Genomic DNA, 115343 nt, shown 5'->3' on the forward strand with positions numbered 1-115343 from the left:
CTCCGAGCGTTGGGCACGTCTGCAGGCACACGGCGCGAACGTACAGCGCCCGCTGTGGGCATCCACCGGTGTGAAGGACCCGTCCCTGCCGGACACCCTGTACGTCACCGGCCTGGTTGCGCCCAACACCGTGAACACCATGCCCGAGGCAACCCTGAACGCTGTTGCCGACCACGGCGAGGTTACCGGCAACACCATCGTGCCGAACTACTCCGAGTCCAACAAGGTTCTGGACGCTATCTCCGTTCACGTCTCCTACCCGGAGGTCGTGGAGAAGCTCGAGGTTGAGGGCCTGTCCAAGTTCGACGTCTCTTGGGAAGAGCTGCTGCAGACCGTCCGCGAGGCACTCGAGCAGGCTAAGTAGAACCAGGCGACACAGCCGAATCTACAGCTGCTGAAATTCGGAAGCCACTGAAGTTCAGCAGCCGCTGAAATATAGCGCATGACCAATGCGTTCCCGGTGTGCACCACCCGACGCACACCAACCGATATGCACGCCCACCATATTGTGGGCACAGCACCAATCCGCCGGGATTCTCGTAGAGATTCTGCCCAGGATTCCCGCAGGGCTTCACCGCCCGAGGCGTCCCAGAGAATCTCGGCGGGTTAGGTGCCCCTCATATCGTCCCGTCAAAAACCGGTACAATACAGGGTACACACCTTCCAGAATGCGGCATCGCCTCCGCGCGACAAGGTACGAACCGCGCGCCGCACGAACCAACCAAGGCAATCAAAGGAATATATTGTGACTATCGGTCATGAAGCGAACCCCCTCAGGGACACTCGCGACCGCCGCATTACCCGCATTGCGGGGCCGTCCGCGCTCGTCTTCTTTGGCGTAACCGGTGACCTGGCCCGCAAGAAGCTGCTTCCGGCAGTGTATGACCTCATGAACCGCGGTTTGCTCCCGCCGAGCTTCGGCCTTGTCGGCTTCGGCCGCCGCCCCTGGAGCGATGACGACTTCCGCTCCTACGTGCGTGAATCTGTTGAGGCAAACGCCCGCACCCCCTTCCGCGAAGACGTATGGAACCAGTTCCAGCAGGGCATGCGATTCGTTGAAGGTGCTTTCAACGACGACGCAGCCTTCGAAAAGCTCAAGAACACCCTCGCCGAACTCGACGAGCGTGGCGCTCACGGCAACCACGCCTTCTACCTCTCCATCCCTCCGAAGGCATTCGAGCAGGTCCTCACCAAGCTCGCCGAACACGACCTCGCATCGCGCGATAACGACACCGTCAACCCCGTCGACGGTTGGCGCCGCGTGGTCATTGAGAAGCCCTTCGGTCACAACCTTGAGAGCGCACGCGAACTGAACTCCATCGTGGAGGCAGTCTTCCCGCCCGACGCAGTATTCCGCATCGACCACTACCTGGGCAAGGAAACCGTGCAGAACATCCTGGCGATGCGTTTCTCCAACCAGATGTTCGAGCCCCTCTGGAACTCCCACTACGTGGATCACGTCCAGATCACCATGGCAGAAGACATCGGCATCGGCTCCCGCGCAGGCTACTACGACGGCGTGGGTGCGGCCCGCGACGTCATCCAGAACCACCTGCTGCAGCTGCTCGCCCTTACCGCCATGGAAGAGCCCCTCAGCCTCGACGCTAAGCACCTGCGCGCCGAGAAGGCGAAGGTCCTCGAAGCAGTCCGTATCGACGACCTGCCGAGCTCCTTTGCACTCGGCCAGTACGCCGCAGGCTACCAGGGCGGCGAGCACGTCAACGGCTTCTTCGACGAGAACGACATCCCCGCAGACTCCCGCACCGAAACCTTCGCAGCGCTGAAGGTGTCCATCGCAAACCGCCGCTGGGAAGGCACCCCCTTCTACCTGCGCGCCGGCAAGCGCCTGGGCCGCCGAGTCACCGAAATCGCCGTGGTCTTCAAGAAGTCCTCCGACCGTCTCTTCGGCGAACGTGAAAACCCGCAGGTCGGCCAGAACGCCATCGTCATCCGCGTGCAACCCGACGAAGGCATGACCATCCGATTCTCCGCGAAGGTGCCCGGCACCCAGATGGAAATCCGCGACGTCAACATGGACTTCGGCTACGGCCACTCCTTTACCGAAGAGTCCCCCGAAGCCTACGAGCGTCTCATCCTGGACGTTCTGCTCGGCGAGCCGCCGCTGTTCCCCCGCCACGAAGAAGTTGAGCTCTCCTGGAAGATCCTCGACCCCTTCGAAGAGTACTGGGAAGAAAACCGCATTAAGCCTGAACCCTACGAGTCCGGTTCGTGGGGTCCGCGTTCAGCACACGAGATGCTTGAGCGTGACAACCGCGCTTGGAGGCGCCCGTGATCTCGCACCTGCATAACACCACCGTTTCCGCTATCAACAAGGAACTGAGCCACCTGACTGCCGCCAACGGTAGCCTCAGCAGCGGACGAGTTCTCACCCTCGTTGTTCTCGCGGAAAAGGGCCACTCCCGCGAAGCAATGCGCGCCGCAATTCGTGCCTCCCACGAACACCCGAGCCGCATTATTGTGCACATCTCTCACGACCCGCTCGACCCCGACCAGCTGGATGCAGAAATCCACCTCGGTGGCGACACCGGCGCATCCGAGATGATTGTTCTGCGCGGCTGGGGTAGCGCATCTCGCCCGACCGAAGCACTGATCTCCGGTCTGTTGCTGCCGGACTCCCCGATTGTGGTCTGGTGGCCGCACTCGCTGCCCGAGAACCCGGCACAGCACTCCATCGGTCGTATCGCGCAGCGTCGCATTACCGACTCTGCACGCGCTGAGGACCCGAAGGAAGCTCTCAAACACCTCGCCGAGGTGTACCGCGCCGGCGATACCGACCTGGCGTGGACCCGCCTCACCCTGTGGCGCACCCAGCTGGCAGCGCTCATGGAGCAGATGCCTTCCTCCCCCGTGCGCCGCGTGGTCGTGTGGGGTTCGAGCAAGTCCCCGTCCGTGGTGCTGCTCGGTACGTGGCTCGGCTGGAAGCTTGAAGCGCCCGTACACCTCGCCACCATCGGCGCGGCAAACCGCGGCCTGTACCGCGTCAGCATTGAGCGTGAAGACGGTTCCGTGACGATGTTCCGCCCCGGCATTTCCGTGGCGACCATCTCCACCCCGTACGCACCCGACCAGCAGATTGCGTTGCCGGTGCGGACCCTCGCCGAGTGCATCTCTGAGGAGCTGCGCCGCCTCGACCCGGACGACACCTACGGTGACGTGCTGAAGCAGGCGCTGCGCACCGTAACCCTCGTGGACGATACCTGCCAGCCTGAAGACATGCTGGACCTCGAAGAATACCCGGAGGTTTTCGATGCCTAAGATTCAGAACATGGGCGCATCCACCCCCACCCTGGTGGCGCACCCGACCCGCGACGCTCTCGCAGCGGACGCGGTGACCCGCATCCTCGACATCATTGAGCACGTGCTCTCTGAGCGCACGATCGCCCACATTTCGCTGACCGGCGGCACCATGGGTATCGCCACCTTGAAGGCGTGGGCTGAGAACGAGCGCGTGAAGGATATCGACTGGTCCCGCGTGCATTTCTGGTTCTCTGATGAGCGTTTCGTGCCCGAGCGTAGCCCTGAACGTAATGACGGTCAGGCTATTGAGGTGCTGCTCGCTCCCCTGCTGTCGCACGGCCTGGTCGTGGGCAATGTGCACCGCATGGGTCCGTCCGATATTTTTACCGGCCTGGAAGCTGCAGCTGAGCACTACGCCTTTGAGATGCGCGACTACGCTGGTTCCGCACCGGCTGTGAGCGTGCAGATGCCCGAGGGCGCAACCGAATTGCCGCTGGCTGGCGGTCACGGTGGCGGCGCAGGTCACGAGCACGGCGGCTCCGGCGGCTGTGGTTGTGGTGGCGGCGGTTGCGGTTCTTCCGCACCCGAGCAGTCCATCGAAGAGACCACCTTGGACGAATTTGATGCTGAGGCTGCTGAGCCCGCAGGTGGTTGCGGATGCGGCGGCGGAGGCTGCGGTGGTGGTGGCCAGTGGCCCGCACCGGTCTTTGATATCACCCTGCTGGGCATGGGCCCGGACGGTCACATTGCGTCCCTGTTCCCGGGCCGTAAGCAGGTTCTGCTGGGTACCGGCCTGCCGGAGGATCCGGTTGAGGGCGGTAAGGCTGTAACCGTGATGGTTTCTGATTCGCCGAAGCCGCCGGCTGAGCGCGTGTCGGTGACCCTGCCGATTATCAATAATTCGCGTCACGTATTCTTCCTCATCACCGGTGAGGATAAGCAGGATGCGACCAGCCGCCTTCTGGCTGGCGCGAAGCTGGACGCTGAGGACCTGAACGCGGAGTTGCTGCTGGAGACCCCGGCGGTGGGTGCGCGCGGTAAGAAGCAGACCCTGATTTTTGCAACCGAGGAGTCGCTGGCTCCTGAGAACCGCCCGTAAGGTTCTGGTTCTGAACTGCATTGGATAAAGGGTGGAGCCCCGGATAGACATCTATCCGGGGCTTTTCTCTATGGTTTTTAAACCAGCCCGAATGGTACTAGAAGTGGTACCATGAAGTATGCCGAGTATTGAAGATTTAGTTGCGAAGATGGCCTCCAGCCCTCAAAACGTTACTTTCACTCAACTTCAAAAGGTATGCACCCATTTCTTTGGAGCGCCGCGTATCCGCGGATCTCACCACTACTACAGCACCCCCTGGCATGGTGACCCTATTGTCAACATTCAACAGGGAAACTCCGGTAAAGCAAAGAAATACCAAGTCAAGCAGGTTCTAACTGCCATTCGAAAATTGGAGAATAACGATGACTAACGCTCTCCCCCGCCAGGAGCTCTACACCTACCGCGTCGAGTGGTCTGAAGACGACCAGGAATTTGTCGGAACCGTCGCAGAATTTCCCAGCCTCTCATACTTGGCACCGACCTCGACCGAAGCATTCGCGGGTATTCGAGAAGTCGTCGCCGATACCCTTGAGATTCTTGAAGAAGACGGCCGCGAGGCACCCGAACCGTTCTCTCTGCGTTCCTTCTCAGGACGATTCAACTTGCGTGTTTCACCGCAATTGCATCGTCGTCTGGTTCAGCAGGCAGCGCTTTCTCACCAGAGCCTGAACCAGTACGTGAGCCAACAACTCGAAGCAGTCGCCTAAGTAGCCAGTACATCTTCATCATCCAACGAAGATTCCAAAATGTTATGACATAACAAAAGAGTGGAGCCCCGGATAGTTTCGACTACCCGGGGCTCCACTCTTGCTACGCCCGCCTACTGTTCAGTAGCGGCAGGATTCTGCGGCTTCTAATTCTTCGGCTACTGTTCCTGGGGCTCCTCCGCTTCGTTCTCGAAGCCCACGTACAGTGCCGCCAGCGACGGAACCGTCGCCTCCAGCACCTCCTGCGCCTCCTCGGGGCTCGGGGTGAGCTTCGCGCCGGTCAGCTGCAGGTACTCGCGCACCGTCATGGGCTGCGCCCAGTCAAAGTGCTCACGCACGGCGGTGATATTCGCGCCAGACTGCAACACATTAATGCCGTGGGCAAGACCGATATCCGTCACCTTCACGATGGCGTCGGTCTCATCGGGAATGTCGTACGGGTCGCGGTTCTGCAGGTCCACGATGAACGGAAGCACGCCGCGGCTCTCAGCGCGCAAGGTGAACTTGGTGTGCACCTGGCTCACCTCGTGCACCTCGCCCACGCCCACGGCGGGCACCACCATGAAGCCCGCCTGCAGGTCGTTCACCGCGGCCAGGGTGTGTGCCTCCCCGAAGCCGGAGTACAGCTGCACCACCGGCACGAGGTAGCACACCTCCGCCATGAGCGCCTTGCGAGCCTCAATATCGATGTACTCCCAGGCGCCGCCGGTACCGTCCGTAATGTCGCCCGAGTGGTGCGCATAAATGGCGCCCTGGCTGTTCTTCGCGGTCTGCGACCAGTAGCTGATCTTGTCCATGTAGTTGCCTTCGGCATCGAACATCATCAGCGACAGGTCAATGTCCACGCCCTCATCCCAGAAGCAGAAGAGGCGAATCACGCCGGTGGGCGGCAGGTGCACCGTCGAGGTGTTGTAGCGGCCCATGCCGTCCAGGGAGGGGCGGGCACTGCGGGTGTTCAGCGGCATGATCGTATCGCCCACCTGCTCGGGCAGGTAGATGCTGGTCTCGGCAAGACGGCCGGACAGGCCAATCTCGACCAGGCGCTCCAGCAGGTCAAGCACCGCCGGGCTGTACTCGCGCGCCGGAATCATGGTGGCGATACCGGTCTTGGACAGGTTCATGCGCTGCGGGGCGGCAGGCTGAGCCTTCTGAGTGGAAGCCGCGGCACGCTGAGTGTTTCGCGGGCTCTCGGGGACAGAGGTGTGCGGGTTAGACAGGCCGGCGTTACGGTCAAAGAACGAGCCCAGCGGGTTCGGGATGCCCGCGTTCTGCATGAGGTTCTGAACCCTCGCGACGCCCTCCGGGTTGCGGCGCGCATAGTCAGCCATCTCCCGGTCCTCCTGCGCCGCCACAGGGTTGGCGGGGCGCTCCTTGGGCGGGTTCGCGAGCGCGTTACGCTGCAGGGTCACCAGGTTGCGGATCTGCACCAGGATGGGCGCGGAAACGCGCGGCGCCACGGCGGCGAACGCATCAAAGATGACCTGCTGGCCGGGGCTCGGCGCGGTGTCGATGCCGTAGCGCGGAGCCTCGAAAGCATCCAGGGCGCGCACCAGCTGGCGTGCAAACACGCCGGGGCGGGTCGAGAGCAGACGTGCCACGTTCTGCGCATCCCGGGTGGCGTAGGCGCGGTCCACCAGCGACTCGAAGCTGTACACCTCGCCGCGGTACAGGTCGTCAGCCCAGCGGCTCAGCGCGGTCAGTGACGGGTAGTCGCCGGGGTGAACCGCCTTGACGAGGCGCTTGTACATTTCGGCGGCGGGTGCGCTGTCGTAGCGGGCGCCAACCGGGTCAGCCTCCAGTACCCGGTTGAGCAGGTGCGCGATGCGGGTGCGTTCGTTACGGCGCAACTTCAGGCGCGGCGCGATGCTCAGGCTCAGGTCCCCCACCGTGCCGTTGTAACGCAGACGCGAGTAGGCGGCGGCGAGGGCGAGCGCCTCCTTCATTGTGCGCAGGTGCTCAGCGTCTTCGGGGTGCAGGCAGGCGGCGATGAACACGCGGTTTTCGCGGCTGGTGTTCTCCGGTCGGGCAGCCGGCAGCGCGTCATGCTGGGCGAGGAAACGGCGCAACGCCACGAGGTCGCGCTGGTCGGTCTGGTTGTACGCCTGCTGCTGACCGAGCAGCTGCTGGTAGAGGGCACCCGCCATGATCAGGGCGTTTTGCACGCCGCTGACCATCTGTAAGGGTCGGCGGTTGCGTTCCATGCTGGTGAAGTTGGAGCGGCTCATCGGCTGCTGCCACTCGTAGGGCACGTAGTTCTCGGGCAGGCCGCCAAGGATGCGCTCGGTGCCGTCCGGGTTGTAGTACGGGTTGGAGAGGTAGTGCATGATCTGCTCGGTGTAGCGCTGCTCGTCGGTGAGCGTCAGGGCGCGCAGATCAAAGTCGCGGCGGAACATGCGGCCGGGACGGTACCCGTATTCGTAGGACCAGATAGTCGCGAACAGGGCAAATTCGTTGGCGCTGGCGTTCAGCGCCTGGGCAAGGGACTCAGGGCTGAGGGTCAGGCCGCAATTGCTCAGGGCGGACACTCGCCCCAGGTCAGTGTCGAATACGCCGGCCTGGTGCCGCTCATTAATGCTCGAGTAGTTCGAGCGGTAGGAGGGGTCGTACAGGTCGGTGAAGACGTATACGCCGTAGCGGCGCATCAGGATGAGGCGCACGAGGGGGCTGAGACCCTCGGGCGCTTCGCCGTGAAGGTAGGCGGATTCGTTGAGGTAGGGTGATTCCTGCAGGTAGGGGGATGCGTCGTAGGGAGTGGTCACGGGTCGTCCTTTCCGTTGGTCTCACCCGGCTGTCACCGTCGGTGGTGTGTCTATGTTCTTATCGTAGCGGCGTGGGTGCGGGTTGTCGCGGGGTTTGGTCATCGGTGACCTGCGGGGGTATATATTCGCGGGGGCAACAGGCGGTTACGTATCGCGGAGCCTGGGCGGCACTTATCCGTTGCTTGTTGATCGGTCGCTTGCTGATCTGTTGGCCGCTTATCTGTCAGCCGCGTGGGAACTGGGTTAAAAGAAAAAATGGCGGGAAGCGAAGAATCCGATAAATATAGGAAAGATATTTCAGAAAGTAGGACTCTTCATGATCCGCCATTACCTATAGAGTACTCCCGCCCCGCGACGGTGGTCAAGCCGTTTCGTCACGGGGCGGTAACACGGGGCGGTGAGTGGGGTTGGGTGCACGAGGTAGAGCTAGGATTCACCCAATAGGGCGAGCGCGGCCTCGCGGGCGGCAAGCGCCTCCTCCGTCTTGCGGGCAGGCACGGCAGCCAGGGCGCGCAGTGCTTTCGCCAGCACCGTGGAGCCCTTCATCTTCGGCTCCAGCTCGGTGGGAATCTCAACCTGTGTGCCGTACAGTTCGGCAAGCTCAACCGCCAGGCGCACATAGTCGCCGCCCTTCGTCAGCTCACCAACCATCGGCAATAGCAGACGCAGAACCTGCAGCACACGCCAACCCGCCAGCGGACTAATAGCCGACACCTCACGCAGGGTCGCCACCAGGCGGTTCGGAAGAACCATCCCGTCCTCCAAAGCCCACTTCAGGGTCTCCGCGAAGGTGGATGCATCCAGCAGGCCCGCCTCAAAGAGTGCCGCAATGGCCTCTGCCGCCGCCAGACGGTACTCGGGGTTCTTCGCGCTCGCCACATAGCCGAGCAGGGCGCAGGAGGGGGCGCCTACCTGCACGGTGGACTCCCTCAGCGCGCGCAGAAGCGGCAATACGGGAGTCGCATTTTTATAGTCGAGTACAGCCCTCCCCGCGAACAAGAAGTATGCCGAGAGCAAGTCCGGGTTGTTCTGAAGCAACCAGGACGCCCATTCGGTGAGTGCCGGGAGGAAATCACCCAGCCAGCTGTCGACCCTGTCGAGATTCAGCAAATATACGAAGGGAATGAAGGCGGTGTTAAGAGCTTCGTAGGCGGTAGCCTCCTCGGGGCTCATGCCAGCGGTTGCGTGGCTCAGCACCTCGCGCGCCTTATCCGCGGTATCCGCAATGTCGCCCTTGACCTGCCACATGGGCTGGTACTCCACAAATTCCTCAACGTTAAAGTTTTTGAAACCTGCCTCGCGGAGACGACCTTTCTGGCTGGCCTGCCGGTATTCCTCAATTCGATCAAAATCGAGACCGCGGTTGTAGCCACTCCAGGGGATGTCCAGGCTGGAGACCATACGGTACGTCCATTCCTCCGGGGTGATAGAGCGGGACGGCAGAGGTTCCGTAAGCAGACGAATAGTGCGTCCTTCCGTGTGGTACTCTCCCCCGGCGGCGACGGCACGCATCTGCTCGCGGAAGATCTCATAGAGGTCACGGTAACCCTTCAACGGCTTGTAGTCAGCATTCCAGAGATGGTGTTTATTCTGAATAGTCAGACGTATCATCTCTTCCTTGCTCAGGAGCGCGTTACTCGGGCGAGCTCGTGCAACCATCTCACTACGGCTGGAATACTGCAGGAGCGGCGTGAGCTCGGGTAGCTCCCATGACTCGTACCCGGCGGCCTCGGCGTTAGCTTTCAATACTGCGCGGAGAACAGGCATGTACGCGACGTTGTTGTAGTAATATTCGCTGGCAATCTTACGCAGGGTACGAAGCTGCTGCTGATCCGCCGGCGCCAGCTTGTCGGTCGCGGCAAAGTGGTAGAGACGTGCCAGGTTCTCTCCTCGGGTGCTGGGAGATTCGTCCCCGGTAATTCGACCCGAGGTGGTGTTCGACTCTTCCGTCAGCAGGGTGCAGAACTCTTCCAAATTTGCGATGGATGCGACGGGTTCTCGGTGCTCAACGCCGGGCAATAGCACCGGCGGTACCTCTATGGAGGTGCTTGCCGCCTCCTCCTCTTCGGCCTGGGGTAGGCGGTCTTCGGGCAGGCAGGCTTCAGCGGCACCGCGCAGTTCCAGGGGCAGCACCTCGTAAGCCTCAAGGATGCGCTCAGCAATATATTCGGCAAGCGCCAGCTGCTCGGCGGTTTGCGCCTTCTTACGCTTGGCTTTGCTCAAACCAGCGTACTGGGTGGCGATGAGCTTGAACAGGCGCAGGGCACCGCGCTGAATCTTCTTTTCGGTGCGGTAGAGGTTCGCGCAGAGTGCGTCGATGAGCTGTTCCAGCTCGACCTGTTCGAGCGGTGCCAGCTCTGCGTTTTCGTTCTTCTGCAGGGCGGCGGGTGCGCAGGCTTTGAGCACGTTCTGCAGCATGGTCTGGGCGAAACCAACCGATGCGCTCGGTTCGGCGGTGAGGACAGCCATGAGCTGCCCGAAGCGTGCCCGGTTTTCTGCGTCGGTGGGCTGCAGGTCGGTGTAGACGGAGTGGAACGCCGCCGAGTTGAAGGCACTAAAATCGCTGGTCAGGCCGCGTAGCAGGGCGTCCAGAATCTCGTCGCGGATATCGAAGTACTCACCCATGAGGCGGCACAGTTCCGCACTTTCACCCATGTAGTTGCCGTAGCCCTTGAAGAGCACCCCTTCGGTGCGGAAAACCGCCCAAAACTCCTGGTCAAGCAGGGTCATGTCACGGGTAAAGAAGGTTTTGAGCTGGGCGTGATTACTGGCGCTGCCCTTCTTCACACAGGGCAGGGCTTCGTGCAGGAAAAGGACCAGGTATTCGGGGGCATCACAGCTCAGGTTGCGGGCGCGAAGCAGCGTGTAGCAGGTTTCCCAGATCTTCTTCGAGCGCGCCCAAGAGTTCGGCAGGCCCTCGATGAAACGCAGAATCCACTCGTCGGGGCGTTCGATGGCGCCGAGCAGGAACGCGTCAATCAGCTGCTGGTCCGGGCGCCCCTCCCAGAGCAGGGTGCGCATGGCGCGGCCGGCGGAACGGTGGTATTCCCACGGGTCGCCGTCGGGGGTGCGCACGAGCGCCCCGGCAACGTAGGCGGCGAGCGGGGTGCGGTTAATGTGGTCGCTACCGATCACGCTCTTCGGGGCGAGGGTTCGGGCGAGGGAGGCGCGTTCCTCCTCGGTCGCACCGGTAATGACGGCGTGGTATTCCTGCACGTCAGTTGATTCTGCCGCTATGAGGGCTTTGAGGGCGGCGCGGCGCTCTTCGAGGGTGCGCTCCCCTGCGTTGCGCTCGTTAGGGTTATGCGGCTGGGCGGTATCAGTCATTGGTACCTGCTTTCGGAGTTGATGGTGAATGGTTGTGAAGAGTTGAACGGAAGTGTTGAACGGGGACAGGTTGAGCGGTTAGCCCTGCACCTGCTTGAGGATATTCCGGGCGTACCGCGCCTTCTGCGAAGAACCGGTCAGCGAACCCAACCAGGCACGCAGCGGTTCATCCACGAGCTCCACACGGGTGGCAGGATCGAGAGTCGCCAACGCCTGACTGAAGGCGCCCAGCAGCTTACCGAGCGAGTTCGCCCCGGTATCCAGGTGCGGTATGAGGCGCGCGAAGAAGCGCACCGCCGCCCGCGCATCCAGCTGGGCAAAGTCGGTGAGGGCGAGCGCCCAACGGTTCAGCATCGCCAGCGGCACAAAGTTCACGAACCCTGCGGTGGCGTCCTCAAGGCTGAGCTGATCGTCCAGCACGCGGTGCATGATTTCCACGGCGAGGGAACGAATTTCGACGCGCTGCTCCGAGAAGCCCGCGGCAAACACGAACGCGCAGGCAGGACCCCACGCGCCGGGGTGCGCCGCCAACGCCAAATACAGGCTCCGGTCGAAGGCGCTGTGATCCAAGATATACCAGTTGCTGCTAGCGCAGTAGTACGCCAGCGGTTCTGCCCGCGAGGGGTAGAGCAGGGCGTACTGTCCTTCTTCGTCGTGGTGGGCGGTGGCGAGGCCGCGGAAAGCGTTCAGCTCGGGGGTGGAAGCACCGTGCGCCACCCCGTTCAGCTGAAGGCCCCAGCTTTTCTCCCTCTGGGATACCGTGATGGATTCCAGGTAGGGGTTGACGCGCCCGGTGGCGAGGGTGCCGTCGAGGGCGGAGCGGAGCACGCGAATCTGGGTAGGGGCAGAGCGCGGAGCCTCCTCCTGAGCGTTCTTCACGTATTGCTCTTCGAGGCTTTCAAGCAGGGTCAGCGCCTCAGCACGGCGGCTCTGGGCGTTCTGTCGCTGCTCGTCGGTAGCGTACGGAGGCAGCACCTCCGGCACGCGCACACGCAGTAGCGCCGCAGTGAAATCCTGGCGCAGGATGGGGGCTCCATCAGCCAGGTTCTTGGTGTACCGGCGCACCAGGGTATCCGGATGCACCCACCCGCCAAACAGCTCAGGGGTGGCGAGCGGGGTGTAGCTCTGCCTGCTCTGCAGCACGCCGAGGGCATCCTTGAATCCGGTGCTGAAGAACGCGGCGTGGCGGGAGTACATGTAGTGCAGGTTTGGCACCGTACCGGGGTCTTCCCTCGGGGTCATTTCCGACGCCTTCGGGCGCTCACGCAGCTTCCCGGCGGCGGCAAGAACCGTCAAGTGCGCGCGCATGTCGAACCATGTCAAACCCCAGTGGTTCAGCTTTTTCAGGCAGATAGGAACCAGCTGTTCGAGCAGTTTGGGGCTCTGCGCGACGCCGTCGGCGCTGAGCAGGTAGGCGGTGAGCAGTTCCAGTTCCAGCTCGCATCCGGCGTGCGTTTCGGGAAGTTCCGTTTCGTTGAGCGTATCGGGGGTTGCACAGGGTGCAATCTGATGGTGCAGGAGTGCACGGGCGCGTTCTTGCACGTCGGATTCGGTAACGGGGCGCACGGGGGTGTCCCAGTACCGGTGGATTACGGCGCGGGAGGCGGCGAGCGCCTCCGCGGCGGCGGCCTCAAGGTCAGCAGCTTCAGTGAGGGCTGCGTCTTCCGTGCCGCTCCCCCGGCTATTCTCCGGGCTGTACCCATCTTCGAGGAGCGGCGAGCCGTCTTCCTGAATCTGCGCCAGCACAAGCGGATCCAGCTGGGAACGGTAGTCGCGGTAGAGTTCGCGGGCACGCTCGGCGAACACGATAGTCTCGGCGCTCGCGTTGTCTGCAGCGCCCGCCTGCACCCATTCTTCGAGGTGTTTGAGGGCGGCGGCTTGAACCTGCGCGTGGGTGTGGCTGAGCGCCATGACTACAGCGTCTTCGCAAACGGCAGCATCGAGGGTGCCCGCCCGGTACAGCGCCTGGAGCATGGTCAGGATTTTGAGTGCGTTTGCTTTGGTTCCGGCGCATACGGCGGGTGCCGCGTAGGCGAAGGCGGTAGCGTCCAGCGCCTGCGGGTTTTTGGTCCAGAGGCGGTGAATATGCTGCACACCAAGGGTTACGCTCGGACCGATGGGTGAGGAGAAAAGCGTCAGAAATTCGCTCTGACGTGCCTCGATTTCTTCGGCGGTGAGTTTGAGCCCGGTGACCAGGCGTGAGAACCAGCCGACCCGGTACGCCGGAAAGTCGCTCATGAGGGAGCTCAGGAGCGCATCAATCAGGCGGTCACGGCTAATCAGCCCGGTTTCGGTGGCTTCGATGAGGGCACAGGACCAGCCGGGGTTGTTGACCTTCTGCCCGGGCTTGTAAGAGTCTCGCTGGGTGAGGGATACGTCCCGGTTACCTTCGACGGCGAGCATGCCCCAGATGAGCTCTTCGCGGAGCTGTTCGTCCTCGCGCAGCAGCGGGAGGATCAGCTCGCGGTCGCAGTTAATGAGGGCGGTGTAGTATTCCTCGTTGTGTTCGAGGCGCGCCCCGCCGTAGAGCTCAGCTAGGCGCATCGCAACGCCTCCGGTGAACCAGCCGAACTCTGCGTAGGCTTTAACGCGGTCCTGGGTGACGGTTCCGGGCGTGTTTTTACCGAGCTGGGAGCCGTATGGGGTGGTGGTGATGTCGAAGTACTGCCAGCGGCGGTAAATCTGTTCGAGGGTGCCGCCGACCGCCAGGATGTTGGCGAGGTTGCGGTTGAAGTGCATGATGTCGCTCCAGGTTTTTTGCTGCCTTGTGAGCGGGTAAATGACTTCGCCGGGGAGCGGCTCGGTGATGACCCCTTCGGGGAAGGTATGCGTTTCGGGGCGTTTGCTCATGGTGGTCTTTCGGGAGGAAGCTGAGGGGAGCTTTTGGGGCGTCGTCTTTTAGTGCGGTGCGTGGTGTGTCGGGGTGTTTACCCTAGCCGGCGGCGTGTTCGCGGTAAAGAATGCTGACCGCCAGGGCGTGCTTGCAGGGGCCGCGCGTACCGCGGTACTTCAACCACCAGGGGCAGGAGCAGAGGTACCCCTCCACGGCGTACGGGTCGGCGGGTAGCACCACGGTGTACGTATTTGCGCCGCTGCGCACACTGTACTCACCGGTGCCGTGCTCGCCCGCCCCGACCCGCTCAATGGCGCCGGAGTCGGCAAGCTTTTTCGCGCCGACCAGGCGCGGGTGCATGGCGGTCAGCGCCTCCGGATGCACGGGCAGCGGGCGGTGGAAATACTCGCCAGCGTGCGCGTCAAAACCAACCTGACCGGAGGAAGCCAGCAGGGCGAGAGCGTCGCGGGTTGCCGCCTCATCCAGGCCGGCACGGGCAGACATGACGGGCACGTCAATGCGCGGCTCGAAGGAAAGCAGTACGCTGAGCATGTCAGCGTTCTGGGCGGTGTTCGGGTTAGACAGCGCCTGCAGCACGGATCCCTCACCGGAGAACCCGCGTGACTTTTCGGGACTCAAACCAATGCTCAGGCGTGCGCCTGGCAGGTGCGCCACCCACACGCTGGGAACGGGCGCGTTACCGGCGCTCACGGGCTCACTGTACGCGTCCAGGCGCTGAATGTGGCGGATGAGCGGCTCAAGCACGCGCAGACGCTCGGGGCCCGCCACGCATACGGATCCAGCGGTGGCGCGGGTGGCAAGCCGCAGGGAACGCACGGCACGGGTTGCCCACAGTACCGCCTTGGTGCTGGAGTTACGCGGCAGGGAGTGGATGAAGGTTCGGGCGGCGGCAGCGTCCAGGCTGTGCACCGGGCTCATGCGGGATGAGAGCATCTGCGTTTCTGCAAAGCCTTTGAGCCAGCGGATGGGCAGCGGCACTTTTTCTTCCATGACGGAGCCGTCAAGGGTGGTGGTGAGCAGCCCGTCGTCGCCGACGTTCAGGTGGATGGGCTCCCCTGCTCTGAGGGAGGCAAGCGCGGCACGCAGGGGCGGGTTGACGTCTACGTTGGTGACGCCTACGGCGCTGTGGCTGGCATCGAGTGCGCTGGAGTCAACGTCAAGGCGCGCGTACACTCCGCAGCAGGCGCTGAAGGATTCGAAGCGTAGGCCTTCGGCGGTGCTGGTGACGACGGGGTCTGCGGCGCGTAGGGCTCCGGCGAGGGAGCTGGGCGGCACGTAGAAGCGGGTGCGGGCGACCCTGGCGACGACCAGTAGTGCAGTGGCGTAGACATCTGCTCGTTCGAGGAACCCGGAAAAGAAGTACGGGTGGGATGCGGCACCTTCGGGGGTGCTACCGCCGCTGGTGGCGAGGCTGAGCGCGCGGGAGTCGGCGCCGTCGATGAGGGCTGACGGGGCGGTGTACGTGTAGTCGAGGGTGTAGGCGCTCATGGCTTCTTTGCCTTTCGTATGTGGTGTATACGTCCTATCATGCCGTAAAGATTCGCGTCCCGCTACCGCTTTCGTCATTGCCGTTTGGTGCATAAAAAATCCCCGACATTCTCGGTTGAGAAGTGCCGGGGAGAAGCTCTATTTGGCTCACCCTCGATGGGGTGGGCGTGGGCTCTGATGAGAGGCTCAGGCTAGACGACGATCTGGCCGTTGAAGCGCAGGGCCAGGCCGTACAGGACCACTGCGATAACCCAGATGACAATCACGGTCACGGTCAGGCGAATCAGGTTCTTCGACGCCATACCGGAGGAGTTCAGGGAGTTGGTCATACCGCCGCCGAACATGTCGGAGAGGCCGCCGCCCTGACCGCGGTTGAGCAGCACAAGCATCACTGCGATCACGCTGGTGATGGCGATGATGACCATGAGTACGTTCATGATGACGTCCATGGGGACCTTCCTTCGTTGTCTTCTGGTGGGGTGCCTGGACTGCGGGGGTGCAGACAGACGGGTTTAACTATACGCTACAGCCGCCATTCGGTCACGTTGAGGCGGCTTTTACGCGGCGCGGTTGCTGCGGCGCTGGTATTCGCTGGGGGTCAGCTGCAGTGCTGCGGGGCGGTCGGTGAGCACACGCTGAGCGGTGAGTTCGTCGCCTTCGGTGTCGTAGGCGCGCACGTATCCGCCGTCGATGAGGTAGTAGGTGAACTGCTGCGCGGCTGCCCAGTAGGCGCCTCCTTCAGCGTAGAAGCCCTGGTCTACCCAGTCGCGCAGGGTGAGGGTGACGGGGATTTCCGGTGAGGAGGTGCGGCTGTAGAGCTGGTCGAGGAATGCTTCTCGGCGGCTCTCGAAGTACTGGTATTCGGGCGAGGGTTCCTGGTATTCTGCGCCGCCTGCGTAGCCGATGTTGCCGCCGTCGTTGCCGGGTAGGCGCGGGGCACTCACTTTGCGGTTGCGCAGGTAGCTGTAGAGGATCATGCCGACGAGGGCTGCGATGACCAGGGAAAAACCAAAGCTGAACATGCCGTTAAGTGTACGGGGCGAACCGCGGGGTCGGCGTATTCCGGGTGGGTTTTGCGGCGAGGGGCGAACGCGCCCGGCCCTTCTCCCCCGCCCCTTACGTCTGGCTCCTGCTCCCGGCTCTTACTCCCGCCTCGTACATCCACCGCTAACTCGGTGGCGGTTAAATGGTTCAGCGCCCGGTCGGGTGGGTACCCGCCAGGCGCTGTAACGCTATGAGACGCTATGGTGCGTCAGGGTTTTATGCGTCGAAGCGTGCGATTGCTGCGAACTCGTCAGCCTGCAGGGATGCGCCGCCGACGAGCACGCCGTCCACGTCTTCCTTGCCCATGATGGAGGGTGCGGAGGAGGACTTGACGGAGCCACCGTAGAGAACGCGGACCTTCTCTGCAACGTCTGCGGAGTAGAGCTTAGCGATTTCTGCGCGGATTGCTGCGGACATTTCCTGTGCGTCGTCTGCGGTTGCGACCTTGCCGGTGCCGATTGCCCAGACGGGCTCGTATGCGATGACGAGGGTTTCTGCCTGCTCTGCGGTCAGACCTGCGATGGAGCCGCGCAGCTGCTCGAGGGTGTACTCGACGTGGGTGCCTGCTTCGCGGATTTCGAGGGGCTCACCGACGCAGAGGACGGGGGTCAGGCCGTGCTTGTATGCTGCCTGGACCTTTGCTGCGCACAGCTCGTCGCTTTCGTGGTGGTAGGTGCGGCGCTCGGAGTGGCCGACGAGCACGAAGGTTGCGCCGAGCTTGGAGAGGAATGCGCCGGAGATTTCGCCGGTGTATGCGCCGGAGTCGTGGACGGAGAGGTCCTGGCCGCCGTAGAGGATGTCCAGCTTGTCGCCTTCGACGAGGGTCTGCACGGAGCGGATGTCGGTGAAGGGCGGGAAGACGGCTACTTCGGTTGCGGAGAAGTTGAAGTTTGCGTCGTCGAGGGTCCATGCGAGCTTCTGGACGAGGGTGACTGCCTCTGCGTGGTTGAGGTTCATCTTCCAGTTGCCTGCGATGAGGGGCTTACGCGACATAGTTCGCTCCTTAGCTTTCCCGCGCGGTATGCCGGGCGGGGTTGTTGTTCGGAATTTTCCTTTTCTATTTTAGAGGGTTGGCGGCATATTTTCACTGGTTCGGCGCGGTTTTATGCTGTGCCTTGACTATTCTCACCCCGCGTTCGCTGATCGTGTGGAACCCCGGATACGAAGTACCGGCAGGGTGGAGCTTAGGGGGCTCTACCCTGCCGGTATTCTGCCGGTGGTGTTTGTCTACGGTGTGTTAGTACCTGCCGCCGTTGAGAGCGGACAGCAGAAAAGAAAAGGTAATGGCGATAATGATTGCTTCGAGTGCCATCACTCGTGCGCATAAGCCGAGGGACTGTGCCCAGGGCATCTTACGGGTGGCGATTGCTTCGGTAATCCAGGTGACAAGTGCACAGTATGCGAAGGCGATACACACCCAGATAATGATGCTCGCAATAATCAGCAGGGGCGCGTTAGGCCCTGTCGTGTACGTCAGGTATAGCGACATTAGAGGTATCCCGCCGATAGACACTCCAAGGGGAACCGCAACCAGGAGGCAGATAAGCGAGTAGAGGCCCATGCGCTTAGGCTCTGCGGGCGCGGGTGCTACCGCCTCAGCAGGAGCCGCGGATGCGGCACCATCTACGGCGGGGTCTTGCGCGGGACTCTGGAGGGCGGTTGCGGTAGGTACTGCAGTAGCTTCTACCGTGGTGCTTTCTGCAGCGTTGTTCTGCACGGTGTTTTCCTGTACAGCATTGCTCTGCGCCGTATTCTCCGGCAAGGGGCTGCCCTGCACGGCGCTGTCCTGTGCGGGCGCGCCGGGGTTCTGGGGCGACTGTTCCATATGTCTCCTAGGGTGGTTGGTGTGGTGTGGTTATTGGTTATGTCGTGCGAATACCTGGAAGGTGAGTTCTATACCTCTAGCCCTTCAAGGGAGAATCCCGGAGGGTACAGCGGCGTGGCGTCCTTATCGTCTTCCACCAGCACCCAGCGGCCGCGCAGGTGCTCCGCGCAGAGGAAAGCGTACTCTTCCTCACCGGTCTTCAAGAACTTATCGATGGGTAGCTTCTCCCCCGTTTGGGGCACGTAGAAGACAGCCTCATCACGAATACGTCGCCTTGCCTGGTATCTCAATATCTGCCGACCATTCTTACTGCGGTCATTAATACCGGCGGTGGTAACCTGCAGGCGGTACACATCCTGACCGGCGATAAGCCAGCCGCGATTTTCCCGGTACAGCCGAAGAAGCTCAGGGGAAATAATCTCTTCGGGGTTGATCACTTCAGAGAGCGGTTTGGTATCTCCGGTGTAGTAGAAATAGTTCAGGGCGGCATAAAAGTACGCCTGAAAAATATAGAAACCACCGCGGTTATACTCATTCATTCCCGGCTGCAGAACGGGGTAGGGCACATTCTGGGCTGCATGCTCTTCAGTGGCGGGTACGTACCTGCCGTTGCGTTCGTAGGCGGTGTAGACCATAAACCCCGCTGCGCTTCCACGGTCTACGTAACCAGCATCAAACTTCTCATCAGGTTCTAGAGCGATTAGTGCCCTATCCCATTTAAGAAGACGCATTTTCTGCTTTTCCTCATCATTGGCGAGGATACCGGCCTGTCGACCGACGAAGAGAGCGCCGAGGACTCCCACGCCCCCTATTGCGAGGGTACGACGAGAAAAACGGGGCTTTCGCGGCTCCGACTGATGAGCAAGTAGCTGACCAGAAGATACCGGATGAGCTTCCTGGGAGGAGTTCTGCTGGATGCTCGTCTCCTGTTCCTTACGTTGGGGTCCCATGGTTATACCTCCTTTTCAGGGATGAAGTGAATATCCCATCCGGGATCGAGGAAACGCGAGCGCAAGGTCCCGTGGATTGCTCCGTCGCGAAGGAGTCCGCGCGTGTCGAATTCGGCGATGGGCTGTAGCTGCCCGGTGTCTTTCCGGAAGACTTTTGCTTCGGGAAGGATGTCGAATTTGACGTTCCAGTCGAAGATTTTTTGTTCTTCGTTATGGATGCGCGGTTGTGCTTCGAGAATGTGCATGGTCAAGATTTGTTGGTTGGGGGTGATGACCCAGCCTTTCCCGTCGTCAAAGATATCTTGAATAGCAGGGAAGAACATTTCTTGGGCGGTCATGGCATATTCAAGGCGACGTGAATCAGATGCCAAAAGCATATAGTTTTGGCATTGATAATAGTAGCTATTATAGAATTTCAAATCAGCGGACGTTAGAAATTTAGTAAACGTATAGCTGTAGTCTGGCGGCGGCGCAGAATATGCAGGGTGCTGCTGATTTGCGGGGGTGTAAATTCCAATCATGTCAGTATCGACAAGATGGTATGCACCCCTGTAGTCTTCTTGATTGAAAAATTTTTTAGTCCACTCCGGGTCGACAGTCATTTCTTCTCCTTCCTAAAATATATCTCTCATTACCTAACGCTAATTTGAATTCATGAATCTATTTCGTATATCCAGCCACAGAAGCACCCTCGGGTAATAAGAGATCACCTTGCAGATTTTCGTCAACGCTTACCCAGCGTCCATCCAAAAACTCGCCGTAGAAATTTATAGTCGGGTGGCGGTCAGTATGAAACATATCCCGAAAATACTTCACTTCGCCGGTATCGCGGTACACAAAATAGGCGTCTCCATATATCGATAATTCCGTCTACATTTGTTGTGAGTTGAAATATCTAATGCATAAACATAAGAAGAACACTCATTGTTCAGACAACAAATGAGATCATTAAACGAATAAATACCTTTAGCGAATCAACATCTGACTTGTCTGAGTTAGATGCTTGAGCAGCATCGTGAGAGCCCCGTCGTGAGAACCTCAGCGTACTCACCTTGAAAAGGTACAGGGACGGCATACGCCTGAAAAGTAACCATATATTTAGCTTCCGGAAGTTGAAGTTGATGTGACGGTGAACGAGCTTTCTCGCCCACACCTCAAGGTAACACACGCACACTCTGCACACGAACTCAGTAGGACGGATTCCGCCTCCCATAGCCAGCCGCGAAGAGCCCACCTCAAAAGCCCAGCAAGAAACCCCCGCCAACACAGTACCGAAAGTACTGCCCGGCGGGGGTTTCTAGAGAAGCTACAGCTGCCCGAATCCTTGCGGGTAGATCGGCTCGTAGGTGTTGCGGTTGCTGTAGCCGTCGCGGTCAACCACAATCACCCACTGCCCGCGCAGATGCTCCACAGCCAGCGAGAAACGCCCCAGATACTTCAAATATTTGCGGATATCCTGCTTCTCCCCCGTCTCTTTAACGTAAAACGCAAGGTCCTTAGCCTTAGTCGTGTACAGGGTGCTCACCAGGATATTACGGCTCGTATTTTTAGGTTTCTCACCCGCAATAAGATCATCAACAACGTTGGCGCTCAGAACGTTCTTGTCAGCCGAAATAACCCATCCGCGCTTCTCCCTGTACAGGCGAAGAATTTCGGGGTGCAGCACCTTTTCCGGGTCCGTGACCTTAGAAAGAGGTTCTGTATCGCCCGTGTGGTAGAAGTAATTCATCGACGCGAAGTAGTACGCCAAGAACGCGTAAAGGCCAGCGCGGTCGTAGTTATCCATTCCGGGCTGTTGAATAGGGTACGGCACGTTCTGCGCCGCCTGCGTCTCGGTAGCAGGAATGAAGCGCCCCTTACGCTCAAACGCCGTATAAACCAGCGGTCCGGAGGAAGGCCCCAAGCTGTGGAGCTCATCGTACTTCTCCGTGGGTTCCAGGCGCACAAATTCCTGGTCACGCTTCTTATCGGCCTGGGACTCCAAGCCTGTCCCGTTGAGCAGTTTAGTACCCCAGCCAAAACCTATCGCGACGAGGGCGGCACCGGCGAACACGCCAGCTCGTATAAACTTGGCGCGAGTGATCATAGACCTCATGAGCGCTCGTTGCTCGTTGTATCCGGGTCCGCCGTATCCGGGTCCACCAAAGTTATTCGTCATGTTGCTCTCCCCTCCCCTAGCTCAAACTATTTTCTGGGATGAATTGGACGGGCCTCCACTCATTCGTGAATTGTGTGCGTAGAGTCCCGTGTATTGCGCCGTCTCGGATCAGGCCGCGCGTATCAAAATCGGTGATGGGGTACACCTGGTTTGTGTCTTTGCGGTACACCTGAACTTCGGGAAGAATATCGAACCGCACGTTCCATTCCACAATTTTTAGCGTCTCGTCGATGAGGCGCGGCTGCCCCTCCAGAAGGTTCATGGTCAGAACCTTAGAGGCAGGCGTGATGACCCAGCCTTTACCCTCTTCGTAGAGGTCCTGAATGGCGGGGAAGAACATTTCTTCACTGATATTGTCGATCCGCAGAACTGCCGGTTCGGAGGCGAGAATCATGTAGTTTTGGCAGGCGTAGTAGTAGCCGAGGTAGGGGCGCAGGTTTGACACCTTGTAACCATTCGGCGTGTACCTCACGCCCGGGGCGGGTGCCGAGTAGGCGGGGTGGTCCCGGTTTGCGGGTGTGTAGGGCCCGATTACGCAGTCGGCTACATACGGGTATGTTCCGGTGTAGTCTTTTTCGTCAAAGAGCATTTGAGCGTTGACGGTCATTCTTTCCCTCCTTGGATTCGATGTGCATTAGTTGCCGTTTTCACGAGCTGCCGAGGTGGTTCTGGGCTGCTCGGGCGGCTGGGTTCAGCACCTGGGCGTCTTCGCCCGCCTGTATTCGCTTGTCTGTATTTGTTTGCCTGTGGAGGTGCGTGCGCTCCCTGCTTCGCTCCCCCGCGGCAACCGTATGGGTACCGCCCGGTGAGCGCAGGGAACCTGTACATTTCCAGTCTAGTAAAGCTGCCTCTAAGCATCCCGGTTAGAGGCACCAAACCCAGGGAATCCACAGCATATAGCCAGGAAGCAGCCCCAAAACCCCACCCGCATAGGGTAAACCGGGCATGAGCGGGCATGCAGAAACCCCCGCCGGAACGGTACCGAAATACCGCCCCGACGGGGGTTCCCTACACTAAAACCGTGTACTAAATCTGTGCACCCAGATTAGGCGCCCAGTGCCTCCAGGCCGGGCAGGGTCTTACCCTCAATGTACTCGAGGGAAGCGCCACCACCGGTGGAGATGTGGCCGAACTGCTCATCCTTGAAGCCCAGGTTACGGACTGCAGATGCGGAGTCGCCACCACCAATGATGGAGAACGAGTCAGACTCGACGATAGCCTGAGCCACTGCGCGGGTACCCTCAGCGAAGGGAGCAATCTCGAACACGCCAACGGGGCCGTTCCAGAAGATGGTCTTTGCACCCTTGATCTTCTCAGCGAAAATCTCGCGGGTCTTGGGGCCAATGTCCAGGCCCTCAGCCTCTGCGCCCAGCTTGCCGCCGGTCAGGTCCTCAATCGGGCGAATCTCGGTGTTAGCGTCAGCGGAGAATGCGTCAGACCAGACAACGTCTACTGCGGTGATGATCTCGGTGCCCTTCTCGGGAGCTTCCTTCAGGTAACGCAGAACGTTGTCGACCTGGTCCTTCTCCAGCAGCGACTGGCCAACCTCGTAGCCCTGTGCGTATGCGAAGGTGTAGCCCATACCGCCACCAATGAGGATGGTGTCAGCCTTACCAATCAGGTTGTCAATCACGGCGAGCTTATCGGAAACCTTAGCGCCACCCATGACCACGACGAAGGGACGCTCGGGGTCGTTCAGGGTCTTAGCCAGAACGTCAACTTCCTTCTTCACCAGGTCACCCAGGTATGCGGGCAGGCGCTTAGCAACGTCGTAGACGGAAGCGTGCTTGCGGTGAACCGCACCGAATGCGTCGTTCACGTATGCGCCGTTCTCGCCGGTCAGTGCGACCAGCTCGTCAGCGAATTCGCCGCGCTCTGCGTCATCCTTGGAGGTCTCGCGTGCGTCGTAGCGGACGTTCTCAACAACCAGAACTTCGCCGTCAGCCAGGGCTGCTGCCTTAGCCTTTGCGTCCTCGCCTACCAGGTCGGTTGCAACCTTCACGGGCACGGATGCCAGCTCAGCCAAGCGTGCAGCTGCCGGTGCGATGGAGTACTGGGGGTCAACCTTGCCCTTGGGGCGGCCCAGGTGTGCGGTCACGATAACGCGTGCGCCAGCCTTGGCAAGCTTCTCAATGACGGGCAGGGATGCGCGGACGCGGCCGTCGTCGGTGACAACGCCGTCCTTCAGGGGTACGTTCAGGTCGGAACGAACGAGAACGTGGCGGCCTGCGACGCCTTCTTCGAGCAGTTCGGACAGTGCCTTAGCCATAGGAATTCCTCCTGGATAGGTGGGTTTATATACCGTTTCCATCATACCGAACATTAGGGTGTTTGACAGCCTAAAAAATAGCTTTTATATGGTGTTTTTCCGCAGAATATCGCGGATATTCGCACTCTCTATCAGCTATCTTCTTACGGTATTTTTGACCCAAAAAGGGCGACGGAAAACAGTATGTTTATACGTTTTTAGGGGTTTTATTCAAGGCCCTTACACATGGGTCTTGGTACAGCAAACCCCGACTCCCCCGCTTGATGCGGTGGTGCCGGGGTTCACTATGCGTTAGTTACGCTGGGTGACGCTTACACTCGGTTAGCGTCGTAAGCCTATTGGGGCTTAGAGGGATGCCACAACCTTGTTGGTGAACATCACGAGGCGTGCAACGTAGCCGTACTCGTTGTCGTACCAAGCGATAACCTTCACCTGGTCGCCGATGACCTTGGTCAGCGGTGCGTCGAAGACGGTGGAGATGGGCTCACCCTCGATGTCCTTGGACACGATGGGATCCTCGTTGTACTTGATGATGCCCTTCATGGGGCCCTCAGCTGCTGCCTTGACTGCTGCGTTGACTTCCTCAACGGTGACCTCGCGCTCAGCGGTGAAGGTCAGGTCGGTGATGGAGCCGGTGATGGTGGGAACGCGGACTGCGAAGCCGTCCAGCTTACCCTTCAGCTCGGGCAGAACCAGGCCAACAGCTGCTGCTGCACCGGTGGAGGTGGGGACCATGTTCACAGCTGCTGCGCGTGCACGGCGCAGGTCGCGGTGGGGAGCATCCTGCAGACGCTGGTCAGCGGTGTATGCGTGGATGGTGGTCATCAGACCCTGCTTGATGCCGAATGCGTCGTTCAGGACCTTAGCCATCGGAGCGAGGCAGTTGGTGGTGCAGGATGCGTTGGAGACGATGTGGTGGTTAGCTGCATCGTACTGGTCGTCGTTCACGCCCATGACGAAGGTGCCGTCGATGTTCTTACCGGGAGCGGAGAGGATAACCTTCTTAGCGCCAGCCTCGATGTGTGCCTTTGCCTTGCTGCCTTCGGTGAAGAAACCGGTGGACTCGAGGACTACGTCAACGCCCAGGTCCTTCCAGGGGAGGTTCTGGGGATCACGCTCAGCGAGGATCTTGATTTCCTTGCCGTCAACAACCAGCGCGCCTTCCTTGACCTCAACCTCTGCGTTGAAGCGACCCATGATGGAGTCGTACTTGAGCAGGTGTGCCAGGGTCTCAACATCGGTGAGGTCGTTGATTGCGACGATCTCGAAGCCGACGCCCTCGGTCTGAGCTGCGCGGAAGAAGGTGCGGCCGATGCGGCCGAAGCCGTTGATTGCTACGCGTACAGTCACTGGAGTATCTCCTTGTCAGTGCGTTGGTGGCGGTGTACAAATCCGATGCCTTGTGGGCTCTGGTTTAGTCGGATTCGTCCGTGCTCTATGTTGCCCGGTGCGTTCCGCCGTTGTTGGTAATAATCCTACCCTAGTTTGTGTGTGTTTTGGTGTGTTATATCGAGAAATTTTTGTGAGTTATGCCATAAAAACCGGCAAAAACCCGTTGTTTTCTGTTGGTTTGCGTTGTGTTCATGCTTAGAAAATGTTGCGATACGGTCACGGCAACATAAACACACATGAAACGCACATTTACTAAAAACCGCGCCATATCAAGGCAAAATCTGAGGGTAAAAAACACCCTTTCACCTGCGAATGGGTTTCAATGACGTCCCATGCGCTCGCACGCAGTGCAATTTCTCACGCGAAAACAGACGAGCCCAACGTAAGACACACCACAGCCTTAAAACGGGTTAAATACGCTCCCGGCACACAGTTTTCGTGTCGTGTTTCGTGTCGCCCGCGGCGCATCATACGGGAACACCGCATAAGCACATCCGCGGACACGCAGCACGAGCACTCAGCACAGAGTCAGCGCGGGCACACAGGAAAGGCGGCTAGTACATGATCCTAATAAACGACCAGCGCCACAGCACCCAAACCCGAATGAGCCGACAGCACCGGCGGCAACGCACTCACCAAAAACTCCGGGGCAGAAGAAACGGCGGCATCATGAACGAGGGAGCTCTCCCCCAGCATCTGCTGAACCTGCTCATACAACTGCACCGCCTGCGCCGCATTACCCACATGATGCACCGCAACCACCTCACCGCGCGGGGATGCGGCAAGCGAAGAACTAGCGGGGTCGGTGGCAGTAGAGCCCACGGAAGCAGAGCTGAGCGCCGCCGCATGCTGATGCTCACGGCAGGTTTGCACGGTCACCTCCACCAGGCGCTCCAAGGCGCGCGCCGCAGTGCGGGGGCGCTCCACATACGCCAGCTTGCCCTCGGTAATCGTGCCAATCGGCTTAATCTGGAACATTTGACCCACCATCGCCAACGCCGGGGAAACACGGCCACCGCGGCGCAACGCGTCCAGGGTCGGGATATAAAAGTAGAGCGTGGACTGCTCGCAGACGGACTGAATGTAATCCACCAGCTGCCCGGGGGTCGGATAGTCAGAGCTCGGGTAGTCAGGGCTCGGAACAAAATCAGAGGAAGCAGAGTTTAGCACCTCCAAGGCACGAACCACCGCATGACCGTAGGCACCGGCGACCGTGCGGCTATCCACCACGCTCACGCCCATAGAACCCAGGCGGCTCAGGCGGGCACCGGTGCGTGCCGCCTCCACCGTGCCCGAGAGCTCACCGGACAGATGCACCGACACCACATGCGTAAAACCTCGCGACGCCAACTCGTCATACACATCAGCAAACACGCCCGGCGCGGGCCCGGAAGTGCTCACCGTCTGACCCATCACGTGCGCAAGCATAATCGCCTCATCCACCTCGGCGGCGGTCAAATCCTGCAGCTGACGATCCGGCTCACCGGGCGTGCGAATGGTCACCGGCATCGGAACCATCACAAAATTACCGCGAGCGCTCAGGCGCTGCACGAGCTCCGGGTCGAGGGCGGCGGCGCTATCGGTTACCACGGCAATGCGGTTCTCTGCGTTATTTTCTCGCTCCATATTCCGACCCTTCTTCCGGTTCGTCAGTGCATGATTCGATGACGAACCCTCTCCTAGCGTTCCCTGAACATTATGGCACTCATCACTACTGCAGTACAGCAAAGCCCCGCCGCACCTCCGGGTTCGTTCCGTTGAACGAACCGAAGCCACAGCGGGGCTTGTACTTTATCTAAAAAACTTCTTTATCTAAAGAGCTTAAATCACGATGTTCACGAGCTTAGGCGCACGCACAATCACCTTGCGGATCTCGGCATCACCAATCGAACGCTGAACAGCGGCATCCGCCAGAGCCAGCTCCTGAAGCTCCTGCTCGGAAATATCCTTCGCAACCTCCAGGCGAGCCTTGACCTTGCCCTTAATCTGCACGATAGCGGTGACGGTATCATCCACCAGCAGAGCCGGGTCAACCTCGGGGAAGCCCGCGGTCAGAACCGGGGTGTCGTAGCCGAGAGCGTGCCACATGTCCTCAGCGGTGTACGGTGCGTACAGCGACAGCAGAATAGCGACAGTCTCAGCAGCCTTACGAACAGCCGGGTCAGCCGCACCAGCACCGGAGTCAATAGCCTTACGGGTAGCGTTCACAAGCTCCATGGTCTTAGCAACAACCACGTTGAACTTGCCGTTATCCAGCAGGCCCTGAACCTCGTGCACGGTGCGAGCAATCAGCTTCTGCAGCTCCAGGTCACCGGTGGTTGCGTCAACGCCGGGTTCGCTGGTGACGTCCTGAGCCACACGCCATGCGCGAGCCAGGAACTTCTGCGAACCGGACGGGGAAACATCCGCCCAGTCCACGTCGTCCTCGGGCGGGGACGCGAAAATCATAGTGGTGCGGATAGCGTCCACACCGAACTTGTCGAGCTGCTCGCCCAGGTTTACGCCGTTACCCAGCGACTTGGACATTGCCTTGCCGCCGTTGAGCACCTGACCCTGGTTCATGAGCGCCTTGAACGGCTCATCGTGCTTAATCAGGCCGAGGTCGCGAACAACCTTGGTGAAGAAGCGTGCGTACAGCAGGTGCAGAATAGCGTGCTCCACACCGCCCACGTACATGTCGACGGCACCCCACTCGCTCATAGCCTGCGGGTCGAAAGGAGCCTTGTCGTAGTTCGGGGAAACGTAACGCAGGAAGTACCAGGAGGAATCCACGAAGGTGTCCATGGTGTCCGAGTCGCGACGAGCCTGCTTGCCACACTCGGGGCAAGGCACGATAGCCCAGTCATCGGCAGCGGCAAGAGGCGACTGGCCCTTAGGAGCCAGCTGCTCACCGCGCAGGTTATCGGGCAGCAGAACCGGCAGCTGATCCTCGGGGACCAGAACCTCGCCACAATCCTCACAGTGAATCACCGGAATCGGGGTACCCCAGAAGCGCTGACGGGACAGCAGCCAGTCACGCAGGCGGTAAATGACCTTGCCCTCACCGGTGCCGGCAGCCTCAACCAGCTCAATAGCCTTAGCAATTGCCTCAGCCTTCGGCAGGCCGGTCAGCTCACCCGAGTTGACGAGCACACCGTCGCCAGCTGCGGCAACACCGCTGGTTGCCGGGTCCTCAGCACCCTCAACGTCCAGAACCTTCACGATGGGCAGGTCGAACTTCAGAGCAAACTCGAGGTCGCGCTGGTCGTGCGCGGGCACAGCCATAATCGCGCCGGTACCGTAGTCAGCCAGCACGTAGTCAGAAGCCCACACGGGCAGCTTCGCGCCGGTCAGCGGGTTGATTGCGTAGCGGCCGGTGAACACGCCGGTCTTCTCGCGGTCGGAGGACTGGCGGTCAATGTCGCTCAGTGCCTTAATGTCTTCGCGGTACTGCTCCAGGGCAGCCTTCTGCTCGGGTGCCACAATCTGCTCGGCGAATGCCGCATCCGCAGCAACCACGATGAAGGTTGCACCGTACAGGGTGTCCGGGCGGGTGGTGAACACGGTGAAGGACTCAGCAGCCTGATCCTCGGTCGCCTCAATCTCGAAGCGCACCTCAGCGCCCTCGGAGCGGCCAATCCAGTTGCGCTGCATGAGCAGCACGCGGTCGGGCCACTTGCCCTCCAGCTGCTCCATGTCGTCCAGCAGCTGCTGCGCGTAGTCGGTGATCTTGAAGTACCACTGGTTCAGCGACTTCTTAGTCACGGTGGTACCGCAACGCTCACACGCACCGTTCACAACCTGCTCGTTCGCGAGCACGGTCTGGTCCTTGGGGCACCAGTTGACCATGGAGTCCTTACGGTACGCCAGGCCCTTCTTGTAGAACTGCTCGAACAGCCACTGAGTCCACTTGTAGTACTCGGGGTCCGAGGTGTGCAGGCGGCGGCTCCAGTCAGCGGCAATAGCGTAACGCTTGAACGACTCAGCCTGAGTGTCAATGTTCTTGTACGTCCACTCCTTGGGGTGAGTGTCGTTCTTAATGGCTGCGTTCTCAGCGGGCAGACCGAAGGAGTCCCAGCCAATCGGGTGCAGAACATCGTAGCCGCACTGCTTGAAGTAGCGGGCGTTCATGTCACCAATAGCGAATGCCTCCGCGTGACCCATGTGAAGGTCACCGGAGGGGTACGGGAACATATCCAGCACATACTTGCGGCCCTTGGGGGCGTCACCGGTGGGCTGGAAAACCTTCGTTTCGTCCCAGTAGGGGCGCCACTTGGCTTCCATAGCGCGGAAGTCGTACGCATTTTCGTTGCGTTCGGTCTCTACCTGAGCAGACACAGCGATTCCTTAAATAAAGACAGGTTGATAAAAACTTAACCCTCCAAGTGTAACGCGAAACCCGCACCGCGCCAGAGTTGAGGCCGCCTCGACTACCAAATGGACGGCACCACCCGCCCGACCACCCGGCCAACCACCGATGCAGCAGGCAGGTTTCAGAGCCCTTTCAGGCTTCTCCCCTAGAATTAAGAACGGGACTTTGCCGTCCCAGTACCCAACCCGCGAAAGGTACCCATGACCTCCACCGTTACCCCGGACTCCCCCAACACCTCAGTTCTTGAGGGCGTGCCCGGCCCGCTCATTCCCGGCACCCGCCACGACGTCCTCATTGGTGACAGCGCGCAGGCGGTCATGACCCGCTACTGGCAGTACGGCAAAGGCATGAACGGCGGCACCTTCCCCGAAGGCTCCTACCCCGTGCTGCTCGTGCACGGCTTCCGCGGCGACCACCACGGCCTGGAAATCATCGCGAACTACCTGCTGAAGCTCATTCCGAACGTCAGCATCATCAGCCCCGACCTGCCCGGCTTTGGCCGCTCCGCAGACCTGCCCGAAAATGCTCAGGGCGAAGACAACATCAACGCGTACGTGGCGTGGCTGAACGACTTCGTGGAACACACTAACCCCGCCCGCGAGAATGCACAGCCCCTACCGCTGCACCTGGTCGGCCACTCCTTCGGCTCCATCGTCACCAGCGCCTTCGCCGCCGCACACCCGAACTCACTCGCACTGCTCTCGCTCATCAACCCGATTAGCGAACCCGCCCTCGAAGGTAGCCAGCGCGTCGCCTCCCGCCTCGCCTCCCTCTACTACCGCGCCGGCGCGGCACTCCCCGAAAAAATCGGCTACCCGCTCCTGCGCTCGCAGCTGATTACCCGCGCCTCCAGCGAAGTCATGATGCGCACCAAAGACAAGGCAATGCGCCGCTTCATCAACGGCCAGCACGCCGCCTACTTCGGCTCCTTCGGCTCCCGCCGCGGAGTGCTCAGCGCCTACGAAGCGTCCATTACGCACACCGCCGCCGAATACGCCGCCGCCATCCGGGTGCCCGTGCAGATGCTCGTTGCCGAAGACGACGACCTGGGCACCCCCGAAACAGCTCGCGCCATGTACGCGACGCTGACCTCCCGCGACCTACCCGCTACTTCGACCGGCGCCCGCGAGCGCCTGGACATGATCCCCGAAGTCGGGCACCTCATCCACTACGAAACCCCTCGCCGCGCCGCGGAACTCATCGCCGATTTCGCCGCCGACCACTCAGGGAACGAGAAGTAAGGAACCAACATGAAACTCATGGTTGACGCCCGATACACCCGTATCGGCTTCCACGACGGCATCAGCCGCTACACCGCATCCCTGCTGGGCGCACTCAAAACCCTCATCGACACCGGTGACGAAGCCGCCGCCGACCTCGACCTGACCATGATCATCAGCGATGAGCGTCAGCTGGAGATGCTGCCGGATTTGCCGCACGTGAAGATCTGCTCGCCCACCGGCCCGCTCGAACCGACCGCAGCCCTGCAGCTGAATAAGTACGCGCCGGACGTGGTGTTCTCCCCCATGCAGACTATCGGCTCCACCGGACGCAAATTCAAGCTGATTCTCACCCTGCACGACCTGATCTACTACTCGCACCCGACCCCGCCCGGGTTCCTGCCCGCACCGGTGCGCGTGGGCTGGCGACTCTTCCACAAGACCTACACCCCGCAGCGTTTTCTGCTCAACCACGGCGACGCGGTCGTGACGGTTTCCGAGTCGACCGCCTCGCTGATTCGTGAGCATGAGCTGACCACCAAGCCGCTGTTCGTGGTGCCCAACGCCCCGCAGCCCGGTAGCGTCGTCTCCCGCCAGACCGCGCTGGAACGCGCCACCACCCGCGAAGAGCAGCCCGTCAAGCACCTGGTGTACATGGGTTCGTTCATGCCGTACAAGAACGTAGAAACCCTGCTGCTGGCGATGCGTTCCCTGCCTGATTACCGCCTGCATCTGCTGTCGAAGATGCCGCCGCAGCGCCTGGTGCAGCTCACCGACGAGCGCCTCATCGGTGAGAACGTGGAGGTGCACAACGGCGTGAGCGACGAGGAGTACCAGCAGCTGCTCCGCCAGGCGCACGCCCTGGTGACTGCTTCCCGCGAGGAGGGTTACGGCCTGCCCGTGGTTGAGGCTCAGGCTGCCGGTTGCCCCGCGGTGATTAGTGACATCCCGATTTTCCGTGAGATTGCGCCGCACGCCGTGTTCGCGCCGGTTGACGGTGCCCCGGAGGCACACGCCGCCGACTGGGTCAAGGCTATCCGCTCCCTGGAGGACACCGCCGTTCGCGAGCGCGTGATTATTGACGGCCTGTCGGATGTGCGCCGCTACTCCTGGCGCGACTCGGCACTCAAACTGCTGGAGGTCGTGCGCGGGCTCTAGGGCCTGCTTTAGGCAAAGAAATGCCGCCGCACTCCCCCGAAACTAGGGAGGGTGCGGCGACATTCTCATATTTAGTTTGTGGTTGCCGGTAGGGGTATGCGGCTTGCAGTAAGGGCGTGCAAGGGTGGCTTGCCGCAAAGGTCTACAGCGGCTTCGCTACACACTTCCTCCGCGCCGACGCAGGGAACCCGCCCTCGCAGAGCTCGGGCACCCTGAGGGCGCATCCGGAAGGTGCAGCCTCACCGCATCACACCGGAGCAGAAATCCTTAGACCGTAGCAAAGCTACCAGTACGAGCCGCTTCCTTCGCGGCCAGCTCATCCGCATGACCGTACGCGTAGAAAATCTTCGCGTCATCCAGCTCAGCAAAACGAGCCAGGTAGCGGCACACCGCGCCACGCTGAGCCTTCGTCATCGAGGACAGCAGAACAGGGTCCGGGTGAGTAATGCCGTTGTCGCGGCTCGGTGCCGAATTGCCGAACTCGGGCTCGTAATTAGAGGTGATATTGGTGAAACTCATCGGTGAGTACCTTTCCTTAGGGCGTTTCTTAGTGGAGCGCCGCAACAATGCAGACGCTACCGGAGGCAACACCGCGAAAAGAACCTACGGAGATCATCGGAAGTCTCTTCGCAGTAGTGGTTGTGATACCTCTAAACTACCCAAGAGCTAATCAATGTTCAAGAACCATCAGGGAACGCCCCCATAGTGGACACGTTCCCGGTTGTCAGGAAGAAATCCGGGGCATCATAGCGGCATGCGACCGCCGAGTTCACCACCGAGCTAAAACCCACCCGAAAGCCAGAGTGAAAGCCAGTGTGAAAGCCAGCCCGAAAAGCAGAAATGCTGCCGCACTCACACAGAGTGCAGCAGCATTTCTAAAAACTAACGATGCAGGCTACGCCATAGTTGCGTAGAGACCGCGCTCGGCATCCTTACGAGCTAGCTCATAAGCGTGACCGTACGCGTAGAAAATCTTTGCGTCATCCAGCTCAGCGAAGCGCGCCAAGTAGCGGTAAACAGCTCCTCGTTCTGCGCTGGTCATGTCGGAAAGCAACACGGGGTCCGGGTGCATGACGCCGTAATTGTGTACAGAAGCAGACCCGCCGCATGCAGGTTCGTATGCGGGGGTGATCATAGTCTGAGTCACCAGTATTCATCTTTCGTTGGTGCGCACGGTTGTGAAGCGTGCGCGAAGTTGAGTGATAGATACTGCCAACACCACCTCGACAAGCGCCGAAATAGTATCCGCAGTGCTGAATATATTACCGCGGATACGGAGACTACGCTAATTAGGGGCGCCTAGCACTATCACCAACCACTAAATGCACAAAGGTGCATAAAATGGCGGATGTGCACCCACACCGAACGGGATAATCTACGCCCCGTTCGCCTGTGCCGCACTAGTCTGGGCTGCATAAGTTTGCGACGTGCCCTTCTCCCCTGCGCTCGCCAAGGCTTCATCTTCGTCACCATCAAGACCCAAAAGAGCCGTCACCATCGGCAAAGGATTGAACTCACTCAGCTGACCCGTGCGGTCTACCTTGCGCATCATGAACGCACGCTGCAAACGCCGCTGAGTCCACGGCGAAAGCACCATCATCAGCAGCGCCTCCACCACAAAAATGCCGACCAGAATCCATAGCAGCAGATCCGAAGAACCCGCCTGCTCACGCAGCTGCTGAGCATCCGCCACCAGACGGTCGAATCCCTCCGAATGCAGGCGCGACGTATCAAGCCCCGTCAACGCGGACAGGCTCACCGGCGACGCCACATTCAGCAGCACCGACAGCATCAGCAGAAGCACCGCATACAGCCCGTAATGCATGGTGCGCATCAGCTTCTTCACGCGCGCAAAACCGTGATTCAGTTCCGTGCCAATATCGGTGAAAGCCGCCGCCTTCTGCGCCTGCTCACCCTCCGGCATCATATGCGGCACCAGACGGTGCGCAAGCATCAACGGCACCGGCGAACACGCATCAAAATACTGCATGTGACTATTCACCGACGGGCCCGGCAGGGTCACAAAGCTGACGTCCACATCAGCGGGCTGAGTAATATTCGACCTGCCAATACTGTCACCACGAGCGGAAATCTCGCACCGGTCAGCCACATCAAGATCCTGCAGCATCGGCGCGTAGGCGCGCACATACAGGTGGCAGGCGCTACGCACCGACATCATGAGCACCAGAATCAGCGCGCCCCAAAACGCCACGGAGGCGGGCGTTAGCTCAGGGACCGCGCCCTCAACACGCAGCTGAGCCAGCAACATCATGAACACCGCGTACAACATGAAAACACCGTGCACGAAAAGCAGCGGAATCAGCCACTTCACGTAGGCGCGCGTGCCGTACGGGTTGACCAGGCGCGCGTCTTCTGGGGTGTTTACCGAGGTAGTTGCGGAGGCGCTTTCCCGGGCGCTCTTGCGGCCAATACGCGCCCTACCTTTGAAGGCACCCGGCACGCTCGCAACCAGAGGCACCACGCTCAACGCCAGGGGCACCAGCATCGTATAGTGCAGCAGCGAACGGTACGGACCAAACAGCAGGGATGCCTCCACCAGCCACGAGAACGCCGCGACCGCGCTCACCCACAGAAGCATGGCGCGGTTACGGTAGCCGCCCGCAGCGTCCAGGTGCCCCGGAGTGTCGTTACGGTCACTAGCGATAATGCTAATCGGGACCACGCCACTACCCAGACCGTAGAAGAAACGAATCGGCTTCTTACCCGCCGCCGCACGACGACGCAGAAGCTCATAGCTCAAATATCCGCCCTGCGAATGGGCAATAATGCCCACCGCATCGCTACGGGAACTCAAATCGTCCAGCTGACGATCCAGACGCGCATAAATACGCTCCAAATCGCGCGACTCCGGGCTGGTTGCCGTTTGAATCAGCTGCGTCGGAATAGCCTTCATCAGCGCCCACAGCTCACGGGCCCGACGAGCCAAAACCCAGCCCACAATACCCAGGCCGAGCGTCGCCGCCAGACCCGTAAACGCACCCTGCGGAGTACCCAGAGACGCCACAAAAGCATCACGGAAAGTCATCACAGCCATAGCCGCCAGCACCAGCCACAGCGCCACGTTCACAAACCGCGCCGTAGAACGCAGCAGGTGCCCGGCACGCTCACGCCAGGTCGCGCCGGGGCGCTCATAGTAAAAGTAGAACATCAAAAACAGCGGCAAAACCGACGCCAACCAGGGCAAATGCTCCTTACAACGGACGGTAATGTCTGGGCCGCCAGAAGCCCTCCTGAAAAAGGAGGCTGCGGCGAGTGACCGTGCGAACCGGGCGCGGCTTCGGCTGAGGCAGGTGCGGAAACTCAAGGTTCGGTAGCTCGATATTCGGGAAATCGATGTTCGGGAGCTCTACCTTGGGAAGCTCAATTTTCGGCAGATCAATCTTAGGGAGCTCCACTTTAGGCAGTTCTACCTTGGGCAACTCAACCTTCGGAAGTTCAACTTTCGGCAGACTGATTCTTGTAGATTCTTTGGGCTCGGAGGCTTCGGAGTGTTCTTCCTGCGCGGAGTCCTCTTCAACCTGCGGGCTTTCCTCAACCGGGTCAGCAGGGTACTCCGTGCGCTCAACCGTCAACGAATACGTCAGCTCGCTGTGGTGGCTCAGCGGGTTCACCTCAGCGGCAGGCGGGAAGGTATCACCGTCAGGAATCACCTCAACACGAACCCGCGCAGAAGCCTCCGCGGCGGGGTTCTCTCCGGAGGCGGCGATAGAATCCGTGTTCAGCGCCAGCAGAGTCTGCACACTATGCGCCACCGGCTTGCCAAAATACGCGAGCGTCTCGCCGTGATTCTGGTAGCCGATACCGTGAACCAGTAGCACCGCCGCATCATGGTGCTGGCCCTTGCGGTGCAGGGCACTCTTCGGATGCACAGAAGCATACTCAGCCAGCTGCCGCTGCTCACCGTCGGGCAGCGCACTACCCTTCAGCAGATGAGGCACCTTCGACATGCCTCTCACCTCCTCGCCTCTGCGCACAGCGCGCCCGCAAACCCGCGTGCCAACGCCCAACCCGGGGCAAAAACCGCCCCTCACTAGAACACTACAGCACGACTAGAAAATCACAGCACGTCCAGGCCGTCACAGCGAATCTGAACCGGCCGCTCCCCCACGTTCTTCTTCAACGCCGCAATCGTTGCACGCGTAGCACGCAACTCACGGGTCACCTGCTGAGCAATGCCGTACGAGAAAAACATCAGGGTACGCCAATCGCCCTGAACCGGCGCCTCCTCAGAATCCTCTTCAAGAGACTCCGACCAGGCAAAATACCCCTGATCCAGAGGAACCGGGCCCACAATACGCAACTGCTCACGCACCCGCTCCGGCAACGCAGAAGAACCCAAGAACTCCTCCATGAAGGCGCGAACATCCGCCTCCGCACCGGTCACCGCAGCCGTACGAACCGCCGGAGGCAGACCCGTCTGCGCGCGCTCCTCCAGCTCCTGACGAGCAAACCACGCCGGATCCCAACGCACCAGCGCCTGCTCCACCGGCGACGGCGAAGCAGTCGTCACCACCGTACCCTCAAGAGCCGCCGGACGAACCAACGCCGCCGCATTCAACCAGCGACGCAACGCCGCCTCCGGAGCACGCAACGAATCAAAACGAAGCATCTTATCGGCATCCAGAAGAAGCGCCGCCGCATAGCCGCCAAAAGCCACCGGCTCAGCACCCGGAGTCGCCACCACCAACGCAGGCTCAGGACCAACCGACGCCCGCACATGATCACCCGCCGAAGAAATCACCGGAACATTCGGGAACGCACGACCCAGCTCCTCAGCAGTACGAGTCGCACCCGCCGCCGAATAACGCCAATGCGTAAAACCACACTCAGAACAACGCCACTGCTGCGCCAAATGACCGCACCACGAACACGACGGAACCGACGAACCCGAAGCCACCGACAAAGGCCCACTACACTCGCCACAACGCGCCGGCATGCGGCAACGCTCGCACGAAAACGACGGAATATAACCGCTACGCGCCACCTGCACCAACACAGGACCACGCGCCAACGCCCGACGAGCATGCTCAAACGCCAGGTGCGGAATACGCGCCATCGCCGCCAACGGGTCACGCGCCAGCTCAAACTCCGAACCCGTCGAAAAAATACGCGGCGAATAATCACGCACCAACGCACGCGGCGCACGCACATGAGACGCCCAGCGGGTACGCACCAGACGCGCCGCCTCACTACTCATGCTGAACCCGGCAAACAGCGCCGCAGTACCCTCAGCAGAAGCACGCAGAAGCAACACATCACGGGCATGACAATACGGGGCGCGCTGCTCCACCAGCGAAGAATCGCCGTCATCCCAGCACACCACCAGGCCCAGGTTCGCCACCGGCGCGTAGGCCGCCGCGCGGGTACCGATCACCACCGGAACCTGCCCCAAACGCGCCTTCACAAAACCGTGATAGCGAGTATGCGGAGTCGAATCAGAACTCAAACGCACAAACGAGTCAGCCGGCAGACGCTCGGCGAGCGCCGCCTCCAGAAGATCCAGGTTCTTAGCGGTCGGAACCACCGCAATAGCGCCGCGACCACTGGCAGCAGCAGCCGCGAGTGCGGTCGCCAAAACATCCGCCCACGTGTGCTCCAGGTGGCCGGGAAGAACCGTCATCACGGCGCGGGTCGCGGCACCGGCGGCAACATCCTCAATGAACTCCGCACCGTTCTCGTAATCGGAGAAGACGGAGGCGGCATCCGGCGCGTCCGAGTTCAGCGCCGGCGGGTCCAGCACGAAGGGTGCGGGCGCGCCGGGGGTGGCAAGCCAAGCGTACGGGTCGGCAGTGCTGGAGGTAGCGGTACTGGAGGCGGTGGAGGCGGCAACAGGCTCAGATTCCGCGTGCTCCGGATCCGCGCTCTCGGGGAGGCTTTCCTGCGGCGTCTCCCCCGCGCCTACGCTCGCCAGGGCGCTCTCGGAAGTATCGGAAGTACTTACCGGAGCAGAATCACCCAAATACGCCGACTCATAACCCGGCAGAAGGGGCGCGTACTTCTTATCCAGCGCGGCAATGCGCGGCGGCACCGCCAGGCGCAGCACGTTCGCCACCGTGGAGGCGTAACGGTCAGCAAGGGCCTCGGCAAGCGCAAAAATTTCGGGCGCAACAGAGGGCACACGCGACAGTACCGACTTGAGCGGTAGCAGCGAGGTGCGCGTCCAATCAGTCGTGGCGGAGCGCTCCTCAATGTAGCCGGTCATCTCGTGCCCATTGAACAGCACGCGCACGCGGGCGCCGGGCACCGCATCCTCACTCAGCTCGGCGGGCACACGGTAATCAAACGTGCGGTCCACCTGCGGCAGGGTGCTGTCCACGCGCACACGCGCCACGGGGTTCGGCACGCCGCTCGCCTCCAACTCGGCGGCAACGTTTACCGGCTCCGGGGTAGCCGGAATCAGGGCATCACGAAGAGCAGGAAATCCCTGCAACAGGTCAAGCTGTTGCAGGGATTCCTGCTGAGCACCCAACGGTGCCGAAGAGTTCGATTCAGAACTGCTCTGAGTCACCCGAATCAGCGTGCTCCTCTACCCTGACAGATATTAGGAGGAGGACACTGCCGAACGCAGTGCATCCACGCGGTTCAGGCGCTCCCAGGTGAATTCCGGCTCGGTACGACCGAAGTGGCCGTGAGCTGCGGTCTTCTTGTAAATCGGGCGGCGCAGATCCAGTTCGTTAATGATTGCCAGCGGGCGCAGGTCGAAGACCTCACGCACAGCCTTCTCAATCTTGATCGGGTCGACCTTCTCGGTGCCGAAGGTTTCAACGTACAGACCGACCGGCGCTGCCTGGCCGATAGCGTACGCAACCTGAACCTCGGCGCGGTCAGCAAGACCGGCACCCACAATGTTCTTCGCAACCCAACGCATTGCGTACGCTGCGGAACGGTCCACCTTCGACGGGTCCTTACCGGAGAACGCGCCACCACCGTGACGAGCCGAACCGCCGTAGGTGTCCACAATGATCTTGCGGCCGGTCAGGCCCGCGTCACCCACGGGGCCACCCTGAACGAAGCGGCCAGCGGGGTTCACAATGAACTTAGCGTTGGAGGAATCCAGCTCGACGCTGCCCAGAACCGGTGCGATAACGTGCTTCTCAATGTCCGCGCGCAGGTCAGCCAGGTCGTAGCTTGCGGTGTGCTGGCTCGAAACAACGACGGTGTCCACGGAGACGGGCACGTTGTTCGAATCGTAGCCGAGGGTCACCTGAGTCTTGCCGTCGGGGCGCAGCTCGGTCAGCAGGCCGTCCTTACGGACCTTGGTCAGACGCTCAGAGAGGCGGTGCGCCAGCCAAATCGGGGCGGGCATCAGCACGTTCGTCTCGTTCGAAGCGTAACCGAACATGATGCCCTGGTCGCCCGCACCCTGGCGGTCGTACTCGTCAGCAGCAATGCCCTGACGAACCTCGAGGGACTCGTACACGCCGGCGTTAATGTCCGGGGACTGCTCGCCAATGGAGACGGACACGCCGCAGAACTCGCCGTCGAAGCCGCGGGTCGAGGAATCGTAGCCGATACCCAGAATGGTCTCGCGCACGATGGAGGGGATTTCGACGTAGCTGGAGGTGGTCACCTCACCGGCAACATGCACCTGACCGGTGGTTACCATGGTCTCCACAGCAACGTTCGCTGCGGGATCCTGGGCGATGATGCCGTCAAGGATGGCGTCAGAAATCTGGTCACAAATCTTATCGGGGTGGCCTTCAGTCACCGACTCGCTGGTGAATAGGCGCAGATGGTTATTACTCACGGTTTCTACTCTACTGGTTGAGGGCGCGCGAAGATAGCGCGCTCGTAATGATGACGGTTTCCTTCAATTATGACACGTTTGTTAAGCGCTATTACGAGGCGGGTGCTGCGTTCACACCCCGGGCGGGCCTTCACTCAGCGCCAGCAGGCACTTAGGCCAGCACCAGCCAGAGGATTAGGTCAGCGCCGCCAGAATCTTCTGGGCCAACGCCGGACCAATACCCGGCACCGCCGTCAGCTCCTCGGCGCTCGCCTGCTTAATCTGAGCCACCGACCCGAAATGCTTAATCAACGCGGAACGCTTCACCTCGCCCAGACCGGGCACCTCATCCAGGGCGGAGGCAACCATCGCCTTACCACGCTTGGAACGGTGGAAGGTGATAGCGAAACGGTGCGCCTCATCGCGGATGCGCTGCACCAGGTACAGCGCCTGCGAGGTGCGCGGCAGCACGACCGGGTAGTCGTCGTCCGGCAGCCACAGTTCCTCCAGGCGCTTAGCGATGCCAGCGACGTACACGTCCGTGATGCCCAGGTCGCTCAGCGCGGCGGATGCGGCAGCCACCTGAGGCGGGCCGCCGTCCACGAGCACCAGGTTCGGCGGGTAGGCGAACTTCGCCGGTTCGGGCATGGAGGCGTCAATCTCACCGGAGTGCACGGGCGCAGCTTCGCGTTCAGCCTGCTGCGCCAGGTGCCTCTTGAAGCGGCGCGTAATGACGTCGTACATGCTGGCGGTATCGTCACGCGCGGCGTCGCCGGTAATGCTGTAGGTGCGGTAGGCGTTCTTCGCGGGCATGCCGTCCTCAAAGACGACCATGGACGCAACCACGTTCGTGCCCTGCACATGCGAAATGTCGTAGCACTCGATGCGCAGCAGCGGGTCGGGCAGTTCCAGCGCCTCCTGCAACTCCACGAGGGATGCGCTGCGAGTGGTCAAATCACCGGCGCGACGGCTCTTGTGCAGAGTCAGCGACTGGCGCGCATTCTCAGCGACCGTCTTCATGAGCTCTGCCTTGTCGCCGCGCTGCGGGACGCTAATCTCCACGGGACCGCCACGCACCTCCGCCAGCCAGGACGCCAGCTGCTCCTTATTCTCGGGCTCCACCGGCACGAGCACGGAACGCGGAATATCGTAGCTGTTCAGGCTCTTCTCAGCGTCCTTCTGGGAGGCGAGGCTCGCCGCAATATCGCTGTACACCTGTGCGATGAGCTGCTCGATGAGCTGCGCATCGGTGCTGTCGTTGACCTTCTCCACGATCCAGCCGCGCTGGCCGCGGATCCTGCCGCCACGCACGAAGAACACCTGAACGGATGCCTCCAGGTCGTCCTCAGCGTAGGCGAACAGGTCGGCATCCACGGTCGCGCCGAGCACCACAGCGTTACGCTCAAACGCCTTAGTCAGTGCGGCAATATCGTCGCGAAGAATCGCGGCGCGCTCAAAGTCCATATCAGCTGCGGCGGCTTTCATTTCCGCGGTCAACTGGGCGATATGCTTCTCAGCGCCGCCACCCATAAACCGGGTCAGCCCGCGCGCCAGCTCGCGGTGCTCCTCGGGGCTAATCTTGCCCACGCACGGCGCCGCACACTTATCGATATAACCGAGCAGGCACGGGCGGCCGCTATTCTTCGCGCGGTTAAACACGCCGTTCGTGCAGGTACGCACCGGGAACACGCGCAACAGCGCATCCAGGGTTTCACGAATCGCCCACGCCTGCGAATACGGGCCAAAATAGCGCACGCCCTTACGGCGCTCACCGCGGGTCACCATGGCGCGCGGATACACATCATTGACGGTAATCGCCAGGTACGGGTACGACTTATCGTCGCGGAACGCAATGTTGAACCGCGGTGAAAACTCCTTAATCCAGGTGTATTCGAGCTGCAGCGATTCCATCTCGCTCGCCACCACGGTCCACTCCACACTCGCCGCCGTATGCACCATCGCGTAGGTCTTCGGGCTCAGCGTCTGCGGGGACGCAAAATAGCTGTTGAGGCGGTTGCGCAGGTTCTTCGCCTTGCCCACGTAGATGACGCGGCCGTCGGCATCGCGGAAACGGTAAACGCCCGGGTCAGTGGGGATTTCGCCGGGGGCGGGGCGGTAGCTGGAAGGCTCTGCCATGGGTACTTTCTCCTCGCTCTACTGGGCTTTCTACTGGGGCGCCGGGGTCGGTGTGGGCCGCTGCTGGGCTACCGGGGTCATCCCAGGCTCGCGCATACGACAAACCGCGCATCCTACACCCATCTCCCCCAAAGCGCGGGGGTCGGTGCGTGAATGCGCGGTTTAAGTCTACGCGGTATAGGCGGCGAGTGCCCTAGCCTGCGTCACGTGCGGCTGAGGGCGAAACGTTGTACTCGTGCTTTCGTGCCTGACCGGACAGCTGAGCAATCTCATTCATGATTGTGTCGGTGGTGACGCGGCGCTGCTTGCCGGTCATCTTCTCGCCGGTCTTCTCAAAGTAGAGCGGCTTGCCCACACGAATCGTGAAGCGGCGCGGGTAAATCATGTTTGAGCCGGGCTTCTGCAGACGGTCGGTACCAATCAGACCGACCGGAACCACGGGCGCGCCAGTCATGTGCGCCAGCCACGCCACACCAATCTTGCCGCGGTACAGGTAGCCGTCGCGGGAGCGGGTGCCCTCGGGGTAAATGCCGAAGACCTTACCCTCCTGCAGCTTCTCCAGGGCAATGTCGAGTGCCTTGAGCGATTCGGAACGGTCGGAGCGGTTCACGGGAATGATATCCACGGCTTCGAAGAATGCCTTCATCATCTTGCCGCGCGGGCCGGGGGTGTTCACGTACTCAGCCTTGGCGAGGAACGCCACGCGGCGCGGCATCATGGCAGAAATAATGATGGAGTCCAAGAAGGACAGGTGGTTGGAGGCGACAATCACCGGGCCGGTAGCGGGGAAGTTTTCGAGTCCGGTCACGCGGGCACGGAAGACGGTGCGCAGGATTCCGGTGACTGCTTTCTGGGTGGATTTGTAGAGAAGCACGTGAACTCTCCTGAGGTGCCGATAGATTGCGGGCTGTGGCGGCGGTCCGCCGTGGATGCGGGGTGAGTGGCCCCTTCTGAATATACGCCGCCAAAGAGCACAAAATCTGTACTGCGGTAACCTGTGCCGCAAAAAATTTGTACTGTGTTTAGTAGCGTCGGGTTTTATTATTCCACACCCGAGTGTAGGCACGTGAGGGGTGCCGCGCTCCCCTTCCACATGCTGGGATGCGCCTCCCGCCCAGGTTCCTGTGAGAGCCCCAATTGAGGGAGTCTGCGCGGCTTCCAGCCCGGCGCATCCTCCCCCGTTACAGGCGGGGAAGTGGCACGGAAGCTAAGGGTTCAACCTCAACGTAATATTTCAGGTTTTCCGCCTGATTATTACTGATTTCCCCACCAAATAGCCGTGTCACATTATGACGCTACGTCAGCAAAGTTTCGTAAATGCGCATTTAATATGCAAAAATGAGAGCAGGGTGGGCTGTCGCACCTCCCTCAAGGACGATTCACCCTGAACATAGTGAGCCGCCCCTCCAGCGGATGTGCGTCGGGACCACTCCACCTACAAATTCCACGCACACTGGAGACATACACTATGGCTACAAAACCCGTCTCGCGTGCGCAGGCAGCAAAGATTGCCCGCCGCTCAGACACGGTCGGTGCCTATGCCGGAAAAGGCTGGGTACAGGCTGTTGCGTTTGTGATGCTCCTGGGCTTCACCATCATGGCAGTCCTTGCAATGCGCACCTACGCACTCTCCATGCCGCTCCCCGACAAAATCGTCGGCAACGACGGCAAAACTATCGCAACCCAAGAACAGATCCTGCACGGTCAGGAACTGTTCCAGGGACGCGGCCTGCAGCAGTACGGATCCGTTCTGGGTCACGGTGCCTACCTCGGCCCCGACTACACTGCAGAATACCTGCGCCTGACCACCGATGCTGCCGTCAAGGAGTACCGTGAACAGGGCAAGCAGGACCCCCGCGAACTCGTAAAGAACGAGTGGCGCAAGGAGAACAAGTACGACGAGCAGACTAAGACCATCACCTGGTCCGCTGGTGAGACCAAGGGCTACCAGCTCATGCTCAAGCACTACCGCGAAACCCTGATGAAGGGTGACACCTCGCAGGGCCTGTTCCCCAACGCCATTAAGAACGACGAAGAACTGCACGACATCGTCGCATTCTTCGGCTGGACCGCATGGGCATCGGCGGCAGACCGCCCCGACCAGCCCTACTCCTACACCAACAACTGGCCTTCCGAACCCAACGTGGACAACAAGCCCACCGCGGATCTGATGGTCTGGTCGGCACTCTCCCTGATTGCCCTCATCGGTGGTACCGGTCTGATGTTCGCTATCTACGGCCGCTGGTCCCGCGCTATCGGCTGGCACGCGGAAGAGGCACCCGTCCTCGACTTCCGTCAGCCCGACGAAGTTCGCCTGACCCCCTCGCAGAAGGCAGCCTGCCTGCTCTTCGCAACGATCCTGGTGCTGTTCCTGCTGCAGGCTCTGGTGGGTGCGCTCACCGAGCACTACCGTGAAGAACTCACCGGATTCTTCGGTATCGACATGGGCCAGTTGCTGCCCTACACGGTATCCCGAACCTGGCACCTTCAGCTCTCCCTCTTCTGGACCGCAGGCGCGTTCCTGGCGGGCGGTATCTTCATCGCCCCGCTGATTACCCGCCGCGAACCCAAGAAGCAGGGTCTGCTCACCTACGTTCTCATCGGCGCCGTGGTCTTCGTGGTTCTCGGCTCGCTGCTGAACGAATGGTTCTCCCAGAAGGGCCTCATCCCCAAGGAATTCACCGGCTTCTTCTCGCAGCAGTGGGAGTTCCTGGACCTGCCGCGATTCTTCCAGATCCTGCTCACCGCGGGTATGTTCATCTGGATTGTCATCGTCTGGCGTACCCTCTCCGCTCGCCTGAAGGGCTCGAAGAAGACCTCCCTGCCGTGGCTGTTCCTCTTCTCCGGCCTCGCCATCCCCATGTTCTACGCGGTCGGCCTGCTCGCAGGTCAGCGTACTCACGTGACCGTCGCCGAATTCTGGCGATTCTGGGTGGTTCACCTCTGGGTGGAGGACTTCCTCGAACTGTTCACCACCGTCATGGTGGCGTACATCTTCGTGCTGCTCGGCGTGGTCCGCGAGCGCATCGCGATCTCCATCATCATGATGGACGCCGTGCTCTACTCCGCCGGTGGTGTGATCGGTACTCTGCACCACACCTACTTCGTCGGTACCCCCTCCGAGCAGATGGCATTCGGTGCGTTCTTCTCGGCTGCTGAGGTTATCCCGCTGACCTTCCTGACCGTTGAGGCGTGGGGCTTCATGCAGCTGGGTGCTCGCCAGTACTCCAACCGCACCAAGCCTTTCCCGCACCGTTGGGCTGTTATGTTCCTGATTGCTGTGGGCTTCTGGAACTTCCTCGGCGCAGGTGTGTTCGGCTTCCTGATTAACCTGCCGATCGTGTCCTACTTCGAGATTGGTACCGCGCTGACCGCAAACCACGCACACGCATCCATGATGGGTGTGTACGGTATGCTCGCAATCGCGTTCGCGGTGTTTGGTCTGCGCTACCTGATCCCTGAGGACAAGTGGCCTGAGAAGGGTCTGAAGTTCTCCTTCTGGACCCTGAACATTGGTCTGCTGTGGATGTCCTTCATCTCGCTGCTGCCGCTGGGTATTGCTCAGCTGTACAAGTCCGTGGGTGAAGGGTACTACGAGGCTCGTTCCTTCGCGTTCATTCACGACGGTGCTTCCGCTGTGATGGGTTGGATGCGTATGCCCGGTGACGTGATCTTCCTGGTCGGCATTATCCCGCTGATTAAGCTGGCGCTGCTGGGTATCAAGGAGATCTTCTCCAAGAACGCTAAGGAAACCGTCCTGGAGCTGCCCGAACCGCCGCTGTACGAGGTGGTTGAGGACGCTCGCATCGCAGAGTTCGCCGGCGCTAAGGCTGCCGAGGAGCTGCCCGAGCAGACCAGCCCCTACCGTAGCGATCGTCGAGGCTAACCATGCCTGAGCAGATTGCTGGAGTTTCTTTCCTCGTGTGGCTGGCCTGCGTGTACGCGCTCGGCCTGGTCGCCGTGGGTTGGGGCTTCGATATTCTCGCCAAGCGCACCAGCCAGCGCATGGTGGCGGCGCGAACCTTCGGGTTCACCTACCACGAAGAGAGCGACGCGTGGCTCTGCCCCGAAGACCAGTGGCTGTGGGCGACCGCATTCGACTCGGACAACCGAGTGATGCGTTACCGCGCCAAGCCCAGCGTGTGCAACACCTGCCCGATTAAGGACAGCTGCACCGTCTCGGCGAACGGCCGCGAGCTCACCCGCGAAGTGGATGAATGGCCCTACTCCGAGTCGGGTCGTTTCCACCGCGGGCTCGCGGTTGCCGTGTCGCTGCTGGGTGTGGTCATCCTGATTGGTGCCGCCATCGTCTGGCACTCCCCGCTGGAGCTTCTGGTGGAGGGTGCCGCCGCGGTGGTCTGCCTGTCGCTGACCTACCCGCTGGCTGTGAAGCTCATGCGTTCCCCCGCGAACTTCGAGAACGATCCGAAGCATATTCACGCATCCACCGCTGATGAATCGGTGAACGTGAAGATGGACCGTTTCGCGGCGAAGTGGGGTGGCGTGTCGAATGAGCGTAAGCGCCGTACCGAGCAGACCCGCAAGCAGATGATTGCGGAGGCAACCCTGCCGGTTCGTACCTCTGCCCTCGACCCGGACCGCCCCGCATGGAGCGGCACCGGCACCTCGGTTAAGCGACTGCACAAGACCACGAACGAGGTCCTGCAGGAGCAGAACCTGGCTGAGGTTGAGGCTGCTGAAAAGCTGGCAGAGCAGATGGCGAAGAAGTAGCGCTGCACAAGTTTTTCCGTTCCGGCGGCTGACCGGTCGATTGGTTCCGTCTGTTAGCTTCGGCGGCCACCCTGCATGGAATTCTCTTTTATTCCTCTTTTGAGTTTTCCATGCGGGGTGCCGCTAAAGCACCGACCGCCGCGATGTACGCCGGGACGGAAAATTCCCCTCCCTAAACTCCCCCACACGCAGCCCGGTTACCGGGCACCCCCTACTACCTGCACCGTACGAGGCGCGGGCAGGTGGGCACACATACCGTCCTCCCCCAATATTTGTGAAGGAAAACCATGGATCCCGTCACTTTGGCAACTATCCTCATCCCAGTTGCCGTCATTGTTCTTTTTATTCTGATTCGTATGTTCCGCGTCATCCCCGAATACGAGCGTGGCATCTCTTTCCGCTTCGGTCACCTGCGTTCGGAGCTGAAGCCCGGCCTGAACGTCGTCTTCCCCCTCGTCGACTCCCTGCAGCGCGTTGATATGCGTGTTATCACCCTGACCATTCCCCCGCAGGAAGTCATCACCAAGGACAACGTTCCCGCCCGCGTGAACGCCGTGGTCCTCTTCCGCGTGACCAACGCCAAGAACGCGGTGCTTGAGGTTGAGAACTACCCGATTGCCACCAGCCAGATCGCGCAGACCACCCTGCGTTCCCTGCTCGGCCGCGTTGACCTGGACACCCTGCTCGCACACCGCGAGGACCTGAACGAGGACCTGCGTTCCATCATCGGTTCGCGCACCGAGCCGTGGGGTATTCAGGTGGAGCTCGTTGAAATCAAGGACGTTGAGATTCCCGAGGCTATGCAGCGCGCCATGGCTCGCGAGGCTGAGGCTGAGCGTGAGCGCCGCGCAAAGATCATTTCGGCACGCGGTGAGCTGGAGGCCTCCAGCGAGCTGAAGGAAGCATCCGACATTCTGAGCCAGTCCCCCGCTTCCCTGCAGCTGCGTTACCTGCAGACCCTGCTGGAGCTGGGTGCCGACCAGAACTCGACCGTGGTCTTCCCGCTGCCCATGGACGTCATTGGTCCGCTCGTGGGTGCGCTCAAGGGTGAAAGCAAGTAGGCGCTTCTCCCCTTCCCTGATGGACTAGCCTGAAGTACTAACCGCCGCGGCTGATCCGCAGCGGTTAGATATATAGAAATATCCCGTGCAGATACTCTCATCTGCACGGGATATTTCTATGCCGAACATTCTTCGCGAAAGCTAGAAGGAAGGCGTTTGGCCCGCCGCGGGGGTTGGATGAGGTGGTTGCGACGGGCCAAACTGGTCGGTTACACGCCGTAGAGGTGCGGGCGCGGCAGGTACATCAGCCAGTTGGGTGAGGGCCGGAATCCTACCGCAAACGGTTTTCACCGACGCCTTAAGCATAACCGGCACAACCCCCGAACCGGCGGTAGCTTGAGTGAAGCATCAATCACCCATCTCACGCCATGCCGGCGCGGTATTCAGCCCAAAAATCGGCATCTAAAGCACCTGCGGGCTGGCTGCGGTGCAACCCCTCACGCAATGCCCATCAGCTCACGCAGCGCCCGTCAGCTAGCGCAGCACCAGCCATCTAGCGCAGCGCCCGGCAAACTAACGCAATGCTCGGTGCGCCTGGTCAAAGAACTCACGCTCGTACACGCACGCCGACAGGTACGCCCGCGCCGCGCGCACACGCTGAGCCGGTGAAGCCGCCTCAAACGCACGCTCCACCTCCGCGAGGCTACGCGCCACATCCGCGGCGAACTCTTCGCCACCGTACATGCTCAACCACTCCGCGTACGGGTGGTCCGCGTGATTCTGCGAGGAGAGCACAGCGCCCACCTCTTCGTACAGCCAGTAGCAGGGCAGGATCGCCGCGGCACCGACCACGTAGTCATCACCGGCGGCGGAGGCACGCAGGAAATTCGTGTACCCCATCGTAATCGGTGAGGGTCCACCCAGACGCGCACGGTTCGCCAGCCAGCCCTCGTGCAGCTGCGATTCGGCGGCAATCGCCTCATGCGCACCGGCGGCCCAGTGCACCTGCGCCTCAGCGATGTCAGCACGCGCCGAGAGAGTCGCGAGCGCACGCGAATAATCACGCAGGTAGAGGGCGTCCTGGTCCAGGTAGAAGGCGAACAGGTCCTCGTCGAGGGTGCCTTCACCGAGGGCACGCACGAAGGGCAGGTCCAGGATCTGGTGCCAGGTTTCGCCACCGGCTGCCCAGAGGGCGGCGGTCCAGGGACCGGCGGGCTTTACGACGGCTTCACCGGCGGGCACGGGGCTGACCGGCAGCAGACGCTCCGGGCTGGTGCCGTCCAGAGTATTGCCCTCAGAGTCGGTGGTGGCGAGCAGGTGATGCCACGGGTACGCGGAGGCGGCAGCCTCCAGACGGCGGGCACGGGCGGTGTGGTCCACCGGGCCGTGGCCCTCACCGGAGCCGACCTGCAGACCGGCACCTGCGGCGATGGATTCGTGGAGCCAGCGGGTGCTCCACTGCAGGGCGCGGTGGGTGTCTTCGCTGGTCAGAACGCCCTGCTGGCCTGCGGCGTGTTCTGCGGCTTCAGTGTGCTGGAGCAGTTCCACGCCCAGGCGGGTTGCCAGCGAGGAGGACAGGGAGCATCCGGTGCCGTGCGTATTGCGGCTCTCCAGGCGCGGGGTGCGCACGTGGGCGCAGGTGCCGTCCGGGAAGACCGCGGTGTTACCGGCGTCCTGACCGCACAGGTGGCCGCCCTTCACAATCACGGTGGTTCCGGTCGCCGCCGCAAGGTTTGCCGCCTGCTCGTGTGCCTCATCGAAAGTCTGGGCGGGCTCCTTCTCACAGAGCACGGCAAGCTCCGGAATGTTCGGGGTAATCACATTCACGAGCGGCACGAGATCGCGCAGCGCCTGCTCCGCTTCCGCCTGCAACAGACGGTCACCGCTAGAAGCAATCATGACCGGGTCAAGCACGACCACGGGCACGGGGTGCTCGCTCAGCCAGGTGCGGACGGTACGGATCGTGTCTGCGTCCCCGAGCATGCCGATTTTCACGGCGTCAACCGTGACGTCATCAAAAACGGCGGCAAGCTGCGCGGTCAAAAATTCCAGGGGCGGGGTGAATACTTCACGAACCCCGCACGTGTTTTGGGCGACCAATGAGGTGGTCACGCACATGCCGTAACCGCCGGATGCGGCAATGGACTTGAGGTCCGCCTGGATGCCTGCACCGCCGGAGGGGTCGGTTCCAGCAATGGAGAGAACCCTCGGCACCCGAGCTGTCTGCGGTGCCTGAGCTGTCTGGGGTGCCCCGGATGCTCCGGAGGCGCTCGCGCCGGGTGCAGGGTTGGAGAGGGTCGAGGGGTTGGAGGTGGGTGCGCACGAGGGCGCGGTAGGCTGCTCTGCCATGATCGATAATCCCTTCGCTAGTTCGAACTAGAGCAGGTTCAATGGGTGATTCTCTCAGCCTTGAGTGTTATTACGCCGTTTCGTGCGCCCGCTGTGCTGTAGCTCTTCGCTGTGCCGTAGCCCTTCGTTGGGCGGTCAGTTGGGCGGTCAGTTGGGCGGGTTAGCGGGTCGCGGGCGTCTCAAGGCACCCCATATCGCTCTGCCAGGTTATCACAATGATTCTCCGTAGCTAAAAGTTCTGCGGGTAACAAGTGAATCTCTCCGAAATTTTCGTTTGAGTCTTGCACTCTTGCGAGTGCTCCCGCCGCCGATTTCAGTGCACCCTTGTACGGAAACCACCCGTTAAACACGTAGTGCCCGGCACCGCTTCACACGGTACCGGGCACTATCAGCCGGGCACTATCAGCCGGGTTTAGGTCAGGGCGAAAATCTCTGCCGGTGAACCCTCCGCAATGATCCTACCCTCGTGCAGCAGGACCGCGCGGTCAGCCAGCGAGGCGATACGCGCATCGTGCGAAATGATCAGCACCGCACGGTTCGCCAGCACGGCGCTCAGGGACTCGGTTGCGTCCGCGAGCTCCAGCTGAGTGGTGGACTCGTCCAGAATCACGGCGTGCGGGTCAGCAAGCACAATACGTGCCAGCGCCAGCTGCTGAATCTGGTCGCGGGTCAGCGGCGAATCCGCGCCGCTCACGACAGTATCCATGCCCTGCGGCAGGTCGCGCCACCAGCGGGCACCGATAGCGTCCAGTGCCTCGCCCATCTGCTCGACGGTTGCATCCGGCACGACCACCGTAAAGTTATCGGCGAGAGTACCGAAGAAGACGTGCGCTTCCTGGGTGCAGACCAGCAGGCGCGGGCGGCCATCGGCGGCGGCATCGGTCGGGAAGTCGCCGTGACCGACCGGGCGGCCCATCACGGTGATGGTGCCTTCCAGGGCGGTCAGCGAACCACCAATCAGACGAGCCAGGGTGGTCTTACCCGAACCGGAACGACCCACCAGGGCAAGTGCCTCACCGCGGCGAATCTTCAGGTTGATACCTTCCAGAACGAGGGCGTCCGGCGAGTAGCCGTAGGAGACGTCGGTGCAGTCAATGGCGTACTCCGGGTTCTTCACGGCTTCATCAGATACGGCGGCGAACGCTTCGGCACGGTGCTGTGCACGCGCCTCACGCTGCTTCTTCGCCAGGGAGACCACACCGAACACACGACCCATGTTCACCAGCATGATGCGCAGGCTGCTGACGTGGTGGTTCAGCATGTCGGCGAGGACTCGCAGGCTGAAAACCATGACCGAGGCGGTCGCCACGGCGCCCCAGCTTGCCCAGCCGAGAGCCACGCAGGCGGCACCCCAGAGCATACACAGAATCGTGGGGATCCAGGCGTTGATAGCGTCCACGGTGAAGTACAGCTGGCGGATGCGCACCATGCCCAGCTGCGCGGCGAACTGGCGCTTGTTCTCACCGGCGAAGGCGTCTTCGCGGGCGGTGTGAACGCCCAGCTCACGGATCGTGGAGGTGCCGCGAATGTTCTCGGTCAGCACGCTGTTGAGGTCGCTCACGCGCTCCTGGGTGGTCTGGTTGCGTGCCGCCATGAGCGGCAGCATCTTCGACATGATGAGGGCAAGACCGGCAATCATGGGTAGCATAATCAGGCCCATAGCCGGGCTCACAACCGCTAGCGAGATGGTGGAGATCAGGAAGTACAGCAGCACGTAAATCGCGCCGAGCAGGTCCTCACTGACGGACTTGGCTGCCGAGGACAGGTCGTCGGTCACGCGGGTGAGCAGGTCGCCGCTGCCGGCTTCTTCCACGGTGCGTGCGTCCAGGTCGAGGGTGCCGTCGAGGGTGTCCTGGTTGGCGTCACGGGTGACGAGCGCACCCAGTCGCGCCGCGCTGTACGAGGAGACCATGAGGGTTATTGCCTGCACGATGAACGCCGCCAGGATAATCAGAATCGGCTGCCACGGGTAGCTGGAGAACTTGCCCGCCACCACGTCGTCCACGGTGGCACCAATCTGCAGGGGCACCACCGCACCCATGAGGGTACTGACCATGTAGATGACGAAGGTGTAGAGGGCTCGCCCCTTATGCGCCGCGAGGTAGTTCCACATGCGGCGTGCCACGTAGGCGGGGGTTTCGATGGGGAGCTGCTTTGCCATGCTAGTTCACCTCCTGATTCTGAGTGGTTTCAGACTGAGTGGTTTCCGGGTAGCCGTCGCGTTCCATGCGGCGGGTCGTCTCCGCGGTTGTGGAGACAACGTAGACCTGCTCCAAATCCTGTAGCAGGCCGGGGTAGCCGACGGGCAGGCGGTCGCTACCGATCTGGGTTTCCATCGCATCGTAGATGTAGCGCTGGCTGGGTTCGTCCACGGAGTTCAGCGGCTCGGTCAGGATGAGCACCTGCGCGTCCTGTGCGAGTGCGCGGGCGAGCGCCAGACGCTGACGCTGACCACCGGAGAGGTTCGCGCCTTCGCTGGTGATGCGGGCGGCGAAGTAGTCTTCGGGGTTGCGTCCGCCCAGTCGGTAGGCGATTTCGCGGGAGTCGGTAATCTTCAGCAGTTCCTCATCCTTTGCCTGTGCCAGCTCCTCGTCGGGGTTCGGCACGGTGCCCAAGCGCAGGTGCTCCTGCAGGGTTCCCGCGAAAATCATGGGGTTGGGTTCGCTCAGCAGCACGCGGCGACCGGTTGCGTCCTTGAGGTCCTCTCCCCCGCGTCGCAGGGTGCGGGCAAGCGCCTCGGCGTAGTCTTGCGCGGTGAGGTTGTAGTCGCGCGGGTTGACGTACACGATGCGCGGGTTGCTTGCACCGGCGGGGGCGACGGGTACGGGCACCTCGAGGGTGCTCGCCTCGACTGCCTGTTCGGCGCGTGCCAGCTGCGCCATTTCTTCGTCGGTGCGCGGGCTCTTCAGCACGCCCTGGCGTACGCCCGCGTGACCTTCGAGGCGGGCGACCTTGGCGAGCGCAATCTTGGCGTATCGCCATGCGGTGAGGAAGTTCTGGGTAATCCAGATGGGGCCGCCCATCATCGCGATAATGGAGGCGACGGTCACCAGGGACGCGGCGGGGGTGTCGGATACCCAGCGGCCGTTTTCGACGTGGCCGGTGAGGGCGAAGCCGATGCCGAGCAGGGTCACGGCGCCGCCGAGCAGCGCGCGGATGAGGTACATCCAGCGGTGCGTCTTTTCGTAGCGCATGTAGCTGTCGAAGACTTCGTCGGTGCCGCGGTGGTAGCGTTCACGCATCTGCTCTTCGGCGCCGAGACCGGCGATGGTGCGCAGACCGGTGGCGATGTCGGAGGCGCGTGAGGAGGCTTCGCCGTCCTTTTCGCGGTATTCGCCGATCTTGGATTCGAGGAAGGTCGAGTACCAGGCGATAACGCCGACCACGATAATCGTGCCGATGAGGGTGACAATCGCTGTGACGGGGTTGATCAGCCAAAGCTGCACGGCACCGAGGGTCGCGATGATCATGGCGTTGACGAATAGCGGCAACGAGAAGTAGACGTCCGTAATGCGGCGTACGTCTTTGTTCATGACGGTGACCGCTTCGCCGGAGTCTACGCCAGCGCGGGTGCGCCCCATGAGCCGGTTGATGTAGATGCGCCAGTCGCGGCTAAGTTCCGCGCTGAGGGTCATGGAGGTGCCCCAACCGAAGAACTCGTTGATCACGATGAAGGTGATGGCTGCGACGACTACCCAGAACATGGGCCAGGCGTCGGGGGCTTTGCCGGCGATGTGCTGGTTGATGAATTGACCCACCATGACGGGGATAAGAATCGCACCGGTACCCGCGGTGGTTTCACCCACGACGGGGATTGCCCAGCGGTGCCAGGGGTATTTGTATCCGGGTGCGGTGACTCGCAGGGCGAGGCGCTTTTTGAGGGCTTCCTCTTCGGCCTTGCGCTGTTCGCTACCGGTTACTTCCTGTGCAGCTTTTTTCTGCGCAGTTTTCTTCTGAGCGGCTTTTTCCTGCGTGGTTTTGTTATGCATGGATTCTTCATGCGTAGCTTCTTCACGCGCGGCGTTTTCTTGTGCCTTGTCAGCGTTGTATTCAGTCATTCAACGTCTCTCCTTTCTCTTACCCTATTCCTTTATCAATGTGGCACGCAACACTATTTGCACCATAGATGGGCGTGTCGTCATTTATGCAACGTATTTTGGAGTTTGTATCAGCCGCTCAACATGCACCGACATCAATCGGCGGATTCTGCATCTACGCGGTAATCTATGCGGCATGGAGGCCTACGTTTTCGACCTTCTGAGCACCAGGTTTTTGCACCACTGCACTTTTAGTGCTTTGTTCTACACTACACGAATTTGGGGAATTCCCGCGTTAGCGCGGCACCGCGCCTCCCGAACACCCTATAAACGCCCCGCGAAGGAACCGCGAACTCCCTGCAAAGATGCAGCGAACACCCCGCAAACACTCCGCGAGTACCCGTTTGTTCCCTCGTAACGATAACGCCCCCGCGCCCGCGCTATTCCCGATAGACTGGAATCCTCATGAGTATTTTGAATTTTCTTTCTCCCGGGCTGGGCGAGAACCCCGGCGACTACAATCGACGCGATTTTAAGGGCAACCCCCTCACCGCCGAAGAAATCTATGAGGCGTTCACCGAGTGGATTTCGACCCGCGGCATGACCCTGTACCCCGCCCAGGACGAGGCCGTTCTGAGCATTGCCGCCGGACATAACGTGGTGCTGGCAACTCCGACCGGTTCCGGTAAGTCCACTGTGGCTGTTGCCGCGCATTTTACGGGCCTGGCGACCGGTCAGCGCTCCTACTACACCGCCCCCATTAAGGCGCTGGTGTCTGAGAAGTTCTTTGACCTGATCAATATTTTTGGTGCCGAGAACGTGGGCATGATTACCGGCGACTCCGCCATTAATACGGAGGCGCCCATTATCTGCTGCACCGCGGAAATTCTCGCCAATATTGCCCTGCGCGAGGGTAAGGATGCGGACCTGTGCCAGGTCATTATGGACGAGTTCCATTTCTACTCCGACCCGCAGCGCGGCTGGGCGTGGCAGCTTCCCCTGCTGGAGCTTCCGCAGGCGCAGTTCCTGCTGATGAGCGCGACCCTGGGCGATACGACTCGCTTCCAGGAGGAGATGACGGCGCTGACCGGTCGTGAGAGTGACCTGGTGGCGCATTCTGAGCGTCCCATTCCGCTGCATTTCTACTACTCCACCACCCCGGTTCAGGAAACCGTGCAGGAGCTCGTGCAGACCAAGCAGACTCCGGTCTACATTGTGCACTTCTCGCAGAAGGCGGCACTGGAGCAGGCGAATGCGCTGCTGTCGGTGGCTATTGCCTCGAAGGAAGATAAGGAACGCATTGCAGAGCTGATTGCGAAGTTCCGTTTCGGTCCGGGCTTCGGTAAGGCGCTGAATAAGCTGGTGCGTGCCGGCATCGGTATTCACCACGCGGGCATGCTGCCCAAGTACCGCCGCCTCGTGGAGCAGCTGGCTCAGGAGGGTCTGCTCAAGGTGATTTGCGGTACCGACACCCTGGGTGTGGGTATTAACGTGCCGATTCGTACCGTGCTGATTACGGCGCTGTCGAAGTTTGATGGTGCCCGCAGCCGCCGTCTGCGTGCCCGCGAGTTCCACCAGATTGCTGGACGCGCCGGCCGCGCCGGTTTTGATACCGCCGGCACCGTGGTGGTTCAGGCACCCGAGCACGATATTGAGAACGCTCGCCTGCTGGCTAAAGCTCAGGCGAAGTTCGGTGACGACACCAAGCGCATTAACCAGTCGCTGTCCTCCAAGCGTAAGAAGGCGCCGGAGGGCTTCGTTGGCTGGTCTAAGAAGACCTTCGACCAGCTGGTAGAAGCCGCCCCGGAGCCGCTGACCTCCTCCTTCGACATCACCCATTCGATGCTGCTGAACCTGATGCACCGCCCGGAGAACCCGGTCATTGCCGCGTACCGCATCATTCAGGAGAACCACGAGAGCCCCGCGCGCCGCCGCGAGCTACTGCGCAAGGCAATCGGCATCTACAAGGAGCTACTGACCGGCGGCGTGATTGAGCGAACCAACACCCCGGACGAGCACGGCTCCTACCTGCGCCTGACCGAGGACCTGCAGGATAACTTTGCCCTCAACCAGCCGCTGTCTGCCTTCGCGGTCGCCGCGCTGGAGCTGCTGGACCCCGAATCCCCCAGCTACGCCCTGGATGCGCTCTCCCTCATCGAGGCGACCCTGGATTCGCCGAACCAGGTGCTGTACGCGCAGGAGCGCAAGGCGAAGAACGAGCTCTCGGCGCAGTTGAAGGCGGACGGTGTGGACTACACCGAACGCATGAACGAGCTGGACAAGGTCACCTACCCGCAGCCCCTGGCTGAGCTCATTGATCAGGCGTACACGACCTACAAGCAGTCTGCCCCGTGGGTTGCACGTTTTGAGCCGCGCCCCAAGTCGATTGTGCGTGACATGTACGAACGCGCGATGGGCTTCAACGACTTCGTGCAGTACTACTCGCTGGAACGCGCCGAGGGCGTGCTTCTGCGCTACCTCTCTGACGCGTACAAGGCACTGCGACACACCATCCCCGATTCTGCCGTGACTGACGAGCTCGACGACATCATCGAGTGGCTCGGCGAGCTGGTACGCCAGACCGACTCCTCCCTGGTGGACGAATGGGAGAAGCTGGCTGCCGGCGAAGACACCGCAACCATTGCGGCCGAGCACGCCTCCATCGAGGAGGAAGAGCCTCCCGCCGTGACGAAGAACCTGCGCGCTTTCCGCGTGATGGTGCGCAACGCCCTCTTCCGCCGTGTGGAGCTCTTCGCTGACGAGCGTGACCGCGCCCTGGGCGCCCTGGACGAGTGGTGCGGCTGGGATGCCGACCGCTGGGCGGACGCCATGGACGACTACTTCGACACCTACGACGACATCTACACGGACGCCGACGCGCGCTCGCCTCGCCTGGTCAGCATGGATGAGGACACCGCCGCTCACCCGGGCGTGTGGAAGGTTCAGCAGAGCTTCGCCGACCCCGAAGATAACTTTGACTTCGGTATTCGTGCCGAGGTTGATTTGGCGGCCTCCGATGAGGCGGGCTACCCGGTGCTGAAGATTCTGAGCGTGGGCGAGTTCTAAGGCTCCAATTGAGACTCCGCCCGAGGCTCTGCCCAGATGTTGCCCGTAGTGGGCTAGAATACAGAGTATCTATCTATTTGAATGAAAGAAGGTTCACCGTTGACCGTTTCTTCGCTTCCCAAGGTTGAGTACCGTAAGGGTTCGGTCGTCAAGCACGACGGCTACGAGATTACCGACCACTGGTTCCAGGTTCCCCTGACCCACGGTCTGATTTTCTCCAAGGGCAAGGATGCCGCTCTCTCCTCCCGTTTCGCGGACCAGACCATCACCGTGTTCGCCCGCGAGGTTGTGAGCACCAACGAGACTCTGACCGTTTCGGCTGATAAGCGTCCTTACATTGTGTACCTGCAGGGCGGCCCCGGTTTCGGTTCGCCGAAGACCGGCTCCATTGGCGGCTGGATTGCTGAGCTGGCGAAGACTCACCGCGTGGTTCTTCTGGATCAGCGCGGTACCGGCATGTCTTCCCCGCTGTCTGCCCGCAACATCACCGCTGTGGGTGACCCGCAGGTTCAGGCTGAGTACACTGAGCTGTTCCGTGCGGACTCCATCATCGCTGACGCGGAGGCTGTCCGCGAGGTGCTGCTGGCTGACCGTGCCGACAAGCGCTGGTCCACCATTGGTCAGTCCTTCGGTGGCTTCCTGACCCTCTCGTACCTGTCCTTCGCTCCGCAGTCCCTGCGCGATTCGCGCATCACCGCGGGCCTGGCGCCGATTCGTACCTCCGTGGACAACGTCTACCAGCACACCTTCGACCGCATGAAGGAACGTGTTGAGGAGTACTACAGCTGGTTCCCCGAGGACGCTGAGCTCGCTACCCGCATTGCTGAGCACCTGCGCACCCACAAGGAGTACCTGCCCACCGGTGAGCGTCTGACCGATCACCGCTTCCAGATGGCTGGTCACTTCCTGGGTGGCCGCTGGCGCGAGCGCGGCCTGCACTACTTCCTGGAGACCGCTTTCGCTGAGGGTAACGACCACCTCTCCGATCAGTTCCTGACCGCCATGGGTGCCGAGGTGACCTTCCAGGCGAACCCGCTGTACGCCCTGATGCACGAGACCATTTACGCTGACGGCCCCGCTGACGGCGTTCTGCCCGGCATCCCCGGCTACGAGCTGTCCCCCTCCCCCGCGCCGACCAACTGGTCTGCTGCTCGTGTGGCGGCTTCCCGCCCCGAGTTCGCACCGGATGCGGACCGTCTACTCTTCACCGGCGAGCACATCTTCCCCTGGTACTACGAGGAGGATCCCTCGCTACGTCCGCTGGCTGAGGTTGCGAACCTGCTGGCTGAGAAGAAGGACTGGGGCCGCCTGTACGACCACGCACAGCTGCACAAGAACGAGGTTCCCGTGGTGGCTGCGGCGTACAACCCGGACGTGTACGTGGACTTTGAGCACTCCATGGAGACCGCTCGCTGGGTCGGCAACACTCAGGTGTGGACCTCGAAGACCCACCACCACGACGGTTTCGGTTCTGACTCGCTGACCATTCTGGGTCACCTGAAGAACATGCTGGCTGAGGTTCACAACCAGTAATTCTTCTGAAATATCTCTGATATAGCTAAAGCCCCTCACTCCGGTTGATCCGGTGTGAGGGGCTTTAGTGTTAGCGCCAGCCTGGTGAGGCTGCACGCTCAGTAACTACTTGGAGGAAGAGTGCGCATCCTGTGCGGTGCGGGCACGCATCACGAGGGCATGGTATTCGTCTTCCTTCTCGATCAGCTCGTCACGCAGCTTGGCGGGAATGGCGTTGAGCTTCTCGGTTTCCTTCTGCCAGCGGGCGGTGATGTCCGCACGCTCGGCGGCAGGTGCATCCTCGGGCAGTGCCAGGTACTTCTCGGAGAGCGCCTGAACACGCTGAATGGTCTGCAGCGCGCGGCCCTTGGGGCTGAGCAGCGAGGCAAGCACGGTAATGATCAGAACGCCCACGATGACCATCAGCGACATTTCGGTGCTGATTTCGACCACGTGCACGGGCTCGCCGTGGTTGATGAACGGCAGGTTGTTCTCGTGCATTGCGTGCAGGATGAGCTTCACGCCAATGAACGCGAGGATGGTCGCCAGGCCGTAGGAGAGGTAGACGAGGCGGTCCAGCAGGCCGTCAATGAGGAAGTACAGCTGGCGCAGACCCATGAGGGAGAACGCGGTCGCGGTGAACACAATGTAGACGGACTGGGTGAGGCCGAAGATCGCGGGGATCGAGTCGAGTGCGAAGAGCAGGTCGGAACCGGCGATAGCGACCATGACGAGCATCATGGGGGTCATGACGCGCTTGCCATTTTCGATGGTGAAGAGCTTGTCGCCGTCGAAGTGGTCGCTGGTCTTCAGGTACTTCTTGGCGAGGCGGACCATGATGTTGTCTGCTTCGTCGTCGCCGTCGCCTTCGGTGATTTCGTCCTTGAGCAGGTTACCTGCGGTCATGAGCAGGACCAGGCCGAAGATGTAGAACACCCAGGCGAAGGAGTTGATGATCGCTGCGCCGGCGAAGATGAAGGTGCCGCGCGCCAGGATCGCGAAGACGATGCCGAAGAGCAGGACCTTCTGCTGATTCTCACGGGCGACACGGAAGGTGCCCATAATAATCATGAAGACGAAGAGGTTATCGACCGAGAGAGCTTCTTCGGTGATGTAGCCTGCATAGAATTCGGTGGCGGCGGAGGGGCCGTTCGTCACGAAAATATACAGACCGAACAGCAGCGCGATGCCGATGTAAATACTCGACCAGATGGCCGCTTCCTTGACGGAAGGTTCGTGCGCCTTACGAACGTGGAACACGAAGTCGAAGGCCAACAGACCCGCGATGATGAGAATAGTAACCAACCATTGCAACCCGGTAACTTCCATGGGGAGCCTTTCTTGTGGTGTGCGTACAGGACCACAAGTCTCTCCCGCCGGCCTAAATGGAGGTCGGCTCGATTCACCGGTTAGGCGCCTTCGGCTAACGTGCTGACGATGAGTCGATTGGTGGGATACTCCCTTGCTCGGTGAACGATTATACAGCAGGTTGAGGTTTTCGCACAGGAGCCCCTCCGGGAGGACTTTCAGGAGCTAGGTGCACCGAAACGCCGCATCCGGCGGGGTTATCCCGTCGGATGCGGTGTTCTGGGTGATGAATACGCGCTGTCTAGTTGGGGGTCTAGCTGGCGACGCTATGAGTTTGACAACATGTAGAGCGGCACGGTGTAGATCGGCACCGCACAGATCAACACCGCGCAGCAAGCCCACATCAAAGTAGCCCTCCCCGTGAACTATTACGGGGAGGGCTACTTTTCATTCAATTAGGAGACCATGTTGAAGGTCGGCGGGGTGAAAGCAATCGCGTTGACCTGCTTGTTCGTATCAAGCGTGCCGTTCTCACGAATCGTCGGGACGGTAATAACCACCTCGAACTGGTACATGCCTTCCATGAGCGTATTGCCACGCAACGCAAAACGCGCGGAGATGCCGGTCGCCTTATCATTCACGCTCGACGCGAAGGGAATGACCTGACCCTGAACGGTCTGAGTCTTGCCGTTGCGGGTCATGACGGTTGCCTTGCCGGTCGGGTCAGTCGTGAAGACCTGACGGTCAATGATTTCACCCTCGGGCGAGAAAAGGTAAATGTCCATGGACGGGTGCAGGTGCGTGGTGCCGGTCGTCGCCTCCAGGGCGGAGACGTTGTAGGTCATCACGAACTCACCGCAGTTCAGGTTGAGGTCGCCCTCGGGGCCGTGAGTCGCCTCGTACACGGACATGAGGCGAATCGTTGCGGGATTCGGGGAGGTTGCATTCTCCATGGACCACCACGCCTGACCGGTCTCCGGCGCAGTCACGGGCTTGTTCTTGGTGCGCGACTGCAGGGCGCCACTGGCAGGGTTGGTAATCATCCAGCCGCCGACCTGGGTGAAGTCCGGGCCGTGTACCGTCTTGCAATCATCAGCCGAGGCAGCGAATGCGGGTACCGCCGTGGAGGCGGCAATAGCGGGCAGAGCCCAGAGCGCACCGCGGGTGAGGTTGCGGCGGGTAACGGAACGAGCTCCCATGGTGTGTGCGTCTGAAGAGTTATTCGAAATAGTCACAGATTTTTCTTTATCGTTCGGAAGCATCAAGGTGTTATTTGACACGTAAAACACCTTGATAGTGTACAGCATGTATCTGCACTCAGTAGAACTTCATGAACAATGAGTTACCTCATGGCGAAAAACCCACGTCGGCCCCTAAACGCCGGGCTTAGAACACCGGGCTTAGGCGTGACCCGCCTCCTTCATCAGGCGCAGCTCCTTCTTCAAATCGGCAAGCTCATCACGCAGACGCGCCGCCAACTCAAACTGCAGGTTCTCCGCCGCCACACGCATCTGCTCGTTCATCTGCTCAATCAAATCCAGCAGGTCCTCAGCGGGTGCCGCCGCCAGGCCGTCCGCACGAACGCGCGCCTCCGCACGGGCGAGAAGCTCCTCCGACTCCGGGGTGCTCGTGGCAATCTTCGACGAGGTCGCAGAACCGGTCTTCGCACCCGCGCTCACCGTGCGGGCGCCCTTCTTACCGCTCTTACGCTGCTGCAGAAGCTCGCGGGTGTCCTCTTCCTCGCGGGCGAGAACATCCGTAATATCGGCAATCTTCTTCCGCAGAGGCTGCGGGTCAATGCCGTGCTCACGGTTGTACGCCTGCTGAATCTCGCGGCGGCGGTTCGTCTCATCAATCGCCACGCGCATAGAATCCGTAATCTTATCGGCGTACATGTGCACCTGACCGGACACATTACGCGCCGCACGACCAATGGTCTGAATCAGCGAAGTGGTCGAACGCAGGAAGCCTTCCTTATCGGCATCCAGAATCGCAACCAGGGACACCTCGGGCAGATCCAGGCCCTCACGCAGCAGGTTAATACCAACCAGCACATCAAAGGTACCCAGGCGCAGCTCACGCAGAAGCTCCACACGGCGCAACGTGTCAACGTCAGAGTGCAGATACTGCACCTTCACGCCATGCTGCAGCAGGTACTCGGTCAAATCCTCCGCCATGCGCTTGGTGAGGGTCGTGACCAGCACACGCTCATCACGCTCAACGCGCACGCGAATCTCCTCGAGCAAATCATCAATCTGACCCTTGGTCGGCTTGACCACAATCTCCGGGTCAATCAGACCGGTCGGGCGAATAATCTGCTCCACATAACCATCAGCCTGCGACAGCTCATACTTACCGGGGGTCGCCGAAAGGTAAATCGTCTGACCGATACGCTCCAGGAACTCCTCCCACTTCAGCGGGCGGTTATCCATCGCCGAGGGCAGACGGAAACCGTGCTCTACCAGGGTGCGTTTACGGGACATATCACCCTCGTACATGGCACCAATCTGCGGGACCGTCACGTGCGACTCGTCAATAATCAGCAGGAAATCATCCGGGAAATAATCCAGCAGACAGTTCGGGGCACTGCCTGCGGCACGACCGTCAATATGGCGCGAGTAGTTCTCAATGCCATTGCAGAAGCCCATCTGCTCCATCATTTCCAGATCATAGGTGGTGCGCATGCGCAGACGCTGCGCCTCCAGCAACTTGCCCTGGGATTCGAGGGTCTGCAGGCGCTCGCGCAGCTCATCCTCAATGGAGGTAATAGCCTTCGCCATGCGCTCCGGGCCGGCAACGTAGTGGCTTGCGGGGAAGACATACATTTCTTCTTCCTCGCGAATTACCTCGCCGGTCAGCGGGTGCAGGGTGTAAATCGCCTCAATCTCATCACCGAAGAACTCGATGCGGATCGCGTTCTCCTCGTACATGGGGATGATTTCGACGGTATCGCCGCGCACACGGAACGTGCCGCGGTGAAAGTCCATGTCGTTACGCGCGTACTGCATCGCCACGAACTGGCGCAGCAGCTCGTCGCGGTCAATCTCCTCACCGCGACGCAAAGTCACCATCTGCTTAATGTACTCCTCGGGCGTGCCCAGACCATAAATGCAGGACACGGTCGAAACCACCACCACGTCGCGGCGAGTCAGCAGGGAGTTCGTCGCCGAGTGGCGCAGACGCTCCACCTCCTCATTGATGGAGGAGTCCTTCTCAATAAACGTATCGGTCTGCGGCACGTACGCCTCAGGCTGGTAGTAGTCGTAGTACGAGACGAAATACTCCACCGCATTATTCGGCAGCAGCTCGCGCAGCTCATTCGCCAGCTGCGCCGCCAGAGTCTTATTCTGCACGAGCACCAGAGTCGGACGCTGCACCGCCTCAATCAGCCAGGCTGCGGTCGCGGACTTACCGGTACCGGTAGCGCCCATCAGCACAATGTCTTTCTCACCGTTCTGCACACGCTCGGTGAGCTCGGCGATAGCCTTCGGCTGATCACCGGCAGGCTGGAAGGGGCTGACCACTTCAAAGGGGGCGACGATGCGGTTAATTTCGGGTGCGTAACTCATGTATCCATCCTAGGGGAAAGCCGCCCAATGCGCCTCAGGATTGGTCGCCCTTTTCTGCTGGCGCAATACGATGACGCGCAATAGTCCAGACACGACAGGTAACAAGCCATCACCATGAAAGTGCCCAAGTTCATAAAAGAAAGGACGCAAAAGATAAGGGGTATTCGACTGGTTCATCTGCGCTACCGGGCAGGAGGCGAGCGGGAGCATTCTCCCGCACGATGACGGTGCTCTTAGGAACAGCGCTCTTAGGGGTGGCCGCCCTCCCCCACAGCCGCCGCCACTTACGGGTGCCGCACCGCAGAAGATAAGCGGCAACACATAAAGACTTATGACGGGCGCTCTGCACTCACCCCCTTTGCCTCTTTGATGTGGCTCACATATGTTTAGAGCACACACGCAGACAGAACGGGACCACAAGAGCGCACGGAAGGACTCCATGAGCACGACCACGGAGACAGCTTCACAGGCAACCCCGAACGAATCCACAGAAGCGAACCCGGAGGCGAACCCCACCGGCGCGCCGGTTGCCACCTTAGCTACCAAAACCGAGCATCGTAGCACCCTCTTCGCGTCCTCGTACCCGCTGATTCTGCTCATCGCCCTCGCCATTCTGCTGGGCGTCACCTATCTCTCACTCATCACCGGCAGGTACCCGGTCGAACTGGACGAGCTCTTCCGTATCCTCGGCAAGAACTGGTTCGGCATGGACCTGAAGGTCTACAAGCCCGCCGAAAACATGCTGCTGACCGTGCGCATTCCGCGCCTACTCGCCGCCGGGCTCATCGGAGCCGCCCTCGCCATTGCGGGTGCCACCTTTCAGGCGGTCTTCCGTAACCCGCTGGTCTCCCCGTACCTGCTGGGTGTTTCGCAGGGTGCGTCGGTGGGTGCCGCCTCCGCCATTCTGCTGGGTGTGGGCACGAGCATCGCCATTCAGGGTTCCGCCCTCGCCGGCGGTCTCATGGCGGTACTACTGACCGTGAGCATTCCGCGCCTGCTCAAGAATCAGTCCACGCTCATGCTGGTGCTCTCCGGCGTGATTGTGGGTGGCTTTGGCACCGCCGCGCTGGGTGCGTTGAAGTTCATTGCGAACCCTGAAACTCAGCTGGCGCAAATCGTGTTCTGGCAGATGGGCTCCCTGCAGGACGTACGCGCGGAAGCACTCACACAGTTTGCGCTGGTGGCGGTGCCCTGCATCCTGCTGCTCCTGGCGATGCGTTGGCGCATCAATATCCTCTCGCTCGGTGACGATGAAGCACGCACCCTCGGCATTAACCTGACCCGCACCCGCGGTATCACCATTCTGCTGGCAACCCTGGTCACCGCGACCAGCGTGTGTATTGGCGGCCCGATTTCTTGGGTTGGCCTGGTCATTCCGCACCTGTGCCGCCTGCTGGTCGGTAGTGACACGACCAAGCTCATGCCGCTGTCCATTCTGATGGGTGCTTCGTTCATGATGTTCGTCGATACCCTGGCACGTAGCCTCACCAGTGCGGAGGTTCCTCTGAGCGTACTGACCGGCTTCATTGGCACGCCCCTGTACGTGGCGCTGCTGCTGCTTGGAAAGGTTCGGGTGAAGTAATGTCGCCTTCCATTCCCAATACTCAGCAGCGCACGGATGCGAGCGCAGAGGTTCTGCTACACCTGGACGATGCGGGCTTCCGTTACGGCCACCGGGGCGGGCGCATCAATCGCCGCCGTACCGGTCTGCACCGTTCCGGGCACCGCTCCAGCCGCTGGATTTTCCGCAACGTGAACCTGCAGGTGCGACGCGGTGAGGTCCTCGCCATTCTGGGTCGCAACGGTGTGGGCAAGTCCACCCTGTTGAACTCCCTGATTGGTTTGCACTCGCTCACCGAGGGCACCGTCCACCTGGGCGGTGAGCCGCTGGATTCTTTGACCGCGACTGAGCGTGCCCGCCGCATCGCCTACCTTCCGCAGATGGAGGGTCGCGGCATCTCCTACACGGTCACCGAGTACCTGCTGATGGGTCGCGCACCCTATATCGGCCTGTTCTCCTCCCCCTCGCGTCAGGACCGCGACAAGGTGCAGGAAATGATGGAGGAACTGGGTCTGCTCGACCTGGCGCATTCCCCGCTGGATCAGCTGTCCGGCGGTCAGCGTCAGCAGGTGGGTATCGCCCGAACCCTGGTGCAAGACGCCCCACTCATCGTTTTGGACGAGCCGACGAGCGCCCTTGATGTGGCGAATCAGGCGAAGGTTCTGCGGAAGATTCGGCAGCTGCGCGACGCCGGGTACGGGGTCATCTTCACGACCCACAACCCGGATCACGCCCTCATGCTGGATGCGACCGTCGCTCTGCTTAGCGCACACGATATGCCCGATACCGTGCCAAACGCAACGCCGCAGGTACCTGCAGATGCGCCGGCTCAGCTTTTGACGGGCCGCGCCTCCAAGGTGCTCACGAGCGAGGTTCTCTCACGCACCTTCAATACCGGCCTGACGGTGACCTACTCCCCCGAGCTGGGCCGTTCCAGCGTACACATGACGAGCCTCGATAGCTGAGGCTCCGCAGCTTTTAGTTTTCCGGTGGCGGTTTGAACCAGACACAGAAGATGCGGTAGAGGTGCCGCATCCGCTGTGGTGGCGCATCCCTAGAGCGCCTCCTCCCCGAACCGCCTCCGGGTTATTCACCCACCCTGTCGACACAGAAAGACACACCATGAAAATTACGAAGTTCCACACCGGCGTTGCCCTGACCACTTCCCTGCTGTTGGCTACGCTGACCGGTTGCGGTGCCGCGAACACCGCCTCCTCCTCGGGTTCGACTTCGAGCTCGACCTCAGTCTCGGCTTCGAGCAATTCCGCGAAGAAGCACACCAGCTTCTTCGTGAAGGATAACGGTGACGGCACCAAGGTCATTAAGGACATTGACGGCAAGGAGGTCACCGTCCCCACCAACCCGGAGCGCATCGCTGACCTGTGGCACGCAAATAACCAGGTGGTTCTGCTGCTCGGCGGCGCTGAGAAGCTGGTGTCCACCACGACTAACGTGAAGTCTCTGGCGTGGTTCAAGCAGGTCTACCCCGGTATTGAGAAGGTTGACGCGCCGGTGAAGGGCACCGACGTAAACATGGAGCAGCTGCTTGCCGATAAGCCGGAGGTGCTACTCGCCTCCTCGAAGGAGCAGATTGCGAAGGCAGCTGAGGCGGGTATCCCGGCGGTGCACGTTGAATTCCAGAACTTCGCGGACCTGAAGCGCACCGTTGAGCTGACCGCCGAGGTGATTGGCACCGATGAGGCGATTGAGCGCGCTGAGAAGTACCTGGCGTACCTGGAGAAGAACGAGAACCTCATCAAGGAGCGCCTGCAGGGTGTCACCGAGTCCCCGAAGGTGCTGCACATTGCGGGCGGTTCTGACCTGACGAAGGTGGACGGCTCGAACTCCCTGATTGGCGAGTGGATGAAGCTTTCGGGTGCGAAGAACTCCCTGGACGGTGTGGAGAACCTGAAGAACATTTCTATGGAGCAGATCATTGCCTCGCAACCGGAGTACATCATCATTGGCGGCGCAGATGCGCAGAAGGGCGTGGACGCGATCAAGGCGGACGCCGCGTGGGCTGACGTTCCGGCGGTGAAGAACGGCAAAATTATTAAGAACCCGGTCGGCACCTTCAACTGGGACCGCTACTCCGCTGAGCAGGCTCTGCAGATTCTGTGGGCGGCGAAGCTGTTCCACCCCGAGAAGTTCTCCGACGTTGACCTGGTGAAGGAGACCCGCGAGTTCTACTCGACCTTCTACGGCTACCAGCTGACCGAGGATGAGGCGCAGCGCATCATCAATGGTCAGGGTCCCGCAACTAACTAACGTGATGGCAGCTCACCTGGCGACCGGCTAGTTCGTTAAACACGTACCGCCCGGAACCGTGCTCACAGCACGATTCCGGGCGGTATTTTATTGGTTTGTAGCCGTGGGGTGCCGCAGTGCTAGTTGACGGCAGCGCTAGTTGACCGCAGCGTTAGCGCACCTCCACGGTGGCTCCGGCGAGGCTCATCAGCGCCCGGTTCGTCAGCGGAAGGTACCCGTTCAGGGCACTCAAAATCAGCTGCATGGTGCGCTCTTCATCCTCCACGCTCAGCCCACGCGGAATACCCACACCCGGCACGCAAATGCGCTGCTTATACAGGTCAATCACCGCGCACACGGTGCGGTTCGGCACGCCCAACACCGGAAGCATGCCTCGGTGATTGATAGTGCGCAGACCCTTACCGACCACGGCGGCGGTGCGAATATCCGGGCGGGCACTCCCCGCGAACCGGGAGGCACCCGCACCGTTCGCAAAAGCGGCAGGGTCGGGAATACTATTCGGCACCGCGCTCTTCTCGTTCAGCACAGACAGCAGCGGCTCCCCCACCGCGGCGGTGACCGCCACGTAGCGTACCTGCCGGTCCATGGCGTTGAGGAAGTCCAGTTCCGCGTACTCCTCCACGCGGTAGTTTTCGACCAGACCGGCTTCACCCGCCCCGGTTTCTTCCACGGTGCGGGTGATGACTTCTTCATCGTAGAAGCTTGCCACGCACACCTGCGGGGCGCCGCGCTCAATGCGGGCGCGGCACTGGTAATCATCATCGAGCAGCCAGAGGGACAGCTCATAGCCGTCGGGCACATCACGCACACCGGTCGCGAGCAGCACTTCACTGCCGTCCAGGGAGAACGGCTCCCAGCCTGCCGGTTCGAAAGCGTTGAGGGCACCGTCCAGGGCGGGGTTGCAGGACCCGAGGCTCGGCGCCTGATCAGCCGGGGTGAACGCCTCGGTGGAGGGCATGGCGATGGTGAGCCCGCGCATCCTGCCGGCGAGGCAGAGCTCAACCGCCATGAGCAGGTGACCCGCACCTTCACGGCTCAGTGCTGGGCTCTGAACCAGGTGCGCCACACCGGAGTTATCCAGACTGAGGTGTTCGCCAACTCCGCGGGCGGCGTTCGAGTAGCGGTTGTGCAGGCGCACCAGCTCATCAATGGGCAGGGCACGGCCCACGGCACCGAACGCCTGGGCGATAGCGTGCACATGTTCGGGGAAGACGCGGCAGAGCCTGCCGAGCTGACGGGCAAACTCTGCCGGACGCTGCGTGAGCACGCCCAGCAGGGTGCCGAGGTTCTGCTGGCGGTAGGCGTTGAGTAGCTGGGCGACGGTGGCGGGTTCAAGCTGCTCGACAGTGCCCATCTTGGGGAGGCGCGCTCCCTGGCGGTTGAGGGTTGCGGTGCCGCCGCGGCTGCCCGCGGACTGCTCTGATGAGTTTTTGCCTGCTTGTTCGTCTACTTGTTGATAGTAGGTTCCCGACTGCGTCACGTTTTCACGACCTTGAGCTCTTCAGAGCGTTCGTTAGCTGATTCTTCGTAAGGTGACGGGCGGGGCTCAGCGCCTACCGGCAGATGGTTCGTGCACACACTCGACCGTCTGCCGGATCGTATAGTACCGGCATACAGCTGTGCCTCGTTCCTTGAGCAACTAAGCTATAGCTTCAAGACGTCAGCATCAGGACCTCAGCGCTGAGATAGTACCCAGTTCTCGGCGCTGAGATGTCAGCGTTGAGCCCTGCCCGTCAGTGCGGGCGCACGCGTTCCCTCGTGGAGGCGTCGGGCTGGGTTACCGCTGGTAATGAACCCGTTGCCCGTGCCGTGGAGGGGCGTGTGCGTTCCGCAACGCTTTTTAGGCTATCAGCTTTAGCAGGCAATTACTAGGGTTAGAGTAACTATTAACTAAGGTTGGACTATCTTTTGGGTTTTGGGGGCTTTACACGGGAGCTTTAGCCCCGAAATCTAGGACTGGAAATCTAGCCCAGAAATCTAAGACCGGGAATCTAGGGGCCGGCAACCTAGACCGGCAAATCCACCCACTGCGTATCCCCCCAGGTCACGCTCGCCGCACCGGAACTCAGGCTCACCACCAGCTCCTCGGCACGCGCCAGCTCCTCCGGGCGGTCAAACACACCCAGGGAAATCATGGCACCCTCCGCACCGTACTCGGTACCCAGCACGTTCAGACCGGCGGCACGGATCTCGTTCTCCAGGCGGCCAGCATCCGCATGCGAACTGGGCACCTGACCCACGCGCAGACGCTCACGCGAATCGAATAGCGCACCATCCAGGGTCTGCACCACCGAATCAGTGTAGGCACGCACCAAACCGCCCGCGCCAAGCTTAATGCCGCCGAAATAGCGCACGACCACCGCAACCACATCCGACAGGTCGGTGGTGCCGTCCTCGCGGGTCTGACGCGCCAGCAGCGCCTGCATCATCGGCACGCCGGCAGTACCGGCGGGCTCACCATCATCGGAAGAACGCTGAATATCGCGGTCAGCACCAATAATGAACGCCGAACACACGTGGCGGGCGTCGTGGTAGGTCTTGCGCACCGACTCAATGTAGGCGCGCGCCTCCTCAACGGTGCTCACGCGTTTGATGTGACCGATAAATTCGCTACGCTTAATTTCGAGGAGGCTCTCATAGGGCTCATCGCCGCGCGGCACAAGGTAGCGGTTGGCGCGAGTTTCTTCCTGCATGTGTCCTCCTCTAATCAGTACCTATCTATTGTGGCACAGCCCGTCAGGAGCACCGTCCATGTCCCAGCCTTCTTCCCCCGCCTCTACTGCCCTGCGCCGTTACGCCCTCACCGGCGGTATCGGTAGCGGCAAGAGCACCATCGCCTCCCTCTTCGTTGAGCAGGGCGCATTCCTGGTGGATGCGGACGCTATCTCCCGCTCCCTCATGGAGCCCGGTGAGGCGGTGCTCACCCGCACGGTCGCGGAGTTCGGCGAGCATCTGCTCGATGAGGACGGCCACCTCAACCGCCCCGCCCTGGCGCGTATCGTGTTCAATGATGAGCAGGCGCGCCTGCGTCTGAACGCGATCGTGCACCCCGCTATTCGTGAGCGTGCCGCGCAACTGGTGGAGCAGGCGCAGTCCGAACCCGGTTTTAGCGGCGTGGTACTGGAGGATATTCCTCTACTCGTGGAGACCGGCGACCCGTCCGCCTTTGAGGGCGTGGTCGTGGTGCGCACTCCCCTGGCGACTCGCCTGCAGCGCCTCGTGTCTTCGCGCGGTATGAGCGAGGAGGATGCGCGCGCCCGCATCGCCGCGCAGGCTACCGACGAGCAGCGTGAGGCGGTCGCAACCTGGATTATTGATAATGGCGGCTCGCTGGAGGAGACCGCCGAGCAGGTGCGTGCCGTCTGGGCGCAGATGATCGCCGCCTAAGACCCTTCCCAACAACACCGGGCACAGCAATACAGAGCACAGCAACACCGGGCACGCACCCCGACCCAAACCCCCAATAACGCAAAGAACCCCCTCACCTCCCAAACGGGAGATGAGGGGGTTCCTCTGATCTAGGCACCCCACGCGGGGGTTACCTATCGGCTATTACGCCTGATGAGTGCTCATCTGAGCGGCAGATTAGTTGCCGGTCAGCTTCTTGCGGAGCTCAGCCAGTGCCTCATCCGATGCGAGGGTACCTGCGGAAGCGGGCTCCTCGGAGGAGTAAGAGGTCGGTGCGGGCTCAGCTGCTGCGGGAGCTGCTGCTGCAGCCTCTGCGTCAGCCTCGAGAGCCTTAGCAACCTGAACCTTGTGAGCCTCGAAGCGAGCCTGTGCTTCTGCGTACTGTGCTTCCCAAGCCTCGCGCTGTGCGTCGAAGCCTTCCAGCCACTCGTTAGCCTCGGGGTCGAAGCCCTCGGGGTACTTGTAGTTGCCAGCCTCGTCGTACTCTGCAGCCATGCCGTACAGAGCGGGGTCAAACTCGGTAGCGTTGGGGTCAACGCCCTCGTTTGCCTGCTTGAGGGACAGGGAGATGCGGCGGCGGTCCATGTCGATGTCGATGATCTTAACGAAGACCTCTTCACCAACGGAGACGACCTGCTCAGCCAGGTCAACGTGGCGGGTTGCCAGCTCGGAGATGTGGACGAGGCCCTCGATGCCGTCCTCAACGCGCACGAATGCACCGAAGGGAACGAGCTTGGTGACCTTGCCGGGAACAATCTGACCCAGAGCGTGGGTGCGAGCAAATGCCTGCCACGGATCTTCCTGGGTTGCCTTGAGGGACAGGGACACGCGCTCGCGGTCCAGGTCCACCTCGAGAACCTCGACGGTAACGGGCTGGCCAACCTCGACAACCTCGGACGGGTGGTCGATGTGCTTCCAGGACAGCTCGGAAACGTGAACCAGACCGTCCACGCCACCCAGGTCCACGAATGCACCGAAGTTGACGATGGAGGAGACAACGCCCTCGCGGACCTGACCCTTCTCCAGCTCGTTGAGGAAGGAGGAGCGAACAGCGGACTGAGTCTCTTCCAGGTATGCACGGCGGGACAGAACAACGTTGTTGCGGTTCTTGTCCAGCTCGATGATCTTAGCTTCGATCTGCTGACCGATGTAAGGTGCGAGGTCGCGGACGCGGCGCATCTCGACGAGGGATGCGGGCAGGAAGCCACGCAGACCGATGTCGAGGATAAGGCCACCCTTGACAACCTCGATAACGGTACCGGTAACGACGCCGTCGTTTTCCTTGACCTTCTCGATGTCGCCCCATGCACGCTCGTACTGTGCGCGCTTCTTGGAGAGGATCAGGCGACCTTCCTTGTCCTCCTTGGTGAGGACGAGTGCCTCAACCTCGGAGCCGAGCTCGACAACCTCAGAGGGGTCGATGTCGTGCTTGATGGACAGCTCGCGGGAGGGGATGACGCCTTCGGTCTTGTAACCGATGTCGAGCAGAACCTCATCGTGGTCGATCTTAACAACCTGGCCGGAGACGAGATCGCCGTCGTTGAAGACCTTAATGGTCTTCTCGACTGCCTCGAGGAATGCCTGCTCGTCGCCGATGTCGTTGATTGCGACCTGAGGGATGTTGGTGCTCATGTAGTGAGGGCTCCAATTGGATTTCTAATAGGTCGACGCTGCCGGTTCACCGCTCAACACCCCCGGGTGGAGGCGCCGGCCGGCTCACTTTTTCACCCCGGCGCGCACGGCATAGGACCGCTAACGCCTTTGAACGAGGTGAGGAAACGTCGAGCTGACGGATACTTACAATGTGTACCGCCCACCGGAAGCAGATGCTCTCAGCAGGGTGCACGAGCGGTCTGTGCCCGTTTTCTCCCCGTTTTCTTAAGGAGAACTTAAGGAGAAAAAGAGCATAGAAAACCCGTACGTTGGTACACGCGATTAATAGTGTACGGGAATCCCGGGCGTGTCGTCAATGGTTACGCGCCCGGTTTTGCTCCCCTATTTTGCAGGTAGGACGGAGACGACTCGCGGGACGGTGCTCGTCCTCGTTCCTCTCAACCTGGGAAGGGCGGGGCGCCGCATATTTCCTCCGCGCCTACGCAGGGGCACCCGTCACCCGGACGCTCCGCCCCTCCTTGCTTCGCTACGGAGAGCGTCCGGGCTGACACCCTGAGGGCGCATCCGGAAAACGCGGCCGCGCCCGCACAGCACCCCAGCGCGGAAAGGCGGTATCGTCCGAAGTGACATCAGGGTGCCCGAAGCGAAGCGAGGGCGGGTGCCCCTGTAGGAACGAGGACGATACACACCTTTCCAAGCGGTACCCAGGATGAGCGCCACCTTTTCAAGCGGAGCCAAACCGAAGAAACGCGCCTAGTGGCCCGCCTCCTGCCAGGACTTGCCCCAGCCGACCTGCACATCCAGAGGAACACGCAGAGAGGCGGCACCGCTCATCTCCTCGACGAGTACGCGTTCGGCGGCTTCACGCTCACCGGTGGCGACTTCGAGGATGATTTCGTCGTGCACCTGCAGCAGCATGCGGGTCTTCAGACCCTCTTCGCGCAGGCGGCGGTGAATGTTGATCATGGCGATCTTGATGATGTCCGCGGCGGTGCCCTGAATCGGGGCGTTGAGGGCGGCGCGTTCGGCGGCTTCACGGCGTACACGGTTGGGCGAGTCCAGGTCGGGCAGCACGCGGCGGCGGCCGAAAATGGTTTCGGTGTAGCCGTCCTGGTGTGCCTGTTTGAGTACGCCGCGCAGGAATCGTCCCACGCGTCCGAAGCGCTTGAAGTAGTTGGTGCGCAGTTCGCCTGCTTCGTCGGAGCTGATGTTCAGCTGCTTGGCGAGGCCGAATCGGGACAGGCCGTATGCCAGGCCGTAGGACATCGCCTTGACCTTGGAGCGCTGCTCGGGGGTGACTTCTTCGGGGGCGACGCCGAAGACTTCGGAACCGACGTAACGGTGCAGGTCCTCCCCCGCTTCGTAGGCTGCGATGAGCTTCTCGTCGGCGGCGAGGTGCACCATGATGCGCATTTCGATCTGCGAGTAGTCGGCGGTGAGCAGGCCCTCGTACTCCACACCGTCGACGGGTGCGGGTGCGACAATGAAGGCGCCACGGATGCGGCGGCCTTCTTCGGTGCGGATCGGGATGTTCTGCAGGTTCGGCGCGGTCGAGGAGAGGCGGCCGGTGGAGGCGGCACCCTGCTGGAAGGTGGTGTGCACGCGTCCGTCGTCGGCGGCTGCTTTCTGCAGGCCTTCGACGGTCTGTACGAGTTTGATGTTGTCGCGGTAGGCGGCGAGCGCACCGAGGAATGCGGCACCGTCGGACTCCGGGGAGATTTTGGTGAGCAGTTCGGTGACGGATTCGGCGTCGGTGGAATAGCCGGACTTGATTTTGCGGGTGTGCGGCAGGGCGAGCTTGTCGAAGAGCACGGTCTGCAGCTGTTTGACGGAGGCGAGGTTGAGGGGTTCTTCGCCGTCGTCGGTTTGGACGGTGTCGCCGTCGTCGGTTTGGACGGTGTCGCCGACGATGGTGCGTGCGGCGTCCTGCGCCTGAGCAGCGCGTGCGGAGAAGGTGTCGTGCAGTTCGGCAAGGAGCGCATCGGAGACGGCGATGCCTGCCTGCTCCATGTCTGCGAGGACGTAGAGTAGCGGCAGTTCGATTTCTTCGTAGACCTTCAGCTGGCCGTGTTCTTCCATTTCGTAGTGCAGCAGGCGTGCGAGTTCGTGGATGATGCGGCTGATTTGGGTGAAGTAGCGCAGGTTGTCGACGGGTTCGGCTTCGCCGGGCAGGCTGAAGAGGGAGGGTTCTGCCTCATCTTCTTCGGGCTGGAAGACGAGCTGCACGTAGGGGTCCTTGGGGATCCAGAGGTAGCGTTCGGCGAGGTCTTCCATGCGTTCGGAGAAGAGTTTGCGGGTTGCGGTGGGGATGAAGCCGCACATGTAGGAGGACAGCGCGGGGTCTTCGACGGCGCCGGCGAGTTCGTAGCCGTAGGCGCGCAGGAGCTTGCGCTGAACCTTGAGGTCCATGACGATTTTGCGGGCTGCTTCGTCGGAGAGCCAGGCGGCGAGGGCGGCGTCGAGTTCCGGGTCGATGGTGCGGGTGTCGATCCAGAGGCTGGTGTTCTTGCTGGTGAGGAGCACGCCGAGCAGTTCGGGGTTTTCTTCGGCGGCGCGGATCTTGGTTTTGGTGACCTTGACGGCGGGTGCGTCGCCGATGGCGGGGCGCGCTACGGGCAGGTTGGTGACCGGGTAGAGGGTCACAGCGCCTTCGAGGCGTTCGGGTACGGCGATGGGCGCGCCCTGTTCGTCGGTGCCGTAGTTTTCTTCGGCTGCGGCGGCACAGAAGGCGCGGAATGCTGCTGCGTCTGCGTTTTTGGTGGGTGCGCTGGTGGCAATGGGTGCGTAGACGGGGCCGGTGGGCGCCTTCTTGATGGCACCCTCCTCCCCTGCTTCTGCGGCGGAGCTTGCAGAGCCTGCGGATCCAGCGGCGCGCACGATGGGGCCGAGGGTGTCGGCGGCACGCTTGCGGATGGTGCGGAACTCCACCTCGTCGAAGAAGGTGTTGAGTGCATCCAGGTCGGGGGTGAATTCGGTGTCTTCGAGGGTGACGTTCAGGTCGAGGTCGTTGACGAGCTGGTTGAGGCGACGGTTGCGTACGACGTTGTCGATGTTTTCGCGTAGTGCTTCGCCCTTCTTGCCGCCGATCTTGTCGCTGTTTTCGATGACGGCGTCGAGGGAGCCGTATTCGCCGAGCCATTTGGCGGCGAAGCCGGGGCCCACGCCGGGTACGCCGGGCAGGTTGTCCGCCTGTTCGCCGGTGAGGGCGGCGAGGTCGGGGTACATGTGCGGGGGTACTTTGGTTTTCTTTTCGACGGCGGCGGGGTCCATGCGCTGAATACCCTTGGAGGGGCCGGTGGTGACCGGGTAGAGCAGGGTGACGTCGTCGGTGACGAGCTGGAAGATGTCGCGGTCGCCGGAGAGGATGAGGACCTTGTAGCCGGCTTCGGTGCCGCGGCGGGTGAGGGTTGCGACGATGTCGTCGGCTTCGTAGTTTTCGTAGGTGAGCGCGGGGATGTTGAGCGCGCCGAGCATCTTTTTGATGAGGTCAATCTGGCCGTTGAAGGCTTCGGGGATGGCGTTGCGACCACCCTTGTATTCGCCGTATTCGGCGGTGCGGAAGGTGCCGCCGGGTAGGTCAAAGGCTACGGCGATGTGGCTGGGCTGGTTGTCTTTGATGATGCTCAGCAGGGTGGAGAGGAAGGCATGGACGGCTTCGGTGTGCTGGCCGTCGCTGCGCACGAAGATGTGCTGTCCGGTCTTTTCGGCCATGGTGTAGATGCCGAAGAAGGAGCGTAGGGCGAGGGAGTGTCCGTCAATGAGCAGGAGGGTTTTGTTCTCTGTAGTCACTCCTCTAGTGTATCGAGTCTGAGTTTTCTTGGTGGTTGGCTTCGTGGCTGCGGGTTTTGTGGTGGCTGCCGGTTAGGACTGTGGGGAGGCGCCCGCGCCGTGTTGGGTGCCGGTGCTGTGCCATATAGCGGAATAACGGGGTGTGTGGAAAGAGTTTTACCTCATATGTAGGTGCCGGTGGGGTGCGTTTGGTGAGTTTTCCCCCAAAAAATGTGCCCCAAGCCACTATGTAAGGTGGATAATAATACGGTTTCCAGATAATATATAACCTTATTATCGCCTCCAGCGTAGGAACCCCCACACCCCGTGTATTCATAGGCAGAACTCTACCCAGAATTCACCGGCAGGATCCACCGGACCGTGAGGGCACCTCCCGCGCTTAACACACAACGAACCCTCATTTAGGAAACTATGAAGGCACTCAAAAAACTTCCCCTTCTCGCGTGGATTATCATCGCGATTGCATCGGGTGTGCTCATCGGCATGCTGACCCCGGGAATGATTAGCGGCATCAATGACGCAACCGGCGCAGCCATCCCCACCGACCTCATTGTGCAGCTCTTCGTCTCCTTCTCGACCGTATTCAGCGCCTTCCTGAGCTTCGCGATTCCGCTGATTATTATCGGCTTCATCGTGCCCGGCATTGGTTCCCTCGCGCAGGGTGCGGGCAAGATGCTCGGCATCACCGTGGGTCTGGCGTACATCTCCAGCATCCTTGCTGGTTTCCTGGCACTGACCTGCGCACTGCTGCTCTACCCCATCATCCTGAAGGGTCAGCAGCTCGCCTCCTTCGATAACCCCGAGAACGCACTGTCCAAGGGCTACATCTCCTTCGAGCTGACCCCGATTATGGGCGTGCTGAGCGCACTGATTCTCTCCTTCATCCTGGGCCTGGGCATTACCGCACTGAAGACCCGTGCGATGCTGAACCTCTTCGAGGACTTCCAGGTCATCGTTGAGAAGATGCTCGGCTACGTGATTATCCCCCTGCTGCCGGTGCACATTGTGGGCGTGTTCGCAAACATGACCCTCGCCGGTCAGGTGGCGAAGATCCTCTCCGTCTTCGGTCTTGTGTTCGTCATGGTGATTATTCTGCACTGGGTCACCCTGGCGCTGCAGTACTCGGTGGCTGGCGCGATTTCTCGCCGCAACCCCATCCAGATGCTCAAGACCATGCTCCCGGCATACTTCACCGCGATCGGTACCCAGTCTTCGGCTGCGACCATCCCGGTGACCGTGCGTTCGGCGAAGAAGGCTGGCATCTCCCCCCGCGTGGTGGACTTCGCGATTCCGCTGTGCGCGACCATTCACCTCTCCGGCTCCATGATTACCATTACCTCCTGCTCGGTGGCAGTGCTGTTCATGACCGGTCAGCACCCCGACTTCGGTAGCCTGATCCCCATGATTCTGGTGCTCGGCGTGATGATGGTTGCCGCTCCCGGCGTTCCCGGCGGTGGCGTGATGACCGCAATCGGCCTGCTGCAGTCCATGCTCGGTTTCGATGCCTCCATGATTGCCCTGATGATTGCCCTGTACCTGGCTCAGGACTCCTTCGGCACCGCAACCAACGTGACCGGTGACGCGACCATCGCAGCCCTGACCGAGCGTATCTCCAAGGCAATCGGAGCGAACCCCGATAAGGAAATCCGCGACGAGGACATCGAAAAGGCAGAAGCTATTTCCGCCTAATCCTCATCCGCTCACATAGCGTTTTTCAGCCCCGCTTCCCCCTGTAGGAGGCGGGGCTGATTCGTACCCGGAAGCACTCGCGAAAAGCTATCCCACCCAAAGCAACAAAAACCAAGGAGTACACTGGAAGTCATGACTGAAAACAACACACAGCACGCACCCGTCCGCGCGGCAGCGCCCACCACCCTCACCGCAGAAGAAATCAAGGCGCAGCTGACCGAAAGCGGCATCCCCGAGCACCTGCACCCCTACTTCCCCCGCGGCCTAGGCGAGCTCATCCCCGCCATGGGCATTAAGTTCCAGGAACTCACCGCAGAACGCACCGTCGCGACCATGCCCGTCGCCGGTAACACCCAGCCCATCGGCCTGCTACACGGCGGTGCCAACGTGGTTCTCGCCGAGACCCTCGGCTCGCTCTCCGCGGGTGTGCACGGCGGCGAAACCCTCGTAGCAGTCGGTGTGGACATCAACGCAACCCACGTGCGCCCGGCAGTCTCCGGCGTGGTTACCGCAACCTGCACCGCCGTCAAGCTCGGACGCACCCTGTGCATCCACACCATCGACATTGTGGATGAGCGCGGCCGCACCACCTGCACCGCGCGCATCACCAACATGCTGATTCCCCGCCCCACCGCCTAACGTCCTACGACTTCAGCAAGTAGCCTAAAATCGTAGAAGCACGGGGTACACGGCACCCCGCTAACACTCACCAGAAGGTACGACCAGAAGGAGCACCATGGCCCGCGAGCTCACCCCCTATTTCAAGCGTTACCCGAAGATTGTGCGCGCCAAGCGCATTGTCCTGCCCATCGCAATCGGCGTGATGCTGGTGTGCCTAGTGACCGCTATCAACAACCCCGGTAGCTTCTGGTGGCTGGGCGTGATGCTCGGTACCGGCGGCATGCTCTGGGCTGGCTCCCCCACGGACCGCCCCATCAGCGGCCCCAACAATGACGAAGACGATTTGAACCGCTACCTGCGTTAAGTTCCGTGTAGCGTTGGGTTCCCGCCCGCGCTAAGCGCCGGTTTACAACGCACACACGCGAACCGTTAAACACGAACGCCCCGTCCCTCAGCTTCATTGTGAGGGGTGGGGCGTTTGTGTGTCATGGATAAGGCGCTGGTTCATCACTGCACCAGCCGTGTGTGTTCAGCGGCGATTCCTAGTCTTCGCCGTAGCGTGCATTCGTACCTGTACTGTCACGTACTTTGCACGTCTTGTGCTTAGGAGAGCTGCTTGATGATGGTGTCGGAAACTTCGCGCATGGACAAGCGGCGGTCCATGGAGGTCTTCTGAATCCAGCGGAATGCTTCTGGCTCGGTCAGGTTCATCTTGGTGATGAGCAGCGACTTTGCGCGGTCAACGAGCTTGCGGGTCTCGAACTGGTCGCGGATGGTGCCCACTTCCTTCTCGAGTGCGCGAATCTGCTCGTAGCGGCTAATCGCCACCTCAATGGCGGGAACCAGATCGTTCGGGGAGAACGGCTTGACGACGTACGCCATAGCGCCTGCCTCAACGGCACGGTCAACGAGTTCCTTCTGGCTGAATGCAGTCAGCAGAACGACGGGAGCAATCTGCTCCTTCGCGATTTCTTCAGCTGCGGTGATGCCGTCCATAATCGGCATCTTCACATCCATGAGGACGAGGTCGGGGCGGTGCTTCTGTGCTAGCTCGACAGCAGTCTTGCCGTTATCGGTTTCTGCAACAACATCGAAACCCTGGTCCTTCAGAATTTCGACGATGTCGAGGCGAATCAATGCCTCATCTTCTGCCACGACGACGGTGCGAGCGGGACCTTGCTCCTCCGCCTGATTTTGAGTGGTCAGCTCTGACATTACTCTTCTCCTTTATCAAATTTGAATCACTTAAAGTCTACAGGAGGGAATAAATGTTCATCTACTTTCTCGCCTTGTCCCCCGCGTGTTACATGCATCCTATATGCAGGTGGGAAGGGTTTTTGACGTTATTTTGGGCGCCACCACACAAATTTTGCACCTTAATGCATATTTTTGTTCTATACTGCTCATAACCACAAAGAAAAACCCTCACAACATAGACATACGCGGCGAAATTCACACCTAAAACATAGACCCGAAAATGACTCTGACATGCACTAACGCATCATCGGGTTAGATACAAACGTAATAAACAAAATATTTATACCGAAACTCCATCACCTGCCAAAGAAGGCCGATACACTGGAATGGATTATTCTCCTCGACTTCTCCGGCACTCGCATTTGACCGACCATACTCGATACCCGGAGGGGATTCATGCCAATCACCCGTCAAGCACGCACCTTGTACTCAGACTTCGTCGAGTACAAGGAACTCGACCGCGCCCCGCTGACTTCCATTCACCCCGGAATTCTCGTCGCCTTCGACTCCACCGCGCTTGCAAGCCTCTACAACTACCCAACCCACATTAGCGACGAAATCCTCCGCGCCTACTCCCAGCTCCGCGGACACGCCTTTCTCCCTCACCAGGCGCTCAAAGAATTCTGGGCAGCACTCGACGGCGCATCCCCCGTGCCCGCCGCCGCAGAACGCGTCCGCTCAGCGCTCGCATCCTTCAAAGAAACCCTGCCCGAAGAACGCAACTCCCCCTGGAGTGCGCTGCGTTCCGTCACGCACCAGCTGGACCACTCCATCGCACAGATCATGCGGATTCTCGAACCCACCACCGACACCGGATCAATCAACGTGGCACGCCGCGAAGACGACACGATCCTGCCGCGACTGAACCGCATCTTCACCGGACACGTGGGTGCCGCGCCCAGCCCCGAACGCCATGAACAGCAGTGCCGCGAAGCCCTCGCACAAGGCCACCCGCTACTCGCTAACGCCAGCTTTGACGCCGACTTCGCGCTCTGGAACCAGTGCGTTACCGAAGCAACCACCCGCGTGAAGGGCACCGACTGCGTCTTTGTCACCGGCGGTGTGCGCGACACCTGGCTACGCAACGGTCAGCAGGTACGCGCCGCATCGGGTGGCGAACCCGTACACCAGCTCGCGAACCGCCAGCTGCTACGTGAATACGCTAAGGCAACCGGAGGCGGCGTGTTCCGCATCTACACCGTCGAGGAGATTCTGCGCCTCGCCTCCAACCAGTACGGCGTGACCGTCAGCGACGCGACCTACAGCGCGATTCGCGCGGAACAGCCCGTAGCTGTGTAAATTCGCCGTGCACAGTCACCGTTGAGAATAATCCCACCACACCACACCCACCACCACCATTAACCGCAAGAAGCCACATGTGTTCCGAACACATGTGGCTTCTTAGCGTCTGCGGGCAAGGTGTCTACAGAATCAAAGTAGGGCGCGAAAACCTAGTTCTCACGGCTGGCGCGGTACAGCTCAGCGGCGCGTTGCTCCGAAGACTCGTCATCACCGAGGAGCAGATAGCACAGGTATAGGGTGAAGGCGGCGCGGCGGTCGTCGGCGAGCGCGCTGGTTCCTTCGCCGGGGTGGGCGCTGAAAGCGATAACGTCATGAGCCTGGGGCAGAGCTGCAATCAGGTGTGCGGCGGTTTCGTAGCCTTCCTGGTCGCCGGGCAGGGTGAACTCGTGCGGCTCCGGGTTCTTGTCAGCAGTGCCGGCTTCCGCACGAGCAGCGGAAAAGTTAGCATTGAGGACGTCCTCAACACGGCTCATCAGCTCATCATCGGGCAGTGCGCGGTCATCCGCGGCAAATGCAATGTGGATGCCGTTCAGAGTCTCGTAGGGATGCTCGCCCGCGTAGTATCCGGCGGCAAGCGCGTAGCCGGTGAGCAGCTGCGCCTCAGCGGCAGTGAAGGTGCCGCGCGCCTCACGCAGGGCGGGCAGCAGAAGCTCGGTCAGGAGGGGGTGCAGGGACTCGGGGGCGTTCGCGATAGCCTCCTGCAGGTACTCTTCCGCTTCCGCGGTGGGCTCGGCGTTGAGCAGGGTCAGGAAATCCTCATCGGTGCCCGCCCAGCATCGGGCGATCAGCACAAGGGTCGCAACGAGTGCGAGAAGTTCACGGTAGTTACCCGAACGGTTAGCGCCGAAAGTGTCAGCAACAACGCGTGCCAGCATGCGTGCGGCAATGTTCTCGAGAATGAACTCGTCGTAGGCGTTACTGCCGGGCCAGTTTGCGGGGTCGGGCAGGTAGCTTTCGTCCAGGTACCGCAGCACGGGCTCGAGGGGCGCGGGCGCATCCGCAGCGAGGTCGGGGCGGCACTGCGCAACCCAGCTGTTCACGGTAGCCTCATCAGCGATGCCGGTAGCCTCAGCCAGCTGGGCGCGCGAAAGGCTGTAGGGTGCAACGAGTGCGGCGAGGTCATCGCACGCACCGTTGGAGCGGTAGGTGGGTCGGTAGTTGGGGGCGGGAAGAGTTCCGGGGAGGTTGGTGGCTACCATGGTGGCTCCTTCGCTGAGGTTCGGGGTGAATTGGGTTGTATGGTGTGCGATGCTCGGGACCGTTTGAAGGGTCGGCGCATCTTCTAATTTCAGAATATCCCAGAGCCTCGAATCATGTACTGCCCGTCGTCATTACCCGCCCATTAACCGCGAGAAGCCACATGTGTTCACAACACATGTGGCTTCTCGGCGCAGAGGGAAAAGGATGCTAGTCCAGCAGCGCGTCCACGAATGCTTCCGGGTCGAACGGTGCCAGGTCGTCCGGGCCTTCACCCAGGCCGATGAGCTTGACGGGAACGCCGAGCTCCTCCTGGATAGCGACCACGATACCGCCCTTTGCGGTGCCGTCGAGCTTGGTCAGCACGATACCGGTGACATCCACGATATCGCCGAAGACCTTCGCCTGAACCATACCGTTCTGGCCGGTGGTCGCGTCAATGACGAGCAGAACCTCAGTGACCGGCGCTTCCTTCTCGATAACGCGCTTGATCTTGCCGAGCTGATCCATCAGACCGGACTTGTTCTGCAGGCGACCTGCGGTGTCCACGAGCACGGTGTCGACGCCTTGCTCCTTGCCAGCCTTCACGGCATCAAACGCGACGGATGCGGGGTCGGCGCCTTCCTTCTCGGAACGCACGGTCTTCACGCCCACGCGGTCACCCCAGGTGGTCAGCTGCTCGGACGCGGCCGCACGGAACGTGTCCGCGGCGCCCAGGAGCAGGGTCTGACCGTCAGCGACCATCACGCGGGCGATCTTACCGACGGTCGTGGTCTTACCGACGCCGTTCACGCCCACGACCAGCACCACGCCGGGATTGCCGTCGCTGCCGGCGGTCTTCAGCTCGCGGTCCATGTCGGGGCGAACAATCTTCACAAGCTCCTCACGGAGCATCTTCTTCACGGCGGCAGGGTTGCTCGTACCTTCAACGCGCACGCGCTGCTGCAGCGCCTCCACCAGGCGGGTAGTCGGCTCGGAACCCAGGTCGGCAAGCAGCAGGGTCTCCTCAACCTCATCCCAGACGTCCTGGTCGATGCGGTCGCGAGAAAGCAGAGCCAGCAGGCCCTTGCCGAGCATGTTGTTCGAACGAGCCAGGCGGGCGCGCAGGCGCACCAGGCGACCCGCGGACGGGTCGGGCATATCAAGTTCAATAGCGCGAGGTGCCGAGCTTTCGGGTTCTTCCGCCGAACCGCCGGAGGCCTTAGCCGCCTCCTGGCGCAAAGACTGCAGGTTCGCGGTCTTCTTGGGTCGGCGCAGAACGGCGAAAAGTATACCGGCGATAACCAGTACACCCAGCACAATCGCGCAAATCATCATCATCGTTTCATTCACACTACTAGCTTACCGGTTTGGGCGGTTTGGCTGGTCGAGGTGACGCGCATGCCCGGCTGTCGGCGGAGTAGACTGGACACTGTTAAGTTTTTTAGCCGAACACATGGTTGACAGTTGCGGGTGGGGCCCGCGGCTGCCGCACGGCACCGCACGATTTCGAGGATGAACATGAGGAACCCTGCCAAAACACCGCCTGTTTTTGACCCGCGCACGATTGATCCGAACCGTGTGCCGACCGGTTTGAAGGTTCTGATTGCTGCGTCGTTCATGATTGCGGTGGGTTTTGGTTTGGTGGCGCCGGTGCTGCCGAACTATGCGCAGAACTTTAATGCGACGGTCACGATGGCGACGATGGTGGTTTCTGCGTTGGCGATTACGCGCCTGATTTTTGCGCCGTCGGCGGGTCAGCTGATTACCCGCTGGGGTGAGCGTCCGGTGTACACGATTGGCATGCTGATCGTGTCGGTGACGTCGTTTATGATTGCGTTCGCCTGGGATTATTGGGTGCTGCTGGGTTCGCGTGCGGTGGCGGGTATCGGTTCGGTCATGTTCACGGTCTCTGCGATGGGCCTGCTGGTACGCTTGTCCCCGGCGCATATGCGCGGCCGTATTTCGGGTTATTATGCGACGGCGTTCCTGCTGGGTAACCTGCTGGGCCCGGTGATTGCGAGCGCGCTGGCGCCGTTTGGTATGCGTGCGCCGTTCATTGTGTATGGTTTTTCGCTGCTGGCGGCGGGCCTGATTGTGTGGTTCTTGATGCCGTCGCAGGCGGCGCTGGAGGCGGAGCGCGACGCGATTATGGAGGCGGCGGCACTGGCTGAGGGTAAGGGCACCGGGGTGCTGCCGTCGGCAGCGCCTTCCCCTGCTAACACTCAGGCTGGCGCATCCGGCAAGGCGGCTAAGCCTGCTGCATCCGGCGGCGCTGCGGGTAAGAGCGACCTGCCGGCGATGACGGTTCGTGACGCGTTGAAGTTCTCGAATTACCGTTCTGCGCTGGTGTCGAACTGGGCGATTGGCTGGTCGGTGTTTGGTGTGCAGTCGTCGATTATTCCGTTGGCGGCGGCGTATTTGGCGACTGGCGGCGACATGTCGAATTCGGTGGCGGGTACCCTGTTGGCTTCCTTGGCAATGGCGACGAACTCGTTTGGTAATGCGTTGACGCAGACGTTCTCGGGTCGTTTTTCGGATCGTTTTGGTCGCCGTGTGATGGCGTTTTCGGGTCTGCTGTTGGCGGGTTCTGCGGTGACGTTTATGGGTTTCGCGCCGGTGGCGTGGGTGTTTGTGTCGTTGACGGCGTGTCTGGGTATTGGTGCGGCGTTTATGGGTCCGTCGATTCAGGCTGCGGTGTCTGATGTGATTGGTACTCGCCGCAGTGGCGGCCAGGTGTTGGCGGTGTATCAGATGTGTAGCGATTTCGGTATGATTCTGGGCCCGCTGGTGGCTGGCATGATTGCGGATGCGTGGGGCTTTGTTCCGGCGTTCATTATGAGTGGTTTGTTGTTGGTGGCGGCGGCGTTCACGTGGGCGCCGTTCCGTAAGGCGCGCTGGCCGAAGGATATTGCGGACGCGGACTATACGGGCCGCTAAGAGCTCTCTAATAGGTAAAAAGCCGGTGTCCGGTTCCTGTGAGGTGGCAGGAACCGGGCACCGGCTTTATGTGTATGTATCAGGTCTTTATCCGGAAGTAGATAAAAAATCCGACAGGACAAATAACCTCAGAATCAGGTGAGCTGACAGCAACATCCGACCCCAGACCAACCTCATATACCCCAAGCTGAGGCGAGCTGACCTGAGAAGGAAACCCCAGACCACCCTCTTCTCTCCTCTACCCGAGGGATAGGCGACCTAGAGGGCGTACCGGACACGCGACGGGGCTCCATCCTCAAAGCGGCTGGGTTCTTTGAAGGTTAAGGCGCCGAAGAGGGGGCACTCCCCCGCGAGCGTTGTCCGGTACGCCATCTCAAACAACTAGCCCACGGAAGCCTCACTCCCCCGCGAGCGTTGTCCGGTACGCCATCTCAAACAACTAACCCACAGGCTAGCGGGTCACCGGCACCTTGGAGAATTCGCGCACGGTACCTTCGGGGTCGCCGGAGCGTACCAGTGCTTCACCGATGAGGACCGCATCGGCGCCCGCACCAGCGTAGGCACGTACGTCCTCGATGCTGGAGACACCGGACTCAGCAACCTTAATAACCGAGTTGGGCAGGTGCGCTGCGAGGGATGCGTAGTGTTCGTTGTTGACTTCGAGGGTCTTGAGGTTGCGCACGTTGATGCCCACGATTTTCGCGCCGATGCGCTGGGCGACCTCGATTTCTTCGGGGGTGTGGGTTTCGACGAGGGCGTTCATGCCGAGCGATTCGGTGAGTTCGAGGAACTCGCGGAGGGTCTGCTCGTCGAGGGCCGCCACAATCAGCAGAACCAGGTCGGCGCCGTGTGCGCGTGCCTCCCAGATCTGGTATTCGTCGACGGTGAAGTCCTTACGCAGCACGGGGATGTTCACGGCGGCGCGGACTGCGTCGAGGTCGGCGAGGGAGCCGTTGAAGCGGCGCTGTTCGGTGAGCACGGAGATCGCTGCGGCGCCACCTGCCTCGTAGCGTGCGGCGAGCGCGGCAGGGTCCGGGATTTCTCCGAGCGCACCCTTGGAGGGTGAAGAGCGCTTCACCTCGGAAATGATGCGTGCGGTCGTGCCGTTGCCGCCGCCGGGTACTTCACCGCGTAGGGAGGCGAGCGCGTCGCGGGCGGGTGCGGCTGCGAGGGCGCGCTTCTTCATTTCTTCGAGGGGAACCTGCTGTACGCGGGCGGCGAGGTCTTCGCGGACGCCGACGATGATCTCGTCGAGAACGGTGCTCATGGTGTCTCCTTGGGTTACTTGGTGGCGTTGACGGCTGCGTCTGCGTCCAGGGGTGCCAGGCCGGAGGCGGTCAGCACGGCGCGTAGCGGGGCGGCGGACTTGTTGACGGTTTCGAGGGTTTCGGAGTCCGGGTTGGAGTCCATGACGAGGCCCGCACCTGCCTGCACGTAGGCGGTGCCTTCCTTGAGGACGGCGGTGCGGATGGCGATTGCCATGTCCATGTTGCCGGCGAAGTCGAAGTAGCCGCATACGCCGCCGTAGACGCCGCGGCGGGTGGGTTCGTATTCGTCGATGAGCTGCATGGCGCGCGGCTTGGGCGCGCCGGAGAGGGTACCTGCCGGGAAGGCGACACGCAGCACGTCGTAGGCGCTGAACTGCGGGTCGAGTTCGGCGCTGACTGCGGAGGAAATGTGCATGATGTGGCTGAAACGCTCAATAATCATGAACTGGTCGACGGACACGGTGCCGGGCTTGGCGATGCGTGAGAGGTCGTTGCGTGCCAGGTCGACGAGCATGAGGTGTTCGGAGCGTTCCTTTTCGTCGGCGAGCAGTTCCTCGGCGAGTGCGAGGTCTTCTTCGCGGGTTGCGCCGCGCGGGCGGGAACCGGCGATGGGGTGGGTGCTGGCGATGCCGTCCTTGAGGGTGACGAGCGCCTCCGGGGAGGAGCCGACAATGTGGAAGGGGGTGCCGTTGCTGTCTTCGAAGTTGAAGAGGTACATGTACGGCGAGGGGTTGGACTGGCGCAGTACACGGTACACGTCGAGTGCCTTGGCGTTAGTTTCGGCTTCGAATCGGCGTGAGAGCACAATCTGGAAGACGTCGCCGTCGATGATGTTCTTCTTGGAACGGTCGATGGCGTCCTTGAAACCCTGTTCGCTCCAGGTGAGGGTGACGTCTTCGCGGACCTTACGGTCAACGTCTGCTACGCCGGAGAGAGTGGAGGTGGTTGCGGTGGCGCCGCGTTGCAGGCGGCGGAGCATGCTGTGCAGGCGCGCGACGGCGTCTTCGTAGGCGCCGTCGACGTTTTCGCTGGTGCCGTTGAAGTTGATGGCGTTGGCGACGAGCAGGACGGTGCCGTCCTTGTTGTCGTGGATTGCCATGTCGGAGACCATGTTGAGCGCGAATTCGGGCAGGTTCACGTCATCGGCGGGCGGGAAGGGCAGGTGCTCCCAGTGGCGTACGACGTCCCAGCCGAGGTATCCGACCATGCCGGAGGTGAGCGGCGGCAGGGTCGGGTCGGGTTCGGTGTAGAGCATCTGCAGGGTCTTGGCGATGGCTTCTACGGGGTCGCCATCGACGGGTGCGCCGGCGGGAGTGCGGCCCTGCCAGTGAACTGCGCCGTCAACGGTGGTGAGGGTGGAGCGGGAGGACGCGCCGATGAAGGAGTAGCGGTCCCAGGCTGCGGATTCGCCTTCTGCGGAGATTTTGGCGGATTCGAGCAGGAAGGTGCCGTGGGCTGCTTCGACGGGTTCGCCCTGGTCGTTTTGGAGTACGAGGGATCGGTAGATGCCGATGGGGGTGAGTGAGTCGGCGAGGATTTTGATGTGTACGGGAATGACGCGGGTGCCGGCTGCGCGGGCGCGGAATTCTTCGAGGCTGGGGGTGATGGTGCCCAAATCCTGCATTGCTGTACTCCTTGGTGTTGGGTTGGGAGCGCGTCAGTGCGCTGTGTCCCTTAGCTGCCGCGCGGGGTTTTTACCGGTGCATGCGGTTTTACCGGTATATGGGGGTACCGGGACATATGTGCCGGCGTGTATCTCTCTGGCATATACCTGCCAGATCCATAGACGCCCGATAATGCCTGATAAATCCCGGTAAGCCCGGTGCGCGGGTTGTTTCAGTTTAACCGGTGCTGCGGCCCAGTTCCACGGTGAAGATCCAATAGTTCTCTTCATGAAACTGAGCCGCGTACCGTTCAGCCGTGTTAGTTGCTGAACTGCTTGAGGGTTGCTGCGGTCTGCAGTGCCGCTGCGGTCGCCTCGTAGCCCTTGTCTTCGTTGGAGCCTTCCAGGCCTGCACGGTCGAGTGCCTGCTGCTCGTTGTCACAGGTGAGCACGCCGAAGCCGATGGGGCGGCCGGTCAGCACGGACACGTCGGTCAGGCCGTTGGTTGCGCCCTGGCAGACGTAGTCGAAGTGGGGGGTGCCGCCGCGGATGACCACGCCGAGCGCGACGATTGCGTCGAACTTCTCAGCGAGGCGGGTCGCTGCGACGGGCAGCTCGAAGGTGCCGGGAACGCGCACGAGGGTCGGCTCGATGCCTGCTACGTAGGCGGCGCGCTTAGCACCGTTAATGAGGCCGTCCATGACCTCGGTGTGCCAGCTTGCCGCTACGATTGCGAGCTTGAAGCCCTTGTAGTCTTCGGGGTTGAGGGTGGTGTCTGCTGCGCCTACGCCGCTCATTGTGTTCTCCTTGTGGGTTTTGGGTTTTTGAAAAATTAGGGGTTTGCAGGGGTGCCGCTACGCGCTTTTGAGCACGTGGCGCATGCGCTCACGCTTGGTCTGCAGGTAGTGTGCGTTCTCGACTCGGGCGGGAATTTCGTCCGGGATGAGTTCGGTGACCTGCAGGCCGAGGCTTTCGAGCGCCTCCTGCTTGGCGGGGTTGTTGGTCACGAGCCTCAGCTCGTTCACACCGAGTTCCTGCAGGATCAGTGCCGCCTGCGAGTAGTCGCGCATGTCGCCGTCCAGGCCGAGCGCCAGGTTCGCGTCGAGGGTGTCGAGCCCGGCATCCTGCAGCGCGTAGGCGCGGAGCTTGTTGACCAGGCCGATGCCGCGTCCTTCGTGGTTGCGCACGTAGATGAGGTACCCGCCGGTGCGGCCAATGATGCGCAGGCCGTTCTCCAGCTGGGGGCCGCAATCGCATCGGAAGGAACCGAAGATATCGCCGGTGGCGCATTCGGAGTGGATGCGTACCGCGGGCGCTCCCCCGTCCTCGGCGGGTACGGGGGTGCCGTCACGGTCGAGGGCGCGGGCGCTGATGTGCTCGGCGCCGTCCGCAAATCGCCAGGCGCGCAGACCGAACAGGCCCTGCGGGGTGGGTACGGCGACCTCTTCGGTGCTTTCGACCAGCAGCGGGCTGGGGTTGGGCACCATGTCGAGGGGGCTGACTCGGTAGCCTTCAGCGAGCTGGGAGGCGATGCGCAGGGATTCGGCGCTGAGCTCTTCAGCCTGCGCCTCAACCGGCTCGACCAGGGTGCCTGGCGTTGCCTGGGTGTTAGGGGTTTCGCTCATGCGTTCTCCTACGCCTTAGCTACGTACTTGATGAGGTCTTCGATAGAGATCATGGGCAGGTTGTGCTCGGTGGCGAAGGCGCGCAGTGCGTCGAAACGCATCATGGAGCCGTCGTCGTGCACGACCTCGGCGATAACGCCCACGCCGGACAGGCCCGCCGCGAGGGAGAGTTCCACTGCGGCTTCGGTGTGGCCGGGGCGTTCCGCCACGCCGCCGTCAACGGCGCGCAGCGGGAAGATGTGGCCGGGGCGGGTAATGTCCGCCGGGGTCGAGGCTGCATCCGCGAGGATCTGCACGGTGCGGGCGCGGTCCGCCGCGGAGATACCGGTGCTCACGCCGGATGCCGCATCGCAGGAGACGGTGTATGCGGTGCCCTTGGGGTCTTCGTTGTTGGTGACCATGGGCGGCAGGTTCATCTCGTCGGCACGCTTGTTGCTCAGGGGTGCGCAGACCACGCCGGAGGTGTAGCGGATCATGAAGCCCATCAGCTCGGGGGTTGCGTGCTCGGCGGCGAAGATGATGTCGCCTTCGTTTTCGCGGTCTTCATCGTCAACGACGACTACGGCGCGACCTGCGGCGATAGCGTCCACTGCGGTCTGCACGCTGTCGAGGACGCTTGCGGCGTCGGCGCGACGCGGCGCAACCTGCTCAGAGGAAGAAGCCTGGGGCACGCCTGCGAACGCGGTCAGACGCTGCACGTACTTAGCGAGCGCATCGGTCTCAAGGTTCACGCTGTCGCCGACCTTGAGGGCGCCGAGGTTGGTTGCCTTCAGGGTTTCGGGGATCAGGCCGACCTCGAACCATGCGGGGCTTTCGCCGGGCTCAGAAACGGCGGTGACGGTCAGGGACACGCCAGAAACAGCGATGGAGCCCTTCTCGGCGAGCAGGGGTGCCAGTTCGGTGGGCAGGTTGAAACGCAGGGTGCTCCACGCCTCGTGCGCGGTGACGGATGCGAGGGTACCTACCGCATCCACGTGGCCCTGCACGACGTGACCGTCGAGGCGGCCACCGGCGGGCAGGCAGCGCTCCAGGTTGACGGTGTCACCGGGGTTCAGGTTGCCGAGGTTGGTGCGGCGCAGAGTCTCCCCCATCGCGTAGGCGCGGAACTGGCCGGGCTGCAGCTGGTCGAGGTCGATAGCGGTGAGGCATACACCGTTGACGGCGAGGGAGCCACCGTGTTCGAGGTCGGCGACGATGTCACCGGCGTTGAGGGTCAGGTAGGCTGCGTCGCTACCTTCGATGGGGGTGATGGATTCTACGGTGCCGAGGGCGCCAATGATTCCGGTAAACATGTGTGCTTTTCCTTTTCTCGCCGTGTCCGCCGGGGCGTCGTCGTTGAGGGCGACGGGCGGCGATGGTTTGTTCGTCGGTATAACTATACGTATTTTTCGAATATTCCCCGTGACGGGGAGCTTTTGTGCCAGCATGCGAACCAGCCGACACAAACTAGCCGGGCGCCGGCGGGGGGTCTTTGAGGTACTACTCCCCCGTCCGCGCTCAGCCGAAGGGAGACTAGCCCAGGCGGATGCTAGTCCAGCCGCGACTAGTCCAGCCTCGGTTCGGGCGCGTGGCAGGCGTCCAGCTTCGGCAGGGTGCGCCGCTCACCCGGTTCCTGCGCCGTTCCGCGAGGTGCCGGCACCAGGTGCGTTGCGGTGTCATTACCGAGCACGCGCACCGCCGGGAACATGCCCAGATCGTCCAGTTGCAGGCGCGGCGCCTGCGCGAGGGTGTCCACGAGCAGCCGGTACACGGCGCTCTTGCCCTGCCCCATGATCATGGGGGCGCGGTACCAGACCATCTCATCGATAAGGTCTTCACCGGCGAAGAGGCCAACCATGCCGGGGCCGCCCTCAATCATGAGGTGCCGCACCCCGCGGGCGTACAGCTCATCGAGCAGTTCGCGCGGGTCGTGGGTGAAGACCTGCAGGAAGTTCTGCGGGTCCGCCTCCACACCTTCGGGCGGGTTGAGGCCGCGCACGCGGTAGTTCTCGGTAATCTCGGTTTTACCCATGACCACGCGCAACGGCTGCTTCTCGAAGCGTTCCCCGTTGGCGTCGCGCGCATCCAGGGTCGGGTCGTCCATGAGGGTGGTTCGGGTGCCGATCATGACGGCGTCGGCGCGGTGACGAATCAGGTGCCCGTCAATGCGTGCGGCGGGGCCGGTAATCCACTTGCTCGTGCCGTCAGCAGCCGCGATGAACCCGTCCAGGGTGGACGCGCTCTTTGCGGTAATGAAGGGGCGGCGTTCGGCGGCGGCAATGAACCAGCGCTCGTTCAGCAGGTAGGATGCGTCCGCGAACTCCTCCATGGCGTGCACGGTGACGCCCTGCGAGCGCAGGTAGGCGGCGCCTCCAGCTGCGTTTTCGGTGTCGTCGCTGTAGGCGTAGTAGAGTTCGCTGATGCCCGCCTCGGCGACGGCGTGGGAGCAGGGGCCGGTGCGTCCGGTGTGGTTGCAGGGCTCGAGGCTCACGTACATGCGGGCGCCGGTGAGGTCGGTTCCCGCGGCTCGGGCGGCGGCGAGGGCGTCGGCTTCGGCGTGCGGGGTGCCTGCGCCTCGGTGGTAACCCACGTGCAGCAGGTGCCCGTGCGCGTCAGTGATGACGGCGCCGACGAGGGGGTTCGCGCCGCGGATACCCTGGGGTGCCGCCTGCAGCGCCAGGGTCATGGCCTCTGCGTGGCTGAGCTCCTGCTCGGGGCCGGGCAGCTGGAGGGTGCGTGCGGCGGGCAACCCGGCGAGGTGACCGTACTCCGCGGCGGAGTAGTCTACATCGTTGCGCGGCGAAGATACGCTCGGGGCGACGGTTAGGGGCAGGTGCGCGCTCGCCAGCACCTGCAGCGAGGGGTTCTGCGGCATTTATGCACGGCCCTTCTGCACGTCGGTTACCTCAACGGTCACGTCGGGGAACTGGGTCTGTACCTGGGTCTTCTGCGCCTCCAGGTTGCGGGTGCGCCACCAGACGAAGAAGCCGACCAGGGTGAAGCATCCGTAGAACACGTACATGAGGGAGGTCGCGTAGTAGCCTGCGCTCCACAGCAGCGGCACGCCGACCAGGTCGACGGCAACCCAGATGAGCCAGAATTCAACCCAGCCGCGCGCCATGCCGTAGGTGGCGAGTAGCGAGCCGGTGAAGATCCAGGCGTCGGACCAGACCGGTTCATAGGAGCCGAGGGCACGGAAGATGGGGGTGAGCAGCAGGGTGCCCGCAACCATGGCGACAACCAGGCCTGCGCGTTCGGTGTTGGTAGCCCACTTGGGAATCACTGCGGCACCTTCGGAGGCGTCACCACCGGCGGCGCGGGTTGCACGCCAACGATGCCAGCCCCAGATGGACACGGCAATGAACATGATCTGGCGGCCTGCCTGGCCGAGCATGGTCACGGGGTGCGGGCTGCCGACGAGGGCGCCCAGGAAGACGGTGAGGAGCAGTAGATTGCCGAGAATGCCGACGGGCCACGCCCATACTTTGCGTCGCATGCCGCCGAGCGCCGATGCCAGGCCGAATGCGTTTCCGAGAACTTCGCGCACGAGGAGGGACTGGTCCCCCACGTGAATTTGTGCGTCGAAGAGCCACCGCAAGATGTCCATTTGGTTCTTTCCTCTCTGAGTTGGACCGTGTGTCGGATGCGCTGGGTGCGCATCTGCGGCGGCTCCGGGGAGAGGAACAGAAAAAGGGCGGCTACCGCGCGGGCTTCTTAGGGAGTGCCCGGTATCCGTGGTGAGGCGGGAGCGGCGATTCAGCCAACCGTAGCTGAAAACCGCAGCTGACACCAGCCGGCTGCGGTCGAGGGGAATAACGTACCGGCACCTACGAAAGATGCCTCTCCCCTGTCTCACAAAAAGCCGTCTCGCAGAAAACCGCTGCGCTCTCGAGCAACAGTTTTTCTAGCAACAGTTTTCTCAAGTAACTGCTTTGGTGCACCCTGCACGTTATCCCGGTTTTCGGGAGGTGCGGTGGAGTGCGCTCCTGCCTTTTTCTGCTCGTGCTACCTTCCATCCAGACTGTACTGTCGGCACCGGATTTTCACCGGTTCGGCCTCTCTTGCGGGCGGGCTTCTCTAGCGGAGTCTTGCATCCTGTGCGGATGCGAAGATTCGTACGATTTTTGCCTGCCTGCGAGAGTGGTTCGCGGGCTGTGACCGCCGGTTCGGAATTTCACCGACCCCGGAGCACGATGTTGATACTGATTATGCCACAGCGCACGCAGGGGGTTTAATTTGTTTTCTCTGGGATAACTTCCGTGACAAGATGACGTTTTATGACTGTACTCTCAGCGCGCCTTCAAGACCCTCTCAACAAGCCCTCGCGGTAGTCACTTGCGGGACCGTTTTGGAACCCGATTCTTCAAGTTTTCGGGGATGATTTATCACGGTTTCATAACGGTGGAGAGCACCAAACAGACCAAAGAGTTATGAGGACCTTCTGAGGGGTTACCCAGAACACATTGAACACCCGTCAATACCTTTATGACAAGGAATTATAACAATAAGGTTAAATTATTGGTTTAAGGTTTACTCCAGGGGTGATTTAAGGTTATTCTTATCTACAGGAGCTCCCATCACCGATAAACCGGTTCCGTTGAGAGCAACATGATTCGGACCATCCGAGCACTCACATCAAACCCTTAAGCTTCTGCCATTTGAAGCTGGAAAACTGGCCCGCGGACTGCATTCCTGAGGATGGTTTTCACGCAACATCTGCGCGTACTGGATTGCGCAGTATTGCGGCACACGATGTTGATGTGCTTCACCATCGGGAGGCAACCACACCGAATTGTTTTCTCAACGGAACCGGCGTGGGAGCTCTTCCGAATAAACTTCCGGAAGATCGCATGGCGTGCGCCTTTGTATATCTGTACGAGGGGGCGTTGTGTGTGTCAAACGGTCATAAGCTCCCGTTCTTCTGTCGTCGCCTACCGTGGTGCGCGATGGAGGTTACGGGAACCTTGCGGGATGGTTGATCCCGCGCGCTCTGCATTGTCTTGTGGAGTGTGGTGTGTTTGGGTGGCGTATTCGCAGTGCCGGAGCGAATACGCCACCCGTTTTTAACCTGTGAAACCCTGCCCACCCCAAACTCAGGTGAGCTGCACACGAAACTCAGCCCCAGACCAGCCTCATATACCCCAGACTGAGGCAAGCTGACCCGAGAAGCTAACCGCCTACCAACCCCTATCTCAACCAACCCGAGGGGTAGGCGACCTAGAGGGCGTACCGGACACGCAAAGCGGGGGCTCCGTCCTCAAGGCGCCCCAGCGCCGCAGAGGGGGCACTCCCCCGCGAGCATGAACCGGTACAACCTCTCCAAACAACTAACCCACGGGTAAAACTTCATACGCAAACAGGGTCGCCTACGATAGATGTCTATCGCAGGCGACCCTGTACGTATCAAAACCGGTGAGGGTGCGTCGGGAATGCGTAGCGGGGGCTCCGTCCTCAAGGCGCCCCAGCGCCGCAGAGGGGGCACTCCCCCGCTAACATTGTCCGACGTGCCCTTCCTATAAGGCTGTCGAAGAGTTTTTAGTCCTCTACGGAGCGGAATGCTACAACCGCGTTGTGGCCGCCGAAACCGAAGGAGTTCGACAGTGCCACAATCTCACCGGCGGGCAGCTCGCGTGCCTCGGTCACCACATCCAGGTCAATCTGGGGGTCCTTGTTGTCCAGGTTGATGGTGCAGGGTGCGGTGCGGTGGTGCAGAGCCAGTACGGTGAGTACGGCTTCGAGTGCGCCCGCGCCGCCGAGCAGGTGGCCGGTCATGGACTTGGTTGCGGAGACGGCAATGTTCTTGGTGTGCTCACCGAAGGTTTCGTGCATTGCGGTTGCTTCGGGCAGGTCACCGGCGGGGGTGCTGGTGGCGTGCGCGTTAATGTGCACGACGGTCTTCGGGTCGATGTTGCCGTCTTCGAGGGCTTCGCGCAGTGCGCGGGTTGCGCCGAGTGCTGCGGGGTCCGGTGCGGTGATGTGGTAGGAGTCGGCGGATACACCGGTGCCTGCCAGTTCCGCGTAGACGCGTGCGCCGCGTGCCTTGGCGTGCTCTTCGGATTCGAGGATGAGCGCTGCTGCGCCTTCACCCATGACGAAGCCGTCGCGGTCGACGTCGTAGGGGCGGGATGCCTTTTCGGGTTCGTCGTTGCGGGAGGAGAGTGCCTGCATCTTGGCGAATGCTGCCATGGGAAGCGGGTGGATTGCTGCTTCAGCACCGCCGACGATGACGACGTCTGCCTTGCCGCTGCGGATCATTTCAGCACCGAGCTGCATGGCTTCGGTGGAGGATGCGCATGCGGAGACGACGGTCTGTGCTGCGGCGCGTGCCTTGAGGTTCATGGAGACGGCTGCTGCGTTACCGTTGGGCATGAGCATGGGAACGGTCATGGGGAGGACGCGGCGGGGGCCCTTTTCGCGGAGGGTGTCCCATGCGTCGAGGAGAGTCCACACGCCACCGATGCCGGTGCCGAAGGCTACGCCGGTGCGTTCGGGGTCGACTTCTTCTGCGGAGTCGGCGTCGGGGCCGGAGAATCCTGCGTCTTCCCATGCTTCGCGTGCGGCGATGAGGGCGAGCTGGCCCGAGGGATCCAGGCGCTTTGCTTCTACCTTGGTGAGGCGGCCGGATTCGAGGGCGGGCACGGCGAGCTGGCCTGCAATGTATACGGGCAGGTCGTATTCCTTGACCCAGGGGTGGTCGAGGGTGGATACACCAGATACGCCCTTGGTTGCGTTTTCCCAGGTGGTGGGGACGTCGCCGCCAATGGGGGTGGTCGCGCCGAGGCCGGTCACCAGCACTTTTCGAGACATTGTGGCACTTTCTCTTCGGTGGTCGATTTGGTGGTTTATCCGGTGGTGTGTGGATAAAAACCTGTAGGGCCCGGGGTTTACAGTGGGCGTTTTCACGCCGTGGAGAGTGCAGTCATCGCACCCTGCGTGTTCCCGGGGGTGTGTTGGATTGAAAGCTGAGTGAATAGCGACGCGGCGCGGGCCGGTGAGAGCCCGCGCCGCCTCGTTATTGGTTATAGCTTAGGCAGCGTTCGCGATGAACTCGACTGCGTCGCCAACGGTCTTGAGGTTCTTGACCTCTTCGTCCGGGATGGTCACCTCGAACTTCTCCTCAGCGTTCACGACGATGGTCATCATCGAGATGGAGTCGATGTCCAGGTCCTCGGTGAAGGACTTGTCCAGCTGAACGTCCTCAACCTCAACGCCGGTCTCTTCGTTAACGATTTCTGCCAGACCTGCGAGGATCTCTTCCTTGTTAGCCATTCAGGGGCTCCTTTGTTTTTTCGATGGTCATCGCACCCGCCGGGTGGGGGTACGCGTGCATTACCGAGTTTATCGTGTCTGCGTGGTGTACGCATGCGTCAACTCGGAGTTTGTGGGGATGCTTTCCCGCTTTATTTTCTTTCTCGCACACCGGCGCTGTACCGGTCGTGAGGAGCGGGGAGCATCGGGCTCCGGGGTTTCCTTAGGGAAGGACGACTACCTGAGCTGCGAATGCCAGGCCGGCACCGAAACCGATCTGCAGGGCGAACTTGCCGGAGAGTTCCGGGTTCTCCTTGAGCAGGCGGTGTGCGGCCAGCGGGACCGATGCGGCGGAGGTGTTACCGGCATCGACGATGTCGCGTGCCACTGCCACCGTGTCGGGAAGCTTGAGGGTCTTGACCATCTGGTCAATGATGCGGGCGTTTGCCTGGTGCGGGATGAGCGCGCCGAGCTCGTCGGGGGTGATGCCGGCGGTTTCGAGTGCCTGCTTGGCGACCTTCGCCATTTCCCATACTGCCCAGCGGAAGACGGAGGGGCCGTCCTGACGCAGGGTGGGCCAAATCTTTTCGCCTTCTTCGACGGGGTTTGCGGCGAAGTCGCGGTTGCGGATGTCCAGCAGGGAGTGGGTCATGCCGACGGTGCCCCATCGGGAGCCGTCCGAACCCCATACGGTCGGGGCGATGCCGGGTTCGTCGGAGACGCCTACGACTGCTGCGCCTGCGCCGTCGCCGAGCAGGAAGGAGATGGTGCGTTCGGTGTTGTCGATGAAGTCGGAGAGCTTCTCAACGCCGATGACCAGCACGTGCTTTGCGGTACCCGCGCGGACGAGGGCGTCTGCCTGGGCGATGCCGTAGCAGAAACCTGCACACGCTGCGGAGATGTCGTATGCGGGGCACTTGGAGCCGATTGCGTCGGCGACCAGGGTTGCCAGGGAGGGGGTTGCGTAGGGGTGCGAGATGGTCGAGATGATGACCGCCTCAATGTCCTCACCGGTTACACCGGACGCTTCGAGGGCGTCCTTGGCGGCGCCGATGGCAAGGTCGGTTACCGACTGGTTTTCGCTGGCGCGGTGGCGGGTTGCGATGCCGGTGCGCTGCTTGATCCACTCGTCGGAGGAGTCGATTGCCTCAACGATGTCGTCGTTGGGGACGATGACCTCGCCGCGGGCTGCGCCGTAACCGAGGATGCGGGAGTAGCGGTTGATTTCGTACTGCTTGAGGGTAGTCACGTATTCAATCCTTAGTGCTGATGCTCGCAAGACACTGTGTGCCTTGCAGGTCTAAAGTGCATGTCTAGTGTGAAGGGTTCCCAGTGCGGGGAGGGCGGGGTGCTCTCCCCCGGCGTTTAACCCTTCAGCGAGGCGAGGTCCTCGGGGGTGTTGATGGAGGTGCCGGGCACGCCGCGCATCGCGCGCTTTGCCAGGCCGACCAGGGTGCCTGCGGGGGCGACCTCGATAATGCCGGCGACCTCACGCTCGAGCAGGGTTGCCATGCACAGGTCCCAGCGGACGGGGCTGGTGACCTGGGAGACGAGGGTCTTGACGAACTCTTCACCGGATGCCACGGCGGAACCGTCGCGGTTGGTCAGCAGTGCGGAGGTCGGGTCGGAGACCTGCAGGGATGCGGCGAACTCTTCCAGGGCGGGCACGGCGGGTGCCATTGCCTCGGTGTGGAATGCGCCAGCAACCTTCAAGGGGATGACGCGAGCGCGTGCGGGCGGGTTCGCGGCGAATGCTTCGATGGCGGGGATGGGGCCTGCGGCTACAATCTGGCCGCCGCCATTGGAGTTTGCTGCGACGAGGCCTGCTGCGTCGATGGCTTCGCGGACGTTTTCTTCAACGCCGCCGAGTACTGCAGCCATGCCGGTCGGGGAGGCGGCTGCCGCCTCCGCCATGCCGTTGGCGCGCACGCGCACGAAACGCATTGCGTCTTCGTCACTGAGTACGCCCGCGAGGGCTGCTGCGGTGATTTCACCGACGGAGTGACCCGCGAAGATGAGCTCTTCACCGTCGAGTTCGCGCAGTGCGAGGCGACCGGTGACGATGCCTGCAGCCACGATGAGGGGCTGGGCGATTGCGGTGTCTTTGATGGTTTCTTCTTCGGCTTCGGTGCCGTAGTGAATCAGGTCGATGCCTGCCGCTTCGGAGAGTCGTTCCAGGTGCTCACGCACACCTTCAATCTCGAGCCAGGGGCTCAGGAAGCCCTTCTTCTGGGAGCCCTGTCCGGGGCAAACGAGTGCGCGCATGCGGTGCGACCTTTCTGGTTTTTAGTACTCGTACGCGGTGCCATTATAGAGACGGAGACCACGGTTAGTCTGTTACCTATGCTACCTTGTTCAGCCGCTTTGTATAAACATCACTGTGCAGAAACTTTGGGCTGCGCTGGGAGCTTAGACAGAGATTGAACAGTGTATAGCTTAGAACGATTTCCCCCATTCGTACAGTTCAGCCGCACAAGGTTCAAATAGAGAGACATTAAACGGCGGCGCTCAGCGCACTATTTAGAGCACTATTCAAAGCACAGTCCAACACAGCCCAGCACACTCCCCCATATCGGTGCGCTCCCCTTTAGAGGCGCGAACGCCCTATGCCCGCGGATGCGCCCGCGCGTACGTCTCCGCCAGACGCTTCATCGACACGTGCGTGTAAATCTGCGTGGTCGCCAACGACGAATGTCCCAACAGCTCCTGCACCGAACGAATATCGGCGCCACCATCCACCAGGTGAGTCGCCGCCGAATGACGCAAAACGTGCGCACCCGACGCCTGAGTATTCTCCACCGTGCGCAACAGGCGGGTCAGGTCCTCACGAATCTGACGGGCATTCGCACGCCCACCCCGAGGGCCAATAAACAGCGCCGTCACACCCTGCGCGCCCTCCGGAATCCACTGCGGACGACCATAGGACACCCAACGATTCAACGCCTTAAGCGCCGGGGTGCCCAGCGGCACCACGCGCTCCTTATTGCCCTTACCCAGCACGCGTACCGTCTTATTCGCCCGGTCCACACTCTGCAAATCCAGGCCGGTCAGCTCAGAAATACGCATGCCCGAGGCGTACAGAACCTCAACCACAGCTTCCAGACGTAGCAGGCGCGCATCACGAGGATCCTGCGCCCGACGCTCCTGCAGAGTAGTCAGCAGCTGGTTCATCTGCTCACGGCTCAGCACCGGCGGCAGGTGATTCTCCCGCTTGGGGGTGCGCATACCGCGGGTCGGGTTGGCGTGCACCAGCTCCTCCTCCTGAGCCCAGGTGAAGAACGTGCGCAGGGTCGAACCGCGGCGCGCCACCGTAGAACGAGCCGCCTGCCGCAGATGCAACGAACCCAACCACTCACGAATCAGGGACGCATCAATGCTGTCCAGATGGCGCACGCCGCGGCGCGCCATGTAGGCGAAGAAGCCCTCCAAATCGGAGATATACGAGCGGATCGTCTCTTCGGAACGGTGCTTCTCGTAGCGCAGAAAACGCTCAAAACGGTCCAGGACGGGGCGGAACACCTCGCCGGAAACGCCCAGTGCCGATTCGGGCAGAGCAGAGCTCTCTACTTGCTCCGGCGCAAGCGTGCGGGTGTAGGTCACCGGCAGGGTCGTGGAGGGAGCCTCGTCCCGGTACTCTTCCCGGTTCTCACTCCGGTTTTCTGCCTGGTTTTCAGCCCGGTTTTCGGGCTGGCGGGTGGGAGTCATGCGTCCCTCCTTTCTGGTTCCTGGCTCTGCTCTGGCGGCGTTGATGCTTCTCGACGTTGTATTTCTGCCCCCGGCGTATCTGCTGATAGCGCAGCGGCAGGGGTAGGCTCCACGCCAGTACGCGCAAGCCTACCCCAATTGTAGAGAGGTTCCACGCTCTCCACGTGCCGCCCGTCATGACCGACCGCAGTAACCCGCTACTGCCGGGATGTTCACTACGGGCGTTCAGCCGGGGTGCTCAGCGGGGGTCAGCACGGGCGTTCAGCGGGGGCTCTTCTACGCAGCGACAGCCGGGCGGACCTTTCTCCAGCTTGTTCCGCTACTCTCCGCCAGACCACAACGACCCAGGTGGAACAGGTCAGCCATCACGTCGCGAGCGCTCAACCCGAGAGCTGCGGCAATCTCGTCCACGCCGCGGTAGGAGCGCGGGCTCAAATCGTCCCAGACCCTGCCCTGTCGTTCGGTCAGCTCATCCAGCGCGCTGGAGGAGGCAGCCTGATCCCACTCACTCTCGTGCTCGGTACCCAGCTCGAACCCGGCGGCGGCATCGTACTCGAGGATGTCGGCGGCCTCGGTGAGTGTTTGCGCTAGTCCATCGCGTAGCAGACGGTTCGTGCCCACCGAGTTCGGCGAATTAATCTGCCCCGGAACCGCCCAGAGGGTACGCCCAATCTCCATCGCGTGACGAGCCGTGTTCAGGGCACCGGAACGCCAACGCGCCTCCACCACAATGGTGTGCCGCGCCAACGCCGCAATCAGGCGGTTACGCTCCAGAAAACGCCAACGCGTGGGGGTATTGCCCACACTCACCTCGCTCATGATGAGCCCGCGGTCAACAATCATGTTCAGCGCATCCGAGTTCTGTGCCGGGTACAGCCGGTCCAGCCCACCCGCCATGAAGGCGATGGTCGGCAGGTCACTACCCTGCTGGGTCAGCGCCGCCCGATGCGCCGCAATATCAATGCCCATCGCACCGCCAGAAATCACCGTGTACCCGCGGCGCGCCAGCTCGGCGGCGAGGTGGGTCGTCGCCTCCGTACCGTAGATGCTCGGGTCACGCGAACCGACCAGCGCCACGCTCGGGGCAGACGCCACATCCAGCAGGTGCCGCGAATCGCCTCGACACCACAGCCCGTACGGTCGGTCGGGTCCCAAATCGTTCAGCTGCGGCGGCCACAGCGGATCGGCGGGAGTGACCAGCCACGCCCCGCAGGTTGCCGCCATGTGCGCCTCCACGTTCAGGGTGCGTTCCATGCGGCGGTTCCAACGCAGACGGCGGGTCGCGAGCGCCTTGCCGAACTTATCGCGGCTCATCTGATGCTCACCCGGCGTGTAGTAGCCATTCGCGCTACAGAACAGGGCGGACTCTCCCTCGGCGGGTGCGCCCACCGAGTGCAGAAAATCGCTGAGCTGCGTATCAGGTTCGCCGTGCTCCCAGGTGTGCTCATCGGGGATGTGCCCGGTCAGCAGGTAGTGCAGGGTCAGCGGCGCACCCAGGGTTGCGAGGGATTCGACCACGAGCTCATCGGCGGGTTCGGCGTAGCGCATCAGCTGGGCGGTGCAGCAGCGGATGTACTCGCGGCACGCCGCCTCAAGCTCCTGCGCGCTGAGGGCGGGGTTGAACAGGGGCGCAGGATTGAGAAGGGGTACTGAATTGAGCAGGGGCGCGAGGTCAGAACTGCTGGAGGCTGTGCCCACCGAAGCCTCGGGGTGCACACCCTGTGGCACCTCGCTCTGTAGCCACTCCCCCGGTTGTTGCTCTCCTGGCTGTTTCTCCTGGCTCAGGTCCTGCAGGTTCATCTCTTCCAAGTACACAGGGTCATCTAAGTACACCGGGTTCAGGCAGGAGGCGAGGAAACCCGGCAACCGCGCCGCGTTATACGGGCTCGGCGAGGGTTCCTGCCCCAGCGACAGAATATGCGCCACCCTCTCACGCACCAGGGCGTGCGCATCCAGGGTGCGGCCTGGCAGGCGGATCTGCAGTTCCTCCTGAACAAAATCCTCCGCCACGCACTCTTCAGGCACATGCTCTCCCGGTGCTGTTTCTCTCAGCCCATTGTCTTTCAATTCGGCCTCATCAGCTCGTTTTCTGAGCTTCTTCTCACTCATGATGTTCTTCTCCTCTCGTGAGTGATTCGTTCTATAAACCGGCACGCTATGTTCGCTGCCCCCTATTTCAGCTGGCACATTATTTCAATTGCCCCTGCTGCCGCAGAAAAAGCGCCACATCCAGGTGCTCCCGGCTCGGGTAGGCGGCACCCTCCAAATCGGCGAGAGTCCAGGCGATACGCAGCACCCGGTCGTAGCCGCGAGCCGTCAGCGTTCCGCGGTCCACGGCGGCGTTCAGCTCGCCGGTGAGCTTCGCATCCAAACGCAGCGGGCCACGCAGAATCTTGCCGTTCATCTCCGCATTCGTCTTCAACCCGTACGGCTCCAGGCGCTCCCGCTGAGCCTGCCGCGCCGCCATGACGCGCTCACGAATCTGCGCCGAACTCTCATTCACCTGACCGCCTGCAAGCTCCGTGGAGGACACCTTCGGAACCGTCACATTCACGTCAATGCGGTCCACCAGCGGGCCGGACAGCCGCCCAAAATAGGCGCGACGCTCACGCGGAGCACACGTGCACTCCGTGCCGGTACCCACATTCATGCCGCAGGGGCACGGGTTCGCCGCCAGGATCAGCTGAAAACGCGCCGGATACGTCGCCGACGCGCTCGAACGATCCAGGGTCACGGTCCCCGACTCCAGGGGCTGACGGAGCGCGTCAAGTACCGTGCGTTTGAACTCCGGCGCCTCGTCCAGAAAGAGCACGCCGCGGTGCGCTTTAGACACGCAGCCGGGGCGGGGAATGCCGCTGCCGCCGCCCAGAATCGCCGGTGCGGAGGCGCTATGATGCGGCGCCTCAAACGGCGGCTGACGCACCAACTCGCTCAGGTGCTCCCCCGCCGAGCAGAGGGAACGGATCGCGGTCACCTCCATCGCGGCATCGTTATCGAGGGTCGGCAGGATGCTCGGCAGGCGCTCCGCCAGCATGGTTTTACCGGAACCGGGCGGGCCTGTCAGCAGCACGTGGTGACCACCCGCAGCGGCAATTTCCAGGGCGAAACGCCCCTGCGACTGACCGGCAACATCGCTCATATCCGAGGGAATTTCAGCCGGTTTCGCCACCGGTGCGCTCGCCTCCGTCTGCGGGGCGGGCGGGTAGGTCAGCTTCTGGCTCTCAGCGCCGAGTGCGGCAAAAACCTCCGCCAGGCAGCGGAAACCGCTCACCTGCGCGCCGGGAATCAGTGCCGCCTCCTCAGCATTTTCGGCTGGCACAATCACGCGGTGGTGTCCGGCATCCACGGCGGCTTTGACCGCGGGCAGGATGCCCGGCACGGGGCGTAGCGTTCCGTCCAGACCCAGCTCGCCCAGGAAGACGCTATCGCCGCTGGGGTGCAGTTTCTTCTCCGCCTGCAACGCCGCAACCACGATGGCAAGGTCGAACGCCGAGCCGCGTTTGGGCAGGGTCGCCGGGGTCAGGTTCACGGTGAGCCGATGCTGAGTGAGGGTGATGCCGGTGTTCTTCGCCGCGGAGCGCACACGCTCTTTAGACTCGTTGAGGGCGGTATCGGGCAGACCCAGCAGAACGAAGCCGGGCAGGCCCTGCGAGATGTCAGCCTCGACGTCAACAATGTGTCCGCGCAGGCCAACGAGCGCCACGGAATAGGTGCGTGCGAATCCCATTACGCCACCGCCTTCAGATGCTCGAAGGTGAAGGTTTCGCAGGTTCCGGTCACCGCAATAGCGTCAATGCGAAAGCGCGGAAAATCCAGGTTCTCGCGCATCCTGCACCAGAGAATCGCCAGCGAGCGCGTGCGGCGCGCCTTATCGCGGTCAATGGACGCAAACGGGTGCCCGAAGTCTTCGCTGCTGCGGGTCTTGACCTCAACGAAAACCAGTTCGTCCTCGGGGTCAATGGCAATCAGGTCGAGCTCGCCGCGGATCTGTTCGTGTTCCAGTCCGGCGGGCGGTCGCCAGTTCCTCTCCAGGATGCGGTAGCCGTTCGCCTCCAGGATGCTGGCGGTCAGCTCCTCGCCCCACCTGCCGACGCTGTGGGCGCGGGGCATGGTTCTGCCGAGCAGGGGTCTGTTGGGTGCGCTTCGGGTTGCGGCGCGGGCTGTTATTCGGGCTGTTGTCATGGGTCTCTCCCCCGGTAGATAGCGGTAGTGCTTCTACTGTGCCCACCGCGCGCGTGCTCGAAGGCGGTTAACAAAAAACTGTGGATAACCTCGGCTCCCAGAAGGAATTAGAGGTTATCCACAGCCGTTTATTTGAAATTTTGGGGCGTATTTTTCAAAAACGCCGCTCGGGTGCCGATTCGACGCGTCATATTTACGCGGTTTCATAACGCAGCTTCATCACGCGGTTTCAACACCCAGCTCTGCCGCCCGACAGCTCGGCAACGCGCGCTTATCCCCGGCAAGGCGGTAAATCAGGCGTGAGCTAGGCGTTAAAGTCCGGCATTTCCGGCACGGTGAACTCCTGGTTGGGCAGACGCTCCTCCACGTTCACATCACGCACCGAGTAGGCGTGCACCTTCTTCACAAAGCGGTTGGAGCGGAATACATCCCACACCCACACGTCGCTCATGCTCACCTCAAAGTAGAGGGTGCCGTCCTGCACGTGCGGGGTGACGTCCACCTGGTTCGCCAGGTAGAAGCGTCGGTCGGTTTCTACCGCGTAGCTAAAGAGCGACATGACGTCTTTGTATTCGCGGTAGAGTGCCATTTGGGCGTCGGTCTCGTAGTTTTCGAGGTCTTCTGCGCTCACTACTCTTCCTTTCCTGGACTTTTGTAGTACTGATTCAGCGGTGGCACGTTAGGCTTTCGCGGCCTTCCGAGGCGCGGTTTTCAGGAATACCACACGCCCTAGCCGCGCTGTGCCGCAGCGGCCTCAATCTGCTCGGCGGTCGCCGGAAGCGACCATGACAGTCGATGCTGCGGGCTGGGGCCCTGCACGCTAATCGCCTCGCGGTGAGCGGCAGATCCGTAGCCCTTGTTCTTTGCCCAGCCGTACCCCGGGTAGCGGGTATCCAGCTGAACCATCAGCTCGTCACGTTCCACCTTCGCAACCACCGATGCGGCGGCGATGGAGGCACACTTGTAGTCACCCTTAATGACCATGGTCACCGGCATCTGCGCGGGCTCATCTGCACCGCCTGCGCCTTCCCACGCTTGGGCGAGCAGTTCGTTGTAGTGTGCCTGCGCCGGGTCCGGTGCCAGCGCACTGAACAGGTCCTCCTGCGGAGGGGTGAACCAGTCGTGCTTACCGTCCAGCAGGGCGGCGTCGGCACGGTATCCGCGGCGCGCCAGCTCGGCGAGCGCACGCTGGGCGGCAAGCCTCAGCGAGAGGGTCATGCCGAGCCGGTCAATATCTGCCGGTTCCACGTGCCCGACCGCCACGGCGCACCACTGGCGGATTTCGGGAACCATGGATTCGCGGCGTGCCGGTGAGAGCGCCTTGGAGTCGATCAGCCCGCCCACCTCGAGGGTGGCGTCCGGGGTGAGGATTGCGACGCCCACGGTGACCGGGCCCGCCATGGAGCCGCGGCCTACCTCGTCGATTCCGGCAACTGTGCGGGCGCCGGAGGCGAAGAGCTGTTGCTCGTACTCGAGGTCGGCGGCGGGCGGGGTTGTCTTCGCGGGCTTAGCTTGAGTGGGTTTCGCTGCGCTCTTCTGGGCACTCACCTTCATTGCCACGCTCGCTTATTCGCTCGGGGTGGAGGTCGGTGCGGGAATCGAGGAGAACACCGAGCTCTGATCCTGCAGCAGACCGAAGTGGTTCAGCGGCCACGCCACCACGAACACATTACCCTGCACGTCATCCTTGGAGATGAACGCGGTGCCGTCGCTAATGTGGTAGCGGGAGTCGGCGGAGTTGCTGCGGTGGTCACCCATCACGAAGTACTTGCCGGCGGGCACGGTCACCTTAAACGCCAGCTCGGAGGGCGGGTTGCCCGGGTACAGGTACGGTTCGGTAATCTCTACACCGTTGACCTTGATTTTGCCGTTGCCGTCGCTCTCGACCACGTCACCGGGAGTACCGATAACGCGCTTGACCAGGAAGTTCGAGGAAGTATCCGGCAGAATACCCGCGAAGGACAGGGCGTCCTTGAGCGGACTGCTGGTCTTCTGGGTGGAGGGAATCCAGCCCTGAGAGTCCTTGAAGACGATGACATCGCCGCGCTTAGGCTCGCTAAAGTAGGAGCCCGCCACGTTAATGAACACGCGGTCGTTGACCTGCAGGGTCTGCTCCATGGAGCCGGAAGGAATGTAGAAGCCGCGCAGCAGGAAGGTCTTGACCAGGAATGCGATGACCAGCGCGTACAGGATGACGGTGCCGCCTTCGCGTGCCTGCACCCAGAGCCATTCGCCGAGGCGGCCTTCTTCCTGCGCCTGGGAGTAGGTCAGCTCTGCCTGTTCGGCGCGCTTTGCCTTGCGGCGTTCCTTGGGGGTCATTTCGGAGAAGTCCTTGGTGGTTTCCACGTCTGCGGCACTCTCCTCATCTGCGATAGTCTCCTCGTTTGCGGTTTCTTCGCGCTTAGTGTTCTTTGCGGCGGAAGAAGTCGCGACGGCGGCATCTGCGGAGACGGCGCTCGCCTCGGCGCTAGCTACCACCTCGTGATCACGCTCAGATGCACCCTTGGTGTCGCTTTCGGTCACCTCAGCAGCGCTCGCGGATGCCACCCAGGGGGTAGCCTTCTCGGTTGCAACCTTTTCAGCACCATCATTCTCTGCGGCGCTCTTTTCTGCAGCAGCCTTGTCGGCGGCGAGGCGCGCGAAGTATTCTTCCATTTCGCGGCGCTCGCGGCGGCTTTGAGGCTGGTATCCCTCAGGGAAGGGGCTGGTGTTCGCAGTGTTCTTGTCGTCTGCCATGCTGGAGTGAGCCTTTCGTTTGAGAGATACCTAGCTCGAGTGAAACGGTACCTAGCTATTGTATCGAGAGTGTTTGCGCTCTTGGGCTTTTATTTTCTGAGAGCGGCAAGGTTCTCAGAAAGCGGGGTCTCAGAATATGCAAAAACCGCTCCTCTCCCGCGGAATGCGGTTGGGGAGCGGTTTGCAACAGAATTCTGTATCTATAAAGATTAGAACTCGCGCTTCTCGCGGATACGAGCAGCCTTACCGTGGCGGTCGCGCATGTAGTACAGCTTTGCACGACGGACGTCACCGCGGGTCACAACCTCGATCTTCTCGATGGAGGGAGAGTGAACGGGGAAGGTACGCTCAACACCAACGCCGAAGGAAACCTTGCGGACGGTGAAGGTCTCGCGAACGCCTGCACCCTGGCGGCCAACGACGAAGCCCTTGAAGACCTGGATACGGTGGTTCTTACCTTCAACGATCTTAACGTGAACGTTCAGGGTGTCACCGGGGCCGAATGCGGGGACGTCGTCACGGAGGGACTTCTTGTCGAGGAAGTCAAGAGTCTGCATAGTTGTAGATCTCCAGAGTCATCTGCCGCAGGTCAAATAGACTCAGATTGCTCTGCCCCACTGCGGGACAGAAAACTTGATGCTTCGGACAGGATTGGTGCCCGAAGGTTGACATCGTTGGTCGCTCTTCCCCCTGCGGCAGGGGCGTGCCCGATGTCAACACAATGCTCCATTATCCCAATGCGCCCGCGTTTATGCAAGCATCCGGGGAGCACTTTTAGAAGGGGGGTTCGTCACTCTGGGATACGCCACCCTGTGCTCCCCCGTTCTGCACAGGAGAACCCTGAGTGGTCATGCCCGGCACCTCCGGGTTCTGCTGAGGTGCGCCCTGCTGAGGTGCGCCCTGCAGGGAGCCTTCGTTGACCGTGCGCTTCTCCACGGTGCGGGCGAAGGTGCTCGTACCGTAGTTCAGGTCGTGACCGATGCCGAGGGCATCCACCTCTACGGTAGTGCCCTGCGTGCCGTCTTCGCGGTTCCAGCGGCTAATGCGCTGGCGGCCACTCACGACCAGCGGCTGCCCCTTCTCAATGGAGGTGGCGATGTTCTGGGCGAGGCGGCGGTAGGCTTTCACGGTGTACCAGTTGGTGGTGCCTTCTTTCCAGGTGCCGGTGGCGTCCTGCCAACGCGGGGTGCTGGCGAGGCGAAAGTTCACGACGGGCACCCCGTTGGGCAGGGTGCTCAGTGCCGGGTCGGAGGCGGTGAATCCGCGGATCAGGATGGTGTCGCTCATGGTTTCTCCTTAGAAACTAGTGGGTGGGTTCCTTCACCTTGCCAGGGCTGACCCGCTCCTGCATCCGGCGGTTACCGGTTCTGTGGATAACCGCGCGTTTTGCGGTTTTGAGCACTGCCTGTGGATAGGATTTTTGAACTTTTCACCCCGTTTTTTCAAAAATCGCCCGCGGGCAACGCATTCCCTTCAGAAATATGACGACTACGCCCCATCCGGCATCGTGATAGGTATCTCAGCGTCGGGGCGGCTATTTTTACCCTCAAGTTAACTATTTCTATCCGGCGCACTCTATCCTTGATGATGCGGTGCACTCAGCCGCATCCCGTCTACCCGCCTTGGAGAACCCGTGAGCAAAAAGCCCGCGAACAACAACCTGCCCTCCCTGCAGGAACTTCAGCAGTTGCAGCGCAACCTGCCCAAGCTGCCCGATTCGATGGACCCGCAGAAGAAGCGCCTCATTTACGGTCTGCTCGCTGTGTTTGCCATGATCGTACTGATTATTGGTCTGGTTTACGTGAGTAAGAACGGTGTGGACGGGCTGCTCGGTTCGGATAAGACGACCTCCGCCACCGATGATGAAGAGACCAACGTTCAGACTGAAACCCTCGCCGAGGTCAAGAACCCGTACAAGGCGGTTGATCCCGCGACCGCGCTCGCACCGGATCTGGCAACCGCGAAGAGCGAGCTGGCATCCCTGCAGGTGAAGGAACGCGCGTCGAAGGCCGGCTACTCTCGTGATCAGTTCGGTCCCGCCTGGGATGACGTTGACGGCAACAAGTGCAACACTCGTGACGACATTCTGCGCCGCGACCTGACCAATGTTCGTTTCAAGGTCAGGACCCACGCATGCACCGTCATCAGCGGCACTCTGAACGACCCGTACACCGGCAAAACCATCGAGTTCAAGCGCGGCAAGAAGACCTCCTCGGCTGTGCAGATTGACCATGTGGTGGCTCTGTCGAACGCATGGCAGACCGGCGCGCAGGATTTGACCGCAGAGCAGCGCCGCCAGCTGGCGAACGACCCGGAGAACCTGCTCGCTGCAGACGGCCCGGCGAACCAGCAGAAGTCCGATGCGGACGCCGCCGACTGGCTGCCGAGCAACACCGCCTACCGCTGCACCTACGTGGCACGCCAGGTGCACGTGAAGGCGAAGTACAAGCTGTGGGTGACCGCGGACGAGAAGAAGGTTATGGAGCGCGTCCTCAATTCCTGCAAGGACACCAACCCGACCAAGAAGTAGCCCCGGCCAAGAAGTAGCTTCCCGGCACGCACGCAAAAAGCATAAAGAAAACCGCCCCGCACCCTGAGTTTAGGGTGCGGGGCGGTTTTTATATGTGGCGCCCCAGGAGGGAATCGAACCCCCGACCAAGAGATTAGAAGGCTCCTGCTCTATCCTCTGAGCTACTGAGGCCTTCCTCTAGGGTACACGAGAATTTATGCTTCTCATGCACCGCGCATCTCACGCGGGGGCCGGTCCGCTGGGCGGCGCATCCGGCTGACGCGCTATGAGCCTACCTTGGCGGCTTCCCGTTCTGCCTTCTTCACCTCGCGGCGGCGTGCACGGCGGCTTGATGCGCCGGGGAACAGCTGCCACCACAGGCGGATAGTGGTGCGGCGAATCTGCGTGGGGTGCAGGCTCACGTACACCAGGCGGCGGGTTGCCAAGTCGAGGGCGACCAGGTAGATGATGTAGCCCAGGCAGATGACGGTCGCGATGAGTCGGCCCATGTCCTGGTTGAAATCGCGCAGGTAGGGCGAGACGTTCAGCTGGTCGCTCACACCATACGCCATGAAGAACAGCGTGGTGATGAAGTACCACATGAGCTGGAAGTGCGAGCGCAGGCCGGTTGCGGCGAGCATCGGGATTGCCCAGAGCAGGTACCAGGGCTGAATCATGGGGCTGCACAGGAGCATGAACAGGATCGCGAGGCCGGCGTGGCGCACGATGTTGCGGTCGCGTCCAACGAATGCCATGGCTACCGCGCCGAGCATGCCGATGCCCTTGCCGACGGTCTCGATGAGCTTGCGGATGACCTCGAAGGCGTCTCCCTGAATGAACAGGGATGCGGCGCCGATGACCAGGCCGAAGGGGGTGTACCAGATGTACTGGCCGCCGGTGGTGGACAGTGCCTTAATCCAACCGAATTCCAGTCCGGTCACCCAGCCCATGAGCGCCATTTCGGCGAGCAGCAGCACGCCGGAGAATACCCAGAAGATGAACTTGCGCGGCCAGGAGGCGTTCTTACCAGCCCAGAGCAGACCCACGAAGGGCAGTACCACGAGGGCGAGCGGCTTGACGGCAACGCCGAGGGCTACGAAGGTCACGCCGAGCGGGCCGCCCCACCAGGTGTCGCGGTAGCGCTTGGCGTAGTAGAGGCCTCCGAGCATGAACATAGTCATGAGCGAGTCGTTGTGGCCGCTGGCAATGAACGATGCGATGAACAGCGGGTTCGGGCCAATCTGCCAGAGAGCGCGGACCTGGTTGAAGCCGTGCGCCTGGGCGAGTTTTGCCACGTAGAAGAGGATGCCGATGACCGCGAGCACGGAGAGTAGGCGGAAGTAGAAGAGGGAGAGGTCGATATTCTCCCCCGCCAGGCGCACAATCCACTCTTCAAATTTGAGGGAGACCGGTCCGTACGGGGGCGGGGATTCCGCCCACATGGGGTCCGCACCGTTCTGCATGAAGTTCGAGATTTCGGAAACGCCATGCTTGTACGGGTTGAGGCCGTGCGCCATGACCATGCCCTGACCGTAGTAGGAGAACATGTCGCGGCTGTAGATGGTGAACGCGAAGATCTGCGGCAGGGACCAACTGGCGGTGACGGCAATCATCCATCGCATGGCGTTGGGTTCGTTCCAGTCGCCCATTTTCTGGTAGATTCGCAGCCATTCACGGCACATAATCATAGCGCCGAGGGCGAGCATGATAATGCCGGTGATGACCCATGCGGCTTCGAATCGGATGGCTCGAATAATGTCGTAGCGCCAGAAGTTGGAGCTGTCGGCGAGCCAGCCGACGGCGTAGGAGCCGAGGGTGACCATGATGGAGCCGATGGTGCCGATAATCACCGTGCGCAGACGGTGGTTATTGACGTAGTCCAAGAGTTTGGGTGAGAGAGGTGCGTCGTGTGCGCCGGGGGTGGTGAGCCGGTGTGCTAGCTCCTTTGGTGCGCGCATAACTCCCTTTCTGTCTGCATCGTCGTTCTGGTTTTTATCATACCGGAGCCCTTGGATGCACTTGCGAGAATCACTGTTGCGAAGGCACTTGTGGACGTTCCTCAAGGGCCCGCAGAGGGGTGCAGTTCTCCCCCATTGCCGCCGTTTGCCCATCCGCCTGTGCCGTCTTGCACCATCTTGTGCCCTTTTGTGACGTGCTGCCCGCCGGGCCGGCGGCATTTGGGGGTAGAGTGGGAGGGTGAGTATTTCTAGTGAACGTATTGTATGGATTGACTGCGAGATGACCGGCCTGGACGTGGAGAATGACGCTCTCGTCGAGGTGGGCGTTCTGGTCACGGATGCCGATTTGAACATTCTGGGTTCTGGCGTTGAGTTCGTCATCAAGCCCGGTGATGAGTCTCCTGCCGGTGCGCTGGAGAACATGAATGACTTTGTGCGGTCGATGCATGAGGCGTCGGGTCTGCTACCCGATATTGAGCACGGTGTGTCGATGGATTACGCGCAGGAGCAGGTGCTTCGTTACATCAAGAAGTATGTTCCGGTGGCGGGCAAGGCGCAGCTGGGCGGCAACTCGGTGGGCATGGATAAGCGTTTCTTGGAGCGCTACATGCCCGAGGTCATGGCGCACCTTCACTACCGCGTGATTGACGTGTCCACCATTAAGGAACTGGCGTCGCGCTGGTACCCGGCGGCTCGTCACAGCGCCCCGGCGAAGACCGGTAACCACCGCGCACTGGGTGATATCAAGGACTCGATTGATGAGTTGAAGTATTACCGTCGCGCTATTTTTGTGCAGCAGGGCCCGGATGCGATTGCGTCGGCGCAGATTGCGCGTGAGGTGGAGGCTGAGCGTGCCGCACGCGAGGCTGCTGAGCGCGAGGCTGAGGCATCCACTTCTGAGGCGGCTGAGGCATCCGAGGCGTAAGCACGACATGTAACGAGCATCACGGCTTTTCAACTTGGCAGGTTCCTGAATCTCCTGTACAGTAGTATCCGTTGCATATCGCAAGGGAAACCAAGCGAAGCACATGGTGGTCGTAGCTCAGTTGGCAGAGCGCCTGGTTGTGGTCCAGGAGGTCGCGGGTTCAACCCCCGTCGATCACCCCGATGGAAAGGGTCGTTATGGTTATCCGTAACGACCCTTTCGCTTACCCTCAATCCGGTTCACCCACACACGGTGTACCCGGCAGTTCCCACTCAACAGTTCCCGTTCAACACAAGCAAAGGATGATTCCGTGGCTATTCGCCCCATCGTTATTCACGGCAACCCCGTTCTGCACCGCCCCGCGGCACCCGTCACCGAGTTTAATGATGAGCTCAAGGAGCTCGTGGCTGACATGTACGAGACCATGGACGCATCCAACGGTGTGGGCCTGGCGGCACCGCAGATTGGTGTGGGCCTGCGCATCTTCACCTACAAGATGGAAAATGAGGACGGCGTTCCCCCGCGCGGCTGCATCATCAACCCGGTACTGACCCTGGGCAAGATTTCTACCGCTGACCCGGACCCGTACGAGGAGGAAGAGGGCTGCCTGTCCTTCCCCGGTTACGGCTTCCCCCTCAAGCGCGCCGAGTGGGTGACCGTGAATGGTCTTGACGAGCACGGCAACCCCGTCCACTTTGAGGCGACCGGCTGGTTCGCACGCTGCATGCAGCACGAAACCGACCACCTGGACGGCAAGCTGTACGTGAACCGTCTGAACAAGAAGTGGACCGGCAAGATGAAGAAGGTCGTGAAGAAGGAAGGCTGGACCGTCGACGGTAACTCGTGGATGCCCGGCGTGGATCCGGATCCGTTCGGCCACTAATCACGAGCTCTTCTGAAGGTCAGAGACCTTTCGAGAACTTAAAACGAAGACCGCGAATGCACTCTAAAAGCGCATTCGCGGTCTTCGTTTTCCGTCGGCCGATGATATTTTCCATCAGTCAACGGTAGCGTGAAACGGGTCATCCTATGAGCCGGGTTCTGTCTAAAACGCCGCCCGAAGGGGCGTTTTGAGGCAATCATCTATCTAGAACGTACGTTGCCGCACGTCTCAAGCAGCCTACCCGAATACGCACCCCACCTCCGTAAAGGAAGCTGACGGGGATCGGGCGCACTACCCTACCATGGCGTATTCTGTTTGACCTTGCTCCGAATGGGGTTTACCTAGCCGGGCACGTCACCGCGCCCGCTGGTGGTCTCTTACACCACCCTTTCACCCTTACCGCGGCGAACCGCGGCGGTTTACTTTCTGTGGCACTGGCCTGCGGGTTACCCCGAGTGGATGTTATCCACCATCCTGTGCTGTGGAGCCCGGACTTTCCTCGAAGCACGTGTGCCTCGCGATTGCCCGGACGGCCCGTTTCACCCAACCCATTATACGCACACCCTTGGAGGTAGTTATTTCCCGGGTTCCCTCGCGGGTACACATGGGTACACTAGCGACCTCGCGGGCATATGCAGGAACCTCGCAACTACACTGCGCCTCGTAGCTACACTGCGTCTCGCGGGTACACTGGAGAGATGCTGATTCTTCTTCCCCCATCCGAAGGTAAAACTCCCGCCCCCGCAGGCAACGCGCCCGTATGCTTCGCTGACCTCTCGTTCCCCGAGCTCACTGCCGAGCGTGAGAGCGTCCTGGAGGAGCTGACCGCAGTCAGTTCGGGCCCCGATGCTCTGGCGGAGCTCAAGGTGGGTGCTTCCCTCGAAGCAGAGGTGGAACGCAATACGCGCCTGCTCACCGAACCGGCACAGCCCGCGATCCGCACCTACACGGGTGTGCTCTTTGAGGCACTGGATTATGCGAGCTTCTCCCCCGCCGAACGCGATGCCGCGCACTGGTCGCTGCTGATTTCTTCGGCGCTGTGGGGTATTCTGCGCCCCGAGGACGCGATCCCCGCCTACCGCCTGTCGATGGGCGTGAAGCTGGGGTCGGTGGGTGCGCTCGCCTCCTTCTGGAAAGGTGCGTTGGGTACCGCACTGGAAGCGACTGCGAGGGACCAGCTGATTCTGGATTGCCGTTCTGCAGCCTACGCGAAGTCGTGGGTGACTCCCCCGTCGCAGACTCTGGCGGTTCGTGTGGAGCGTGTGGCGGCTGATGGGTCGCGTAAGGTCGTCTCACACATGGCGAAGCATTACCGCGGCCTGTTTGCACGCTACCTGATTCAGTCGGGTTTGGCAGCTCGTCCTATTGATGGTTCCACGGCGGGTATTGCCGAATTTTTGGAGGCGGTCAGCGAGGACTGGTCGGTGGAGTGCACCCTGCCGACGGCGCGTAAGGCGGGTGTTTTGACGCTGCTGGTGCATGAGCAGTAGGTTGCCCAACTATTTTTTTGCATCATATTGAAAATTTTTTAACTATTTTTTCTAGTGGCTTAAATCTGTATTACCCCTTGTAAAACCACATTTCCCCACATTTTAGGGGTAGCTTTTGATGAGCAGAGAAGGCGGTTAGTGTCTAGCTATCCGCCTTCTTTTTGCGAGTAAAAATGTTTATAGTGTTAAACGTCTCGCCATTGGTGGCGGGTATTTCACTCACTAACATTCACATTTTCAACTCAACACACATGGAAACACGTCACGCCACGTACGTACAGCAAACGACTAG

The 115343-nt window shown here is 61.3% G+C and carries 84 protein-coding genes, 2 tRNA genes, 1 other RNA gene and 2 riboswitches (1 of these 89 running past the window's edge); of the genes, 27 read left to right on the top strand and 60 right to left on the bottom strand.

Annotated elements, in window-relative coordinates; translation table 11 throughout:
- The 6 genes from tal to O3649_RS03645 form a co-directional block, all read left to right on the top strand.
- Positions 1-364: the 3' end of a transaldolase gene (tal, locus tag O3649_RS03620; RefSeq protein WP_371572813.1), read on the top strand. Its footprint begins 737 nt before the window's first position; 364 of the gene's 1101 nt are visible here — the last part of the coding sequence; its start codon lies beyond the left edge, outside the window; it ends in the stop codon at positions 362-364.
- A gap of 381 nt (positions 365-745) precedes the next feature.
- Positions 746-2293 (top strand): glucose-6-phosphate dehydrogenase, encoded by a 1548-nt coding sequence (zwf, locus tag O3649_RS03625; protein ID WP_371572815.1) that lies wholly within the window; start codon positions 746-748, stop codon positions 2291-2293.
- Positions 2290-3276 (top strand): glucose-6-phosphate dehydrogenase assembly protein OpcA, encoded by a 987-nt coding sequence (locus O3649_RS03630; protein WP_371572817.1) that lies wholly within the window; start codon positions 2290-2292, stop codon positions 3274-3276. Before zwf ends, O3649_RS03630 begins: the two co-directional genes overlap by 4 nt.
- Positions 3269-4357, top strand: a complete 1089-nt coding sequence (locus O3649_RS03635; protein WP_294633473.1) for a 6-phosphogluconolactonase — start codon at positions 3269-3271, stop codon at positions 4355-4357. The genes O3649_RS03630 and O3649_RS03635 overlap by 8 nt, the downstream gene beginning before the upstream one ends.
- A gap of 118 nt (positions 4358-4475) precedes the next feature.
- The gene (locus O3649_RS03640) at positions 4476-4727 is read left to right on the top strand and encodes a toxin HicA (protein WP_005506120.1); all 252 of its coding nucleotides are present in this window, start codon (positions 4476-4478) and stop codon (positions 4725-4727) included.
- Positions 4720-5064 carry a type II toxin-antitoxin system HicB family antitoxin gene (locus O3649_RS03645; protein WP_070629662.1) on the top strand — a complete coding sequence of 115 codons (345 nt, stop codon included), beginning with the start codon at positions 4720-4722 and terminating at the stop codon, positions 5062-5064. The genes O3649_RS03640 and O3649_RS03645 overlap by 8 nt, the downstream gene beginning before the upstream one ends.
- 158 nt (positions 5065-5222) lie before the next feature.
- Here the strand turns inward: O3649_RS03645 and O3649_RS03650 are convergent, their stop codons facing one another.
- From O3649_RS03650 to leuS, 16 genes are all read right to left on the bottom strand, one after another.
- A complete protein-coding gene (locus O3649_RS03650) occupies positions 5223-7823 on the bottom strand; it encodes a hypothetical protein (protein WP_371572819.1) in 2601 nt (866 codons plus the stop codon).
- Positions 7824-8249: 426 nt separating this feature from the next.
- The gene (locus O3649_RS03655; RefSeq protein WP_371572821.1) at positions 8250-11150 is read right to left on the bottom strand and encodes an endonuclease; all 2901 of its coding nucleotides are present in this window, start codon (positions 11148-11150) and stop codon (positions 8250-8252) included.
- Between the two features lie 78 nt (positions 11151-11228).
- A complete protein-coding gene (locus O3649_RS03660) occupies positions 11229-14000 on the bottom strand; it encodes a DUF6493 family protein (RefSeq protein WP_371572823.1) in 2772 nt (923 codons plus the stop codon).
- An 82-nt stretch (positions 14001-14082) separates the two neighbouring features.
- Positions 14083-15492: an SWIM zinc finger family protein gene (locus O3649_RS03665; RefSeq protein WP_070600183.1), complete on the bottom strand. Its 1410-nt coding sequence runs from the start codon at positions 15490-15492 to the stop codon at positions 14083-14085.
- 191 nt (positions 15493-15683) lie between these two features.
- Positions 15684-15941 (bottom strand): preprotein translocase subunit SecG, encoded by a 258-nt coding sequence (gene secG, locus O3649_RS03670; RefSeq protein ID WP_012903590.1) that lies wholly within the window; start codon positions 15939-15941, stop codon positions 15684-15686.
- 108 nt (positions 15942-16049) lie between these two features.
- Positions 16050-16514, bottom strand: coding sequence for a hypothetical protein (locus O3649_RS03675; RefSeq protein WP_044143857.1), 465 nt, complete (start codon positions 16512-16514; stop codon positions 16050-16052).
- A gap of 238 nt (positions 16515-16752) precedes the next feature.
- Positions 16753-17529 (bottom strand): triose-phosphate isomerase, encoded by a 777-nt coding sequence (tpiA, locus tag O3649_RS03680; protein WP_005509126.1) that lies wholly within the window; start codon positions 17527-17529, stop codon positions 16753-16755.
- A gap of 244 nt (positions 17530-17773) precedes the next feature.
- A complete protein-coding gene (locus tag O3649_RS03685) occupies positions 17774-18361 on the bottom strand; it encodes a histidyl-tRNA synthetase (RefSeq protein ID WP_070600186.1) in 588 nt (195 codons plus the stop codon).
- Between the two features lie 68 nt (positions 18362-18429).
- Positions 18430-19311 carry a DUF6318 family protein gene (locus O3649_RS03690; protein WP_371572826.1) on the bottom strand — a complete coding sequence of 294 codons (882 nt, stop codon included), beginning with the start codon at positions 19309-19311 and terminating at the stop codon, positions 18430-18432.
- Positions 19312-19313: 2 nt separating this feature from the next.
- A complete protein-coding gene (locus O3649_RS03695) occupies positions 19314-19913 on the bottom strand; it encodes a DUF6318 family protein (protein WP_371572828.1) in 600 nt (199 codons plus the stop codon).
- A gap of 704 nt (positions 19914-20617) precedes the next feature.
- On the bottom strand, positions 20618-21406 hold the full coding sequence (locus tag O3649_RS03700; RefSeq protein ID WP_314361489.1) for a DUF6318 family protein: 789 nt from the start codon (positions 21404-21406) through the stop codon (positions 20618-20620).
- A 79-nt stretch (positions 21407-21485) separates the two neighbouring features.
- Positions 21486-22076 carry a DUF6318 family protein gene (locus tag O3649_RS03705; RefSeq protein WP_294640979.1) on the bottom strand — a complete coding sequence of 197 codons (591 nt, stop codon included), beginning with the start codon at positions 22074-22076 and terminating at the stop codon, positions 21486-21488.
- A gap of 438 nt (positions 22077-22514) precedes the next feature.
- Complete coding sequence (gene pgk / locus O3649_RS03710) at positions 22515-23738, bottom strand: phosphoglycerate kinase (protein ID WP_005506145.1); 1224 nt, start codon at positions 23736-23738, stop codon at positions 22515-22517.
- Positions 23739-24083: 345 nt separating this feature from the next.
- On the bottom strand, positions 24084-25088 hold the full coding sequence (gene gap, locus O3649_RS03715; protein ID WP_005506148.1) for a type I glyceraldehyde-3-phosphate dehydrogenase: 1005 nt from the start codon (positions 25086-25088) through the stop codon (positions 24084-24086).
- Between the two features lie 609 nt (positions 25089-25697).
- A complete protein-coding gene (locus O3649_RS03720) occupies positions 25698-26756 on the bottom strand; it encodes a DegV family protein (RefSeq protein ID WP_049362242.1) in 1059 nt (352 codons plus the stop codon).
- A 195-nt stretch (positions 26757-26951) separates the two neighbouring features.
- A complete protein-coding gene (gene leuS, locus O3649_RS03725) occupies positions 26952-29447 on the bottom strand; it encodes a leucine--tRNA ligase (protein ID WP_371572831.1) in 2496 nt (831 codons plus the stop codon).
- Between the two features lie 234 nt (positions 29448-29681).
- On the opposite strand from leuS, the gene O3649_RS03730 reads away from it, so the two are divergent.
- Both O3649_RS03730 and O3649_RS03735 read left to right on the top strand, forming a co-directional pair.
- The gene (locus O3649_RS03730) at positions 29682-30722 is read left to right on the top strand and encodes an alpha/beta fold hydrolase (RefSeq protein ID WP_371572833.1); all 1041 of its coding nucleotides are present in this window, start codon (positions 29682-29684) and stop codon (positions 30720-30722) included.
- 9 nt (positions 30723-30731) lie between these two features.
- Positions 30732-31859, top strand: a complete 1128-nt coding sequence (locus O3649_RS03735) for a glycosyltransferase family 1 protein (RefSeq protein ID WP_049337671.1) — start codon at positions 30732-30734, stop codon at positions 31857-31859.
- 267 nt (positions 31860-32126) lie between these two features.
- On the opposite strand, the gene O3649_RS03740 is transcribed toward O3649_RS03735, so the two are convergent.
- From O3649_RS03740 to O3649_RS03775, 8 genes are all read right to left on the bottom strand, one after another.
- A complete protein-coding gene (locus tag O3649_RS03740; protein WP_049327136.1) occupies positions 32127-32378 on the bottom strand; it encodes a hypothetical protein in 252 nt (83 codons plus the stop codon).
- 376 nt (positions 32379-32754) lie between these two features.
- Complete coding sequence (locus tag O3649_RS03745) at positions 32755-33006, bottom strand: hypothetical protein (protein WP_044143859.1); 252 nt, start codon at positions 33004-33006, stop codon at positions 32755-32757.
- Between the two features lie 228 nt (positions 33007-33234).
- Positions 33235-35064 carry an aconitase gene (locus tag O3649_RS03750; RefSeq protein ID WP_371572836.1) on the bottom strand — a complete coding sequence of 610 codons (1830 nt, stop codon included), beginning with the start codon at positions 35062-35064 and terminating at the stop codon, positions 33235-33237.
- A 7-nt stretch (positions 35065-35071) separates the two neighbouring features.
- Positions 35072-35827 carry a hypothetical protein gene (locus O3649_RS03755; protein ID WP_371572838.1) on the bottom strand — a complete coding sequence of 252 codons (756 nt, stop codon included), beginning with the start codon at positions 35825-35827 and terminating at the stop codon, positions 35072-35074.
- Positions 35828-35937: 110 nt separating this feature from the next.
- Complete coding sequence (locus O3649_RS03760) at positions 35938-38388, bottom strand: primosomal protein N' (RefSeq protein ID WP_371572840.1); 2451 nt, start codon at positions 38386-38388, stop codon at positions 35938-35940.
- A gap of 33 nt (positions 38389-38421) precedes the next feature.
- Positions 38422-39627: a methionine adenosyltransferase gene (metK, locus tag O3649_RS03765; RefSeq protein WP_005506182.1), complete on the bottom strand. Its 1206-nt coding sequence runs from the start codon at positions 39625-39627 to the stop codon at positions 38422-38424.
- A gap of 174 nt (positions 39628-39801) precedes the next feature.
- Positions 39802-41742 (bottom strand): excinuclease ABC subunit UvrC, encoded by a 1941-nt coding sequence (gene uvrC, locus O3649_RS03770; RefSeq protein WP_294633371.1) that lies wholly within the window; start codon positions 41740-41742, stop codon positions 39802-39804.
- Between the two features lie 193 nt (positions 41743-41935).
- On the bottom strand, positions 41936-42616 hold the full coding sequence (locus tag O3649_RS03775) for a 1-acyl-sn-glycerol-3-phosphate acyltransferase (RefSeq protein WP_049359481.1): 681 nt from the start codon (positions 42614-42616) through the stop codon (positions 41936-41938).
- A gap of 594 nt (positions 42617-43210) precedes the next feature.
- On the opposite strand from O3649_RS03775, the gene O3649_RS03780 reads away from it, so the two are divergent.
- The 3 genes from O3649_RS03780 (at position 43211) to O3649_RS03790 (ending at position 47534) form a co-directional block, all read left to right on the top strand.
- Positions 43211-45628 (top strand): nitric-oxide reductase large subunit, encoded by a 2418-nt coding sequence (locus O3649_RS03780; protein WP_005509139.1) that lies wholly within the window; start codon positions 43211-43213, stop codon positions 45626-45628.
- A 2-nt stretch (positions 45629-45630) separates the two neighbouring features.
- Positions 45631-46473 carry a transposase gene (locus O3649_RS03785; protein ID WP_070629640.1) on the top strand — a complete coding sequence of 281 codons (843 nt, stop codon included), beginning with the start codon at positions 45631-45633 and terminating at the stop codon, positions 46471-46473.
- A 287-nt stretch (positions 46474-46760) separates the two neighbouring features.
- Positions 46761-47534 (top strand): slipin family protein, encoded by a 774-nt coding sequence (locus O3649_RS03790; RefSeq protein ID WP_005506196.1) that lies wholly within the window; start codon positions 46761-46763, stop codon positions 47532-47534.
- Positions 47535-48047: 513 nt separating this feature from the next.
- Here O3649_RS03790 and O3649_RS03795 read toward each other — a convergent pair.
- From O3649_RS03795 to O3649_RS03805, 3 genes are all read right to left on the bottom strand, one after another.
- Positions 48048-49823 carry a bifunctional hydroxymethylpyrimidine kinase/phosphomethylpyrimidine kinase gene (locus O3649_RS03795; RefSeq protein WP_371572843.1) on the bottom strand — a complete coding sequence of 592 codons (1776 nt, stop codon included), beginning with the start codon at positions 49821-49823 and terminating at the stop codon, positions 48048-48050.
- A riboswitch (TPP riboswitch) is annotated at positions 49815-50025 on the bottom strand. It overlaps the preceding gene by 9 nt.
- Before the next feature lie 210 nt (positions 50026-50235).
- Positions 50236-51984 carry an ABC transporter ATP-binding protein gene (locus tag O3649_RS03800; RefSeq protein ID WP_070629638.1) on the bottom strand — a complete coding sequence of 583 codons (1749 nt, stop codon included), beginning with the start codon at positions 51982-51984 and terminating at the stop codon, positions 50236-50238.
- A gap of 1 nt (position 51985) precedes the next feature.
- Entirely contained in the window at positions 51986-53881 is a 1896-nt protein-coding gene (locus O3649_RS03805; RefSeq protein ID WP_371572845.1) for an ABC transporter transmembrane domain-containing protein, read from the bottom strand.
- Positions 53882-54325: 444 nt separating this feature from the next.
- On the opposite strand from O3649_RS03805, the gene O3649_RS03810 reads away from it, so the two are divergent.
- Both O3649_RS03810 and O3649_RS03815 read left to right on the top strand, forming a co-directional pair.
- A complete protein-coding gene (locus O3649_RS03810) occupies positions 54326-56926 on the top strand; it encodes an RNA helicase (RefSeq protein ID WP_070688816.1) in 2601 nt (866 codons plus the stop codon).
- A gap of 81 nt (positions 56927-57007) precedes the next feature.
- Positions 57008-58459, top strand: coding sequence for an alpha/beta fold hydrolase (locus O3649_RS03815; protein WP_049346461.1), 1452 nt, complete (start codon positions 57008-57010; stop codon positions 58457-58459).
- A 105-nt stretch (positions 58460-58564) separates the two neighbouring features.
- On the opposite strand, the gene O3649_RS03820 is transcribed toward O3649_RS03815, so the two are convergent.
- The 3 genes from O3649_RS03820 to uvrB form a co-directional block, all read right to left on the bottom strand.
- Entirely contained in the window at positions 58565-59767 is a 1203-nt protein-coding gene (locus O3649_RS03820; protein WP_049346459.1) for a TerC family protein, read from the bottom strand.
- Between the two features lie 434 nt (positions 59768-60201).
- Positions 60202-60981, bottom strand: a complete 780-nt coding sequence (locus tag O3649_RS03825) for an ornithinee aminotransferase (protein ID WP_246822943.1) — start codon at positions 60979-60981, stop codon at positions 60202-60204.
- A 165-nt stretch (positions 60982-61146) separates the two neighbouring features.
- Positions 61147-63315, bottom strand: coding sequence for an excinuclease ABC subunit UvrB (gene uvrB / locus O3649_RS03830; RefSeq protein WP_049354746.1), 2169 nt, complete (start codon positions 63313-63315; stop codon positions 61147-61149).
- Between the two features lie 439 nt (positions 63316-63754).
- Here uvrB and O3649_RS03835 point away from each other — a divergent pair, with 439 nt between their 5' ends.
- The 3 genes from O3649_RS03835 to O3649_RS03845 all read left to right on the top strand — a co-directional run bounded on the left by O3649_RS03835 (position 63755) and on the right by O3649_RS03845 (position 67144).
- Positions 63755-64897, top strand: coding sequence for an iron ABC transporter permease (locus O3649_RS03835; RefSeq protein WP_053088742.1), 1143 nt, complete (start codon positions 63755-63757; stop codon positions 64895-64897).
- Entirely contained in the window at positions 64897-65841 is a 945-nt protein-coding gene (locus tag O3649_RS03840; protein WP_371572849.1) for an ABC transporter ATP-binding protein, read from the top strand. Before O3649_RS03835 ends, O3649_RS03840 begins: the two co-directional genes overlap by 1 nt.
- Positions 65842-65998: 157 nt before the next feature.
- Positions 65999-67144, top strand: a complete 1146-nt coding sequence (locus tag O3649_RS03845) for an ABC transporter substrate-binding protein (protein WP_371572851.1) — start codon at positions 65999-66001, stop codon at positions 67142-67144.
- 151 nt (positions 67145-67295) lie between these two features.
- On the opposite strand, the gene O3649_RS03850 is transcribed toward O3649_RS03845, so the two are convergent.
- Complete coding sequence (locus O3649_RS03850) at positions 67296-68624, bottom strand: 2-oxoglutarate dehydrogenase (protein WP_371572853.1); 1329 nt, start codon at positions 68622-68624, stop codon at positions 67296-67298.
- Positions 68625-69150: 526 nt separating this feature from the next.
- A complete protein-coding gene (locus tag O3649_RS03855; RefSeq protein WP_049354750.1) occupies positions 69151-69837 on the bottom strand; it encodes a YigZ family protein in 687 nt (228 codons plus the stop codon).
- A gap of 58 nt (positions 69838-69895) precedes the next feature.
- On the opposite strand from O3649_RS03855, the gene coaE reads away from it, so the two are divergent.
- A complete protein-coding gene (coaE, locus tag O3649_RS03860; RefSeq protein WP_049354751.1) occupies positions 69896-70531 on the top strand; it encodes a dephospho-CoA kinase in 636 nt (211 codons plus the stop codon).
- A gap of 198 nt (positions 70532-70729) precedes the next feature.
- Here the strand turns inward: coaE and rpsA are convergent, their stop codons facing one another.
- Positions 70730-72184, bottom strand: a complete 1455-nt coding sequence (gene rpsA / locus O3649_RS03865; protein WP_005506223.1) for a 30S ribosomal protein S1 — start codon at positions 72182-72184, stop codon at positions 70730-70732.
- A gap of 735 nt (positions 72185-72919) precedes the next feature.
- Positions 72920-75955 (bottom strand): DNA polymerase I, encoded by a 3036-nt coding sequence (gene polA / locus O3649_RS03870; protein WP_371572856.1) that lies wholly within the window; start codon positions 75953-75955, stop codon positions 72920-72922.
- A gap of 411 nt (positions 75956-76366) precedes the next feature.
- Between polA and O3649_RS03875 the strand changes: the two genes are divergently transcribed.
- From O3649_RS03875 to O3649_RS03885, 3 genes are all read left to right on the top strand, one after another.
- Positions 76367-77644 (top strand): dicarboxylate/amino acid:cation symporter, encoded by a 1278-nt coding sequence (locus tag O3649_RS03875; RefSeq protein WP_005506227.1) that lies wholly within the window; start codon positions 76367-76369, stop codon positions 77642-77644.
- A 132-nt stretch (positions 77645-77776) separates the two neighbouring features.
- The gene (locus tag O3649_RS03880; RefSeq protein ID WP_070678042.1) at positions 77777-78283 is read left to right on the top strand and encodes a PaaI family thioesterase; all 507 of its coding nucleotides are present in this window, start codon (positions 77777-77779) and stop codon (positions 78281-78283) included.
- A 97-nt stretch (positions 78284-78380) separates the two neighbouring features.
- The gene (locus O3649_RS03885; RefSeq protein ID WP_070616452.1) at positions 78381-78629 is read left to right on the top strand and encodes a hypothetical protein; all 249 of its coding nucleotides are present in this window, start codon (positions 78381-78383) and stop codon (positions 78627-78629) included.
- Between the two features lie 239 nt (positions 78630-78868).
- Here the strand turns inward: O3649_RS03885 and O3649_RS03890 are convergent, their stop codons facing one another.
- Complete coding sequence (locus O3649_RS03890; protein WP_005509159.1) at positions 78869-79480, bottom strand: ANTAR domain-containing response regulator; 612 nt, start codon at positions 79478-79480, stop codon at positions 78869-78871.
- Positions 79481-79918: 438 nt separating this feature from the next.
- Here O3649_RS03890 and O3649_RS03895 point away from each other — a divergent pair, with 438 nt between their 5' ends.
- Entirely contained in the window at positions 79919-80821 is a 903-nt protein-coding gene (locus O3649_RS03895; protein ID WP_070616449.1) for a PIN-like domain-containing protein, read from the top strand.
- 152 nt (positions 80822-80973) lie between these two features.
- Here the strand turns inward: O3649_RS03895 and O3649_RS03900 are convergent, their stop codons facing one another.
- Positions 80974-82023 (bottom strand): glycosyltransferase, encoded by a 1050-nt coding sequence (locus O3649_RS03900; protein ID WP_371572859.1) that lies wholly within the window; start codon positions 82021-82023, stop codon positions 80974-80976.
- Between the two features lie 208 nt (positions 82024-82231).
- Positions 82232-83341 carry a signal recognition particle-docking protein FtsY gene (gene ftsY / locus O3649_RS03905; protein WP_005509162.1) on the bottom strand — a complete coding sequence of 370 codons (1110 nt, stop codon included), beginning with the start codon at positions 83339-83341 and terminating at the stop codon, positions 82232-82234.
- A gap of 180 nt (positions 83342-83521) precedes the next feature.
- Here ftsY and O3649_RS03910 point away from each other — a divergent pair, with 180 nt between their 5' ends.
- Positions 83522-84940, top strand: a complete 1419-nt coding sequence (locus O3649_RS03910) for an MFS transporter (protein WP_371572861.1) — start codon at positions 83522-83524, stop codon at positions 84938-84940.
- Positions 84941-85391: 451 nt separating this feature from the next.
- Here O3649_RS03910 and trpC read toward each other — a convergent pair whose 3' ends face one another.
- From trpC to O3649_RS04010, 20 genes are all read right to left on the bottom strand, one after another.
- Complete coding sequence (gene trpC, locus O3649_RS03915) at positions 85392-86207, bottom strand: indole-3-glycerol phosphate synthase TrpC (protein WP_070819672.1); 816 nt, start codon at positions 86205-86207, stop codon at positions 85392-85394.
- 14 nt (positions 86208-86221) lie between these two features.
- Entirely contained in the window at positions 86222-87832 is a 1611-nt protein-coding gene (locus O3649_RS03920) for an anthranilate synthase component I (RefSeq protein ID WP_303970572.1), read from the bottom strand.
- A gap of 299 nt (positions 87833-88131) precedes the next feature.
- Entirely contained in the window at positions 88132-88608 is a 477-nt protein-coding gene (gene ribH / locus O3649_RS03925; RefSeq protein ID WP_371572864.1) for a 6,7-dimethyl-8-ribityllumazine synthase, read from the bottom strand.
- Positions 88609-88665: 57 nt separating this feature from the next.
- Positions 88666-89436, bottom strand: a complete 771-nt coding sequence (locus tag O3649_RS03930) for a GTP cyclohydrolase II (RefSeq protein ID WP_303945245.1) — start codon at positions 89434-89436, stop codon at positions 88666-88668.
- Positions 89437-89444: 8 nt separating this feature from the next.
- A complete protein-coding gene (ribB, locus tag O3649_RS03935; protein WP_070634360.1) occupies positions 89445-90728 on the bottom strand; it encodes a 3,4-dihydroxy-2-butanone-4-phosphate synthase in 1284 nt (427 codons plus the stop codon).
- 251 nt (positions 90729-90979) lie between these two features.
- Positions 90980-92290, bottom strand: coding sequence for a bifunctional diaminohydroxyphosphoribosylaminopyrimidine deaminase/5-amino-6-(5-phosphoribosylamino)uracil reductase RibD (ribD, locus tag O3649_RS03940; protein ID WP_371572867.1), 1311 nt, complete (start codon positions 92288-92290; stop codon positions 90980-90982).
- Complete coding sequence (pnuC, locus tag O3649_RS03945; protein WP_005506248.1) at positions 92291-93022, bottom strand: nicotinamide riboside transporter PnuC; 732 nt, start codon at positions 93020-93022, stop codon at positions 92291-92293.
- Between the two features lie 391 nt (positions 93023-93413).
- Positions 93414-93611, bottom strand: a riboswitch (FMN riboswitch).
- Positions 93612-94950: 1339 nt separating this feature from the next.
- A complete protein-coding gene (fabF, locus tag O3649_RS03950) occupies positions 94951-96222 on the bottom strand; it encodes a beta-ketoacyl-ACP synthase II (protein WP_070506485.1) in 1272 nt (423 codons plus the stop codon).
- A gap of 219 nt (positions 96223-96441) precedes the next feature.
- Positions 96442-96684: an acyl carrier protein gene (locus O3649_RS03955; protein ID WP_005507475.1), complete on the bottom strand. Its 243-nt coding sequence runs from the start codon at positions 96682-96684 to the stop codon at positions 96442-96444.
- A gap of 202 nt (positions 96685-96886) precedes the next feature.
- Positions 96887-97912 carry a beta-ketoacyl-ACP synthase III gene (locus O3649_RS03960; protein WP_070688151.1) on the bottom strand — a complete coding sequence of 342 codons (1026 nt, stop codon included), beginning with the start codon at positions 97910-97912 and terminating at the stop codon, positions 96887-96889.
- Between the two features lie 116 nt (positions 97913-98028).
- Positions 98029-98928 carry an ACP S-malonyltransferase gene (locus O3649_RS03965; protein WP_005507477.1) on the bottom strand — a complete coding sequence of 300 codons (900 nt, stop codon included), beginning with the start codon at positions 98926-98928 and terminating at the stop codon, positions 98029-98031.
- Between the two features lie 339 nt (positions 98929-99267).
- Positions 99268-100368 (bottom strand): tyrosine recombinase XerC, encoded by a 1101-nt coding sequence (locus tag O3649_RS03970; RefSeq protein ID WP_070688152.1) that lies wholly within the window; start codon positions 100366-100368, stop codon positions 99268-99270.
- Between the two features lie 276 nt (positions 100369-100644).
- Positions 100645-102393 (bottom strand): DNA-processing protein DprA, encoded by a 1749-nt coding sequence (gene dprA, locus O3649_RS03975; RefSeq protein WP_294633253.1) that lies wholly within the window; start codon positions 102391-102393, stop codon positions 100645-100647.
- A 163-nt stretch (positions 102394-102556) separates the two neighbouring features.
- Positions 102557-104095: a YifB family Mg chelatase-like AAA ATPase gene (locus O3649_RS03980; protein ID WP_371572871.1), complete on the bottom strand. Its 1539-nt coding sequence runs from the start codon at positions 104093-104095 to the stop codon at positions 102557-102559.
- Positions 104095-104550 carry a YraN family protein gene (locus O3649_RS03985; protein WP_371572873.1) on the bottom strand — a complete coding sequence of 152 codons (456 nt, stop codon included), beginning with the start codon at positions 104548-104550 and terminating at the stop codon, positions 104095-104097. The genes O3649_RS03980 and O3649_RS03985 overlap by 1 nt, the downstream gene beginning before the upstream one ends.
- A 304-nt stretch (positions 104551-104854) precedes the next feature.
- Positions 104855-105181, bottom strand: a complete 327-nt coding sequence (locus O3649_RS03990) for a DUF2469 domain-containing protein (RefSeq protein WP_005506259.1) — start codon at positions 105179-105181, stop codon at positions 104855-104857.
- A 98-nt stretch (positions 105182-105279) separates the two neighbouring features.
- Positions 105280-106110: a ribonuclease HII gene (locus O3649_RS03995; protein ID WP_070629601.1), complete on the bottom strand. Its 831-nt coding sequence runs from the start codon at positions 106108-106110 to the stop codon at positions 105280-105282.
- 6 nt (positions 106111-106116) lie between these two features.
- Positions 106117-107286: a signal peptidase I gene (gene lepB / locus O3649_RS04000; protein ID WP_141752105.1), complete on the bottom strand. Its 1170-nt coding sequence runs from the start codon at positions 107284-107286 to the stop codon at positions 106117-106119.
- A 209-nt stretch (positions 107287-107495) separates the two neighbouring features.
- On the bottom strand, positions 107496-107843 hold the full coding sequence (rplS, locus tag O3649_RS04005) for a 50S ribosomal protein L19 (RefSeq protein WP_005507488.1): 348 nt from the start codon (positions 107841-107843) through the stop codon (positions 107496-107498).
- A 217-nt stretch (positions 107844-108060) separates the two neighbouring features.
- Positions 108061-108573 (bottom strand): single-stranded DNA-binding protein, encoded by a 513-nt coding sequence (locus tag O3649_RS04010; protein WP_371572876.1) that lies wholly within the window; start codon positions 108571-108573, stop codon positions 108061-108063.
- Positions 108574-108919: 346 nt separating this feature from the next.
- Between O3649_RS04010 and O3649_RS04015 the strand changes: the two genes are divergently transcribed.
- Positions 108920-109816, top strand: a complete 897-nt coding sequence (locus O3649_RS04015; RefSeq protein WP_371572878.1) for an HNH endonuclease family protein — start codon at positions 108920-108922, stop codon at positions 109814-109816.
- 95 nt (positions 109817-109911) lie between these two features.
- On the opposite strand, the gene O3649_RS04020 is transcribed toward O3649_RS04015, so the two are convergent.
- Together O3649_RS04020 and mptB are read right to left on the bottom strand one after the other, a co-directional pair.
- Positions 109912-109987: transfer RNA gene (locus O3649_RS04020), tRNA-Arg, on the bottom strand.
- A gap of 92 nt (positions 109988-110079) precedes the next feature.
- The gene (gene mptB, locus O3649_RS04025; protein ID WP_371572880.1) at positions 110080-111753 is read right to left on the bottom strand and encodes a polyprenol phosphomannose-dependent alpha 1,6 mannosyltransferase MptB; all 1674 of its coding nucleotides are present in this window, start codon (positions 111751-111753) and stop codon (positions 110080-110082) included.
- 238 nt (positions 111754-111991) lie between these two features.
- Here mptB and orn point away from each other — a divergent pair, with 238 nt between their 5' ends.
- From orn to def, 3 genes are all read left to right on the top strand, one after another.
- A complete protein-coding gene (gene orn, locus O3649_RS04030; RefSeq protein ID WP_070629598.1) occupies positions 111992-112678 on the top strand; it encodes an oligoribonuclease in 687 nt (228 codons plus the stop codon).
- A gap of 106 nt (positions 112679-112784) precedes the next feature.
- Positions 112785-112857: transfer RNA gene (locus O3649_RS04035), tRNA-His, on the top strand.
- A gap of 131 nt (positions 112858-112988) precedes the next feature.
- A complete protein-coding gene (gene def / locus O3649_RS04040) occupies positions 112989-113561 on the top strand; it encodes a peptide deformylase (protein ID WP_044141710.1) in 573 nt (190 codons plus the stop codon).
- Positions 113562-113692: 131 nt separating this feature from the next.
- Here the strand turns inward: def and rnpB are convergent.
- Positions 113693-114098, bottom strand: an RNA gene (rnpB, locus tag O3649_RS04045) — RNase P RNA component class A.
- A gap of 161 nt (positions 114099-114259) precedes the next feature.
- Here rnpB and O3649_RS04050 point away from each other — a divergent pair.
- Positions 114260-115051 (top strand): YaaA family protein, encoded by a 792-nt coding sequence (locus tag O3649_RS04050; RefSeq protein ID WP_070629596.1) that lies wholly within the window; start codon positions 114260-114262, stop codon positions 115049-115051.
- The last annotated feature ends 292 nt before the right edge of the window (positions 115052-115343 follow it).

It is taken from the genome of Rothia sp. 27098_8_29 (genome assembly GCF_041432785.1).
Taxonomy (GTDB): Bacteria; Actinomycetota; Actinomycetes; order Actinomycetales; family Micrococcaceae; genus Rothia; species Rothia mucilaginosa.

What these genes read in the sequence shown, in the direction of transcription:
- O3649_RS03635 (WP_294633473.1), top strand. Translation starts at nt 3,269, where the DNA reads ATGCCTAAGATTCAGAACATGGGCGCATCCACCCCCACCCTGGTGGCG.
- O3649_RS03640 (WP_005506120.1), top strand. Translation starts at nt 4,476, where the DNA reads ATGCCGAGTATTGAAGATTTAGTTGCGAAGATGGCCTCCAGCCCTCAA.
- O3649_RS03645 (WP_070629662.1), top strand. Translation starts at nt 4,720, where the DNA reads ATGACTAACGCTCTCCCCCGCCAGGAGCTCTACACCTACCGCGTCGAG.
- O3649_RS03655 (WP_371572821.1), bottom strand. Translation starts at nt 11,150, where the DNA reads ATGACTGATACCGCCCAGCCGCATAACCCTAACGAGCGCAACGCAGGG.
- O3649_RS03660 (WP_371572823.1), bottom strand. Translation starts at nt 14,000, where the DNA reads ATGAGCAAACGCCCCGAAACGCATACCTTCCCCGAAGGGGTCATCACC.
- O3649_RS03665 (WP_070600183.1), bottom strand. Translation starts at nt 15,492, where the DNA reads ATGAGCGCCTACACCCTCGACTACACGTACACCGCCCCGTCAGCCCTC.
- secG (WP_012903590.1), bottom strand. Translation starts at nt 15,941, where the DNA reads ATGGACGTCATCATGAACGTACTCATGGTCATCATCGCCATCACCAGC.
- O3649_RS03675 (WP_044143857.1), bottom strand. Translation starts at nt 16,514, where the DNA reads ATGTTCAGCTTTGGTTTTTCCCTGGTCATCGCAGCCCTCGTCGGCATG.
- tpiA (WP_005509126.1), bottom strand. Translation starts at nt 17,529, where the DNA reads ATGTCGCGTAAGCCCCTCATCGCAGGCAACTGGAAGATGAACCTCAAC.
- O3649_RS03685 (WP_070600186.1), bottom strand. Translation starts at nt 18,361, where the DNA reads ATGGAACAGTCGCCCCAGAACCCCGGCGCGCCCGCACAGGACAGCGCC.
- O3649_RS03690 (WP_371572826.1), bottom strand. Translation starts at nt 19,311, where the DNA reads ATGGGACCCCAACGTAAGGAACAGGAGACGAGCATCCAGCAGAACTCC.
- O3649_RS03695 (WP_371572828.1), bottom strand. Translation starts at nt 19,913, where the DNA reads ATGACTGTCGACCCGGAGTGGACTAAAAAATTTTTCAATCAAGAAGAC.
- O3649_RS03700 (WP_314361489.1), bottom strand. Translation starts at nt 21,406, where the DNA reads ATGAGGTCTATGATCACTCGCGCCAAGTTTATACGAGCTGGCGTGTTC.
- O3649_RS03705 (WP_294640979.1), bottom strand. Translation starts at nt 22,076, where the DNA reads ATGACCGTCAACGCTCAAATGCTCTTTGACGAAAAAGACTACACCGGA.
- pgk (WP_005506145.1), bottom strand. Translation starts at nt 23,738, where the DNA reads ATGGCTAAGGCACTGTCCGAACTGCTCGAAGAAGGCGTCGCAGGCCGC.
- O3649_RS03720 (WP_049362242.1), bottom strand. Translation starts at nt 26,756, where the DNA reads ATGGAGCGAGAAAATAACGCAGAGAACCGCATTGCCGTGGTAACCGAT.
- O3649_RS03730 (WP_371572833.1), top strand. Translation starts at nt 29,682, where the DNA reads ATGACCTCCACCGTTACCCCGGACTCCCCCAACACCTCAGTTCTTGAG.
- O3649_RS03735 (WP_049337671.1), top strand. Translation starts at nt 30,732, where the DNA reads ATGAAACTCATGGTTGACGCCCGATACACCCGTATCGGCTTCCACGAC.
- O3649_RS03740 (WP_049327136.1), bottom strand. Translation starts at nt 32,378, where the DNA reads ATGAGTTTCACCAATATCACCTCTAATTACGAGCCCGAGTTCGGCAAT.
- O3649_RS03755 (WP_371572838.1), bottom strand. Translation starts at nt 35,827, where the DNA reads ATGTCGAAGGTGCCTCATCTGCTGAAGGGTAGTGCGCTGCCCGACGGT.
- uvrC (WP_294633371.1), bottom strand. Translation starts at nt 41,742, where the DNA reads ATGGCAGAGCCTTCCAGCTACCGCCCCGCCCCCGGCGAAATCCCCACT.
- O3649_RS03780 (WP_005509139.1), top strand. Translation starts at nt 43,211, where the DNA reads ATGGCTACAAAACCCGTCTCGCGTGCGCAGGCAGCAAAGATTGCCCGC.
- O3649_RS03785 (WP_070629640.1), top strand. Translation starts at nt 45,631, where the DNA reads ATGCCTGAGCAGATTGCTGGAGTTTCTTTCCTCGTGTGGCTGGCCTGC.
- O3649_RS03790 (WP_005506196.1), top strand. Translation starts at nt 46,761, where the DNA reads ATGGATCCCGTCACTTTGGCAACTATCCTCATCCCAGTTGCCGTCATT.
- O3649_RS03795 (WP_371572843.1), bottom strand. Translation starts at nt 49,823, where the DNA reads ATGGCAGAGCAGCCTACCGCGCCCTCGTGCGCACCCACCTCCAACCCC.
- O3649_RS03800 (WP_070629638.1), bottom strand. Translation starts at nt 51,984, where the DNA reads ATGGCAAAGCAGCTCCCCATCGAAACCCCCGCCTACGTGGCACGCCGC.
- O3649_RS03805 (WP_371572845.1), bottom strand. Translation starts at nt 53,881, where the DNA reads ATGACTGAATACAACGCTGACAAGGCACAAGAAAACGCCGCGCGTGAA.
- O3649_RS03810 (WP_070688816.1), top strand. Translation starts at nt 54,326, where the DNA reads ATGAGTATTTTGAATTTTCTTTCTCCCGGGCTGGGCGAGAACCCCGGC.
- O3649_RS03815 (WP_049346461.1), top strand. Translation starts at nt 57,008, where the DNA reads ATGAAAGAAGGTTCACCGTTGACCGTTTCTTCGCTTCCCAAGGTTGAG.
- O3649_RS03820 (WP_049346459.1), bottom strand. Translation starts at nt 59,767, where the DNA reads ATGGAAGTTACCGGGTTGCAATGGTTGGTTACTATTCTCATCATCGCG.
- uvrB (WP_049354746.1), bottom strand. Translation starts at nt 63,315, where the DNA reads ATGAGTTACGCACCCGAAATTAACCGCATCGTCGCCCCCTTTGAAGTG.
- O3649_RS03835 (WP_053088742.1), top strand. Translation starts at nt 63,755, where the DNA reads ATGAGCACGACCACGGAGACAGCTTCACAGGCAACCCCGAACGAATCC.
- O3649_RS03840 (WP_371572849.1), top strand. Translation starts at nt 64,897, where the DNA reads ATGTCGCCTTCCATTCCCAATACTCAGCAGCGCACGGATGCGAGCGCA.
- O3649_RS03845 (WP_371572851.1), top strand. Translation starts at nt 65,999, where the DNA reads ATGAAAATTACGAAGTTCCACACCGGCGTTGCCCTGACCACTTCCCTG.
- O3649_RS03855 (WP_049354750.1), bottom strand. Translation starts at nt 69,837, where the DNA reads ATGCAGGAAGAAACTCGCGCCAACCGCTACCTTGTGCCGCGCGGCGAT.
- coaE (WP_049354751.1), top strand. Translation starts at nt 69,896, where the DNA reads ATGTCCCAGCCTTCTTCCCCCGCCTCTACTGCCCTGCGCCGTTACGCC.
- rpsA (WP_005506223.1), bottom strand. Translation starts at nt 72,184, where the DNA reads ATGAGCACCAACATCCCTCAGGTCGCAATCAACGACATCGGCGACGAG.
- O3649_RS03875 (WP_005506227.1), top strand. Translation starts at nt 76,367, where the DNA reads ATGAAGGCACTCAAAAAACTTCCCCTTCTCGCGTGGATTATCATCGCG.
- O3649_RS03880 (WP_070678042.1), top strand. Translation starts at nt 77,777, where the DNA reads ATGACTGAAAACAACACACAGCACGCACCCGTCCGCGCGGCAGCGCCC.
- O3649_RS03885 (WP_070616452.1), top strand. Translation starts at nt 78,381, where the DNA reads ATGGCCCGCGAGCTCACCCCCTATTTCAAGCGTTACCCGAAGATTGTG.
- O3649_RS03890 (WP_005509159.1), bottom strand. Translation starts at nt 79,480, where the DNA reads ATGTCAGAGCTGACCACTCAAAATCAGGCGGAGGAGCAAGGTCCCGCT.
- O3649_RS03895 (WP_070616449.1), top strand. Translation starts at nt 79,919, where the DNA reads ATGCCAATCACCCGTCAAGCACGCACCTTGTACTCAGACTTCGTCGAG.
- O3649_RS03900 (WP_371572859.1), bottom strand. Translation starts at nt 82,023, where the DNA reads ATGGTAGCCACCAACCTCCCCGGAACTCTTCCCGCCCCCAACTACCGA.
- ftsY (WP_005509162.1), bottom strand. Translation starts at nt 83,341, where the DNA reads ATGATGATGATTTGCGCGATTGTGCTGGGTGTACTGGTTATCGCCGGT.
- O3649_RS03910 (WP_371572861.1), top strand. Translation starts at nt 83,522, where the DNA reads ATGAGGAACCCTGCCAAAACACCGCCTGTTTTTGACCCGCGCACGATT.
- trpC (WP_070819672.1), bottom strand. Translation starts at nt 86,207, where the DNA reads ATGAGCACCGTTCTCGACGAGATCATCGTCGGCGTCCGCGAAGACCTC.
- O3649_RS03920 (WP_303970572.1), bottom strand. Translation starts at nt 87,832, where the DNA reads ATGCAGGATTTGGGCACCATCACCCCCAGCCTCGAAGAATTCCGCGCC.
- ribH (WP_371572864.1), bottom strand. Translation starts at nt 88,608, where the DNA reads ATGAGCGGCGTAGGCGCAGCAGACACCACCCTCAACCCCGAAGACTAC.
- O3649_RS03930 (WP_303945245.1), bottom strand. Translation starts at nt 89,436, where the DNA reads ATGAGCGAAACCCCTAACACCCAGGCAACGCCAGGCACCCTGGTCGAG.
- ribB (WP_070634360.1), bottom strand. Translation starts at nt 90,728, where the DNA reads ATGTTTACCGGAATCATTGGCGCCCTCGGCACCGTAGAATCCATCACC.
- ribD (WP_371572867.1), bottom strand. Translation starts at nt 92,290, where the DNA reads ATGCCGCAGAACCCCTCGCTGCAGGTGCTGGCGAGCGCGCACCTGCCC.
- pnuC (WP_005506248.1), bottom strand. Translation starts at nt 93,022, where the DNA reads ATGGACATCTTGCGGTGGCTCTTCGACGCACAAATTCACGTGGGGGAC.
- fabF (WP_070506485.1), bottom strand. Translation starts at nt 96,222, where the DNA reads ATGTCTCGAAAAGTGCTGGTGACCGGCCTCGGCGCGACCACCCCCATT.
- O3649_RS03955 (WP_005507475.1), bottom strand. Translation starts at nt 96,684, where the DNA reads ATGGCTAACAAGGAAGAGATCCTCGCAGGTCTGGCAGAAATCGTTAAC.
- O3649_RS03965 (WP_005507477.1), bottom strand. Translation starts at nt 98,928, where the DNA reads ATGCGCGCACTCGTTTGCCCCGGACAGGGCTCCCAGAAGAAGGGCTTC.
- O3649_RS03970 (WP_070688152.1), bottom strand. Translation starts at nt 100,368, where the DNA reads ATGACTCCCACCCGCCAGCCCGAAAACCGGGCTGAAAACCAGGCAGAA.
- O3649_RS03980 (WP_371572871.1), bottom strand. Translation starts at nt 104,095, where the DNA reads ATGGGATTCGCACGCACCTATTCCGTGGCGCTCGTTGGCCTGCGCGGA.
- O3649_RS03985 (WP_371572873.1), bottom strand. Translation starts at nt 104,550, where the DNA reads ATGACAACAGCCCGAATAACAGCCCGCGCCGCAACCCGAAGCGCACCC.
- lepB (WP_141752105.1), bottom strand. Translation starts at nt 107,286, where the DNA reads ATGGCAGACGACAAGAACACTGCGAACACCAGCCCCTTCCCTGAGGGA.
- rplS (WP_005507488.1), bottom strand. Translation starts at nt 107,843, where the DNA reads ATGCAGACTCTTGACTTCCTCGACAAGAAGTCCCTCCGTGACGACGTC.
- O3649_RS04010 (WP_371572876.1), bottom strand. Translation starts at nt 108,573, where the DNA reads ATGAGCGACACCATCCTGATCCGCGGATTCACCGCCTCCGACCCGGCA.
- mptB (WP_371572880.1), bottom strand. Translation starts at nt 111,753, where the DNA reads ATGCGCGCACCAAAGGAGCTAGCACACCGGCTCACCACCCCCGGCGCA.
- O3649_RS04050 (WP_070629596.1), top strand. Translation starts at nt 114,260, where the DNA reads ATGCTGATTCTTCTTCCCCCATCCGAAGGTAAAACTCCCGCCCCCGCA.